116 protein-coding genes and 1 tRNA gene (2 of these 117 cut by a window edge) are annotated in these 110977 nt (G+C 66.9%); 44 read left to right on the forward strand and 73 right to left on the reverse strand.

Annotation, left to right across the window (positions count from 1 at the left end; genetic code table 11):
* The 8 genes from IE224_RS06520 to IE224_RS06555 form a co-directional block, all read left to right on the forward strand.
* Positions 1-682, forward strand: partial view of a glycosyltransferase family 2 protein gene (locus IE224_RS06520; protein WP_191308889.1) — the 3' portion only. The gene continues 266 nt to the left of window position 1, outside the view; 682 of the gene's 948 nt are visible here — the last part of the coding sequence; its start codon lies beyond the left edge, outside the window; it ends in the stop codon at positions 680-682.
* Entirely contained in the window at positions 679-1806 is a 1128-nt protein-coding gene (locus tag IE224_RS06525) for a glycosyltransferase family 4 protein (protein ID WP_191308891.1), read from the forward strand. Before IE224_RS06520 ends, IE224_RS06525 begins: the two co-directional genes overlap by 4 nt.
* Positions 1807-1882: 76 nt before the next feature.
* Entirely contained in the window at positions 1883-2998 is a 1116-nt protein-coding gene (locus IE224_RS06530) for a glycosyltransferase family 4 protein (protein WP_191308893.1), read from the forward strand.
* Positions 2995-5133, forward strand: coding sequence for a GumC family protein (locus IE224_RS06535; protein ID WP_191308895.1), 2139 nt, complete (start codon positions 2995-2997; stop codon positions 5131-5133). The genes IE224_RS06530 and IE224_RS06535 overlap by 4 nt, the downstream gene beginning before the upstream one ends.
* Before the next feature lie 50 nt (positions 5134-5183).
* A complete protein-coding gene (gene gmd, locus IE224_RS06540) occupies positions 5184-6302 on the forward strand; it encodes a GDP-mannose 4,6-dehydratase (RefSeq protein WP_167622932.1) in 1119 nt (372 codons plus the stop codon).
* Positions 6303-6320: 18 nt separating this feature from the next.
* Positions 6321-7292 (forward strand): GDP-L-fucose synthase family protein, encoded by a 972-nt coding sequence (locus IE224_RS06545; protein WP_191308897.1) that lies wholly within the window; start codon positions 6321-6323, stop codon positions 7290-7292.
* 43 nt (positions 7293-7335) lie between these two features.
* Entirely contained in the window at positions 7336-8142 is an 807-nt protein-coding gene (locus tag IE224_RS06550; RefSeq protein WP_191308898.1) for a WecB/TagA/CpsF family glycosyltransferase, read from the forward strand.
* A 450-nt stretch (positions 8143-8592) separates the two neighbouring features.
* Positions 8593-10641: a DUF4082 domain-containing protein gene (locus tag IE224_RS06555; protein WP_191308901.1), complete on the forward strand. Its 2049-nt coding sequence runs from the start codon at positions 8593-8595 to the stop codon at positions 10639-10641.
* A 92-nt stretch (positions 10642-10733) separates the two neighbouring features.
* Here the strand turns inward: IE224_RS06555 and IE224_RS06560 are convergent, their stop codons facing one another.
* The 6 genes from IE224_RS06560 to IE224_RS06585 form a co-directional block, all read right to left on the reverse strand.
* A complete protein-coding gene (locus tag IE224_RS06560) occupies positions 10734-11531 on the reverse strand; it encodes a Crp/Fnr family transcriptional regulator (protein WP_167622936.1) in 798 nt (265 codons plus the stop codon).
* 173 nt (positions 11532-11704) lie between these two features.
* Positions 11705-12907 carry a DegT/DnrJ/EryC1/StrS family aminotransferase gene (locus IE224_RS06565; protein ID WP_191308903.1) on the reverse strand — a complete coding sequence of 401 codons (1203 nt, stop codon included), beginning with the start codon at positions 12905-12907 and terminating at the stop codon, positions 11705-11707.
* Entirely contained in the window at positions 12904-13899 is a 996-nt protein-coding gene (locus IE224_RS06570) for an NAD-dependent epimerase/dehydratase family protein (protein ID WP_191308905.1), read from the reverse strand. The genes IE224_RS06565 and IE224_RS06570 overlap by 4 nt, the downstream gene beginning before the upstream one ends.
* Entirely contained in the window at positions 13896-15029 is a 1134-nt protein-coding gene (locus IE224_RS06575; protein WP_191308906.1) for a DegT/DnrJ/EryC1/StrS family aminotransferase, read from the reverse strand. The genes IE224_RS06570 and IE224_RS06575 overlap by 4 nt, the downstream gene beginning before the upstream one ends.
* On the reverse strand, positions 15026-16045 hold the full coding sequence (locus IE224_RS06580; RefSeq protein WP_167622940.1) for a Gfo/Idh/MocA family protein: 1020 nt from the start codon (positions 16043-16045) through the stop codon (positions 15026-15028). The genes IE224_RS06575 and IE224_RS06580 overlap by 4 nt, the downstream gene beginning before the upstream one ends.
* On the reverse strand, positions 16042-16548 hold the full coding sequence (locus IE224_RS06585) for an acyltransferase (protein ID WP_191308908.1): 507 nt from the start codon (positions 16546-16548) through the stop codon (positions 16042-16044). Before IE224_RS06585 ends, IE224_RS06580 begins: the two co-directional genes overlap by 4 nt.
* 295 nt (positions 16549-16843) lie before the next feature.
* Between IE224_RS06585 and lhgD the strand changes: the two genes are divergently transcribed.
* A complete protein-coding gene (gene lhgD / locus IE224_RS06590; protein ID WP_191308910.1) occupies positions 16844-18073 on the forward strand; it encodes an L-2-hydroxyglutarate dehydrogenase in 1230 nt (409 codons plus the stop codon).
* 60 nt (positions 18074-18133) lie between these two features.
* Here lhgD and IE224_RS06595 read toward each other — a convergent pair.
* Positions 18134-18217, reverse strand: a tRNA-Tyr gene (locus tag IE224_RS06595).
* Positions 18218-18341: 124 nt separating this feature from the next.
* Between IE224_RS06595 and rlmB the strand changes: the two genes are divergently transcribed.
* The 3 genes from rlmB to IE224_RS06610 all read left to right on the forward strand — a co-directional run bounded on the left by rlmB (position 18342) and on the right by IE224_RS06610 (position 20289).
* The gene (gene rlmB / locus IE224_RS06600) at positions 18342-19145 is read left to right on the forward strand and encodes a 23S rRNA (guanosine(2251)-2'-O)-methyltransferase RlmB (protein WP_191308912.1); all 804 of its coding nucleotides are present in this window, start codon (positions 18342-18344) and stop codon (positions 19143-19145) included.
* Between the two features lie 95 nt (positions 19146-19240).
* The gene (locus IE224_RS06605; RefSeq protein ID WP_191308914.1) at positions 19241-19645 is read left to right on the forward strand and encodes a YHS domain-containing (seleno)protein; all 405 of its coding nucleotides are present in this window, start codon (positions 19241-19243) and stop codon (positions 19643-19645) included.
* Between the two features lie 212 nt (positions 19646-19857).
* Positions 19858-20289: a CoA-binding protein gene (locus tag IE224_RS06610; protein ID WP_229849272.1), complete on the forward strand. Its 432-nt coding sequence runs from the start codon at positions 19858-19860 to the stop codon at positions 20287-20289.
* Between the two features lie 36 nt (positions 20290-20325).
* Here the strand turns inward: IE224_RS06610 and IE224_RS06615 are convergent, their stop codons facing one another.
* From IE224_RS06615 to IE224_RS06640, 6 genes are all read right to left on the reverse strand, one after another.
* Positions 20326-22443, reverse strand: coding sequence for an OmpA family protein (locus IE224_RS06615; RefSeq protein WP_191308918.1), 2118 nt, complete (start codon positions 22441-22443; stop codon positions 20326-20328).
* A gap of 163 nt (positions 22444-22606) precedes the next feature.
* Positions 22607-23446: a ferredoxin--NADP reductase gene (locus IE224_RS06620; protein ID WP_167622947.1), complete on the reverse strand. Its 840-nt coding sequence runs from the start codon at positions 23444-23446 to the stop codon at positions 22607-22609.
* 46 nt (positions 23447-23492) lie between these two features.
* Entirely contained in the window at positions 23493-23879 is a 387-nt protein-coding gene (locus IE224_RS06625; protein WP_167622948.1) for a DUF934 domain-containing protein, read from the reverse strand.
* A complete protein-coding gene (locus IE224_RS06630) occupies positions 23876-24607 on the reverse strand; it encodes a phosphoadenylyl-sulfate reductase (RefSeq protein WP_167622949.1) in 732 nt (243 codons plus the stop codon). The genes IE224_RS06625 and IE224_RS06630 overlap by 4 nt, the downstream gene beginning before the upstream one ends.
* Positions 24600-26258 carry a nitrite/sulfite reductase gene (locus IE224_RS06635; protein WP_191308920.1) on the reverse strand — a complete coding sequence of 553 codons (1659 nt, stop codon included), beginning with the start codon at positions 26256-26258 and terminating at the stop codon, positions 24600-24602. Before IE224_RS06635 ends, IE224_RS06630 begins: the two co-directional genes overlap by 8 nt.
* Positions 26251-26592 (reverse strand): DUF2849 domain-containing protein, encoded by a 342-nt coding sequence (locus tag IE224_RS06640; protein WP_167622951.1) that lies wholly within the window; start codon positions 26590-26592, stop codon positions 26251-26253. Before IE224_RS06640 ends, IE224_RS06635 begins: the two co-directional genes overlap by 8 nt.
* A 100-nt stretch (positions 26593-26692) precedes the next feature.
* Here IE224_RS06640 and IE224_RS06645 point away from each other — a divergent pair, with 100 nt between their 5' ends.
* The 3 genes from IE224_RS06645 to IE224_RS06655 are packed head-to-tail and all read left to right on the forward strand — an operon-like array spanning position 26693 to position 28572.
* Positions 26693-27208: an Lrp/AsnC family transcriptional regulator gene (locus IE224_RS06645; RefSeq protein ID WP_191308922.1), complete on the forward strand. Its 516-nt coding sequence runs from the start codon at positions 26693-26695 to the stop codon at positions 27206-27208.
* Positions 27209-27232: 24 nt separating this feature from the next.
* The gene (gene arsC / locus IE224_RS06650) at positions 27233-27589 is read left to right on the forward strand and encodes an arsenate reductase (glutaredoxin) (protein ID WP_191308924.1); all 357 of its coding nucleotides are present in this window, start codon (positions 27233-27235) and stop codon (positions 27587-27589) included.
* Entirely contained in the window at positions 27589-28572 is a 984-nt protein-coding gene (locus IE224_RS06655) for a GT-B fold glycosyltransferase domain-containing protein (RefSeq protein WP_191308926.1), read from the forward strand. The genes arsC and IE224_RS06655 overlap by 1 nt, the downstream gene beginning before the upstream one ends.
* Here IE224_RS06655 and IE224_RS06660 read toward each other — a convergent pair.
* From IE224_RS06660 to ileS, 4 genes are read right to left on the reverse strand one after another with little or no spacing between them, the layout of a single operon-like run.
* Entirely contained in the window at positions 28569-28976 is a 408-nt protein-coding gene (locus IE224_RS06660) for an OsmC family protein (protein WP_191308928.1), read from the reverse strand. The genes IE224_RS06655 and IE224_RS06660 overlap by 4 nt on opposite strands.
* A 59-nt stretch (positions 28977-29035) precedes the next feature.
* Positions 29036-30073 carry an L-glyceraldehyde 3-phosphate reductase gene (gene mgrA, locus IE224_RS06665; protein WP_191308930.1) on the reverse strand — a complete coding sequence of 346 codons (1038 nt, stop codon included), beginning with the start codon at positions 30071-30073 and terminating at the stop codon, positions 29036-29038.
* 56 nt (positions 30074-30129) lie between these two features.
* Positions 30130-30372 carry a DUF3253 domain-containing protein gene (locus IE224_RS06670; RefSeq protein ID WP_191308932.1) on the reverse strand — a complete coding sequence of 81 codons (243 nt, stop codon included), beginning with the start codon at positions 30370-30372 and terminating at the stop codon, positions 30130-30132.
* Positions 30369-33293, reverse strand: a complete 2925-nt coding sequence (ileS, locus tag IE224_RS06675; protein ID WP_191308934.1) for an isoleucine--tRNA ligase — start codon at positions 33291-33293, stop codon at positions 30369-30371. Before ileS ends, IE224_RS06670 begins: the two co-directional genes overlap by 4 nt.
* A 144-nt stretch (positions 33294-33437) precedes the next feature.
* Here ileS and IE224_RS06680 point away from each other — a divergent pair, with 144 nt between their 5' ends.
* Positions 33438-34262 (forward strand): DUF6635 family protein, encoded by an 825-nt coding sequence (locus IE224_RS06680; RefSeq protein ID WP_229849273.1) that lies wholly within the window; start codon positions 33438-33440, stop codon positions 34260-34262.
* Here the strand turns inward: IE224_RS06680 and queF are convergent.
* A complete protein-coding gene (gene queF, locus IE224_RS06685) occupies positions 34259-34720 on the reverse strand; it encodes a preQ(1) synthase (protein WP_167622958.1) in 462 nt (153 codons plus the stop codon). The two genes, IE224_RS06680 and queF, sit on opposite strands and share 4 nt — an antisense overlap.
* A 118-nt stretch (positions 34721-34838) precedes the next feature.
* Here queF and IE224_RS06690 point away from each other — a divergent pair, with 118 nt between their 5' ends.
* Positions 34839-35240 carry a group III truncated hemoglobin gene (locus tag IE224_RS06690; RefSeq protein ID WP_191308936.1) on the forward strand — a complete coding sequence of 134 codons (402 nt, stop codon included), beginning with the start codon at positions 34839-34841 and terminating at the stop codon, positions 35238-35240.
* Here IE224_RS06690 and IE224_RS06695 read toward each other — a convergent pair.
* The 5 genes from IE224_RS06695 to IE224_RS06715 all read right to left on the reverse strand — a co-directional run bounded on the left by IE224_RS06695 (position 35237) and on the right by IE224_RS06715 (position 39458).
* Positions 35237-35884, reverse strand: coding sequence for a trimeric intracellular cation channel family protein (locus IE224_RS06695; protein WP_167622960.1), 648 nt, complete (start codon positions 35882-35884; stop codon positions 35237-35239). The two genes, IE224_RS06690 and IE224_RS06695, sit on opposite strands and share 4 nt — an antisense overlap.
* Complete coding sequence (rnhA, locus tag IE224_RS06700) at positions 35881-36348, reverse strand: ribonuclease HI (protein ID WP_191308938.1); 468 nt, start codon at positions 36346-36348, stop codon at positions 35881-35883. The genes IE224_RS06695 and rnhA overlap by 4 nt, the downstream gene beginning before the upstream one ends.
* Positions 36341-36949, reverse strand: a complete 609-nt coding sequence (locus IE224_RS06705) for a glutathione S-transferase family protein (protein ID WP_191308940.1) — start codon at positions 36947-36949, stop codon at positions 36341-36343. The genes rnhA and IE224_RS06705 overlap by 8 nt, the downstream gene beginning before the upstream one ends.
* Before the next feature lie 71 nt (positions 36950-37020).
* A complete protein-coding gene (gene ispH / locus IE224_RS06710) occupies positions 37021-37977 on the reverse strand; it encodes a 4-hydroxy-3-methylbut-2-enyl diphosphate reductase (protein ID WP_191309181.1) in 957 nt (318 codons plus the stop codon).
* 47 nt (positions 37978-38024) lie between these two features.
* Complete coding sequence (locus tag IE224_RS06715; protein WP_191308942.1) at positions 38025-39458, reverse strand: cobyric acid synthase; 1434 nt, start codon at positions 39456-39458, stop codon at positions 38025-38027.
* A 72-nt stretch (positions 39459-39530) separates the two neighbouring features.
* Here IE224_RS06715 and secG point away from each other — a divergent pair, with 72 nt between their 5' ends.
* Both secG and pyrG read left to right on the forward strand, forming a co-directional pair.
* Entirely contained in the window at positions 39531-40085 is a 555-nt protein-coding gene (gene secG / locus IE224_RS06720) for a preprotein translocase subunit SecG (protein ID WP_191308944.1), read from the forward strand.
* Positions 40086-40248: 163 nt separating this feature from the next.
* Positions 40249-41892 (forward strand): CTP synthase, encoded by a 1644-nt coding sequence (gene pyrG, locus IE224_RS06725; protein ID WP_191308946.1) that lies wholly within the window; start codon positions 40249-40251, stop codon positions 41890-41892.
* Positions 41893-41929: 37 nt separating this feature from the next.
* Here pyrG and IE224_RS06730 read toward each other — a convergent pair whose 3' ends face one another.
* A complete protein-coding gene (locus IE224_RS06730) occupies positions 41930-42484 on the reverse strand; it encodes a LabA-like NYN domain-containing protein (protein WP_167622966.1) in 555 nt (184 codons plus the stop codon).
* Positions 42485-42579: 95 nt separating this feature from the next.
* Here IE224_RS06730 and folK point away from each other — a divergent pair, with 95 nt between their 5' ends.
* The 5 genes from folK (at position 42580) to IE224_RS06755 (ending at position 47857) form a co-directional block, all read left to right on the forward strand.
* On the forward strand, positions 42580-43179 hold the full coding sequence (gene folK / locus IE224_RS06735; protein ID WP_191308948.1) for a 2-amino-4-hydroxy-6-hydroxymethyldihydropteridine diphosphokinase: 600 nt from the start codon (positions 42580-42582) through the stop codon (positions 43177-43179).
* A gap of 71 nt (positions 43180-43250) precedes the next feature.
* Positions 43251-43604 (forward strand): DNA-directed RNA polymerase subunit omega, encoded by a 354-nt coding sequence (gene rpoZ, locus IE224_RS06740; RefSeq protein WP_167622968.1) that lies wholly within the window; start codon positions 43251-43253, stop codon positions 43602-43604.
* A gap of 30 nt (positions 43605-43634) precedes the next feature.
* Positions 43635-45749, forward strand: coding sequence for a RelA/SpoT family protein (locus tag IE224_RS06745; protein WP_167622969.1), 2115 nt, complete (start codon positions 43635-43637; stop codon positions 45747-45749).
* Between the two features lie 33 nt (positions 45750-45782).
* Entirely contained in the window at positions 45783-46421 is a 639-nt protein-coding gene (locus IE224_RS06750) for a DUF2062 domain-containing protein (RefSeq protein WP_191308950.1), read from the forward strand.
* A 95-nt stretch (positions 46422-46516) separates the two neighbouring features.
* On the forward strand, positions 46517-47857 hold the full coding sequence (locus IE224_RS06755) for an esterase-like activity of phytase family protein (RefSeq protein WP_191308952.1): 1341 nt from the start codon (positions 46517-46519) through the stop codon (positions 47855-47857).
* 66 nt (positions 47858-47923) lie between these two features.
* Here IE224_RS06755 and IE224_RS06760 read toward each other — a convergent pair whose 3' ends face one another.
* Both IE224_RS06760 and otsB read right to left on the reverse strand, forming a co-directional pair.
* Positions 47924-49279: an alpha,alpha-trehalose-phosphate synthase (UDP-forming) gene (locus IE224_RS06760; protein WP_191308954.1), complete on the reverse strand. Its 1356-nt coding sequence runs from the start codon at positions 49277-49279 to the stop codon at positions 47924-47926.
* Positions 49279-50025, reverse strand: a complete 747-nt coding sequence (gene otsB, locus IE224_RS06765) for a trehalose-phosphatase (protein ID WP_191308956.1) — start codon at positions 50023-50025, stop codon at positions 49279-49281. Before otsB ends, IE224_RS06760 begins: the two co-directional genes overlap by 1 nt.
* Positions 50026-50166: 141 nt before the next feature.
* On the opposite strand from otsB, the gene IE224_RS06770 reads away from it, so the two are divergent.
* The 3 genes from IE224_RS06770 to msrA all read left to right on the forward strand — a co-directional run bounded on the left by IE224_RS06770 (position 50167) and on the right by msrA (position 52147).
* Positions 50167-51132: an NAD(P)H-dependent flavin oxidoreductase gene (locus IE224_RS06770; RefSeq protein ID WP_191308958.1), complete on the forward strand. Its 966-nt coding sequence runs from the start codon at positions 50167-50169 to the stop codon at positions 51130-51132.
* Positions 51133-51194: 62 nt separating this feature from the next.
* On the forward strand, positions 51195-51641 hold the full coding sequence (gene msrB, locus IE224_RS06775) for a peptide-methionine (R)-S-oxide reductase MsrB (RefSeq protein WP_191308960.1): 447 nt from the start codon (positions 51195-51197) through the stop codon (positions 51639-51641).
* Positions 51638-52147 carry a peptide-methionine (S)-S-oxide reductase MsrA gene (gene msrA / locus IE224_RS06780; protein ID WP_167622976.1) on the forward strand — a complete coding sequence of 170 codons (510 nt, stop codon included), beginning with the start codon at positions 51638-51640 and terminating at the stop codon, positions 52145-52147. Before msrB ends, msrA begins: the two co-directional genes overlap by 4 nt.
* A gap of 9 nt (positions 52148-52156) precedes the next feature.
* On the opposite strand, the gene IE224_RS06785 is transcribed toward msrA, so the two are convergent.
* The gene (locus IE224_RS06785; RefSeq protein ID WP_229849289.1) at positions 52157-52687 is read right to left on the reverse strand and encodes a YqgE/AlgH family protein; all 531 of its coding nucleotides are present in this window, start codon (positions 52685-52687) and stop codon (positions 52157-52159) included.
* 195 nt (positions 52688-52882) lie between these two features.
* Between IE224_RS06785 and IE224_RS06790 the strand changes: the two genes are divergently transcribed.
* Entirely contained in the window at positions 52883-53656 is a 774-nt protein-coding gene (locus IE224_RS06790; protein WP_191308965.1) for a protein-disulfide reductase DsbD domain-containing protein, read from the forward strand.
* Here the strand turns inward: IE224_RS06790 and IE224_RS06795 are convergent.
* The 3 genes from IE224_RS06795 to IE224_RS06805 all read right to left on the reverse strand — a co-directional run bounded on the left by IE224_RS06795 (position 53653) and on the right by IE224_RS06805 (position 55701).
* A complete protein-coding gene (locus tag IE224_RS06795; RefSeq protein WP_191309183.1) occupies positions 53653-54396 on the reverse strand; it encodes a uracil-DNA glycosylase in 744 nt (247 codons plus the stop codon). The two genes, IE224_RS06790 and IE224_RS06795, sit on opposite strands and share 4 nt — an antisense overlap.
* A gap of 78 nt (positions 54397-54474) precedes the next feature.
* Positions 54475-55179 (reverse strand): response regulator, encoded by a 705-nt coding sequence (locus IE224_RS06800; RefSeq protein ID WP_167622979.1) that lies wholly within the window; start codon positions 55177-55179, stop codon positions 54475-54477.
* Between the two features lie 9 nt (positions 55180-55188).
* Positions 55189-55701, reverse strand: a complete 513-nt coding sequence (locus tag IE224_RS06805; RefSeq protein ID WP_229849274.1) for a MarR family winged helix-turn-helix transcriptional regulator — start codon at positions 55699-55701, stop codon at positions 55189-55191.
* Positions 55702-55856: 155 nt separating this feature from the next.
* Here IE224_RS06805 and IE224_RS06810 point away from each other — a divergent pair, with 155 nt between their 5' ends.
* Entirely contained in the window at positions 55857-56726 is an 870-nt protein-coding gene (locus tag IE224_RS06810; protein ID WP_167623499.1) for a branched-chain amino acid aminotransferase, read from the forward strand.
* Positions 56727-56835: 109 nt separating this feature from the next.
* Here the strand turns inward: IE224_RS06810 and IE224_RS06815 are convergent, their stop codons facing one another.
* The 25 genes from IE224_RS06815 to chvE (IE224_RS06935) all read right to left on the reverse strand — a co-directional run bounded on the left by IE224_RS06815 (position 56836) and on the right by chvE (IE224_RS06935) (position 80653).
* Positions 56836-57024 carry a hypothetical protein gene (locus tag IE224_RS06815; RefSeq protein ID WP_167622980.1) on the reverse strand — a complete coding sequence of 63 codons (189 nt, stop codon included), beginning with the start codon at positions 57022-57024 and terminating at the stop codon, positions 56836-56838.
* A 63-nt stretch (positions 57025-57087) separates the two neighbouring features.
* Complete coding sequence (locus tag IE224_RS06820) at positions 57088-57549, reverse strand: PTS sugar transporter subunit IIA (RefSeq protein ID WP_167622981.1); 462 nt, start codon at positions 57547-57549, stop codon at positions 57088-57090.
* An 85-nt stretch (positions 57550-57634) separates the two neighbouring features.
* Complete coding sequence (gene hpf / locus IE224_RS06825) at positions 57635-58210, reverse strand: ribosome hibernation-promoting factor, HPF/YfiA family (protein ID WP_167622982.1); 576 nt, start codon at positions 58208-58210, stop codon at positions 57635-57637.
* Positions 58211-58387: 177 nt separating this feature from the next.
* Positions 58388-59137: an LPS export ABC transporter ATP-binding protein gene (lptB, locus tag IE224_RS06830; RefSeq protein ID WP_191308967.1), complete on the reverse strand. Its 750-nt coding sequence runs from the start codon at positions 59135-59137 to the stop codon at positions 58388-58390.
* Positions 59137-59613 (reverse strand): lipopolysaccharide transport periplasmic protein LptA, encoded by a 477-nt coding sequence (gene lptA, locus IE224_RS06835; protein ID WP_191308969.1) that lies wholly within the window; start codon positions 59611-59613, stop codon positions 59137-59139. Before lptA ends, lptB begins: the two co-directional genes overlap by 1 nt.
* Before the next feature lie 19 nt (positions 59614-59632).
* A complete protein-coding gene (locus tag IE224_RS06840; protein WP_191308970.1) occupies positions 59633-60202 on the reverse strand; it encodes a hypothetical protein in 570 nt (189 codons plus the stop codon).
* Positions 60203-60222: 20 nt separating this feature from the next.
* Positions 60223-61167 (reverse strand): KpsF/GutQ family sugar-phosphate isomerase, encoded by a 945-nt coding sequence (locus IE224_RS06845; protein ID WP_191308973.1) that lies wholly within the window; start codon positions 61165-61167, stop codon positions 60223-60225.
* Between the two features lie 69 nt (positions 61168-61236).
* Entirely contained in the window at positions 61237-61851 is a 615-nt protein-coding gene (locus IE224_RS06850) for a ribonuclease D (protein WP_167622987.1), read from the reverse strand.
* A gap of 134 nt (positions 61852-61985) precedes the next feature.
* Entirely contained in the window at positions 61986-62525 is a 540-nt protein-coding gene (locus IE224_RS20955) for a hypothetical protein (RefSeq protein ID WP_229849275.1), read from the reverse strand.
* Positions 62526-62644: 119 nt separating this feature from the next.
* Entirely contained in the window at positions 62645-63271 is a 627-nt protein-coding gene (locus IE224_RS06860) for a 2-dehydro-3-deoxy-6-phosphogalactonate aldolase (RefSeq protein ID WP_191308975.1), read from the reverse strand.
* A complete protein-coding gene (locus tag IE224_RS06865; protein WP_191308977.1) occupies positions 63268-64146 on the reverse strand; it encodes a 2-dehydro-3-deoxygalactonokinase in 879 nt (292 codons plus the stop codon). Before IE224_RS06865 ends, IE224_RS06860 begins: the two co-directional genes overlap by 4 nt.
* On the reverse strand, positions 64143-65114 hold the full coding sequence (locus IE224_RS06870) for an aldose epimerase family protein (protein WP_191308979.1): 972 nt from the start codon (positions 65112-65114) through the stop codon (positions 64143-64145). Before IE224_RS06870 ends, IE224_RS06865 begins: the two co-directional genes overlap by 4 nt.
* Positions 65111-65956 carry an SMP-30/gluconolactonase/LRE family protein gene (locus IE224_RS06875; RefSeq protein ID WP_191308981.1) on the reverse strand — a complete coding sequence of 282 codons (846 nt, stop codon included), beginning with the start codon at positions 65954-65956 and terminating at the stop codon, positions 65111-65113. The genes IE224_RS06870 and IE224_RS06875 overlap by 4 nt, the downstream gene beginning before the upstream one ends.
* Positions 65953-66936 (reverse strand): galactofuranose ABC transporter, permease protein YjfF, encoded by a 984-nt coding sequence (gene yjfF, locus IE224_RS06880; RefSeq protein ID WP_167622993.1) that lies wholly within the window; start codon positions 66934-66936, stop codon positions 65953-65955. The genes IE224_RS06875 and yjfF overlap by 4 nt, the downstream gene beginning before the upstream one ends.
* Positions 66933-67949: an ABC transporter permease gene (locus tag IE224_RS06885; protein WP_191308984.1), complete on the reverse strand. Its 1017-nt coding sequence runs from the start codon at positions 67947-67949 to the stop codon at positions 66933-66935. Before IE224_RS06885 ends, yjfF begins: the two co-directional genes overlap by 4 nt.
* Complete coding sequence (locus IE224_RS06890) at positions 67946-69436, reverse strand: sugar ABC transporter ATP-binding protein (RefSeq protein WP_191308985.1); 1491 nt, start codon at positions 69434-69436, stop codon at positions 67946-67948. The genes IE224_RS06885 and IE224_RS06890 overlap by 4 nt, the downstream gene beginning before the upstream one ends.
* A gap of 55 nt (positions 69437-69491) precedes the next feature.
* Complete coding sequence (gene ytfQ, locus IE224_RS06895; protein WP_191308987.1) at positions 69492-70451, reverse strand: galactofuranose ABC transporter, galactofuranose-binding protein YtfQ; 960 nt, start codon at positions 70449-70451, stop codon at positions 69492-69494.
* A 55-nt stretch (positions 70452-70506) separates the two neighbouring features.
* A complete protein-coding gene (locus IE224_RS06900) occupies positions 70507-72021 on the reverse strand; it encodes an aldehyde dehydrogenase (NADP(+)) (protein ID WP_191308989.1) in 1515 nt (504 codons plus the stop codon).
* Between the two features lie 10 nt (positions 72022-72031).
* Positions 72032-72943, reverse strand: coding sequence for a Gfo/Idh/MocA family protein (locus IE224_RS06905; RefSeq protein ID WP_191308991.1), 912 nt, complete (start codon positions 72941-72943; stop codon positions 72032-72034).
* Positions 72943-74685: an L-arabinonate dehydratase gene (gene araD / locus IE224_RS06910; RefSeq protein WP_191308993.1), complete on the reverse strand. Its 1743-nt coding sequence runs from the start codon at positions 74683-74685 to the stop codon at positions 72943-72945. The genes IE224_RS06905 and araD overlap by 1 nt, the downstream gene beginning before the upstream one ends.
* 9 nt (positions 74686-74694) lie before the next feature.
* Positions 74695-75684, reverse strand: a complete 990-nt coding sequence (araD1, locus tag IE224_RS06915; protein ID WP_167623000.1) for an AraD1 family protein — start codon at positions 75682-75684, stop codon at positions 74695-74697.
* A gap of 4 nt (positions 75685-75688) precedes the next feature.
* Positions 75689-76894: a multiple monosaccharide ABC transporter permease gene (gene mmsB / locus IE224_RS06920; protein ID WP_167623001.1), complete on the reverse strand. Its 1206-nt coding sequence runs from the start codon at positions 76892-76894 to the stop codon at positions 75689-75691.
* Complete coding sequence (gene mmsA / locus IE224_RS06925; RefSeq protein ID WP_191308995.1) at positions 76891-78423, reverse strand: multiple monosaccharide ABC transporter ATP-binding protein; 1533 nt, start codon at positions 78421-78423, stop codon at positions 76891-76893. The genes mmsB and mmsA overlap by 4 nt, the downstream gene beginning before the upstream one ends.
* Positions 78424-78475: 52 nt before the next feature.
* Positions 78476-79519, reverse strand: a complete 1044-nt coding sequence (gene chvE / locus IE224_RS06930; RefSeq protein WP_229849290.1) for a multiple monosaccharide ABC transporter substrate-binding protein — start codon at positions 79517-79519, stop codon at positions 78476-78478.
* Positions 79520-79600: 81 nt separating this feature from the next.
* Positions 79601-80653, reverse strand: a complete 1053-nt coding sequence (gene chvE, locus IE224_RS06935; RefSeq protein WP_191308999.1) for a multiple monosaccharide ABC transporter substrate-binding protein — start codon at positions 80651-80653, stop codon at positions 79601-79603.
* Positions 80654-80773: 120 nt separating this feature from the next.
* On the opposite strand from chvE (IE224_RS06935), the gene IE224_RS06940 reads away from it, so the two are divergent.
* Positions 80774-81718 carry a LysR family transcriptional regulator gene (locus IE224_RS06940; RefSeq protein WP_167623005.1) on the forward strand — a complete coding sequence of 315 codons (945 nt, stop codon included), beginning with the start codon at positions 80774-80776 and terminating at the stop codon, positions 81716-81718.
* Here IE224_RS06940 and IE224_RS06945 read toward each other — a convergent pair.
* The 11 genes from IE224_RS06945 to fliF all read right to left on the reverse strand — a co-directional run bounded on the left by IE224_RS06945 (position 81696) and on the right by fliF (position 90812).
* On the reverse strand, positions 81696-82499 hold the full coding sequence (locus IE224_RS06945; RefSeq protein ID WP_191309001.1) for an ABC transporter permease: 804 nt from the start codon (positions 82497-82499) through the stop codon (positions 81696-81698). The genes IE224_RS06940 and IE224_RS06945 overlap by 23 nt on opposite strands.
* Positions 82496-83377, reverse strand: a complete 882-nt coding sequence (locus tag IE224_RS06950; RefSeq protein WP_191309003.1) for an ABC transporter permease — start codon at positions 83375-83377, stop codon at positions 82496-82498. The genes IE224_RS06945 and IE224_RS06950 overlap by 4 nt, the downstream gene beginning before the upstream one ends.
* Entirely contained in the window at positions 83370-84434 is a 1065-nt protein-coding gene (locus tag IE224_RS06955) for an ABC transporter ATP-binding protein (RefSeq protein ID WP_191309005.1), read from the reverse strand. The genes IE224_RS06950 and IE224_RS06955 overlap by 8 nt, the downstream gene beginning before the upstream one ends.
* A 50-nt stretch (positions 84435-84484) precedes the next feature.
* Positions 84485-85609, reverse strand: coding sequence for an extracellular solute-binding protein (locus IE224_RS06960; RefSeq protein WP_191309007.1), 1125 nt, complete (start codon positions 85607-85609; stop codon positions 84485-84487).
* 130 nt (positions 85610-85739) lie between these two features.
* Complete coding sequence (locus tag IE224_RS06965; protein ID WP_167623010.1) at positions 85740-86285, reverse strand: biotin transporter BioY; 546 nt, start codon at positions 86283-86285, stop codon at positions 85740-85742.
* 1 nt (position 86286) lies between these two features.
* Entirely contained in the window at positions 86287-86904 is a 618-nt protein-coding gene (locus IE224_RS06970; protein WP_191309009.1) for a CbiQ family ECF transporter T component, read from the reverse strand.
* Positions 86879-87646, reverse strand: coding sequence for an energy-coupling factor ABC transporter ATP-binding protein (locus IE224_RS06975; protein WP_229849276.1), 768 nt, complete (start codon positions 87644-87646; stop codon positions 86879-86881). The genes IE224_RS06970 and IE224_RS06975 overlap by 26 nt, the downstream gene beginning before the upstream one ends.
* A 61-nt stretch (positions 87647-87707) precedes the next feature.
* A complete protein-coding gene (fliP, locus tag IE224_RS06980) occupies positions 87708-88427 on the reverse strand; it encodes a flagellar type III secretion system pore protein FliP (protein WP_167623012.1) in 720 nt (239 codons plus the stop codon).
* On the reverse strand, positions 88424-88681 hold the full coding sequence (locus tag IE224_RS06985) for a FliM/FliN family flagellar motor C-terminal domain-containing protein (RefSeq protein ID WP_191309011.1): 258 nt from the start codon (positions 88679-88681) through the stop codon (positions 88424-88426). Before IE224_RS06985 ends, fliP begins: the two co-directional genes overlap by 4 nt.
* On the reverse strand, positions 88669-89259 hold the full coding sequence (locus IE224_RS06990) for a hypothetical protein (RefSeq protein ID WP_191309013.1): 591 nt from the start codon (positions 89257-89259) through the stop codon (positions 88669-88671). The genes IE224_RS06985 and IE224_RS06990 overlap by 13 nt, the downstream gene beginning before the upstream one ends.
* Positions 89256-90812, reverse strand: coding sequence for a flagellar basal-body MS-ring/collar protein FliF (fliF, locus tag IE224_RS06995; RefSeq protein WP_268939179.1), 1557 nt, complete (start codon positions 90810-90812; stop codon positions 89256-89258). Before fliF ends, IE224_RS06990 begins: the two co-directional genes overlap by 4 nt.
* A gap of 118 nt (positions 90813-90930) precedes the next feature.
* On the opposite strand from fliF, the gene IE224_RS07000 reads away from it, so the two are divergent.
* Genes IE224_RS07000 through IE224_RS07040 form a run of 9 tightly spaced genes read left to right on the forward strand, consistent with a single transcriptional unit; the run spans position 90931 to position 97741 of the window.
* On the forward strand, positions 90931-91404 hold the full coding sequence (locus IE224_RS07000) for a flagellar basal body-associated FliL family protein (protein WP_191309015.1): 474 nt from the start codon (positions 90931-90933) through the stop codon (positions 91402-91404).
* The gene (locus IE224_RS07005; RefSeq protein ID WP_229849279.1) at positions 91401-91763 is read left to right on the forward strand and encodes a hypothetical protein; all 363 of its coding nucleotides are present in this window, start codon (positions 91401-91403) and stop codon (positions 91761-91763) included. The genes IE224_RS07000 and IE224_RS07005 overlap by 4 nt, the downstream gene beginning before the upstream one ends.
* Positions 91750-92298 (forward strand): MotE family protein, encoded by a 549-nt coding sequence (locus IE224_RS07010; protein WP_229849280.1) that lies wholly within the window; start codon positions 91750-91752, stop codon positions 92296-92298. Before IE224_RS07005 ends, IE224_RS07010 begins: the two co-directional genes overlap by 14 nt.
* Positions 92299-92308: 10 nt before the next feature.
* Entirely contained in the window at positions 92309-93175 is an 867-nt protein-coding gene (gene motA, locus IE224_RS07015; RefSeq protein ID WP_191309017.1) for a flagellar motor stator protein MotA, read from the forward strand.
* Positions 93175-93459: a hypothetical protein gene (locus tag IE224_RS07020; protein ID WP_191309019.1), complete on the forward strand. Its 285-nt coding sequence runs from the start codon at positions 93175-93177 to the stop codon at positions 93457-93459. Before motA ends, IE224_RS07020 begins: the two co-directional genes overlap by 1 nt.
* Positions 93456-95549 carry a flagellar biosynthesis protein FlhA gene (locus tag IE224_RS07025; protein WP_191309021.1) on the forward strand — a complete coding sequence of 698 codons (2094 nt, stop codon included), beginning with the start codon at positions 93456-93458 and terminating at the stop codon, positions 95547-95549. Before IE224_RS07020 ends, IE224_RS07025 begins: the two co-directional genes overlap by 4 nt.
* Positions 95546-96304, forward strand: a complete 759-nt coding sequence (locus IE224_RS07030; protein ID WP_191309023.1) for a flagellar biosynthetic protein FliR — start codon at positions 95546-95548, stop codon at positions 96302-96304. The genes IE224_RS07025 and IE224_RS07030 overlap by 4 nt, the downstream gene beginning before the upstream one ends.
* Positions 96301-97362: a flagellar type III secretion system protein FlhB gene (gene flhB, locus IE224_RS07035; RefSeq protein ID WP_191309025.1), complete on the forward strand. Its 1062-nt coding sequence runs from the start codon at positions 96301-96303 to the stop codon at positions 97360-97362. Before IE224_RS07030 ends, flhB begins: the two co-directional genes overlap by 4 nt.
* Positions 97363-97369: 7 nt before the next feature.
* Entirely contained in the window at positions 97370-97741 is a 372-nt protein-coding gene (locus IE224_RS07040; RefSeq protein WP_191309027.1) for a hypothetical protein, read from the forward strand.
* Between the two features lie 192 nt (positions 97742-97933).
* Here the strand turns inward: IE224_RS07040 and IE224_RS07045 are convergent, their stop codons facing one another.
* Together IE224_RS07045 and IE224_RS07050 are read right to left on the reverse strand one after the other, a co-directional pair.
* Positions 97934-98980 carry an endonuclease/exonuclease/phosphatase family protein gene (locus IE224_RS07045; RefSeq protein WP_191309029.1) on the reverse strand — a complete coding sequence of 349 codons (1047 nt, stop codon included), beginning with the start codon at positions 98978-98980 and terminating at the stop codon, positions 97934-97936.
* Positions 98981-99019: 39 nt separating this feature from the next.
* Positions 99020-100291 carry a S8 family serine peptidase gene (locus tag IE224_RS07050; protein WP_191309031.1) on the reverse strand — a complete coding sequence of 424 codons (1272 nt, stop codon included), beginning with the start codon at positions 100289-100291 and terminating at the stop codon, positions 99020-99022.
* Between the two features lie 90 nt (positions 100292-100381).
* Here IE224_RS07050 and IE224_RS07055 point away from each other — a divergent pair, with 90 nt between their 5' ends.
* The 4 genes from IE224_RS07055 (at position 100382) to IE224_RS07070 (ending at position 104375) form a co-directional block, all read left to right on the forward strand.
* A complete protein-coding gene (locus tag IE224_RS07055; protein ID WP_167623025.1) occupies positions 100382-100873 on the forward strand; it encodes an RNA polymerase sigma factor in 492 nt (163 codons plus the stop codon).
* Between the two features lie 45 nt (positions 100874-100918).
* Entirely contained in the window at positions 100919-101635 is a 717-nt protein-coding gene (locus IE224_RS07060; protein ID WP_191309033.1) for a hypothetical protein, read from the forward strand.
* Between the two features lie 240 nt (positions 101636-101875).
* Positions 101876-102613 (forward strand): calcium-binding protein, encoded by a 738-nt coding sequence (locus tag IE224_RS07065; RefSeq protein ID WP_191309034.1) that lies wholly within the window; start codon positions 101876-101878, stop codon positions 102611-102613.
* Positions 102614-102788: 175 nt separating this feature from the next.
* Positions 102789-104375 (forward strand): OpgD/OpgG family glucan biosynthesis protein, encoded by a 1587-nt coding sequence (locus IE224_RS07070; RefSeq protein ID WP_191309036.1) that lies wholly within the window; start codon positions 102789-102791, stop codon positions 104373-104375.
* Between the two features lie 4 nt (positions 104376-104379).
* On the opposite strand, the gene IE224_RS07075 is transcribed toward IE224_RS07070, so the two are convergent.
* The 4 genes from IE224_RS07075 to IE224_RS07090 form a co-directional block, all read right to left on the reverse strand.
* The gene (locus tag IE224_RS07075) at positions 104380-105045 is read right to left on the reverse strand and encodes a metal-binding protein ZinT (RefSeq protein ID WP_229849281.1); all 666 of its coding nucleotides are present in this window, start codon (positions 105043-105045) and stop codon (positions 104380-104382) included.
* A 130-nt stretch (positions 105046-105175) separates the two neighbouring features.
* Positions 105176-106687, reverse strand: coding sequence for a malonate--CoA ligase (locus IE224_RS07080; RefSeq protein ID WP_191309040.1), 1512 nt, complete (start codon positions 106685-106687; stop codon positions 105176-105178).
* Positions 106684-108003, reverse strand: coding sequence for a malonyl-CoA decarboxylase (locus IE224_RS07085; RefSeq protein ID WP_191309195.1), 1320 nt, complete (start codon positions 108001-108003; stop codon positions 106684-106686). The genes IE224_RS07080 and IE224_RS07085 overlap by 4 nt, the downstream gene beginning before the upstream one ends.
* An 88-nt stretch (positions 108004-108091) precedes the next feature.
* Complete coding sequence (locus IE224_RS07090; RefSeq protein ID WP_167623032.1) at positions 108092-109474, reverse strand: SLC13 family permease; 1383 nt, start codon at positions 109472-109474, stop codon at positions 108092-108094.
* Positions 109475-109637: 163 nt separating this feature from the next.
* Between IE224_RS07090 and IE224_RS07095 the strand changes: the two genes are divergently transcribed.
* Positions 109638-110297, forward strand: a complete 660-nt coding sequence (locus IE224_RS07095) for a GntR family transcriptional regulator (protein WP_191309042.1) — start codon at positions 109638-109640, stop codon at positions 110295-110297.
* A gap of 6 nt (positions 110298-110303) precedes the next feature.
* Here IE224_RS07095 and IE224_RS07100 read toward each other — a convergent pair whose 3' ends face one another.
* Positions 110304-110977: the 3' portion of an AbrB family transcriptional regulator gene (locus tag IE224_RS07100; protein WP_191309044.1), read on the reverse strand. It continues 370 nt past the right edge of the window; 674 of the gene's 1044 nt are visible here — the last part of the coding sequence; its start codon lies beyond the right edge, outside the window — the gene reads right to left on this strand; its stop codon occupies positions 110304-110306.

Raw genomic sequence — 110977 nt, forward strand, 5'->3', positions numbered from 1 at the left:
CGCGGATGACTGGTGGCAGCCCGGCAAGCTTGCCGCCGTTGTCGCCGCCTTTGGTCGTGCGCCGGATGCCGGCCTTGTCTATCACCGCCTGCAGCCCACCCACCTGGACGGAAGCAAGGCCTTCGCCGCGATCCCGCGGTCGCTGTGCCGGGGCGACCTGTCGCGGATGCTTGTGGCAAGCGGCGGATGCTGGCCCTTTCCGATGACCTCGTCCCTCAGCGTCAGGCGGTCGGTATGGGACCGGGCGGGCAACATTCCGGCCGGCTTCCGCATCTCGGCGGATGCCTGGATCACGGGCGTGCTGCCCTTCCTGGCACCCGTGGTGGCGCTTCCCGACGCCTTGGGCGCTTACCGCATCCATGACAATGCCTGGTACCGCAGCAGCCCGGACGATGCGATGCTGGCCCGGCGCATTTCCCATTGGGAAGAAACCGTCCGGGTCACCAACATCTTCCTGGCTGCCCAGGGCCGCCCCGAGCGACTGGATGTCGCGGATCATTTCGAACGTGCCATGGCGCTGGCGCGGCTGGATCATCCCAAGGCACCCGGCCGGCTTGCCCTGTTCATGCACGCCCTGCGCGACGCAGGAGAGCCGCATCCGCTGAGGCGTTTGCGCACGGCGCTGCGCATCATGGCTGCCGCCCGTGGCGCAGCGGGACAGGCCGAGGTGGGCACATCATGAGGGTCACCCTGATTTCGTCCGAGCCGGTGGATTACACCATCGCCTTCGCCAATGGCCTTGCGCCCCATGCCTCGGTGCAGGCCATCCTTCCGGTCTCGCGCTATGATCGGTTGCGCCAATGGTTCGATCACCGGGTCCAGCTTCACCTTGTGGACTGGCCCCGCACCCGCAGCCCGCTCAATCCCTTTTTCCTTGCAGGGCTGACGCGCAGGATCGGCCGCACATGCCCAGACGTCGTTCATCTTCTCAGCAACACGACGCTGTGGCTGAACGCCGCCGCGCCCTTCTGGCCCTGGCCCCTGGTGACGACGGTGCATGACGTGACGGTGCATCCGGGTGACCGGGACACGGCGCGCCTGCCGTCCTGGGCGTCGGGGATGATGGCAAGGCAGTCGGACCATCTGGTCGTTCATGGCGAACAGCTGCGCCAGGCGGCAGCGACGCAGTTTCGCAAGGATCCGCATCGGGTCCATGTCCTGCCCCATCCTGCGATCGACCGCTATGCCCGGCTGGCGGCCCGGCTGGGCCTGTCCAGAAACGCCCCGACCGGGCAGTTCACGGTGCTGCTTTTCGGCCGGATCTATGCCTACAAGGGCCTGCAAACCTTGCTGCGGGCCGAACGGCTGCTGCGGGACAAGCTGCCGGGCCTGCGCATCGTCATTGCCGGGCGCGGCGACGACCCCTGGTCCCTGGCGTCCGAGATGGGCGACACCAGCCGCTACGACATCCGTCGCGGCTTTGTCGAGGACCACGCGGTCGCACAACTGTTCACCGATGCGGACCTGGTGGTCCTGCCCTATGACGAAGCCTCGCAAAGCGGCGTGCTGCATCTTGCGGGATCCTTCGCCAAACCCGTCGTCGTCACCGATGTCGGGGAACTGGCTGCCACCGTCAATCCGGTCGGAATGGGCATTGTCGTCCCGCCCAAGGATCCCGCCGCACTGGCCGATGCCCTGCTGCGCCTGGCGCGCGATCCCGACCTGCGCCTTGCCATGGGCGCGCGCGCCCATGACTGGAGCGTGGGGCCGAACTCTCCCTGCACCATCGGCGCACATGCAATGACCATCTACAACGATTCGGTCATCCCTTCGGCTCAACCCTGGCCGAAAGGAGGCATCGCGTGACCTCGCATCGCAGTTGCCCCAAATCGGCATCAGCGTCGTGATGGAGGGGCATGGTTCCAGCCCGAAGTTTCCAGCAATGTCGTTCCATCAACCACACCACCGCCAGAAGATTCCCGTTATCCGCCACCACGTCGCGGGCGGCACGGAACATGGCGGCGGCATCGGCCGGCTGGTCAGCTATGTCCTTGCGACGGATGGGGGGCGCCTTCGCCACAGCGTCTGCGACACGCGCGGCAGCAAATGGCGCCCCTTGGGTTCCAGCTTCAGGCTTGTCGCGGCGATGATGGCGATGGCCTTGTCCGCGTCCGCCACCGTCCAGCATCTGCATATCGCGGGCCGGGGCAGCACGCTGCGCAAGCTGATCCTGGGATGCTGGGCCAACATGCTGGGCCGACCCTATGTCCTGCACCTGCATGACTACGATTACGCCGCCGACCTGGATCGCCGTCCGGCGTGGCAGCAAAGGGCGATCGGGCGGCTTTTCACAAGGGCGGCCCAGGTCATCGTGCTGGGCCAGCGCGACGCGGCAACCGTGACCTGCAGGCTGGGGGTCGATCCCTCGCGGGTGGTGGTCCTGCGCAACTGCGTTCCCGATCCCGGCCGGCGGCAACGCCAGGGCTCTGCCGGAACACGCATCCTGTTCCTCGGCCGCCTCAGCGCGCGCAAGGGCGTGCCGGAACTGGTCGAGGCCCTGGCCCGGCCCGAGCTGCGGGACAAGCCCTGGACTGCGGTGCTGGCCGGCGACGGCGAAGTGGACGAAACGCGCCGGGCCCTCGCCCGGCTGGGCCTGTCGGACAAGGTGCGCCTTCCCGGCTGGGTCGACGCCGCGGCGGCACAGAAGCTGCGCGACGAGTCCGACATCCTTGTGCTGCCTTCCCATGCCGAAGGCTTCGCGATGTCCGTCCTTGAAGGTCTGGCGCAGGGCATGGCGGTCGTCACCACCCGCGTCGGTGCCCATGACGAGGTGCTGGAGGACGAGGTGAACTGCCTGCTTGTTCCACCCGGCGACGTGACGGCCCTGGCCGCGGCGCTGCGGCGCCTGATCGACGACGAAGGCCTGCGCAGCCGCCTGGGGCAGGCAGCCCGCCGGCTTTATGAAACCGACTTCAGCATGACCAGATACCTGCACCGGCTCGAAGCACTGGATGCCAAGGCCATTCCTCAACCCCCCTTGTTCGGGAAGCTGCCATGACCGGGATCGTCAAGCTGCCCTTCCCCCAGCCCGTCGAGATGGGCGCGCCATCGCAGATGCCCGAGGCCGACGGCACGGATGTCTGGCTTGCGGCATGGCGGATGATCCGCCGCCGCCTGTGGCTGATCGCATCCCTCGTGACCCTGATCTGCCTGCTGGCGCTTCCGGCGATCCTGGCCTTGCCCAAGCTGTACCATGCCGAATCCAGGGTGATGGTCACGGCCTCTCCCGCCCTTGCCCTGGCCGCCGAGGACGGCCGCGCCGTCCCGCCGCCCACGCTGGATACCGAGATCGAGCGGATGCTTTCCAACGAGGTGATCGACCAGGTCATCGCGGACCTGAAGATCGCCACCTTGCCCGAGTTCGATCCCGAGCCGGGCGCTCCCGCCCTGCTGCAGCGTCTGGACGCAATGGCCGTTGCCTGGGGCATCAGGCCCGCCCGCCCTGCAGCCGAGACGGTGCAAGGCGGAGGCCCCGCCGAGGAGGTTGCGCTGCGCCAGCGTTTCCGCGACAGGCTGACGGTGGCGCGCCAGGGTTCCGGCACCGTTGTCACCATCGGCTTCACGTCGCGCGATCCCCGGCTTGCCCAGGATGTTCCGACGGCCCTGCTGGATGCCTATCGCAGCCAGTCCCGCTTGCGGCATCAAGAGGACGTCCGGCAGGCCGGTCTTTGGATGAGTGCCGGGATCGAGGCGGGCCGCGCCCGCATGGCGGAAGATCGCGCCGCGTTGGACGACTTCATGGAAAACTCCGGCCTGGCCGAGGAAGAGGCCGAGATACAGCGCCGGCTGGCGCTGATCGAGACGCGCCAAAGCGATCTGGAACAAGAGCGGTTCTTGACCCGCGCCGAGATGCAGTCGGTCGCGGCAGCCATAGCGGATCGGGGGCTGAGCGCCACCGACGAACCCGAACCCCTGCAGCGCCTGCGGTGGGAACTGGCCCAGGAACGCCGCGAGATGAACAGGCTGAGCCAGATCTATGGGGATCGGTCGACGCAGGTCACCGAGAAGGTCCAGCGCGTCACCGCGATCGAGACGATGATCGGCGATGAATTGCAGGCCCGCCTTCAGGTTCTGCGGCAGCGGGCCGAGGTCCAGGATGGCCAGGCCCGCCAGTTGGCCCAGGACGCTGACGGGGTGCGGATGGACCTGGCGGCGGCGCGGACGGCGGCCCCGGTCGCGCAATCCCTGACAGAGACGCTGCAGCGCCAGCAGCAGGCCCTGTCGCGGATGGAAGATCGCTACGACGCGCTGATGGCGCAGGGCAACGTCGTGCCGGTGGTGCTGGATGTCCTGCATCCCTCGACGCTGCTAAAGGGGACGGTCGGCCCGTCGCGCAAGCTTTTGCTGGCCGCCACCGCCGTCGGTGGCCTGTTCCTTGCCCTGTTCGCCGCGGCAGTGGTCGAGATGCGCGACACGACGGTAAGGGGCCACGAACAGCTGGCACTGGCGACGCGGCACGTGCCGGTCGGCCTGTGGCCGCGCTTTGCCCAGCCGGAACGCCAGGGTCTGCCTGCGGCAATTGCAAAGCGCCAGTCGAACCGGGGCACGGACAGGCTGCGGGATGCGATCCTGATGCTGGAATGTGCGAATGGAGGACGCTTTCCCAAGATCCTGACCGTCACCGCGCCGGATCCCGGGGACATGGCGGATCCCGTCGCCGAATGGCTGGCCCTGGAGCTGGCCGCACAGGGTCGCAAGGTCCGGCTGGTCAAGGCCAGGGGCGGCGAGGCACCGGGGACGACCCCAGCAGCCCCCCTGTTGCTGGGCGCCGCATCCGCCTCCGAGCCAGAACGCGTCCTGCTGTCCGACCCCGCCTGGCGCGACGAAGGCGATGGCCTTGCGCTTCCGCGCAGGCTGGTCCAGCAGGCGCAGCGCGAGGACGTGCTGACCATCATCGATGCGCCCCCGATCCTGTCCGGCAGCGGGCTGCGCACGGCCCGCGAGGGCGGGGAAGTCCTGCTGGTGCTGCGTTGGGGTCATAGCCGCCGCAAGGCCGCCGAACTTGCCTCGGCCCTTCTGGCGCGCATCGGCGCGACCCAGGTCCATACCCTCATCACCAATGTCGATCAGCGCCGCCACCGCCTTTACGGCTTCCAGGACCGGCTGAGCCTGTCGTCGCAGGCCCGCAGCTGAGACCTGCCCCAACCATCCACCATCCGCTACAGAAAAGGGAGAGATTGATTGTGAAACGCGCCCTCATCACCGGGATCACCGGGCAGGATGGATCCTATCTGGCCGAGTTCTTGCTGTCGAAAGGCTACGAGGTCCATGGGATCAAGCGCCGGGCATCACAGTTCAACACCCAGCGGATCGACCACATCTACGAAGATCCGCACGAGCCGCGGGTCCGGCTTCGGCTGCATCATGGCGACCTGTCGGATGCTTCAAACCTGACGCGGATCGTGGGCGAGGTGCAGCCCGACGAAATCTATAACCTGGGCGCGCAAAGCCATGTCGGCGTCAGCTTCGAGGCGCCAGAATATTCGGGCGACATCGACGCGCTTGGCACCCTTCGCCTTCTCGAGGCGATCCGCCTGCTGGGGCTTCAGGATCGGACGCGGTTCTACCAGGCCTCGAGTTCAGAACTGTTCGGCCTGGTCCAGGAAACCCCGCAGCGCGAAACAACGCCCTTCTATCCGCGCAGCCCCTATGCGGTCGCCAAGCTTTACAGCTATTGGATCACCGTGAACTATCGCGAGGCGCATGGCCTGTTTGCCTGCAACGGCATCCTGTTCAACCACGAAAGCCCCCGGCGCGGGGAAACCTTTGTCACGCGCAAGATCACCCGCGGCTTGGCCCGCGTCGCGCAGGGGCTGGAACCATGCCTTTACCTGGGGAACCTGGATGCCCTGCGCGACTGGGGTCACGCCCGCGACTATGTCCGCGCGCAATGGATGATGTTGCAGCAGGACGCGCCCGAGGATTTCGTCATCGCCACGGGCCAGCAGAACTCGGTCCGCGAGTTCCTGGTCTGGACCGCGACCGAGCTGGGCATCACCCTGGCCTTCGAAGGCTCCGGCGTCGATGAGACTGCGCGGGTCGTCGCTGTGTCGGGCAATGCCGCGCCGGCGCTTCGGCCGGGCCAGGTCATCATGCGGATCGATCCCCGATTCTTCCGTCCCGCCGAGGTCGAGACCCTGCTGGGCGATGCCAGCCGCGCGCGGACGCGATTGGGATGGCGTCCCGAGACCACCGCCCGAGAGATGTGCGCCGAAATGGTCGCAGCCGACCTTCTGGATGCGCGCCAGCAGGTCCGGCTGAGGCAGGACGACATGCCCGCTGCCGTTGCCGCTGGTCTTTAGCCCCACACGGAGAAGCACATGACACGGATCTTTGTTGCAGGGCATCGCGGGATGGTCGGAAGCGCCATCCTGCGGGCTCTGGAAAAGCGTCGCGCCGACGGCCAGCCGATCACCTTGCTGACCCGCGACAGGGCGCAACTGGATCTTTCGGACCAACGCCAGGTGGGGGCATTCCTGCGCGAGGCGCAGCCTGACGTGGTCATTCTTGCGGCTGCAAAGGTCGGCGGGATCCATGCCAATGCCACCTACCCGGCCCAGTTCCTCCAGCAGAACCTTGCCATTGCGACAACGGTGATCCACGCGGCGCATCAGGCCGGGGTCCAGCGGATCCTGCAACTGGGATCATCCTGCATCTATCCCAGGGACACGCACCAGCCCATTGCCGAGCATCAGCTTCTGACCGGCCCGCTGGAGCCCACGAACGAGGCCTATGCCATTGCCAAGATCGCGGCGATCAAGCTGTGCGAAAGCTACAACCGCGAATACGGCCGCGACTACCGGTCGCTCATGCCCTGCAACCTTTACGGGCCGGGCGACAACTTCCATCCCGACAATGCCCATGTCATGCCCGCCCTGATGCTGCGCTGCCACGAAGCAAGGATCCGCCAGGATCCGCAGCTGACCGTTTGGGGCACCGGCCTGCCCCGGCGCGAATTCCTGCATGTGGACGACCTGGCGCGTGCGGCGCTGTTCGTCCTGGACCTGCCCGTCTCGGCCTATCGGGCCCATGTCCAGCCGACTGTGTCCCATGTGAACGTCGGCAGCGGCCGCGACATCACGATCCACGACCTGGCGCACATGATCGCGGATGTCACGGGCTACAAGGGCGCGATCCGCATGGATCCGTCCCGCCCCGACGGCACGATGCGCAAGCTGCTGGACATCTCTCGCATCACCGCGATGGGATGGAAGCCCCGCATATCGCTGCAGGACGGGCTGGCCGACACCTACCGCTGGTTCACCGACAACCACGCGCTGATCCGAAGCTAGCACGACCACAGACGATGATCCGACCTTAAGCCCGAGGTGCAGAATGCAGCCCCATCACAAGACCGGCCGACAGGACGAGACCCAGACGATCAACCTGTTGGGGGTGCGGGTTTCCGCCCTGGACCTGCCAATGGCGGTCGAGCGGATCGAAGCCGCCGTCCGCGACAGGCAGCGCGGCTTCGTGTGCATCTGCGGCGCGCACGGGCTTGTCGATTCCCAGTCCGACGCTGTTTTGAAAGACGCCTACAACAAGGCGACGCTTGTCACCCCGGACGGAATGCCCCTTGTCTGGGAACTGCGGCGGCGCGGCTATGGCTGGGCCGGGCGCGTCTATGGGCCGGACCTGATGCTTGAACTGTTCGGGCGCGGGATGCGGCACTATCTTTATGGCGCGACCGAGGACACGTTGCAGCGGCTGACCAGGCGCCTGAAGGCACGCTTTCCCGATGCGCAGATCGTCGGCCACCATGCCCCGCCCTTCCGCCCCCTGACCCCGGATGAGGAGAAGGACGTGGCGGCAAGGATCAACGAGGCCCGGCCCGACATCGTCTGGGTTGGGATCGGCGCGCCAAAGCAGGAACGGTGGATGGCCCAGATGCGCGGCCGCCTTGAAGCGCCGATGCTGATCGGCGTCGGCGCGGCATTCGACTTTCACGCCGGCCTGCAGAAGCAGGCACCGGGATGGATGCAGCGGTCGGGCCTGGAATGGGCCTACCGCCTTCTGTCCGAGCCCCGGCGCCTTTGGCGGCGCTATTGCCGGGTGGTGCCGGGATATCTGTACCTGCTTGCGCTGCAGCGCAGCGGATTGCGAAGGTTTCCCGTCGACGCGACGGCCGGCACCAGGCATTAGGTGGCGCGGATCAGCATTCAGCCCCCGGTGGAAAGCCCTTTGTCATCAGCATCATGGTGCCGAGCAGACAAAATGGCGGCGAACTTGCAGAACAGGCAATGTTTGGCCTTTCGCAGCCCTGCTAAACTATTCCGTTCAGATACAATGTCTTGAAAACATTCCGGTTGGGTCATGTGGAAGCTGTGGATAACACTCGCCGCCGGCATGATGACCGTCTGGCAGATTCCCGCTTGGGGTGATCAGCATGATCCGGCCCATGCCAAAACAAGGATTTGCCGCGAACTGCCTTCATGGTCGGGGACCGTCAGCCGAAATCCGCTCGGCAGCCTGTTGCCGCAGTGCAAAAACCTAAGCCTTTACGGGGATGCGCCAGCAGCGGCAGGCATCCTAAAAGCTTCAGGACAACCCGGAGCCTCCGGGGACGCATCCAGAAGTAAAGGCAAAGAACCCATGGCAACCTATTTTGTCGCTACGAACGGTAGCGATGGCGCAACTGGCAGCGCTTCCCAGCCCTTCCGCACGATCCAGCACGCGCTTGACGCGAGGCTTGCACCAGGCGACGAAATCGTCGTCCGCGCGGGAACCTATAACGAGGCCCTGCACATCAACACGGGCGGGTCGGCCGCCGGTAACGTCACACTGCGCGCCGAGACGCCGGGAAGCGTGACGATCAATCCGCCGTCCAGCGGCTGGAACGGCATCAGCATCAACGACGACTATGTCACGGTGCAGGGCTTCAAGATCAACAACGCCCGGGGCGACGGGATCGAGGCGAACGGCGTCCACCACATCAACGTGCTGGACAACGTCATCCAGGGCAGCGGCGAATCCGGCATCCAGTTCAACCAGTCCGAGTTCATCCGCGTCGAAGGCAACACGACCTTTGACAATGCCTCGGACGGCTGGTTCTCGGGGATCTCGATCTACCAGAACCGCAACATCACCGGCGACACGACGACCGGCGGGTTCCGGACCATCATCCGCGACAACACCTCCTATGGCAACGTCACGAAATCCGGCCAGCATACCGACGGCAACGGGATCATCATCGACGATTTCCAAAGCACCCAGACCGGCGGCCATCCCAGCTATACCTATCCGACACTTGTGGAAAACAACCTGGTCTACCTCAACGGCGGCAAGGGCATCCAGGTCACCTGGAGCGACAATGTCACCGTTCGCGGCAACACGGCCTGGCACAACAACCAGGACAACCAGAACACCGGCACCTGGCGCGGCGAGATCAGCAACTCGCAGTCCAGCGACAACACCTTCGTGAACAACATCGCGGTCGCCGATCCGTCGGTGAACAGGAACAACACCGCGATCGACAACACGTCCTACGGCGGCTACACGAATGACGGCGTGGTCTGGGCCAACAACCTGACCTATGCCGGGACGAACGGCGCGGCATCGGTGCGCACCGACGGCGGCAACAAGGGCCTGTCGGCTGCGGATGGCAACAAGCTTGGCGTGGCGCCGGGCTTTGTCGATGCCGCCAACGGGGACTTCCAGTTGACCAAGGGCTCGGCCGCCATCGACGCGGGCACCTCGGCCTTCGGCCTGGCCCAGCACGATCTGGACGGCGCGGTTCGGGTCAAGGGGACGGTTGACATCGGCGCATTCGAGGCGGGCAGCGGTTCGGCCGAGCCGCAGCCGCAGCCCCAGCCCCAACCTCAGCCCCAGCCCCAGCAGCCTGAGGACGAGCAGAAGCCGTCGCCCGCTCCTGCGCCGCAACCGCAACCGCAACCGCAGCCGCAGCCTGTCGAGCCAAAGCCCGGCCAGGGCAACGACGTGCAAGGACTGTGGGACGACGCCGACACCGCCAAGGTTCGGGCCGATGCCGACAACCGGGCGGTCGAACTGGGGATGAAGTTCACCGCCGACGCCCCCGTCGAGGTCGAAGGCCTGCGGGTCTACATCGCCTCTGAGGCTGCCAACGTGAAATCCGTCAGCCTCTGGTCCGAGGATGGCGATCTGATCGCAAAGGCAAGGGTCAGCGACGTCGAGGGCAAGGGTTGGCAAGAGGTCAGCTTTGACAAGCCCGTCGTGCTGGAGGAAGGCGAAGACTATGTGGCTTCGTATTTCACCAGCAACGGTCGCTATGCAGCCACGTCGAACTATTTCACCGCGGATCGGGATCTGGGCCCGGTATCGGTCGAGGCGAACGCAGGCGTCTATTCCTATTCCGACCGCGGGGGCTTCCCGCAGCAAAGCTTCAAGGGCAGCAACTACTGGGTTGACCTGATGCTGAAGGATGCGGACCAAGCCGCCGCGCAGCAGGACGAGTTCGTCTTTGCCGCCAAAGACAATCAGGATGCGTCCGGCGCGAACCAGGCCGATGACCTGGCCGACCTGGCCCAGGTCGCCGATGCGGATCTTGCGAAGCAGGCACAGGTGGATCACCATCAGTGGGACGCAAGCGCAGCCGACCACGACGGCTTCGACTGGGCCGAGTTCCAGCAGAACTGGCAGGCGACGCTGGACCATGCGGCCTGACAGGCACGCATCAACCCCTGCACACGGGAAGGGCGCCCCGCGCCCTTCTTCTTTTGCGGCATGGCCGGGAATGCCGGCCGCCCCGGCCTGTCTCAGACGGTCTTTGCGCCGATCTGCGTCACCCTTGACCCCCACCTCCATCCATTGTCGGCAAGCTCGCCCTCGCCGCTGTCGCTGGACAGCTTGGCCTCGTCGAACAGCCTTGCCAGATCCCTCACGCGCAGCGTGTCCGGTGTCAGCAAGGCAATGGCGCCGTGTTCGTCAAGCTGGTGCATGACGCGGCTGAGCGTTTCGACCGTCATGTCCAGAAGCGACGCAAGATCACGGCGGGTCAGCAGGATCTGGATATGCTTGTCTTCCGCCGGGCCAGGCTCGCAACAGATCTGGGCAAGAATCCAATAGGCAATGCGCTGCAAGGCGTTGCGCCCCCGCAGCGACAGCGCCGAGAACTGGGCTTCGCGCAACTGTCCCGCAAGCGTGTCCGACAGGCCCAGCAATTGGGTGTTGTCGGAACCACCTGACCGCAGGACGGAATCGGGCGTCAGCCAGCAGATCCCCGCATGGGTCGCTGCCCCCCAGGAAAAGGCGCTCTGGCCCAGCCAGGGATCGCCGACCAACTGGCCTTCATGCAGGATCTGCACGATATAGCTGTCACCATTGCCGCTAGTCATCGACACCTTGACCAGCCCCGATACGATAAGGCCGATCCTGCTGTCGGCATCCCCCTGGGCGATGATCTCGGTCCCGCGCGCATATCGGGCAACGGTTCCGCGTTCGAATGATCCATTGGCTGCGGCAGGTTCCGCCGGGTCGCGGTCGTCATGCCGAAGGGGCGAACGTCCCGAGGGTTGACGCCGCGGCCTGAACGCGTCAGCGGCATCGGGCTTCATCCTGGGTTCCTCCTCTGCTGTCCGTCCGAACCGGAGATCTGCCAAAGAGTGCTTCTTGATCCTGCCTCACCGGTGGAAAAAAACCAAATGTCCATTAGGATAGGGCAGATGCCCGGATGGGGCCCTGGCACGGGCCAGGCGGCAACCGCCTGCAACCCGCACCGCGGCTGCGGTCAGGAATGGGACTGGACCGGCTCTCGGGACAGGACGTCTGCCCGGGGGCGGCTGCCGTGGAACTGCGCAGCCAGGCCATCGTCCAGGGCCGCCAGAACCTCATCCTGTTCGTCGTCGGTCATCTGCGCGTAAAGCGGCAGCAGGATCGTCTGGTCGCGGGCCTGTTCCGACCGCGGCAGGGCAAACCGGCGGGGCAGGTCCATCTGCGCCTCTTCCTGGTGCATGTTCATGATCCCGCGCCGCGTGGCGACGCCCCGGTCAAGCATCGACTGCATCAACTGCCGCTGGTCCAGCCCCGGCGCCAGAGCCACTGCATAGCTTTGCCAGTTCGACGATGCCCAGTCCGGCTCTGCAGGCCGCGTGACCCCGGACATCGCCTCCAGTGCCTGGTGGTAACGATCAGCCAGCCTGCGGCGTTGGGCGATGATCTGGGGCAGCCGGGCCAGCTGTTCGATCCCGATGGCGGCCTGGATGTCCGTCATGCGGTAATTGTAGCCCCGGACCGGGTAATCCTCGAAGATCACGCTGGCGCTGGCGTGGCGCTGGCGGTCTGAAACCGACATGCCATGCTGGCGCCACAAGCGGAACTTGGCGTCCAGGTCGGCACGGGCGGTGGTCAGCATCCCCCCCTCGCCCGTGGTCAGGACCTTGCGCGGATGGAACGAGAAGCAGGCCACGTCGCCGATCGGATAGCCGATCTGCCGCCAGGCACCGTCCATCCTGATCTGTGATCCTGCCGCGCAGGCGGCATCCTCGACCACGGCCAGGCCATGCGCGCGTGCAATCCGCATGATGGCGGGCATGTCGCAGGGCATTCCGATCTGGTGGACGCAGAGGATGGCCCGGCTGCGCGGCGTCACGGCAGCGGCGATGAGGGCGGGATCCATGTTGTAGCCGCCGGCCTCGATATCGATGAAGACGGGGGTCGCACCGCATTGCCGGATCGTATTGGCGCCCGCGATGAAGGAATGCGACACGGTTATGACTTCGTCGCCCGGCCCCACATCGACGGCCAGAAGCGCCAGATGCAAGGCGGTGGTGCAATTCGACACGGCACAGGCATGGGGGGCGCCGGTCAAGCGGGAAAAGGCGGCCTCGAACTCGGCCACCTTCGGCCCCTGGCTGACCCAGCCGGACAGGACGGCATCATAGGCGGCGTTGGCCTCGGCCTCTCCCAACAAGGGCTTCGCGATCGGGATCATTCCGCCACCGCCAGGTCAAGGGCGCCTTGCGCGCGCCACCAGTCGATCAGTTCTGCCAGCCCCTCGGCCAGGCCGATCCGGGCGCGGAAGCCCAGGTCGTCGGCCGCCGCCTGGCAATCGGCAAGGCGCCGGGGCACGGGGTTCACCGCACGTTCGGGCATGTGGACCGGCACCAGATCGGGCCGTCCCATCTGGGACGCCACAAGACGCGCCAGTTGAAGAAGCGAGGTCTCGGTCTGCGAGCCGACATTGTAGACCCGGTCCGTCGCCGTGCTTTCCGCAGCCAGGATATTGGCCCGCGCCACGTCGCGGACATGGATCATGTCCAGGGTCTGCAAGCCGTCGCCGAACACAAGCGGCGGCTGTCCCTGGGCGACGCGTTCCATCCACCGGACCAGCACCTCGGTATAGCGTCCATGCAGGTCCATGCGGGGGCCGTAGACATTGAAATAGCGCAGGGCGACATAGTTCAGCCCATACATGTCGTTGAACGACCGCAGAAGCCCTTCACCCATGGTCTTCGCCGCGCCATACAGCGTCCTGTTCGCATAGGGCGGGTCGCTTTCGGGCGTCGGGAAATGCGGCGCAAGCCCATAGATCGAGGCTGACGAGGCCATGACGAGCTTTCCGACCTTGTAGCGCACGCAATCCTGCAACAGGTCATAGGTCGCCTGGACCATCACCTCCATCGCCTCGTCAGGCTCGGCGGCGCAATGCGTGATCCGCAAGGCGGCCTGGTGGAAGACGACTTCGGATTCGGCCACCAGCGACTGCATCAAGGCGCGGTCCCGGATATCGCCCGACACAAGGCGGACCCGTCCCGTCTGCATGGCCGCGGCCAGGTTTTCTGGCCGGCCGCGCACCATGTTGTCGATCACCACGACCTGCGCCGCCCCGGCCTCGACCAATTGGTCCACCAGGTGAGAGCCGACAAAGCCGCTGCCGCCGGTCACAAGCACATTGGCACCGGCAAGGATCGTCTGGTTGCTCATGATGCCATCTCCATAGGCGGGTTGGTGGTTTCCAGCCGCTCGGCGCAGGCATTCACGGCGTCGATGACGCGGCCGATCTCGGGTCCGGTCAGTTCGGGATAGATGGGCAGGGACAGCGTGGTGCGGGCATAGCGCTCGGCCACGGGGAAGCTGCCGGGTCCGGCCGCTAGGTCGGCATAGGCGGGCTGCAGGTGGACGGGCCGAAGATAATGGATGTTCGTGGCGATGCCCGCATCCGACAGGGCCTGGCGCAGGGCATCCCGCTGGGGATGGCACAGGGCATAGACATGGCGCACATGGTCCGCCGGTCCCGCAGGCGAAGGCCGTTCCACCGCACCCGCCAACCCCTCGTCATAGGCCTGCGCCACCCGACGGCGGGCCGCGTTCCAGCCGTCCAGATAGCGCAGCTTGACGTCTAGGACCGCACCCTGAACGGCATCCATCCGCAGGTTGTATCCGCGCAGCTCGTGGACCGAACGCTCGCGCTGCCCCCAGTCGCGCAGCATCCGCAGCCGCTCGGCCAGGGCATCGTCGCTGGTGGTGATCGCCCCACCCTCGCCCGCGGCGCCGAGGTTCTTGCCAGGATAGAAGCTGAAACAGCCCATCGCGCCAAAGGCGCCGGCGCGGACCCCGTCGCGTTCGGCCCCATGGGCCTGGCAGGCATCCTCGATCACGCACAGCCCGTGCTTTTCTGCAATGGCGCCGATTGCCGCCATGTCGGCAAGGCGACCGTGGAAATGGACCGGGACGACGGCGCGGGTGCGCGGGGTGATCGCCTTTTCCAGCTTCTCGGGATCCATGGTCAGGGTGCGGGGATCCACGTCGACAAGAACCGGCGTCGCCCCGCAATAGGCAATGGCAGCCACCGTCGCGACAAAGGTGGTGGGCACCGTGATTACCTCGTCGCCCAGCTTGATGCCGGCCGCCAGCAGGGCCAGTTGCAGCGCCGCCGTTCCGCTGCTGACGGCGATCACATGCCGGGCGCCGCAATAGTCGGCAAAGCTCCGTTCGAACCGTTCGACCTGCTCGCCCAGGACATATTGCCCGCTGCGCAGGGTGGCCAGGACGGCGCCCTCAAGCTCGTCCTTGATGTCGCCATATTGCCGCCGCAGGTCCAGAAACGGGATCATGATGCCACCTTCAAGTTCACAAGATCGATCGGATGACCGCGCAGCTCGGTCGAACGGGTAGCCGCGGCCAGCATCTCGACGATGCGCAGGCCGGCCAGCCCGTCCGTCGCCGGCGCGCTGCCCTGCTGGATGCAGTCCGCAAAGATTTCTACCTCGGTCAGCAGCGCCTCCTTGGAGGACAGCGCCGGGGCGTACATGTCGCCGATGCGATAGGACACCAGATGTTCGTAAGGGCCGCTGCCGCAGCTGGCGCCCCGGTCATAGACCCGCAGCTTTTCGCTGGTCTGCATGTCGTCATACAGGACCATCTTGCGGCTTCCCCCGATCAGGGTCTGCCTGATCTTGACCGGCGCCAGCCAGTTGACGTTCAGATGCGCCAGTGCCCCGTTGCCATAGTGGATGTTCAACTGCGCCATGTTGTCCGGGCGACCGGCCAGGAAGCCCGCGGAACTGGCCGAGATGGCGACCGGCCGCTGGTCCAGAAGGTGATCCAGGATCGCCAGGTCATGCACGGCCAGATCCCAGATAACGTTCACGTCGCGCTGGAACAGCCCCAGGTTCACCCGCGTCGAATCATAGTAGTAGATGGCGCCCAGCACATCCTCGCGCACCAGACGGGAAATCGCCTGCACGGCCGGGGTATAGACAAAGGTGTGATCCACCATCAGCGTCAGCCCCCGCCGCGCCGCCTCGTCGACCAGATGCCGCGCTTGGTCGACATCATCGGTCATCGGCTTTTCGACCAGGACGTGCTTGCCCGCCCTCAGCGCCGCAAGGGCCAAGGCGTAATGGGTCTGGACCGGCGTCGCGATCATGACCGCATCCACCGCTGGATCGCGCAGCAGTTCCTGCAGATCCGTCGTCAGTCTGGCTGCAGGGTGGCGCAACGCCGCGCGGGCCAGTGCATCGGGCGACTGGTCCGCGATCATCGCGACCTGGGCCACCCCGCTTTCCGCGACGGCGCGCGCGAGGTTCGGCCCCCAGTATCCATAGCCGATGACACCAACATGGATCATGTCCTTGCCTCCAGGGATTCGGTCCGCTTTGCGGCGGATCCGCCACGGGAAATGATCCGCGCCGGCACTCCGGCCACCATGGCGTGGTCCGGCACGTCCCGGGTGACGACGGAACCCGCCCCGACGGTGGCGCCGATGCCGATGGTGATCCCCGGCAGGATCGTCGCATTCGATCCGATATTGGCGCCATGCCTGACGCGGGTGCCTTCGCAGACCCAGTCACCGCCGCCCTTGAGGCTTCCATCGGGATTGACCGCCGAGGGATAGCGGTCGTTGGTGAACATGACCCCGTGGCCGACGAAGACGCCGTCCTCCAGCGTCACGCCTTCGCACAGGAAGCTGTGCGAGGATATCTTGCAGCGCGCGCCGACCGAACAGCCCGCCTGTATCTCGACAAAGGTTCCGATCCGAGTTTCCTCGCCGACGCTGCAGCCATACAGGTTCACGAGATCGGGGTGGTGAATCACCGCGCCGCTGCCGATTGTGCAATCTTTTATCGCCAAGGAAACTCTCCGCTCTGCTGCGGCAGAATCTGGTGACCCATGCCTTCCCGAAGAATTGCTGCGAAGTCAGGGACGGAAAACTGTCCGAATGGGCATTGCGCATCATCCGAATGCATCGCGGCCCGCGAACCATCTGGCCATTTTGATCCGGCAGGCAGGGCAACGAGGGATGGCCAGGCCCCGGATGACCTTCCTCACCTATGGCGGGCCTTGCGGCGACCGCCTTATGATCCCTTTACCGCCCGGCCATGCGCGGCAATTCTGCATCAAGGCAATGCAACCGACGGAGGGGATCATGCCGCAGAATGATGTCGTGATCGTGGGCGGGGGCATCCTGGGCCTGACGACCGCCTGGAGCCTGCGGAACGCGAACCCCGACCTCCGCATCACCCTTCTGGAAAAGGAAAAGGGCCCGGGCCTTCACCAGTCGGGCCACAATTCCGGGGTGATCCATGCCGGGATCTACTATGCGCCGGGAAGCCTGAAGGCCACGCTTTGCAAGCAAGGGGCCGCGAGGACAAAGCTGTTCTGCGAACAGCACGGCATCCCCTTCGACACCTGCGGCAAGCTGGTCGTCGCCACGGAACCGCATGAACTGCCCGCACTGGAAAACCTTGGCGAAAGATCGCGGGCCAACGGCCTGGCCACGACCCTGATCGGAGGCGACGAACTGACCGAGATGGAGCCCAACATCGTCGGGCTTCGCGCGCTTTTCAGCCCCGCCAGCGGCATCGTCAGCTATGCCCGGATCTGCGCGACGCTTCGCGATCTTCTGGCCGCGCAAGGGGTCGATTTCCGCTTCGGCGCCTTTGTCACGAACCTGGACGAACGTCCCGACGAGGTGGTCGTCGAAACCTCGGTCGGGGATTTCTCGGCCAGCTCGGCCGTCGCCTGCGCGGGGCTTCAGGCGGACCGCATCGCGGCCATGTCAGGCCTGGCCGATGATTTCAGGATCATCCCCTTCAGGGGCGAATACTACCGCCTGGCCCCCCATCTGGACCAGGTTGTCCGCCACCTGATCTATCCGGTTCCCGAACCCTCGCTGCCGTTCCTGGGGGTTCACCTGACCCGGATGATCGGCGGCTATGTCACGGTCGGCCCCAATGCCGTCTTCTCGCTGGGCCGTGAAACCTATGAGCGCAGTTGGCCGGGTGCTGCCGATATCGCCGCCAGCCTTGCCTTTCCCGGCTTCTGGCGTCTGGCGCGGCGCTTTGCGAAGGTCGGCCTTCAGGAAATGCGCGGCAGCTTGTCCCGCAAGGTCTATCTTGAACGCTGCCGCCGCTATTGCCCCATGCTGACCCTGGCCGATCTGCAGCCCTATCCTTCGGGATTGCGGGCGCAGGCGGTGGGTCGGGACGGCAGGATGATCGACGACTTCCTGATCCGCGAAACGGCACGGACCCTGCATGTCTGCAACGCACCCTCGCCCGCCGCGACATCCGCATTTCCCATCGGGGACACGATCAGCGCGCGCCTTCTTGGCAAGATCGATGTGAAGCCGGCCCCTCGGGCTGCGGTGTCCTAGGCAGCGGACCGCGCCTTGTTCGGCCACGACCGCACCATTGCCGGAACATGAAGGGGGAAATGGTGGGCGACCCTGGAATCGAACCAGGCATGGGTCTCCCCGGCGGAGTTACAGTCCGCTGCCGCACCTTGCAGCACGTCGCCCGCCGAGCCATTCGGCGTGGGGGCGTCATTAGCGGGCGTGGCGGGGGGCGTCAAGCGGATTTCGGCCCCTTGCGTCCGGGGTGCCATGCGCGCCATGAAGGGGGCCAGCCACAAGGATCCTGCGCATGGCCGAACGACCCGGAAAGCCCAAGAAACCCACCTGGGTGATTGACAAGGAACGCGCGCGCCGCGCTTCGGCCGCCGAGACGGTGTGGCTGTTCGGCCTGCACGCGGTCCGCGACGCGCTTGCCAATCCGCGCCGCGAAAAGCTGCGGCTGGTCGTCACGCAGAACGCTGTGGACCGGTTGGGCGACCTGCATGGCGTCACGCCCGAGATCACCGATCCCCGCGTCTTCGGCAAGGCGGCGCCCCTGGCCCCCGACAGCGTCCACCAGGGCGCCGCGCTCGAGGTGAAGCCGCTGAAATGGGGCGGGCTCAGCGACGTGGTGCTGCGCGAGGCCGCGGGCGAAAAGCGGCCGCTGCTGGTGGCCCTGGACCGGGTGACCGATCCCCACAACATCGGCGCCATCCTGCGCTCGGCCGAGGTCTTCGGGGCACGGGCGGTGATCGCACCGGCCCGCCATTCCGCACCCGAGACGGGCGCCCTTGCCAAGACTGCCTCGGGCGCCTTGGAACGGCAGCCCTATCTGCGCGTGCCCAACCTGGCCGAGGCGCTGAGTCAGTTGAAGGGCATGGGCTTTACGCTGATCGGCTTGGACGGGACCGGCACCAGCCCCCTGCCCGACCTGCTTGAAACCCTGCCGGGCCGCGCCGTCTGCCTGGTCCTGGGGGCCGAGGGGCCGGGGATGCGCGACCTGACCACCAAAAGCTGCGACCATGTCGCGCGCATTCCCTTTGCAGCGGATTTCGGATCCCTGAACGTGTCCAATGCGGCGGCGGTCGCGCTCTATGCAGCCAGCATGGCGTGAAAATCACATCGCTGCGACAATGCTTGCGGCGGCGTTGAGAATCTTGGCCAGTGCTGCCAATTAAGGCTTCTGCTGCCGCCACAAACTGCCTGCCGATGAAAACGCTGCTGATCTCGTTGATGCTGACCGCCGCCCCTGTCCTGCCGGCCATGGCGCAGGATTGGGCAATGGACGGCTATGATGCCGTGGGATTTCTGGAGAGCGGGCGGCCCCTGCCGGGTCGGGGCGACATCTCGACGCTGTGGAAGGGCAAGGTCTGGCATTTCGCGTCCGAGGAGAACCGCAGCCGCTTCGAATCCGACCCCCGCCGTTTCGCACCTGCATTCGGCGGCTTGTGCCCTGTGGCGCTGTCCGAGGGGCGGCGCGTGGCCGGGGATCCCAAACATTTCGTCGTGATCGGCAACAAGCTATATCTGGTAGGGTCCAGCCGGGCATTCCGCAAACTGCAGGCGGCGCCGGCCGATATCATCGCCAAGGCCCAGGAAACCTGGCAACGCTGACAAATCTGCCGGCATTTTTCCATCACAAGAATGCGATTATTCTGGAACTTAAAGGCGGTGTTGCCCATTTACCATTCGGAACATGACCTCGGAACCGTCATGTTCAGATCACTGTCCCTCGTTCCGCGACTTGCGCCCGGCCAGTTTTCTGGACCGGGCGCCTTTTCTATGTAATGATCCTACAACTTTTGGACGAGGAGGGGAGGCCCGTCATGGAAGTCGATTTTCAGGATGACGAAGATATTGCGCGGATTGTGCGTGGTGTGAAGGTGATTGCGGTTGTGGGCCTGTCGCCGAACGAGGCACGGCCCAGCTGGGGCGTCGCGCGCTATCTCCAGGCCAACGACTACCGGATCGTGCCCGTCAATCCGGGTCAGGCCGGCCACACGATCCTGGGCGAAAAGGTCTATGCCCGGCTGGCCGATATTCCTGCCACCGAAGGCGTCGAGATGGTTGACATCTTTCGCCGGTCCGAGGCGGTCGGGCCGATCGTGGACGAAGCCCTGGCGCATCTTCCGCACCTGAAGTCGATCTGGATGCAGCTTGGAATCCGGAACGATGCCGCCGCCCGCAAGGCGGAACAGCGCGGCATCATCGTGATCCAGGACCGCTGTCCGAAGATCGAGTTTCCCCGCCACCTTTGAACGAAAAAGCCCCGGCACCGCCGGGGCTTTTCCTTGTCAGTTGGCCTCTGCCGTCTGCAGAAGGTCGGTGATGCGCCGCACCGCTGCGCGGCGGTTTTCGCGGACATCGCCTTCCTGCCTTACCTGCAGGAATTGCTCGCCATAGCCCTGGACCACCAGATTTTCCGGCGGGACGTCGAAGTATTCGGACAGCGCCAGCGCGACCGATTCCGCGCGCCGGTCCGACAAGGCCAGGTTGGCGGCATCCGCGCCCACCGTGTCGGTATGACCCTCGATCAGGAACATCTCGCGCGGGTTTTCGGCAATCGATTCCGCGATGACATTGCCCAGCGTGGACAGTTGGCGCGCCTGGTCCGGCGAAATCGCGGCCGAGCCGGTGTCGAAGGTGATCGCGTCGATGGTCACCGGCGGCACCAGGGCGCGCACCTCGGGGATGCTGCGGACCTGACCCAAGGTGAAGCGGCGATCCAGGTCAACCTCGCGGCGCAGGGCCTCGCGAAGGGCGGATTCGTCCTGATAGACGCCGGTCGAGGCAACCGGCGCGGGTGCGGGCAGCGTTGCCACGTCCACGGGTTCCACCGTTGCGGTGTCGTCGATCAGGCGCGTCTGGGTGCCGTCGGGCGATACCAGCGTGCGGCGCAGCACGCGCAGATCGGCATCGCGGATGGTCACGACGCGGCTGCCGTCGCTGCGGGTCACGACCGTGCGGGACGAACCATCGTCGAAGTTCTCGGTCGCAACGGTCGATCCCGGCTGGCGCAGCAGCGCGACCTCGTCCTTGATGACCTCTTGGCTGCCATCGGCGCGGGTCACGACGACCCGGTCCGGCGCGCTGAGCGTCACCTGCCGGTTGTTGTTCAGGTAGGTGCCAACGGCGACCGCGCCCAAGCCCAGCAGCAATGCCTTGGCCAAGTCGTTGTCGTCATCGTCGTCTTCCTCGCGGGCGGCCTGTTCCCCTTCGGTCGCCTGTTCCTGTCCGGGCTCAAGCGCCTCGCGCAGGCTGGTGGCGAAATCCTCGCTGGATGAACGGCTGTTCTCCTCGGTGATTTCCTGCTCGACGACCTCGCCCTCCTGCTCATCGTCAAGCGCGGCAGCGGTGGCTGCGCCGGTTTCCTGCGCCGCCTGCTCGGCCGCCTCGGTCACCGGGGCATCGGCCTCGGGGGCATTGCCTTCACCTTCGGGGGCAGCGGCCTGTTCGGCGGACTGGTCCTCGGCAGGCTGGTTCTCGGTGGTCTCGTTCGCGGTGGACTGGTTCTCGGCGGCAGGCGTTTCTTCCTGCTGCTCCAGCGCCTCGCGCAGCGCATCCTCGCCCTGTTCACCGGCAGGCGCGTCAGGCGCATCAGCTTCGGCTTGGGCAGGTTCCTCGGCTGCTTCTTCCGCTGCCGGCGTTTCCGCGGCCTGCTGCTCGGCCTCAAGCGCGTCGCGCAGCGAATCTTCGCTTTCGGCCGTGTCTTCGGGTGCGGGTTCGGGGCGGTCGGCCTGCTGTTCGCGGGCTGCGGCAGCCGGGCGCTCCTGGTCCTGCTGGCGCGCGGCCTCGGCCGGGCGCTCGTCGGTCACGGCATCAGCTTCGGCGGCGGCAGGGGCTTCCTCGGCAGCAGCCTCGGCTTCGGTGGTTTCCTCGCCCTCGGCCTCGGTCACGGCGGGCGCGGCTTCGCGGTTCCCGGCCCGGGCCGGACGCTCGGCTTGCTGTTCGCGCGCGGCGGCGGCGGGACGCTCAGCCTGCTGCTCGCGCGCGGCCTCGGCAGGACGTTCCGCGGCTTCGGGCTGGGCCTCGGCAGAGGTCTCGGCGGGGGCTTCCTCAGAGTCGCCCTCGGTGGCCTCCTCGGCTGGCGCTTCTGCTTCAGGCTCGGCCGCAGATTCGGCCGGGGCGGCCTCCTCGGCGGCTTCGGATGCCTGTTCCTGGGCCGCTTCCCCGGCTGCGGGTTCTTCGACCGGCTCCTCGGCGACTTGCTCTGCGGCCGCTTCCTCGGCCGGGGCTTCCTCGCTGGCCTCGGTGGGGGCGGCCTGTTCGGCCTGCGTTTCGGCCGGCTGTGCCTGCGCAGGCGGAACCGGCGGCTGTTCACCATCGGCCGGTGCCTGGGCCTGGGCCATCGGCGGCACCAGCAGCGACAGGCAGGCCGCTATGGCCGTGGTGTTGTTGATCATGCGACGCATGGGTCTTCCCTTCCCTTGAACGGGTTGATCTGTCGCGAAATCAACCGGCAATCCAAGACGCGGGTTCCCAACATCAGCGTGACCGGGGCGTGATCGGCGGAAAGTTCCGACAAAAAAGGGCGCAGTCATACCGCGCCCTTTCCATCCGTCAATTCTGAAGGGCTTAAACGCCGTCGCCCACGAAGGCCTTTTCCACCACAAATTCGCGGGGTTCCGAATTGGCGCCTTCGTGCAAGCCAAAGCCTTCCAGCACCGCCTTCACATCCACGTTGAATGCCAGGCTGCCGCAGACCATCGCGCGATCCGTTTCCGGGCTGATCGGCGGCAGGCCCAGGTCGGTGAAGACCTTGCCCGAGGTCAGGTTGTCCGTGATCCGGCCCATCAGCGGCGATTCCTCGCGCGTGGTGGTGGGGTAGTAGACCAGGCGGTTGGCGAAATCCTCGCCGTAGATCTCGCCCAGCAGGGGATCGTGCTTCAGGTTTTCGACCAGTTCGCGGCCATAGGTCAGTTCCTCGGCGGTGCGGCAGGTATGCATCATGATTACCTGTTCATACCGCTCGTATGTTTCGGGATCGCGCATCAGCGACGCGAAGGGCGCGATGCCGGTGCCGGTCGCCAGGAACCACAGCCGCTTGCCGGGCAGCAGCGCGTCAAGGACCAGCGTGCCTACGGGCTTGGGCCGCAGGATGATCTCGTCTCCCGGCTGGATGTGCTGCAGCTTCGAGGTTAGCGGCCCGTCCGGCACCTTGATCGAATAGAATTCCAGTTCCTCGTCCCAGTTGGGCGAGGCGATGGAATAGGCGCGCAGCAACGGCTTGCCGTTGTCGCCCAGCAGACCGATCATCACGAATTCGCCCGAACGAAAGCGCAAGGACGCAGGACGCGTCACCCGGAAGGAAAACAGGCTGTCGGTCCAATGCTTGACCGCCGTCACGGTCTGCGCGTCGGGAAGGGTCTTGGAGGCGGTCTTGGCAGCTTCGGCCACGGGAATGTCCAGGGTCATGGGAAGTCCTGCATGTTCTAGTCGATGGGGCGGCGGGGCGAAAGCCCTAGCCCGCCAGGTGGGCGCGGTGGTCGAAGGCCTTCCAGTCGGCTCGTGCGATCCACTGCTCGGCCGGCTGGCGCGCGGCGATGTCGGGGGCGACCTCGACCTCGTCGAAACCCACACGGCGGGCCATCGCATACTGGTCCGCGATCAGCCGGCCCGAGGCGCGAAGGCGGCCCTTGAAGCCCAATTCGCGAAGCCGGCGGGCCAGCGAAAAGCCGCGCCCGTCGGTGAAGGCGGGAAAGTCGATCGAGATCAATGCGCGGTCCAGATAGGTGGCCAGATCGGCCAGCGGCGTGTCGGGGGCCAGGGTCACCTCGGCCTCGTCCACCAGCGGATGGAAGCCGTCGTCGCGCGCGATGACGCGTTCGCTGTTCAACTGGTCGGTCATGCCGGAACCTTTCCGCGGACGATCTTGCCGCCAATGAAGTGGATGCCGCATTCGGTCTTGTCGCTGCCGCGCCAGCGTCCGGCGCGGGGATCCTCGCCCGGCTTCACCGGCGAGGTGCAAGGCGCGCAGCCGATGGACGGATAGCCCTTTGCCACCAGCGGATGGCGCGGCAGGTTGTTCTCGACCATGTATTCCTGCACATCCTCGGCCCGCCAATGGGCCAGCGGGTTGATGCGCAGGCGGGACGGCGGCTCGGGCTCGAAGAACTCGAGCGCGGCACGGTCGTTGTTCTGGAACCGCTTGCGGCCCGTGATCCAGGCGTCATAGCCAGACAGCGCGCCTTCCAGCGGCACCGTCTTGCGCAGGTCGCAGCAGGCATTGGCGTCGAACTGGTGCAGCGTCCCGTCGGGATCCTGGCGCGCGACCTGGGTCTGGTCGGCACGGATCACCTGGACATTGGTCAGGCCCAGCCGGGCCGATACGTCCCGCTGGTATTCCAGCGTTTCGGGAAACAGCATCTGCGTGTCGATGAACAGCACCGGCAGGCCGGGCGCAACCCGGCTGACCATATGCAGCAGCACCACGGATTCGGCCCCGAAGGACGACACCAGTGCCACCCGCCCCAGATCCGGGTCGCTGACGGCGCGGCGCAGGACCTCGGTCGCTGCATGATGACGATAGCGGTCGTTCAACCGCGCGGCACGACTGTCCAGCGTGTCATCAAGCATGGGCAGGCTCGGGATAGAGCGCGGCCTTGAACGGGGCGGGACCAAGCCGGCGATAGGCGTCGATGAAGCGTTCCGAGGCGTCCGCGCGGACTTCAAGATAGGCGCGCAGCAGGCGATCGACAGCAGGCACGACCTGGTCGTAGGGGAAACCCGCGCCGGCGCGTTCGCCGATGGCCGGGATGTCGTAACCGTCGCCGCCCAGGGTGATCTGGTAGTTTTCCACCCCCGCCCGGTCCAGGCCCAGGATGCCGATATGGCCCAGGTGGTGATGCCCGCAGGCGTTGATGCAGCCCGAGATGCGGATGTTCAGCTTGCCGATTTCATCCTCCAGGCCCGCATCCTTGAAATGCGTCGCGATTTCCTGAGCGATGGGGATCGACCGGGCGGTGGCCAGGGTGCAATAGTCCATGCCGGGGCAGGCGATGATGTCGCTGGTCAGCCCGGCATTGGCCACCGCCAGCCCCGCCTTTTGCAGCGCCGCATAGACGGCGGGCAGGTCAGACTTGTGGACATGGGGCAGCACGACGTTCTGGTCATGGCTGATGCGCAGGTCGTCATGGCCGTATTGTTCCGCCAGATCGGCCAGCAGGCGCATCTGGTCGGCCGAGGCATCGCCCGGCGTCTCGCCATGCGTCTTGAAGGTCACGATCACGCTGGCATAGCCATCGACCTTGTGGGGGTGCAGGTTGGTGTCGGTCCAGCTGCGGAAGGCGCCGTTCCTGGCTCGCTCGGCCTCATAGCCGTCGGTCGGGCCGTTGCGGAAGGCGGGCGCGGCGAAGCGGTCGCGGAAGATCGCCAAGGCCTCGCGGTCGGCGCCGTGGAAGTCGCGGCGGCGGTTCTGGAACTCCTCCTCGACCTCGGCCTTGAAGACGTCCAGGCCGCGCTCGTGCACGGTGATCTTGATGCGGGCCTTGTACTTGTTGTCGCGCCGTCCCGACAGGTTGTAGGTCGAGATGATCGCCTCGATATAGGCCAGCAGGTCCGCCTCGGGCAGGAAGTCGCGGATCACCTTGCCCAGCATGGGCGTGCGGCCGAGGCCCCCGCCGACCCAGACCTCGAACCCGGTCTGGCCGTCCTTCTGGATCAGGCGCAACCCGATGTCATGGGCGGCGACCAAGGCGCGGTCGCGCTGTGCGCCGCTGATGGCGATCTTGAACTTGCGCGGCAGGAACTGGAACTCGGCATGGTCGGTGGACCAGCTGCGCAGCAGCTCGGCATAGGGGCGCGGATCCATGTATTCGTCGGCGGCAGCCCCCGCGAAGGCATCGGTCGTCACGTTGCGGATCGTGTTGCCGGATGTCTGGATCGCGTGCATCCCGACGGATGCCAGCTTGTCCAGCATGTCGGGGATTTCCACCAGCTTGGGCCAGTTGAACTGGATGTTCTGGCGGGTGGTCCAGTGGCCGTAGCCCTTGTCATAGGTTTCGGCCAGATGGGCCAGCATCCGCATCTGGTCGGGGCTGATCGTGCCATAGGGGATGGCGATCCGCAGCATATAGGCGTGCAGCTGCAGATAAACGCCGTTCATCAGGCGCAGGGGCCGAAACTCTTCTTCGGTCAGGCTGCCGTCCAGGCGACGTTCCACCTGGGCGCGGAACTGGGCCGCGCGGTGGCGCACGTAATCGGTATCGACGGGACGGACGTCAAACATTGCTGGCCTCGGACTGCTTGGCTTGCTTCAGGGTCTGGATGCCGTGGAAATAGTTGGACGGCCCGCGCTGCCGGAAGGCCTCGCGGAAATGGGTCGGCTCGGGGCCGTTGGGGCCGCGCCGCGCCTCGACCAGATAGGGGCCGACGACGATGTTGGACTGGCCCACCGCCTTCAGCAGCGCCAGATCGGCGATGGCCTCGTCCTCGAACAGGGTCGCCTGCGCGGGATCGGCGGTCCAGCCGTCCTCGCACATCCACAGGTTATGGCCTTCGCGCAGGTCGTTTGCGGTGATGACGCCGGGCTTGGCGGCCGTCGGGACGAAGGCTTTGCTCATGGTCTGACCCTTTCGGATTGGTCCTTACAATATAGAATTTTGTTCTGGATCTTTGCGATAGGGTCAGGAAAATAAGGACATTCAGCCACGTTGGACGATCATGACGGAACAGCTTCCACAGAATATTGGCCACGCCAAAACAAATTTCCGGCTGGACGAGGTGGATCGCAAAATCCTGTCCCTGCTTCAAGAGGATGCAAGCCTTTCGCTGGACCAGATCGCCGACCGGGTGGGGGCGTCCAAGACCCCCGTCTGGAACCGCATCCGCAAGCTGCGGGAAGCCGGCGTGATCCGCCGCCAGGTGGCGATCCTCGACCCCGAGGCCCTGGGGCTGGAGGCCTGCTTCTTCGTGCTGATCCGCACCAGCGAACATGACAAGGCCTGGGCTGCGAGGTTCCTGAAGGCGCTGCGCGAACGCCCCGAGGTGATCGAGGCGCACCGGCTGGCGGGCGACATCGACTATATCCTGAAAGTGCAGGTCAGGAACGCGCGCGCCTATGACCGCTTCTACCAGTCGCTGATCGCCGAGGTGAAGATCCACAACGTCACGGCGCTTCTGTCGATGGAGGAGATCAAGGCAACCAGTGCGCTTCCTATTCCGGACGTTGCGCGCTAAGGTTGTATCGACCTTGGGGGCTGCATGTCCGAATACCTGATCTGGCACAATCCGAAATGCTCGACCTCGCGCTTTGTGCTGCAAGCCTTGCAGGATGCAGGCGTGGATCCGGCGGTGCGCGATTACCAGCAGCAACCCCCCTCGGCCCAGGAACTGCGCGACGCGCTTGATCGACTGGGCATCGCGCCGCGCGGCCTGCTGCGCCGCAAGAACACGCCCCATGACGGCCTGGGCCTGGGCGATCCCGCCTTGTCCGACGAGTCCTTGATCGCCGCCATGGCGGACCACCCCGTCCTGATCGAACGCCCCGTGGTCTTCGGGCCAGGGGGCGCGCGCCTGTGCCGGCCCAAGGAAACCGTCTTCGCCATGCTGGCCGGCTGATGGCTGCGCCGAACCTGCTGATCGTGGCCCAGGCCGGGCCGCTGGAGTTCCAGGCGATCATCTTCGCCGCCAGCCTGCGCCATGCCGCGCCCGATTTCGCCGGGCGCCTGATCGTGGCCGAGCCGCAGCCGGACGGGGCCTGGGCCGGGCATGACACCCGCATCCCCGACGACACCCGCGCCCTGCTGGAATCGCTTGGGGCCGAGATCGCGCCTTTTACCGCCCGCCATTTCGGCGCGGCCTATCCCTATGGCAACAAGATCGAGGCGCTGTCGGTCCTGCCCCAGGACCAGCCCTTCGCCTTCTTCGACACGGACACGCTGATCCTGGGTCCGCTGGACCAGGTGCCCTTTGACAGCGCCCTGCCCGCGGCCTCGATGCGGCGCGAAGGGACATGGCCCGAACCGCCGCTCTACGGCCCAGGCTACGGGGCGATCTGGAAGTCGCTTTACGACCGCTTCGGGCTGGACTTCGCATCCTCGCTTGACCTGTCCCAGCCCGACGAGCATTGGGAACGTTACCTGTATTTCAACGCGGGCTGGTTCTTCGGGCCCGACCCGGCGGTCTTCCGGCAACGCTTTCTCGACTGGGCCTTGTCGGTGCGCCGCGACCCGCCCGACGAACTGGCCTGCCAAAGCCTGGACCCCTGGCTGGACCAGGTGATCCTGCCCCTGGTGATCCACAGCCTTGGCGGCGGGCGCCCCGGCCCCGGCCTTGCGGGTCTTGATGGCGCCGTCACCTGCCATTACCGCAACCTGCCGCTGCTCTACGCCCGCGAATCCGACCGGGTGCTGGAGGTGCTGGAGGCTGCGACCGCCCCGAACCGCATCAAGAGGCGGCTGAAGGACTGGGCTCCGGCAAAGAAGCTGATCTACCAGGGCAAGGGCCGCCAGAAGGTCCGCCCCCTGTTCGCCGACGGGCTGCCACCCAAGGAAAAGCCGATCCGGCAGACGCTGAGGAAGAACGGCTGGTGGTGGGACTAAACCCCCTGCCCCACTGACACCGGGATCCCGCGCGGCAGGGAACAGCCGACCATCGAGCTTTCCCGGGCCTCGTCTATCAGGGGGCCCGGGTCGGAGCCATCCTCCAGCGTGCAGCGAACCGCCAAGTCCGCCCCCGTCGCGATCAGCGGATCGCCCTCCAACGACAGATCCACCCTGACCGCCAGTGACGCGATGCCCAGGCCGCGCCGATGCGCGATATAGCGCAGGTCGTTGCAGAAGCAGCCGCCGATCGCCAGGGCCAGCAGTTGCGCCCCGTTGAAGCCCAGGCCCATGCCCCCGGCCTTGCCTTCGGGCCGGTCAACGATGATGCAATGACTGCCCGCCCGGCCAGTGGCCGCCTCGGTTCCCGGCAGGTTCGTCAGGCTGACGCTGGCGACGGGCAAGACGCCCCCCTTCGCTTGATCCCGGCCTCAGCCTAGCACGAAGGGGGGCCGCTGTCGCGTCAGTCCTCGCCAGCGTCCTCGGTCGATCCGCGCCAGATGTTGACGTCGCCGCCCGCCGACAGGTCGTCGATGCGGGCAAGTTCCTCGGCGGAGAAATCCAGCCGTTCCAATGCACCGACGCAATCCGCCACCTGCGACGCGCGCGAGGCGCCGATCAGCGCGCTTGTCACGCGGCCGTCGCGCAGGGTCCAGGCCACGGCCATCTGCGCCAGCGTCTGCCCCCGTCCGGCGGCCATGTCGTTCAACCCGTTCAGGCGCCCGATCAGCGTGTCGGTCAGCCAGTCCTTTGCCAGCGACTTGCCCTGCGCCGCGCGGCTGTCGGCGGGAATGCCCTTCAAGTACTTGCCGGTCAGCATCCCTTGGGCCAGCGGCGTGAAGACGATGCTGCCTGTCCCCTCGTCCTCAAGTGTGTCCAGCAGGTTGTCATGTTCGATCCAGCGGTTCAGCATGTTGTAGCTGGGCTGGTGGATCAGGCATGGCGTGCCCAGGTCGCGCAGGATCGCCACGGCTTCCCGTGTGCGGGCGCTGTTGTAGCTGCTGATGCCGACATAAAGCGCGCGGCCCGAGCGGACAATGTAATCCAGGGCGCCCATCGTTTCTTCCAGCGGCGTGTCGGGGTCGAAACGGTGGGAATAGAAGATATCGACATGATCCAGGCCCAACCGCTTCAGCGACTGGTCGCAGGACTGGATCAGGTATTTGCGGCTGCCAAATTCGCCATAAGGCCCCGGCCACATCCGCCAGCCCGCCTTGCTGCTGATGACCAACTCGTCCCGGAGACCCGCGAAATCCGTCCGCAGGATCTCGCCAAAGGCTTCCTCGGCGCTGCCAGGGGGCGGGCCATAGTTGTTGGCCAGGTCGAAATGGTTGATCCCCAGGTCAAAGGCCGTGCGGCAGATGTCACGCTTGGTCTCGTGCGGGGTGTCGTGGCCGAAGTTGTGCCAAAGGCCCAGGCTGATCGCGGGCAGCATCAGGCCGGACCTGCCGCAGCGGCGATATTGCATCCGGTCGTAACGATCTGGGTTCGGCATATACATCGGGGACCTGCTGGTTGCTCACGCGCGGCGCAGGATGGTGCCGTGCCGGTGCCGCGTCAAGCAGGCGGCCCAAGGCGGACAGGACCACGAAGATCCGGCCCGGCGACCACCTTGCCGCCCTGCGTGATGCCGATCCTACCCTCGGCCTGAAGGCCCAGGGCCTCGGCCCGGATCGCTGGCATCAGCGGGCGCCAGTCGGCGGCAAGGTCGCGGGCGATCTCGCTGGGGCAGCAGGTGGTGCCGGGGCGCAGCCCGGCAACCCGCGCAAGGATGGCCCTGCGCAGGTCCGGGTCCGTCATCCCAGCACGTCATTGCAACGGGCGCAAATGCCCGGATGCTTGTGGGTGCCGACATCGGGCAGGATCTTCCAGCACCGCTGGCACTTCTCGCCATCGGCCACCTCGAAGACCACACCGATGCCGGGGGTCTCGGCCATGCGGAAGGCTTCCGCCGGGGCCGGGTCGGCGGTCAGCGCCAGGTCCGAGGTGATGCAGACATCCGCAAAGTCCACGGATTTCAGCGCGGCCAGCATGTCGCGGTCATCGACATGGACCACGGGCGCGGCCTCCAGGCTGGCGCCGATGGTCTTGTCAGTCCGCTTCACCTCGAGCGCCGCCGTCACGACGCGGCGGGCGCGGCGGACGTGGTCCCATTTCAGCGCCAGCGGCTCGTTCAGCCAATCGGCGGGGGTCGCCGGGAAGTCCTGCAGATGCACGCTGTCGTCATAGGAGGGGAAGCGCGACAGCCACACATCCTCGGTCGTGAAGGGCAGGATCGGGGCCAGCCAGGTCACCAGCCGGTGGAACAGGATGTCCAGCACCGTCCGCGCGGCCCGGCGACGCGGATCCGTCGCGGCGTCGCAGTAAAGCGCGTCCTTGCGGATGTCGAAATAGAAGGCCGACAAATCCACGGTGCAGAACTGGAACAGCGTCTGGAACACGCCCTGGAAGTCGAACTGGTCATAGCCCTTGCGGACCGCGTGATCCAGTTGCGCGAGGCGATGCAGCACCCATTGTTCCAGTTCCGGCATCTGCGCGGGGTCCACCTTTTCGGCATCCGTGAACCCGTCCAAGGCGCCCAGCAGGAAGCGCAGCGTGTTGCGCAGCCGACGATAGCTGTCGGCGGTGCCCTTCAGGATTTCCGGCCCGATCCGCTGGTCGGCGGTGTAATCTGCCTGCGCCACCCACAGGCGCAGGATGTCGGCGCCGTATTGCTCGATCACCTTGGCGGGGACGATGGTGTTGCCCAGCGACTTGGACATCTTCATGCCCTTCTCGTCGAGCGTGAAGCCGTGGGTGACAACATTGCGATAGGGCGCGCGGCCCTTGGTCGCGCAGCCCTGCAACAGGGAGGACTGGAACCAGCCGCGATGCTGGTCGGTGCCTTCAAGGTACACGTCGGCGATCCCGTCCGGCGCCCCATCCGCCCGGTCGCGCAGCACGAAGGCATGGGTCGAGCCCGAGTCGAACCACACGTCCAGCACGTCCATGACCTGGTCGTAATCGTCGGGGTTCACCACGCCGTCCAGCATCCGCGCCTTGAAGCCGTCGCGATACCAGACATCGGCGCCATCGGATTCGAAGGCGGCGATGATGCGGTCGTTCACCCGCTGGTCGCGCAGCAGGAAGTCGTCGTCGGTGGGCTTGGCGCCGCGACGCACGAAGCAGGTCAGCGGCACGCCCCAGGCCCGCTGGCGCGACAGCACCCAGTCCGGCCGGTTCTCCACCATCGAATGGATCCGGTTGCGCCCCGTCTGCGGCCACCATTTCACCAGCTTGTCGATGCTGGTCAGCGCGCGGGTGCGGATCGTCTGGCCGTATTCGTTCATGCCGTCGGTCAGCGGCTTGTCGATGGCCGCGAACCACTGCGGCGTGTTGCGATAGATCAGCGGCGCCTTGGATCGCCAGCTGTGCGGATAGGAGTGCTTGATCTTGCCCTTGGCCAGCAGCGCACCCGCATAGGCCAGCTGCTTGATGACGCTGACATTGGCGGGGCCGTCCTTGCCGTCAGCATCGATGATCGCCTGCCCGCCGAACAGCGGCAGATCCTTGCGATAGCTGCCGTCGGGTTCGACGTTGTAGGTCATCGGCAGCCTGAAGCGCAGGCCCAGCTGATAGTCGTCGTCGCCGTGGCTGGGCGCGGTGTGGACAAAACCCGTGCCCGCGTCGTCGGTGACGTGATCGCCCGGCAGCAGGGGGACGTCATAGTCCCATTCGCCATTGCCGCCCTCGACGCCGCGCAGGGGATGCGACAGCAGCACACCCTCGAGCTCCGCCGCGGGGACATCGGCCACGCGTTGCCACTCCTCAACCTTCGCAGCCTTCATCACGCTTTCAGCCAAGGCATCGGCCAGCACCAGCAGCTCACCCGCTTGCGCGGTCGCGGTCTCGGCCACCGTCCCGACCCGATACAGGCCATAAGCGATCCCCGGATTGAACGCGACGGCCCGGTTCTGCGGGATCGTCCAGGGCGTCGTCGTCCAGATGACCACGCTTGCAGGCTTCTTCGTTGCCCAAATACCCTGCGACGATTCCACGCCAAACCGCACCCAGATCGTGTGGCTGGTGTGGTCCTTGTATTCGACCTCGGCCTCGGCGAGCGCCGTCTTTTCCACCGGCGACCACATCACGGGCTTGGACCCCTGATACAGCGCGCCGTTCATCACCAGCTTCATGAACTCGGCCGCGATCACCGCCTCGGCGTGGAAGTCCATCGTCAGATAGGGATTGTCCCACTTGCCGGTGATGCCAAGGCGCTTGAACTCCTGCCGCTGGATGTCGATCCATTCGTCGGCGAAGCGGCGGCATTCCTGGCGGAACTCGACCACGTCCACGGCATCCTTGTCGCGGCCTTCGGCGCGGTATTTCTCCTCGATCTTCCATTCGATCGGCAGGCCGTGGCAATCCCAGCCGGGGACATAGCGCGCATCGCGGCCCATCATCTGGTGGCTGCGCACGATGATGTCCTTGATGGTCTTGTTCAGCGCGTGGCCGATATGCAGGTGTCCGTTCGCATAGGGAGGGCCGTCGTGCAGAATGAAGGGCGCCCGGCCTTCGCTGCGTTCGCGCAGGCGGTCATAGATGCCGATGCGGTCCCAGCGGGCCAGCCATTCGGGCTCGCGCTGCGGCAGTCCCGCGCGCATCGGAAACTCGGTCTGCGGCAGGAAAACGGTGTCGCGGTAGTCGGGGGCATCGGTCGTAACGGTGGTATCGGCGGCCATCGGGGCATCCTTGGAAGGCATGAGAGGCGGTCGGGGGTTCGGACAAGCGGCGACCCGGCGGCGCGAAACCTCACGCCACCGGGTTGCTAATTCGGGATCCGAACGCCAGAAATTCCATGCCGACCTCTATAGAAAGCCGCCCGCGTGCCCGCAACCCTGACCGACGATGCCATGGCCCGCCGCCGCGCCGCCGTGTCGCGCTTTGTCCGCGACCGGTACGGGCTTCGCGGCACCCTGCGCCTGCACCGCGCGGCGCTTGGGTGGGACCTGCTGCGCGCGCCGGTCAATGTGATGCTGTCGCCGGTCTTTATTCTAACGCGGCTGGTGGGCTGGGCGCTGCCCCGGCTGGGCCTACGCCGCGCGGGCGCCTGGCTTTCGGCGCGGCGGGTGTTCCTGCCTTCGGACATGGGCCGGGTGATCCAGGCCGACCTGGAGGCCCTGGTGGCGGACCTTGACGCGCAGGGCATTGGCCCCGGTGCCCCGCCCGCCATCACCCGCCAGGCCGCCGCCACCCTGGCCGAGACCCGCAACGCCGTGTCCGAGATCACGACCTCGGTCATCGTGCTGGCCTCGGGGTGGCTTCTGTTCAACCGCGCCACACCCGGCGTGATCTCGCTGGCAGGCCCGCTGGCCGAGATGCGCGCCCATTCGACCGCCGTCGGCGATTTCCTTCTGGGAGACCAGTTGGGCCGCGCCTGGTACTGGGCCTTCCCGGTCGAGCTTTCGCCGTGGGAAGTGATCGTGACGGGCCTGGCGCTGGCGGTGATCGGATCGCTGGTCACGACCTTCGCGGGGCTGGTCGCCGATCCGCTGCAGGTCGCGACCGGCACGCATCGCCGCCGGATCCTGCGCCTGCTGGACCGGCTGGACCGCGCCCAGCCGGGACCGGGTCTTGAACGCGAACACCTGCTGGCGCGGGCGGGCGATCTGTCGGACGCCGCGCTGATGATCTGGCGGAACCTGCGCTAGCCGCGTCCGCGATAGCCCGCGACACCCTGGTCGGGCAGCCACAGCCCGGCAGGCGCCGCGCCCGTCTGCCAAAAGACGTCGATGGGCATCCCGCCGCGTGGATACCAATACCCGCCGATCCGCAGCCATTGCGGCGCGATGGCGTCCACCAGCCGCTTGCCGATGCCGACGGTGCAATCCTCGTGAAAGGCCCCGTGGTTGCGGAAGCTGCCCAGGTAAAGCTTCAGCGACTTTGATTCGACCAGCCAGTCGCCGGGGACATAGTCGATCACCAGATGCGCGAAATCCGGCTGGCCGGTGATCGGGCAAAGGCTGGTGAACTCGGGCTGGGTGAAGCGGACGGCATAGACCTCGCCAGCCTGCGGGTTCGGCACGCGTTCCAGCACCGCCTGTTCGGGATCGGCGGGCAGGTCGGTCTTGGCGCCAAGCTGGGTCAGGGCGTCGGTGTAATGGGTCATGGGAAATCCTTCCGGGCTGGCGCGCGGCGATAGCAGCACCGGCCCCATGCGTCAAACCGCGCCTTGCGCCGGAGCCGCCCGCAGGCCACATGACGGATCAACCAACGGACCCGCCACCATGATCCCGCCCCGCTTCGACGTCACCCCCGACCAGATCGACCGCGTCGTTGCCGTCTTCTACGGCGCCATCCGCCGGCACGAGGTGCTGGGCCCGGTCTTTGCAGGCCACGTCACCGACTGGCCCGCGCATGAGGCAAAGATCGCCGCCTTCTGGCGCAACGCGATCCTTTACGAACGCAGCTATGACGGCAATCCGATGCGCGTCCACGTGCAGGCGGGCGACGTGCGGGCCGATCACTTCCCGATCTGGCTGGCGCTCTTCGACGAAACCCTGCGCCGCACCTTGCCGCCTGATCCGGCGCGGGCCTGGTCGGCCCTGGCTCACCGGATCGGCGCCGGTTTGCGCATGGGGGTCGAGGCTACCCGCATCCGCCGCGACGCACCGCCCGTCCTGCGCTAGCGGTTGTTCTTGTCGGCCCGGGGCGGACGCGCGCGATAGGTCGGCAGGCTCCACCCCAGCAGCAGGCTGCCTGCGCGCAAGGCCATGACCACCAGACCGCAGAAGATCAGCGCCACGGGCCGGGGCATCCCCACCCCGATCAGCACCACGGCCGCGACTGCCCCGCCGAAGGCCGCGGTGACATACAACTCGCCCTGCTTCAGCACCATCGGCAGTTCGTTGCCCACCACGTCGCGGATCAGCCCGCCGAAGGTGCCGGTGACCACGCCCATCGCCACGACGACCACCGGACTGACCCCCGCCTGCAGCGCGATCCCCGCGCCTGCCGGCACGGCCACCGACAGGGCAAAGGCGTCCAGCCAGACGATCAGGCGATAGCGGCTTTCGAACAGATGCGCAGTAAAGAACACCAGCACGGCGGCGCCCGAGGTCAGCAGGATCAGTTCCGGCTGCCCCACCCAGAAGATCGCGTCGCGGTTCAGGATCAGGTCGCGCACGGTGCCCCCGCCAATCCCGGTCAAGGTGGCGAAGAAGATGAAGCCCACCAGATCCAACTGCGCCCGGCTGGCCACCAGGGCGCCCGTCAGCGCAAAGACCAGCACCGCCGCATAATCCAGCAGCGGAACCAGCAGGCCAGGCGTCACCCCGCCACCTTCGCGGGCTTGAAGGGCGCCATGCCGCCCCGCGCCAGTTCATCGGCCCGTTCGTTTTCGGGATGGCCTGCATGGCCCTTGATCCAGGCCCAGGTGACGGTGTGGCGGCGCTGCGCCTCGTCCAGGCGCTGCCACAGTTCGGCGTTCTTGACGGGCTTGCGGTCGGCGGTCTTCCAGCCGTTGCGCTTCCAGCCGTGGATCCACTGGGTCACGCCGTTCTTCACATAGGCGCTGTCAGTGGTGATGGTGATCGCCGACGGCCGCGACAGCGCCTCGAGCGCGGAAATCGCCGCCATCAACTCCATCCGGTTATTGGTGGTCAGCGCCTCGCCCCCGGCAAGCTCGCGTTCCTTGACGATCCTGCCGCCATCCATGGCGCGCATCAGAACGCCCCAGCCTCCGGGGCCGGGATTGCCGCTGCAGGCGCCGTCGGTCCAGGCGAAAAGCTCAGCCATCCAGCCCCACATATCCCGGAAGCGCCGCCACGCGGGCCAGCCAGGCGTTCACGGCGGGAAAGCGCGCCATCTCGAACCCGCCCCGCTCGTCTGCGGTATGGGTATAGGCGTAAAGGCAGACATCGGCCAAAGTCGCCCCGTCGCCCACCAGCCATTCGCGTCCCGTCAGCCGGTCCTCCATGACCTGCAACAGGGCATGGCCGCTGTCCAGCAACGCCGCCAGCCGATCGGGCGTCGCCTGCGCCCGCCGATGAGGATAGGTCAGCAGCGCGGCCCGAACAGCGATCAACCCTTCATGCTGGTTCTGTTCCCAGAACATCCAGGACAGCATCTCGGCCCGTGCGAAGGGATCGGCAGGCACAAAGCCCGTCCCCTCGCCCAGCCAGCACAGGATCGCATTCGACTCGGGCAGCAGCCGCCCGTCGTCCAGTTCCAGCACCGGGGCCTTGCCAAAGGGCAACCGGCCACTGGCCTTGGCCCCCTCCAGGGCCTCGGTCAGATATTCGACGTCGGTGGTCTCGATCGCCCGACCCAGCAGCGCCAGCAGCAGCCGCACCTTGTAGCTGTTGCCCGACGAGGGCATCGAATAAAGCCGCATCATGCCTTCTTCTTCACGCAAATATCCTCGGGGGGTCGGGGGGGGTCCAGGGGGCGAAGCGCCCCCGGCGGGCGTCAGGCGGTTTCCCGCAAGACCTTCGGCACCTTGAATTCCACATTCTCCTGCGCGGTCTCGACGATCTCGACCGTCACGTCATAGCGGGCGCGGAAGGCGTCGATGACTTCGTTCACCAGCACCTCGGGGGCGCTTGCCCCTGCGGTGACGCCCACGGCGGTGGCCCCGTCGATGGCGCGCCAGTCGATCTGGTCGGCGCGCATCACAAGCTGCGAATAGGCGCAGCCCGTCGCCCGACCGACCTCGACCAGGCGTTTGGAATTGGACGAATTCGGTGCCCCGATCACCAGAAGCGCGTCGATCTTGTGCGCAATCGCCTTGACCGCCGCCTGCCGGTTGGTGGTGGCATAGCAGATGTCCTCCTTGGCCGGACCTGCGATGGCCGGAAACCGCGCCTGCAAGGCCGCCACGATTTCCGCCGTGTCATCGACCGACAGGGTGGTCTGGGTGATGAAGGCCAGCCGTTCGGGATCGCGGGGGGCGATGGTCGCCACATCCTCGATCGTCTCGACCAGGATCACCTCGCCCTCGGGCAGTTGGCCCATCGTGCCCAGCACCTCGGGATGGCCGGCATGGCCGATCATCACCATCTGCAGGCCTTCGGCGTGGTGGCGCGCGGCCTCGTTGTGGACCTTGGTGACCAGCGGGCAGGTCGCGTCCACATGGATCATGTTGCGCCGCCGCGCCTCGGCAGGCACGGCCTTGGGCACGCCATGGGCGGAAAAGACCACCGGGCGGTCGTCGGGCACGTCGTCCAGTTCCTCGACAAAGACCGCGCCCTGGTCGCGCAACCCGTCCACCACGAACTTGTTGTGGACGATCTCGTGACGGACATAGACGGGGGCGCCCCATTTCTGCAGCGCCAGTTCCACGATCTTGATTGCGCGGTCCACGCCCGCGCAAAAGCCGCGCGGGGCGGCAAGATACAGCATCAGGGGGGGCTTTGCGTGTTCCATGCCCCCGAGGTAGCGCGCCGGGGCCGCTTCGTCCAGCGGCAAGCCCGTCACAAACCGGCCAGTGCCAGCAGTCCCGCCACGTCCAGATGGGCCTCGATGTGGTCGGCCAGGTCATCCAGGACCTGATCCACCCCCGCCTCGTATCCAGGCCGCGACGATGCGCCTAGCCGCGCCAGCCAGGCGGCCCGGAAGCCGTCGTCGGAAAACAGCCCGTGCAAATAGGTGCCGGCGATCCGCCCGTCGCGGCTGATTGCGCCATCGGGGCCGGGAAGATGGGCGAAGGGTCGCGCGCAGTCCGGGCCGGTGGTGCGGCCCATGTGGATCTCGTATCCTGTCACGGTCTGCCCCAGCGCGGTGCCCGTCACGCGCTCCAGCCGTTTTTCGGGCGCCATCACCGTTTCCACGTCCAGAAACCCAAGGCCCGCGACCTCTCCGGCCATTCCGTCGCTACCCAGGGGATCGCGGACCACCCGCCCCAGCATCTGGAAGCCGCCGCACAGGCCCAGCACATGTCCGCCCCGCCGCACATGGGCGGCAAGGTCGATGTCCCAGCCCTGCGCGCGCAGGAAGGCGAGATCCCCCAGCGTCGATTTCGTGCCGGGGATCACCACCACGTCGGCATCGCCGGGAGTAGCCCGGCCCGGACCCAGCATGGTCAGGCGCACCCCGGGCTCCGCCGCCAGCGGATCCAGGTCGTCGAAATTGGCGATCCGCGACAGGCACAGGCAGACCACATGCAGCCCCTGCCCGGCCGAGGCCCGCAGATCCACCGCATCTTCGGACGGCAGGCGGTGCGCGTCCGCGAACCAGGGCAAAACGCCGAAGCCCCGCCAACCGGTCGCCCCTTCGATCATCCGGTAGCCGTCATCGAACAAGCGCAGGTCGCCCCGGAACTTGTTGACCAGGAAACCCTGGATCATTGCAGCGTCGGCCGGGTCGATCACCGCCTGCGTGCCCACGATCTGCGCGATCACCCCGCCCCGGTCGATATCGCCCGCCAGCACCACGGGCACCCCCGCCGCGCGGGCAAAGCCCATGTTGGCGATGTCGCGCGGGCGCAGGTTCACCTCGGCCGGGCTGCCCGCGCCTTCCACGATCACCAGGTCATGGGCGGCGGAGAGGCGCGCGAAGCTGTCCAGCACGCCGGCCATCAGGCGCGGGCGCAGGGCGGCGTAATCGCACGCCTCGGCCCGGGCGATGGCGCGGCCCTGCAGGATCACCTGCGCGCCGGTATCGGTTTCGGGCTTCAGCAGCACCGGGTTCATGTCGGCCAGCGGTTCCAGCCCGCAGGCGCGGGCCTGGAGCGCCTGCGCCCGGCCGATCTCGCCTCCATCGGCGGTGACGGCTGCGTTGTTCGACATGTTCTGCGGCTTGAAGGGCGCGACCGACAGGCCCCGGTTGCGCGCGGCGCGGCACAGGCCCGCCACCAGCAGCGACTTTCCGACATTCGATCCGGTGCCCTGGATCATCAGCGCGGGCATGGGTTTACTCTGCTTGCCAACATCCCCCCGGATGACTAGATAGGCGCGTCCGAAAGCGAAAGGCCGAAAGCCGTGGAAAACGTCGTCCTGACCATCCATCTGATCCTTGCCGTGCTGCTCACCGGCGTGGTGCTGCTGCAACGATCCGAGGGTGGCGGGCTTGGCATGGGCGGCGGCGGCGGCGGCGTGATGACCGGCCGACAGGCCGCGAACGCCCTGACCCGGCTGACCTGGATCTTCGGCATCGCGCTGTTCGTGACCTCGATCGCGCTGACGATCATCGCCGCGCGGCAGGTGTCGAACAGTTCGATCATGGACCAGCTGGGCGTTCCCGCCGGCCGCCAGGAATCGACGCTGCCGGCAGCACCGGCCTATGTTCCGCCGCCTTCGTCCACCACCGGCGGCGATCCCCTGACCCCGCCCGCGCCTGATGCACCCGTGGCTGACACCGCCGCGCCCGAGGCTGCGGCACCCGCCGTCGAACCCGTGGCCCCGCCCGCGGCCGAGCCCGCAACCCTGGCACCCGCAGCGACGCAGCCTGCCGAACCGCAGGCCACCGCCCCGGCCCAGCCCGAAGCCCCTGCCCCAGCGGCGCCCGCTGCCCCGGCCGAAGCTCCGGCCAACTGAGAACACCACAACTAGGGGCGGGATTTTCCGCCCCCACATCAGCTTGCGGTCCATTGCGGCCACGGGGCGAATCGGCTATATCTCAAGTCCCGTGATGCTGGTCACAGTGTGACCCGCAACCATTCAGAATTTGCGAAATCACGCAGGAATCACGGGGGCCTTCATGGCGCGTTACATCTTCATCACCGGCGGCGTCGTGTCCTCGCTCGGCAAGGGCCTGGCATCGGCGGCACTGGGCGCGCTCTTGCAGGCACGGGGCTTTACCGTGCGGCTGCGCAAGCTGGACCCCTATCTGAACGTCGATCCCGGCACCATGTCGCCCTTCGAGCATGGCGAGGTCTTCGTGACCGACGACGGCGCGGAAACCGACCTGGACCTGGGCCATTACGAACGCTTCACTGGCGTGTCGGCGCGCCGCACCGACAGCGTGTCGTCGGGCCGGATCTATTCCAACGTGCTGGAAAAGGAACGCCGGGGCGAATACCTGGGCAAGACCATCCAGGTGATCCCCCATGTCACCAACGAGATCAAGGACTTCCTGGCCGTCGGCGACACGGAGGTGGATTTCATGCTGTGCGAGATCGGCGGCACGGTCGGCGATATCGAGGGGCTGCCCTTCTTCGAGGCGATCCGCCAGTTCATCCACGAACGCCCGCGCGGTCAGTGCATCCTGATGCACCTGACGCTGCTGCCCTACCTGGCGGCCAGCGGCGAATTGAAGACCAAGCCCACCCAGCACAGCGTCAAGGAACTGCAATCCATCGGCCTGGCCCCCGACGTGCTGGTCTGCCGGTCCGAACACCCGATCCCGGAAAAGGAACGCGCCAAGATCGCGCTGTTCTGCAACGTCCGCCCCGACGCCGTAATCCCCGCCTATGACCTGAAGTCGATCTACGAGGCGCCCTTGGCCTATCACCGCGCGGGGCTGGACCGTGCCGTGCTTGACGCCTTCGCCATCAGCCCCGCCCCGCGTCCGGATCTCTCGAAATGGGAAGACGTGATGGACCGGCTGGACAATGCCGAGGGCCAGGTGAACATCGCCGTGGTCGGGAAATACACCCAGCTTGAGGACGCCTACAAATCCATCGCCGAGGCGCTGACCCATGGCGGCATGGCCAACCGGGTGCGCGTCAAGGCCGACTGGGTGGACAGCGAGAAGCTGGAAGGCGAAGGCGCGCATCTGCTGGACGGATACCACGGCATCATCGTGCCCGGCGGCTTCGGCGAACGCGGGACCGAAGGGATGCTGGCCGCCGCCAAATACGCGCGGGAAAAGAAGGTGCCCTATCTGGGCATCTGCCTGGGAATGCAGATGGCCGTGATCGAGGCCGCGCGGAACCTGGCCGGAATGCCCGATGCGGGTTCCGAGGAGTTCGATCACGAGGCCGGCAAGACGCGCTTTACCCCGGTGGTCTATCACCTCAAGGAATGGGTGCAGGGCAATTACACCGTGCAACGCAAGGTGACCGACGACAAGGGCGGCACCATGCGTCTTGGCGCCTATACCGCCATCCTGGCGCCCGACTCGAAGATCAGCGAAGTCTATGGCGGCGCGGTCGAGATCGAGGACCGCCATCGCCACCGCTACGAGGTGGACGCCACCTATCGCGAAGCGCTTGAACAGGCTGGCCTGTGCTTTTCGGGCATGTCGCCCGATGGAAAGTTGCCCGAGGTGATCGAATATCCCGACCATCCCTGGTTCATCGGCGTCCAGTCCCATCCCGAACTGAAGTCGAAACCCTTCGAACCCGCCCCCCTGTTCGCGGGCTTCGTGCGCGCCGCGATGGAGGAAGGCCGGCTGGTTTGATCCGGTTGCCCGGCCCCAGGCGGGGCCGGGCCTTGGCTTACCCTTCCGACGCCGTCTGCTGTTCGCGCGGGGGCCTGCCCACGATGTCGCGCAGTGCATCCAGCTCGATGAAGTTGTCGGCCTGGCGGCGCAGGTCGTCCGCGATCATCGGCGGCTGGCTGCGGATGGTGGACACCACGGACACGCGGACCCCTTGGCGCTGCAACGCCTCGATCAGCGGCTTGAAGTCGCCGTCGCCGGAAAACAGCACGGCATGGTCCAGGCGGGGCGCAAGCTGCATGGCATCGATCGTCAGTTCGATGTCCATGTTGCCCTTGACCTTACGGCGGCCCATCGTGTCGGTGTATTCCTTGGCAGCCTTGGTCACCACGCAATAGCCGTTGTAGTGAAGCCAGTCGACCAGCGGACGGATCGGGGAATAATCCTCGCCCTCCATAAGGGCGGTATAGTAATAAGCGCGCATCAGCTTGCCGCGACGGTCGAATTCCTGCCGCAGCAGCTTGTAGTCGATGTCGAAGCCCAAGGCCTTGGCCGAGGCGTAAAGATTGGCTCCGTCGATGAAGATCGCCAGGCGATCATCCTTGTAAAACATATCACTTGCCTTCAATGGGACTGCGGGTTCCGGCAGGGGCACGCAGCCTTGCACACGCGTCGGAGACGCAAGACTTCATAAAACGAACGGGTGCCATGGAAAACTTGTCTTTCGGTATCGTTTCCTTGGGGGCGAATCTGCCGTCCGCCGCAGGCGATGCCGTCCACTCCCTTCGCGAAGCCTTGGATATTCTGCATGGTGAACCCGATATTTCAATAGCGGCAATCAGCCGCATCTGGCGGACGCCCGCCGTACCGGCGGGATCCGGCCCGGATTATGCCAATGCGGCGGCCGTGATCCGCACCGCCCTGGCCGCGCGCCATCTGCTGGACCGCCTGCACGGGATCGAAGCGCACTTCGGCCGCGACCGCAGCACGGGCCGCTGGTCCGCGCGTGTGCTGGATCTGGACCTGATCGCCCTGGACGACCTGATCCTGCCCGACGCGGCCACCCTGCGCCGCTGGATCGGGCTGGACCCGGCCAGCCAGCAGACCACCGCCCCCGATCACCTGATCCTGCCCCATCCCCGGATGCAGGATCGCGGCTTCGTGCTGGCCCCCTTGGCGGAAATCGCGCCGGGCTGGCGCCACCCCTTGACGGACCGGACGGTGTCGCAGATGCTGGCGGCGCTTGGACCCGACGGTCTGTCGGGAATGACACCGCTGCCCTTTGGGGGCGGGCTGCCCCATCCTTGACATTTTCAGCCTTGGCGTTCACAACCTCGGTTTCGCCCCGGAACTCTGATTCGCAACTGCACAGGTGAGACATGGCCCGCGTAACGGTTGAAGACTGCGTCGACAAAGTCCCGAACCGCTTTGATCTGGTGATGCTGGCCTCGCATCGCGCCCGTGAGATTACCGCGGGCAGCCCGCCCACGGTCGATCGCGACAACGACAAGAACCCGGTCGTCGCCCTGCGCGAGATCGCCGAGGAAACGCAGCCCGTTGACGACCTGCGCGAACGGATGATCGAATCGACCCAAACCCAGATCGAGGTCGATGAGCCGGAAGAAGACGCCATGGCCCTGCTGCTGGGCGCCGAGGTGGATCGTCCCAAGCCCGTCGACGAGGAATCCGAGGAACGGATGCTGCGCATGATGCTGGAAGCGAACCAGCGTTAAGGCCACGGGAACAGGGGTCTTCGGCCAAGAATGATCGACGTCGAAGACCTTATCGCGCTTGTCCGCAACTACAACCCGCGCAGCAATGCCGGCCTGATCCGCGACGCCTATGAATACGGGATGCGGATGCACGAAGGCCAGTTCCGCCATTCGGGCGAACCTTACTTCACCCATCCCATCGCCGTCGCCGCCATCCTGACGGAAATGCGGCTGGACGACGCAACCATCGTCACCGCGCTTCTGCATGACACGGTCGAGGACACCCGGTCCACCAAGCAGGACCTGACCACGGCATTCGGGGCCGAGATCGCCGACCTGGTCGATGGCGTCACCAAGCTGACCAACCTGGAATTGTCCTCGGCGCAGTCCAAGCAGGCCGAGAACTTCCGCAAGCTGTTCATGGCCATGTCGCGCGACCTGCGCGTGATCCTGGTCAAGCTTGCCGACCGGCTGCACAACATGCGCACCATCCGGTCCATGCGCCCCGAAAAGCAGGTCAAGAAGGCCCGCGAGACGATGGATATCTATGCCCCCCTGGCCGGTCGCATGGGGATGCAGTGGATGCGCGAGGAACTGGAAGACCTCGCCTTCAAGGTCATCAACCCGGAGGCGCGCAATTCCATCATCCGCCGCTTCGTCAGCCTGCAAAAGGACAGCGGCGACATCATCGGCCAGATCACGGCCGATATCCGGATGGAGCTGGAGCGCCAGGGGATCGAGGCCGATGTCTTCGGCCGCGCCAAGAAGCCCTTTTCGGTCTGGCGCAAGATGCAGGAAAAGCAGTTGGCGTTCTCGCGGCTGTCCGACATCTACGGTTTTCGCATCATCACGCGGACGGACATGGACTGCTATCGTGCGCTTGGGGTGATCCACCAACGCTGGCGCGCCGTTCCCGGCCGGTTCAAGGACTATATCAGCCAGCCCAAGTCCAACGGCTATCGGTCGATCCACACCACCGTGTCGGGCCGCGACGGCAAGCGGGTCGAGGTGCAGATCCGCACCCGGCAGATGCACGAGGTGGCCGAGGCAGGCGTCGCCGCCCATTGGGCCTATCGCGACGGCGTCCGCACCAAGAACCCCTTCGCCGTCGATCCCGCCGAATGGATCGACAGCCTGACCGACCGGCTCGAGGGCGAGGACCACAACGAGTTCCTGGAAGCCGTCAAGCTGGAGATGTACCAGGATCAGGTGTTCTGCTTCACGCCGCGCGGCGACGTGATCCAGTTGCCCAAGGGGGCGACGCCCATCGACTTCGCCTATGCGATCCACACCCGCCTGGGCAATTCCTGCGTGGGCGCCAAGGTGGACGGGATCCGCGTGCCCTTGTGGACGCGGCTGAAGAACGGGCAGTCGGTCGACATCATCGCCGCGTCGGGACAGCGCCCGCAATCGACCTGGCTGGACATCGTCGCCACAGGCCGCGCCAAGTCCGCGATCCGCCGGTCCCTGCGCGAGGAAGACCGCGACCGCTTCATCCGCCTGGGTCGCGAACTGGTCCGCGTCAGCTTCGAACATGTCGGCCGCAAGGTGACCGACAAGGCGCTGCGCACCGCCGCCAAGCAGATGGGCCTGGCCGATGGAGACGAGTTGCTGGCCCGGATCGGAAGCGCGGAAAACTCGGCCAAGGAGGTGCTGCAGGTCCTTTACCCCGACCTGGCCGCCCACCAGGACGAGATCGACGGCACCCGCCCCTTCGCGGGGGTCGAGGCCGATGCCGACTTCAAGCGCGCGCCCTGCTGCCGCCCGCTGCCCGGCGAAAGGATCGTCGGCATCACCTATCGCGGCAAGGGCGTGGTGATCCATGCCATCGACTGCCCGGTGCTTGCGGAATACGAGGACAGTCCCGATCGCTGGGTGGATGTCCAGTGGCGTTCGGGCCGGCATCCGGCGGCCTATTCGACGATGCTCTCGCTGACGATCCGCCACGACGCGGGCGTGCTGGGCCGCATCTGCAGCCTGATCGGGGCGCAGGGGGCCAACATCTCGAACCTTGAATTCATGGACCGCAAGCCCGACTTCTACCGCATCGAGGTCGAAATCGAGCTGCGGGACCAGGAACACCTGCACAACCTGCTGACGGCGCTCGAGGCGGAAAGCGACGTCGCGCAGGTTGCTCGCATCCGCGACATCGCAAAGAAGCCCTGAACGGGCATCGCCTGGGCAAGGGGGATCAGGACCGTGTTCAAGCGCAGCAAGCCGCGCACCTACGGACAACTGGCAAGCGAGTTTCTTTATCCGCCGGGCGGATTCCGCCGGTCCACCACCTATCTGTGGTATCGCCTGCGCCGCCTGCCCGACCAGCCCCACCGCATTGCCCGCGGCATGGCGGCCGGCGTCTTCCTGTCCTTCACGCCCCTCCACGGCTTTCACTTCATCGTCGCGGCGCTTGTTTCGCTGGCGATCCGGGGCAATGTCCTGGCGGCCTTCGTGGGCACCTTCGCGGGCAATCCGCTGACCACGCCCTTTATCGCGCTTGGCGCGGTGGGCCTGGGGCGGACCATCCTGGGATTGCCGGGCGACATGTCGCCCCAGGTCATCTTTCGCGAATTCGCCCATGCCACGGCGGAAACCTGGCACAACATCATGTCGGCCGTCGGCCCCGGCCCGACCAGTTGGAGCGGCCTTTCCGAGTTCTGGCACGAGATCTTCCTCCCCTATGCAGCCGGGGGCGCGGTCCTGGGCGGGATCGCTGCGGTGGCGACCTATTACCTGACGATCCCGCTTGTGCGCCGCTATCACCGGCGCAAGTCCCAGGCCATGGCCGCGCGCATCGCCAAGGTTCGCGCTCAGTCGACCGGCGGGCAGGGCAGATCCTGAGGCAGCTTCACCGTTCTGCCATATCCCCGCTGCATGGCTGACATCTTTCCTGCCTAGTGGTCCGGCTTCGTAGAATGACGAAGGACCACCGGACCATGCGCCTGACCCTTGCCCTGCTTGCCTGCACCGCCGCCGCCCCTGCCCTGGCCCAGGAACGTTTTCCCGCGACGCTTGCGGGCCATGCCAGCCTTCCCGCCTTCAGCATGGTCGTGCCTCCCGCCGATGCGCCGCGCGATCTGTGGGTGTCGGGCAAGTTCACCGGCAAGGCCCGCAACGAGGTGCCGATGTCGGTCGAGGGCGATGTCGGTCCTGCCTATGGCGGCCACAAGACCGGCATCTCGCTGCCCTTCATCGGCCAGCCGGTCCAGGGCATGTCGGGCCTGGCGATGAACCGGGACCAGGACGGGTCATGGTTCGCGCTGACCGACAACGGCTTCGGCAGCAAGGCCAACAGCCCTGATGCGATGCTGTTCTTTCACCGGATGCAGCCCGACTTCGCTACCGGCCGCGTGGCGCGGCTGGAAACCGTGTTCCTGCGCGACCCCGACCGCAAGGTGCCCTTCCGCATTGCCAACGAGGCAACCGACAGCCGCTATCTGACCGGTGCGGATTTCGACCCTGAAAGCATCCAGGCCCACGGTGACGAGATCTGGATCGGCGACGAGTTCGGTCCTTTTGTCCTGCGCGTGGCCCGGGACGGGCGGGTGCTGTCGGTGCATCAAACCATGCTGGACGGCACGCCGCTGGCGGGGCCCGACACGCCGGGCACCGTGGTTCCCGCGCAGGCGGGCGTGGATTTCCAGGCCCAGCGGTCAGGCGGATACGAGGGAATGGCCCTGCAGCCCGGCACGGGCCTTCTGTGGGCGATGCTTGAAAAGCCGCTGCTGGGCGCTGACGGCCAGCCGGAAGGCCGCTTCCTGCGGGTGATGACCTTTGATACCGCCGCGGGCGACTGGACGGGCGACAGCTTCCGGTTCCGACTGTCGGACGGGGCGACGGCGATCGGCGACTTCAACTTCATCGACGAAACCCGCGCCCTGGTGATCGAGCGGGACAATGGCGAAGGCAATGCCGCGCTTGCCTGCGCCGAGGGGGCCACCGACCAAGGCGCCTGCTACCCGCAGCCCGCCCGCGTCAAGAACGTGGTGCTGGTCGACACCGCAAACCGCGACGACGAAGGCTTCATCCGCCGCATCGGCCATGTCGACCTGCTGGACATCGCCGATCCCGATGGAAAGGCACCCGAAGGGATGGCGACCGATGGCCGGTTCACCTTCCCCTTCTTCACCATCGAGAACGTGGCCCGCGTCGATGACACCCATATCCTGGTTGCCAATGACAACAACCTGCCCTTCTCGGGCGGGCGGGAGATCGGCAAGGCCGCGGATAGCGAGTTCATCCTGCTGTCCGTGCCGGAACTTCTGGCGGCACGCTGAGGCCGGAAGGCGGGGGACTTCACGTCCCCCGCGCCCCCTGTGGGATATTTGCCCCAAGATGAACGGTCAGCGTCCTGCCCGGCCCAAGGCGTCAAGATAGGCGGCGGACCACCAGCCGACATCCTGTTCAACAACGCCGCGCAGAAGGGCCGCATGGCGTTCCTGCCGTTCTTCCAGCGGCATGGCGATGGCCTGCTGCATGGCCTGGGCCAGTTCCCCGGGGTCGTGGGGGTTGATGATCAGCGCCTCGGGCATCTGTTCGGCCGCGCCGGCGAAGCGGGACAGGATCAGCACGCCGGGATCGGCGGGATCCTGGGCCGCGACATATTCCTTGGCCACAAGGTTCATCCCATCCGCCAGGGGCGTCACGAGGCCGACCCTCGACTGCCGGTAGAGCCCTGCCAGCTCGTCGCGGGGGATCGGGCGGTGGATGAAGCGGATGGGCGTCCAGTTGACGGTCGCGAACTGACCGTTGACGCGGCCTGCCAGATGCTCGGTTTCCTCGCGGATCTGCTGGTAGGCATCGACGGATTCGCGTGTGGGCGGGGCGATCTGCAGCAGCATCACCTTTTCCGTCAGCGACGGGTCGTTTTCCAGAAGATACTGGAACGCCCGGAACCGCTGCGGGATGCCCTTGGAATAATCAAGCCGGTCCACGCCGATCATCGACTGCGACCCGGTCAAGGTGCGCATCCGGTCTTCCTGGCGCGCGCCCCGGGCCAGGGCGATGAAGGCCTGGGCATCGATCCCTATGGGAAAGACACCGGCCCGGATGCTGCGGCCCGCGATGCGGAACTCGGTATCGGAAAGCTGTTCCATATCGGTCAGCGTGCGGGCGCTTGTGGCGAAATGGTCAAGGTCGCGCTGCGCCTGGAATCCCACCAGGTCATAATGGGACAGCCATTCGAACAACTCGTCCGGGTTGGGCAGGGTGGCGCAGTCGGTGGGGCCGGGAAAGGGGATATGCAGGAAATGCCCGATCAGCCCCTTGACCCCCAGCTTGCGCAATTCCTGCGCCAGGGGGAAGAGCTGGTAGTCCTGGACCCAGATCCGGTCGTCGGGGCGCAGATGCGGAACAACCAGCCGGGCGATGCGTTCGTTCACCCGGCGGTATCCTTCCAGATACTCCGGCAGGATCCGCATCAGGTCGGCGCGACCGTGGCAGACAGGCCACAGGACCGAATTGGAATAGCCCAGGTAATAATCGTCGTGATCCTGCGGGGTCAGGTCGAAGGACGCCCGCCCGAAAGCCGCGCCCTCGTGGTATGTCAGGTCGTCCGAAGGATCCTCGACGGTGTCGCCGGAAAAGCCGATCCACAACCCGCCCGAGCTGCGCAGGGCATCTTCAAGCGCGACGACCAGTCCGCCGGATGGGCTGTCGCCCAGGGGAATGCGGTTCGATATGGCAACAAGGCGCGACATCAGCCCAACCTTTCCAAGGCGTCGTCCAGCCAGCGGGCAAGGGCCGCGGGATCTGCCAGCCGCATCTGCGCGACAGTGTCGCCTTCACCGATCTTGATGCCCTGCCCGCCCAAGGCCTGGGCGCGGGCCATCGCCGCCTCGTCCGTCAGGTCGTCGCCGGCATAGACGGGAACGCGTCCCGAAAAGGGCACCATGGCCATCAGCCGGTCAAGCGCGCCGTCCTTGCCCGTGCCTGCGGGCCGCAGTTCGACCGCCATCTTGGCCGGCTGCAGCACCATGCCCGGATGCGTGTCGGCAAGCTGCTGCATCACATCCTCGACCACCTGGCGGAGAGAGGGATCGGCCCGATAATGCAGCGCGACACCATGCGGCTTGCGCTCGACCAGAATGGCGGGATGCGCGGCCACCGCGCGGGCCGCAGATCCGTGCAGTTCTGCAACATCCAGATCGATGCCATGCGTCTTCTGGATCCGCTGGCTGTCGAGGGACAGTTCGGCACCGTGGCTGCCCGCGACTGCGCCCGGAAAATCAGGCAGGAAGGCCCGCAGGTCGGCGACATCGCGGCCCGAGATCAGCGCGACCGCCCCGCCAAGCCTGTCATGCAGGCGCGCAAGCCTGCCGGGCAGGCCGGGCGGGATCACGACGGCATCGGGCCTGGGGGCGATGTCCACCAGGCATCCGTCGAAGTCCAGGAACAGGGCGGATCCGGCTGTCAGGACGGGGGCATTCCGGGCAAGCGGCTGCATCGGCGCGCATTCTCCTTTGCAACGGGTCCGATACCAACCCTTGGGATCGCGATCGGTTCACCACCGCGTGAGTTTTTCCGCCGCGTCAGTGTTGCCCGATCCCGACCCGCAGGACATCCTGCCCGAAATTCCGGAGGAACCATGCTGCCCCCCATCCTGTCCGCCTTGCGCATTCCCGTTGTCGCCTCGCCCATGTTCATCGTCTCGGGACCGGAACTGGTGATCGCCCAGTGCAAGGCGGGCATCGTCGGCAGCTTCCCCGCCCTGAACGCGCGCGAGCAGGACGGAGAGCCGCCGCTGCTGGACGCCTGGCTGACCCGGATCGCCGAGGAACTGGACCGCCACAACCAGGCCAATCCCGACCATCCCGCCGCGCCATTCGCGGTGAACCAGATCGTCCATCGCAGCAATGCCCGGCTGGAACGCGACATCGAGATCTGCCACCGCCACCGCGTGCCGATCTGGATCACCAGCCTGGGCGCGCGGGTCGAGGTGAACCAGGCCGCCCATGACTGCGGCGGCATCGCGCTGCATGACGTGATCAACAACGTCTTCGCGCGCAAAGCCGTCGAGAAGGGCGCCGACGGGCTGATCGCGGTCGCAGCCGGCGCGGGCGGCCATGCGGGTCCGCTGTCACCCTTTGCGCTGATCCAGGAAATTCGCGAATGGTTCGACGGCCCGCTGCTGCTGTCGGGTGCCATCGCCACCGGGGGGGCCGTGCTGGCCGCGCAGGCCATGGGGGCCGATCTGGCCTATATCGGCAGCCCCTTCATCGCCACGACGGAAGCGAACGCCCAGCCCGACTACAAGCGGATGATCGTGGAAAGCGGGGCGATGGACATCGTCACCTCGTCGCTGTTCACGGGCGTGTCGGGGAACTACCTCGCCCCGTCGATCCGCGCGGCGGGGATGGATCCGGACAATCTGGAAGGGGCCGATCCCTCGGCGATGAACTTTGGCAGCAATGCGGCCAAGGCCAAGGCCTGGAGCCAGATCTGGGGGTCGGGCCAGGGCATCGGCGCGGTGCGCGACATCGTGCCCGCCGCCACCCGCATCGACCGTCTGTCCCGCGAATACGCGGCGGCCAAGGCCGCGATCTGCGGCTGAACCTTTGCGGACCGGGCCTTCGTTCCCATATGAGGGCTACGAAGGACCAGCGGAGGACAAGCATGGCCTATGAGAAGACTGCCGACGCCCTGGCGCGGCTGACGCCCGAGCAGTATCGCGTCACGCAGGAAAACGGCACCGAGCGCGCCTTTACGGGCGAATACGACCATCATTTCGAACCCGGCATCTATGTGGACGTGGTTTCGGGCGAGCCGCTGTTCGCATCGTCCGCGAAATACAATTCCGGCTGCGGCTGGCCCGCCTTCACAAAGCCCATCGAAGACAACGTGACCGAACACCGCGACCTGTCGCATGGCATGGTCCGGGTCGAGGTCCGGTCCAAGCATGGCGACAGCCATCTGGGCCATGTCTTTCCCGACGGCCCGCGCGAGGCGGGCGGGCTGCGCTATTGCATCAACTCGGCCGCGCTGCGCTTCGTGCCCCGCGACCGGATGGAAGCCGAGGGATACGGCGCCTACCTGTCCCAGGTCGAGGAGGCGGCACGATGAGCGAACGGGCGGTTCTTGCAGGCGGCTGCTTCTGGGGAATGCAGGATCTGATCCGCCGCCTGCCCGGCGTCGTCACGACGCGGGTGGGCTATACGGGCGATGATTTCCCGAATGCCACCTATCGCAACCACGGCAACCATGCCGAAGGGATCGAGATCATGTTCGATCCCGGCATCATCACCTATCGCCGCCTGCTGGAGGTGTTCTTCCAGATCCACGATCCCACCACGCCGAACCGGCAGGGCAACGACATCGGCCCCAGCTATCGTTCGGCCATCTATTACGTGGACGAAGAGCAGAAGCGCGTGGCCGAGGAGACGATCGAGGATGTCAACGCCTCGGGCCTGTGGCCGGGCAAGGTCGTCACCGAAGTCGAGCCGGTGGGCGAGTTCTGGGAAGCCGAGCCCGAGCATCAGGATTACCTGGAACGCTTTCCCAACGGCTATACCTGCCACTTCCCGCGCCCGAACTGGGTGCTGCCGAAAGCGCCCCGCACGGTCCAGTAGGTCAGGGCATCAGGCGTGGCCCGCCGCTGCCGACAGCAGCGACGGGTCGATGCCCTGGGCGCGCAGCGCAGTCTGCCACTTGTCGGAATGGGCGGTGCTGAAGATCAGTTCCTCGGCGCCGTCGCCGGTCAGCCAGCCGTTCTGCAGCATCTCGTCTTCCAATTGGCCCGGCCCCCATCCGGCATAGCCCAGCGCCAGCACCGCCGAGGCGGGTCCATGCCCGTTTGCCAGTTCCTCGAGAATGTCGCGGGTGGTCGTCATCGCCAGCGTGCGCCCGATCCGCAGCCGACCTTCCGGGTCGTTGCCATGTTCGGGGACATTGTGCAGGACAAAGCCCCGCCCCGGCTCGACCGGGCCGCCGAAGCGCACCTCAATGGGGCGGGCCGAACCGTCGCTGTCGATGCCAAGCTGTTCCAGCAGGTCGCCGAAGTCGATTTCGGGCAGGGGGCGGTTCAGGACCAGGCCCATCGCGCCTTCATCGGTATGGGCGCAGATCAGCACGACCGAGCGTTCGAACCGAGGATCGGCCATGCCCGGCATCGCGATCAGGATCTTCCCGGTGAGGTTGGTTTCCCCCGCACGGGCGAACGGAATGCCGCCGGATTGGCTGCCATGGATGTCGGAACTGCTCATCTGTTCTCCTTCCCCTTCAAGATCGGCCCTGGCCGCCAGGGATGCAAGTCCTGCGCGGAATTGTGACTTCATCCGGCCCGCGCCAGCCGCTATCGCTGGATCATGATCCGATCCGTCCTGCCCTTCGCCTGCCTTTGCCTGGCCGCGGCGCCCTTGGCCGCCGAGACCCCGACCCCGGGCCTGGCCGATGCGCGCATCCTGCCTGGCTGGACCCAGTCGGACGGAAGCCGCATGGGCGCCATCGAGTTCCAGCTTGAGCCGGGCTGGAAGACCTATTGGCGCAATCCGGGCGACAGCGGCCTGCCACCAGACTTCGACTGGACAGGCTCGGGCAATCTTGCGGGGCTCACGCTGCACTGGCCCGCACCCGAGGCCATCCCGTCTGGCGATGGCATGGCGCTTGGCTATCACGGCCGTCTGGTTCTTCCCTTCACCGCGCAACCCGCCGATCCCGCTCGCCCGGTCGATCTGGCGGTCCGCGTCGATTTCGGCCTGTGCAAGGACGTCTGCGTGCCGGCCCATGTCGCGCTGACGGCAGGCCCGGCGGAACAGGGGCCGGATCCCGCGATCCTGGCCGCGATGGATCAGGTGCCGCGTCCCGCCCCCGACCGCCCGGCCTGCAGGCTGGAGCCGATCAGCGACGGGATCCGGGTCACCGCCACCCTGCCCCGCCCGGCGGCACTGGCGGCGATGGAACTGGCCGATACCGAAGTCTGGATCTCGACCACCGAGATCGCGACCGAGGCCGGGCGCACGGTCCTGACGGCCGATTTCGTCCCGCCCCAGGCAGAGCCCTTCGACCTTCCGCAGGACAGGCTGGTCTTCACGGTGATGGCCGATGAGGGCGCGGTCGAGATGCGGGGCTGCGCGGGCTAGGCCTGCCCGTCCAGACGCGCAGCCAGCGACAGGAGGTCGGCCCAGGCTTCGCGCTTGGCGGGCGGGTTTCGCAGCAGATAGGCCGGGTGCGCCATGGGCAGGGCGGGACGGCCGAAGGCCTGGGTCCAGGTGCCGCGCAGGCGCAGGATGCCGCGCCGGCCGATCGCCGCATCGCAGGCGATGTTGCCCATCAGCACGATCACGTCCGGGGCTGCTAGTTCGATATGGCGGCGGACGAAGGGCAGGCTGACGGCGATCTCGTCCGGCTGCGGGTCGCGGTTGCCGGGCGGGCGCCAAGTCAGGACATTGGTGATATACAGCGCCCGTTCCGCATCGACGGATTGGCGCGACAGGCCGATGGCATCGAACATGCGGTCCAGCAATTGCCCTGCGCGGCCCACGAAGGGGCGGCCCTGCCGGTCCTCCTCGTCGCCCGGAGCCTCGCCCAGGATCAGGACGCGGGCGGCGGGGTTTCCGTCGGCAAAGCAGAAATTGCGCGCGCCCTTCTTCAACTCGATCCCGTCAAAGCGTTCCTGCGCGGCGGCAAGCGCATCCAGCGTATCGGCCTGCGCCGCCAGGGCCTCGGCCTGGGCCACGCGCCCGGGCAGGTCGTCGTCATCCGCCGTTAGGGTCAAGGCGGGCGCGGCAGGGGGCGTCATCGCGATGAGCGGCGGGGGCGGGGCGGCAGCGACTTGGAAGCGGTCCGCGGGCACGTCGCCCATGGCCTCGTCCACGCCCATCTCGGCCTGCCATTCCAGCAGCGCCAAGGCCGTCTCTGCGTCCAGTTCGATCCCCTGATAGGTCAGCCGGTCCACGGGTCAGTCCACGACCAGCATATAGCCCGTGCCCCGTACGGTCTGCAGAAAGCGCGGCTCTCGGGGGTCGGGCTCGATCTTGCGGCGCAGGCGGGTGATCTGCACGTCGATGGCGCGTTCGCTGTTCTCGGCCTCGTCGCCGGTGCCGCGGCCCAGGTCGTCGATCAGGTCGGCCCGGCTGACGGGTTCGCCCTTGCTGGCGGCAAGGCGGCGCAGCAGCGCCTGTTCGGTGCCGGTCAGGCGCAGGTGGTTCTCGCCCTGCCACAATTCGCCCTTGTCGATGTCGTATCGCAGCGCGCCCAGCGTCAGGAACTTGGGCTGGCGAACCTCGGGCGCGGGGATGCGGCGCAGGATGGCGCTGATGCGCAGCAGCAGCTCGCGCGGCTCGAAGGGCTTTGCCAGATAATCGTCGGCGCCCACCTCCAGCCCGGTGATCCGGTCCTCGGTCTCGCCCCGCGCGGTCAGCAGCAGGATGGGCGTGGTCAGCGTCTCGCGCAGGGACCGGGTCAGGGCAAAGCCGTCCTCGCCCGGCATCATCACGTCCAGCACGATCATGTCGAAGTCCAGCCCTGCCAGCAGCCGCCGGGCCTGGGCCGCGTCGCGGGCCAGCGTCACCAGGAAGCCGTTCTTGCGTAGGAATCGCCCCAGCAGCGCACGGATGCGTTCATCGTCGTCGACGATCAGCAGATGGGCGTCGGTCTGGCTCATGGCGGGCCTTTATTCGGGCAGATCCTTCATCGACTGATACTGCGCCCGCGTCTCGGGGTCCATCATCGCTTCCAGCACCTGCCGGAAGCCCGCCACCGCCTGCGGGCCGGCGGCGCGATAGGCCTGGCGCATCCGCGCCCGCTGCGCCTCGGACAGGCGGCGTTCCAGCGCCGTGCCGTCCTCGGTCAGGAACAGGTGACGTTCGCGCCGGTCGCGGCGGCCGACGCGGCTTTCGACCAGCCCGTCCTCGATCAGGGTGCGCAGCACGCGGTTCAAAGACTGCTTTGTCACCCCCAGCACGGCCAGCAGCGACGTCACCGTCAGCCCCGGATTGCGATGGATGAAATGCAGCGCCCGGTGATGGGCGCGGCCATAGTCCATGTCGGCCAGGATCAGGTCGGGATCGGCCGTAAAGGCCCGATAGGCAAAGAACATCGCCTCGATCCCGCGACGCAGCTTCTCGTCCGTCAGGAACAGCAGATCATCGCCCATCATGCTGTGAACGCGAAGCGTCTCGACCATGGTCCGTCCTTTCCCAATGCCGCCCTGATAGGGCAGTCTTGTTGACTTTCCAAGATTCGATTGCTAGGCGTCAAGGGCTTCGCGCAACAAAAGGGCCGATACCGGGCGGACCCGCGCAAGATCCGCAAAATCCCGGACTGGTTTTGGAGAGAATGATGACGGGCGCATATGACGATCGCGACGGCAAGATCTGGATGGACGGCGAACTGGTCGATTGGCGCGACGCGAATGTACATATCCTGACCCACGCCCTGCATTATGCAAGCTCGGTCTTCGAGGGCGAGCGGTGCTATGACGGCAAGATCTTCAAGGGCCACGAACACTCGCTGCGGCTGATCGAATCGGCCCGCCTGCTGGACATGGAATCCCCCTATTCCGCCGAGGACATCGACGCGGCCAAGGAGGCCGTGCTGAAGGCCAACGGGCTGACCAACGCCTATGTCCGCGCGGTGATGTGGCGCGGCTCGGGTCCCGACATGGGCGTGTCGGCGGCGCGCAATCCGGTTCGCATGGCAGTCGCCGTCTGGGAATGGGGCAGCTATTACGGCGACGCCAAATGGCAGGGGGCGAAGCTGGACGTGGCCAAGTGGAAGCGTCCGTCCCCCGAAACCATCCCGACCGCCGCCAAGGCCGCGGGCCTTTACATGATCTGCACCATGTCCAAGCACGCGGCCGAGGCCAAGGGATGTTCGGACGCGCTGTTCATGGACTGGGAAGGCTATGTAGCCGAGGCGACCGGCGCCAACATCTTCTTTATCAAGGACGGAGAGGTCCACACTCCCCTGGCCGACCGCTTCCTGAACGGGATCACGCGCCAGACGATCATCCAGATGCTCAAGGACAACGGCACCACCGTCCACGAACGCCGCATCCTTCCCGAGGAACTGGAAGGCTTCCAGGAATGCTTCCTGACCGGCACCGCAGCCGAGGTCACCCCGGTGGGCCAGATCGGCGACTGGCACTTCCAGGTGGGCCAGACAACCCGCAAGGTCGCCGAGGATTACGAACGGCTGGTGCGGGCCTGAACCGCGTTCCCCTGCTTCAACCGAAAAGGCTGCTCTTGTCGGGCAGCCTTTTGCCTTATCCGGCTGGACGCGGAGGCTGCCGGGCGTCCGGCGGCACCGTCCTTTTCCGCTAGCTCAACCGGCCACGCTCGATGCGCGCATATTCCACGGCCTTCCGGTTTGTCTCGCCCCGCGTCTGGGGACGCGACCACAGCGCCACGACGGCAGGATGGATACCCGACTCTCGCTCGTGCCGGGTGAACTCGCGCAAGCGGATCATGTCCTTCTCGTGAGGGATGTCCCTGACAGGCTTGGTCATCTTCGGCCTCCTGGAAAGATGGAAGCCCCTGTATAGGACCGAATCGGTCCAATTCAAAACGATTCAGGCGGCCTTCACGCCCTGGGCCGCCAGAACGGCGTGCAGCGCCACCGGATCGTCATTGGCCCGCAGCTTGGCGCGCAGGTCGGTGTCGCGAAGGGTTCGGGACACAAGCGCAAGCGCCTTGAGGTGGTCGACGCCGCTGGTCTCGGGCGCCAGCAGGCCGAAGATCAGGTCGACGGGCTGGCGGTCCACGGCGTCGAAATCCAGCGGCTTGTCCAGGCGGACGAACAGGCCAACCACCCGGTCCAGCCCGTGCAGCCGCGCATGGGGCAGCGCGACGCCCTGTCCCACGCCCGTGGGCCCCAGGCTTTCGCGTTCCTGCAGCGCATCCAGAACCTCGGTCGCGTTCAGCCCGTATTCGGCATGGGCCAGTTCCGCAAGCTCCTGGAACAGGCGCTTCTTCGAGGTGCATTGTCCCAGGGACCGGACGGCGCCGGGTTTCAGGATTTCGGTCAACTGCATCGCTTGCGTCTTTCCCAAGGCTCAAGCGCCCCCGCGCAGGATGCCGGGGGCGCGTCAACTCTTTCGTCAGGCGTCCTGCGCGGCGTCAACCATTGCCGCGCGGGTCAATCCAGCCCACATTGCCGTCTTCACGGCGGTGGACGACATTGACGCCCCCGTGTTTCTCGTTGCGGAACACCAGAAGCGGCGTGCCCGACAACTCCATCTGCATCACCGCATCTCCAACCGACAGGGTCGGCACGCGGGTCTCCATCTCGGCGATGATGATCGGTTGCAGGCCGCTGTCCTGCGATTCCCATTCATCCTCGTCGGCGGCCAGCACATACATGCCTGCCTGCCCGAATTCAACCGGCTCGGACCTGTCCTTGTGATGGTCCTTCAGGCGGCGCTTGTAGCGGCGAAGCTGCTTGTCCATCTTCTCGCGGCAGGCCTCGAAGGCGGCATAGATCTCGGTGGCGCTGCCACGGGCCGTCACGTTCAGCCCGGTGGACAGGTGCACCACGGCGTCGCACAGGAACTGGTGGGCATCCTTCGAGAAGGTCACCGTGGCATCCGTGGGGCGCTGCGAATACTTGTCGATCGTTCCGCCCAGTTCCGTCTTCACATGCGTCGAAAGCGCATCGCCGATGTCGATCTGTTTTCCGCTGATGGTATAGCGCATCGTCATTCCTCTCGGTTGCCCGTTACCGTATGCGCCGGCCCGTCTGCCGGCACAGGGCGGAAACGGGGGTGGCGGGATACGGTTCCTGCCGCACCCGCATGAGTCAATCTGGTGACAGGCCGCGTCCTCTGTCAACGGGGCGCGGGCCCCGGCCGGACAATTTCGCGCGGGCGCCTGTCAGGCCATGCGGAAACTCTCGCCCAGATAGACCTCGCGGACCCGCGCGTCCGCGACAATGTCCTCGGTCGATCCGGACATGAGGACCGTCCCGTCATGGAGGATATAGGCCCGGTCGACGATGCCCAGCGTCTCGCGCACATTGTGGTCGGTGATCAGCACGCCGATGCCCCGCGACTTGAGATCATGGACCAAGCCGCGAATCTCGCCCACCGCGATGGGATCGACGCCCGCGAAAGGTTCGTCCAGCAGCAGGAAGCTGGGATCCGAGGCCAGGCAGCGCGCGATCTCGGCCCGGCGGCGCTCGCCCCCGGACAGGGCCAGCGCGGGCGCGGCACGCAGGTGCTCGATTGAAAAATCGCCCAGCAACTCCTCCAGCCGGTCGCGGCGGTGGCGGGGATCCTCGTGGACGACCTCAAGGACGGCCATGATGTTCTGTTCGACCGAAAGCCCGCGAAAGATCGACATTTCCTGCGGCAGATAGCCGATGCCCATCCGCGCGCGGCGGAACATCGGCAGGCGCGTGGCATCCTGCCCGTCGATCAGCACCTGCCCCGCGTCGGGCGGCACAAGGCCCGCAATGCAGTAAAAGCAGGTGGTCTTGCCCGATCCGTTCGGCCCCAGAAGGGCCACGACCTCTCCGCGTGCAAGATCGACGGACACGTCGCGGATCACCGGGCGGTTGCGATAGGATTTGCGCAAGCCCCGGACCCGCAACCCCTCGCCCGTGCGCGCTTGCGCCCCACGCATCAGTTGCCGCCCGGCTGCAGGACCGACCGCACCCGCCCCTGGACCTGCGCAGTCCCGGATTCGAGGTTCACCAGCATCCTGTCGCCCGTCAGCACGTTCTGCCCCTGGGTCAGCACCACATCGCCCGTCAGCGTGACATTGCCCGAGTCCACGTCATAGGTGGCAGCCTCGGCTTCGGCCGCGTCGGCTCCGGATACAAGCGTCACATTGCCCTTGGCGTCCAGCGACCGGATGCGGCTTTGCCCGCCCTCGGCATAGATCACCGTCACGCTGTCCGCCGACAGCCGCATCTCGCCCTGGCCGATCACGACATTGCCGGTGAACACCGCGCTGCCGTCGGCCTGGTTGACCGACAGGTTGTCGGCTGCGACCTCGACCGGGGCCTGGATGTCGGCGCGCATCCCGCCAAAGGCCACCTCCTGCGCGACAGCAGGCGGGGCGGCAAGGATCAGGGCTGTCAGCAGGGGGCGCAGCATCGGCGTGTCCTTTGATGGGTCAGGGCTGGTATATCAGACGGACATCGCCCGAGAAATTCAAGATCGAAGCATCCTCGCCCGGGGCGGGCGCAAGCTCCATCCGCCGGGCCGAAAGGGTGCCGAAGGGCGCCTCGGCCTTGACGCCTTCATCGGCGGCAATGCGGGACCGGTCGGTTGCGGCATCGATGCTGGCCGCATCCAGCGTCCAGCCGGTGGATGTCGTCATGCGCACCCCGCCATCAAGCCGGATCGCGCCATCGGCCAAGCCCGCCTGCGGCGCCGTCAGGTCGGCACGCAGTCCGTCGGGGCGCTGCCAATCCAACCGCAGATCCTGCGCCTGCCCACCTCCCTGTCCCGGCATTGCCTCAGATGCGCGCAGGGTCAACTGGGCGCCGTCATCGGTCACGCCGGCATATTCGGGCGACACCAGCCGAGGATCGCGGGCCATCGCCTGGGCATCCACATCGGCATAGGGGATCTGCGATTCGCTGTCCCCCCCGCGCGAGAACAGGAACAGCGTGGACAGCATCGCAAGCGCCGCCAAAGGCAGCAGCACGCGCAACCAGCGAACGACACGGGTGCGGTTCATGGGCGGGTCCGGTTCATCGGCTAGACGATCCCCGCACGAAGGCAGTCATGGATATGCAGGATGCCCTGCGGCATCCCATCCGCCACCGCGAACAGGCAGGTGATCTTGCGGTCCTGCATCTGCGCAAGGGCGGCTTCGGCCAAGGCATCGGGCGCAATGACCCGGGGACCGGGCGTCATCACCTCGGATGCCCGGTGATCCAGCAGGCCCTGCATGTGGCGGCGCAGGTCGCCGTCGGTGATGATGCCCACCAGACGCCCTGCCTCATCCGTCACGCCGGTCACGCCATAGCCCTTCTGGCTGATGACCAGAAGCGCATCCGACATCGGCGCATCCTGTGGCACCAGGGGCATGTCGCGATGCATCAGGTCGCCGACCTTGGCCAGCCGCGCGCCCAGCTTTCCGCCGGGATGGAAGGTGCGGAAATGCTCGGGGGTGAACTCGCGGTGCTCCATCAGTGCCACCGCCAGGGCATCGCCCAGGGCCAGCGTCATGGTGGTGGACGTGGTGGGCACGATGCCGTTGCCGCAGGCCTCGGGCGCCAGGGGCAGCACAAGCGCCACATCCGCCTGCCGCAGCAAGGTCGACTGGGCACGCGAAGCGACCCCGATCAGCGGGATCCTGAAGCGGCGGGTATGGGCAATCAGGTCGGCAAGCTCTGGCGTCTCGCCGCTGTTGGACAGGACAAGGGCCACGTCGGCCTGCGTGACCATGCCCAGATCGCCATGGCTCGCCTCGGCCGGATGGACGAACTGCGCGGGCGTGCCGGTGGATGCCAGCGTGGCCGCGATCTTGCGCCCGACATGGCCCGACTTGCCCATGCCCGACACGATCACCCGCCCCCGCGCGCCCAGGATCAGATCGACCGCACGGGCGAAATCGCCGTTCAGCCCCTCGGCCAGCACGGCCAGCCCCTGAGCCTCGGTCAGGATCACGCGCCGCGCCGTTTCCAGATAATCGCTCAAACCGCCGCCTTCTTCTTCACGGAAATATCCTCAGGGGTCCGGGGGCGGAAAACCCCCGGCCTTGCCCATCTAATGCCGGAAGATGTCGTTTTCATCCCCCCAGCCCAGCAGGTCCAGATGGGCGCGGGCGGGCAGGAAATCGAAGCAGGCCTGGGCAAGACCGATCCGGTTCTCGCGCCGCAGCCGTTCTTCCAAGGCTTCCTTCAGCTTGTGCAGGTGCAGCACGTCGGAGGCCGCATATTCCAGTTGCGCATCCGTCAGATCCGGCGCGCCCCAGTCGCTCGTCTGCTGCTGCTTGCTGACATCGACGCCCACCAACTCGCTCAGCAAGTATTTCAGTCCGTGCCGGTCGGTATAGGTGCGCACCAGCTTGGACGCGATCTTGGTGCACCAGACCGGCGCCGTGACGACGCCAAAGGCGTTTTCCAGGGCGGCGATGTCGAAGCGGCCGAAATGGAACAGCTTCAGGACCTTGGGATCGGTCAGCATCCGGCACAGGTTCGGCGCCTCGGTCTGGCCGCGCTCGATCTGGACCAGATGCGCGTCCCCGTCGCCCGACGACAGCTGCACCAGGCACAGCCGGTCGCGCCGGGGATCAAGGCCCATCGTCTCGGTGTCGATGGCCACCACTGGGCCAAGCGTCAGGTCATCGGGAAGGTCGTTGGGGTAAAGATGTATGCTCATCGCGTCGTCCGTCCGGGCCAAGGCTGTGATGGCGCCCCTCTCATCAGAAAGCGGCGCGGCATTCCAGCCTTATTCGCGCGACCGGCGATGCGGGAAGGCTGGCCGGGGCGCAGGACCGCCGGCCAGCCCGCTTGTCAGGCTGATCCGGCAGCCTGGACGGCCTTCATGCAGGTGTCTTCATCCCCTGCGGCAAGCGCGTCCCGTGCCGCCTGGATATGCGCCTCGCGGGTCGAGGCATCGCTGGAAGCCTCGGTGCTTCCGCCGTTGGTGGCGGCTGCCGTCGCCTGCTCGGTCGCCGTGGGCTGGCCCTCCTGCTGGGCCTGCGCATCCGCGCCCGACATGGCAATGCCTGCCTGCTGGCCCGAATCCCCCTCAAGCGGGGCGTGCGATCCATCCTTGGCAATGCCTTCGGCATCCGCCGAGGCCTCGCCCGAAGCGGCCGGTGCCGCGCTGTTCATTCCGGCATCGGCGGCGGTTTCCGTTGCGCTGTCCGTGGCCGACGCCCCATCCGATGATCCTTCCAGCGGCGCCAGCGATCCGTCCTTCGAGATTCCTTCCGAGGCAGTCTCTCCCCCGGTCAGTCGGGCAAGTTCCGCCGCGCAGTCAGCCTGGGCCGACATGGCGGTCATCGCAAGGAATGCGCTGCCCGCCACCCAAGTCAAAGTGGTCTTCATTTCATCCTCCCGGAACATGACGCGCCTGCCTGGGGCGCATGGCCCGGAACGCCCCCATCCGCCCGATGTTCCAGAAAACCGGGAAGGCATCACTTAAGTCGTAGATGTCCCTTGCGCGGTCAGTCCTGCAAGGCCGACCAGGCGTCCATGAAGGCGCGGGCCTTTTCGCCTGTCTCGGCCGCCGCCTGCCCCGGCTTGTAAAGCGCCGATCCCAACCCGAAGCCGTTCGCCCCCGCGCGCAGATAGACCGCCATCGTGTCGGGCGCGATCCCGCCCACGGGCAGCAGCCGCGCCTCGCGCGGCAGCACCGCCCGCATGGCCTTGACAGCGGCGGGGGGGATCATCTCGGCCGGGAACAGCTTCAGGGCGGCGGCACCGGCTTCGAGGGCGGCAAAGGCTTCGCTGACGGTGCCGACGCCGGGGCAATAGGCGAGGTTCAGCCGCCGCGCCTCGGCGGCGACGCACGGGTCAAAATTGGGGGCGATGATGATGCGCCCCCCGGCATCCGCCACGGCGCGCACCTGTTCGGCCGTCAGAACCGTGCCCGCGCCGACGACCGCATCGGGGGCGGCGGCAACCATGCGGGCGATGCTGTCCAGCGGATCGGGCGAGTTCAGCGGCACTTCAAGGATCGTGAAGCCCGCCCCGGTCAGGGCGCTCGCGGTTTCCGCGGCCTCATCCGGGCGCAGACCCCGCAGGATCGCGATCATCGGGTTCGCGGCAAAAGCTGTGTCGAGGTCGGTCATGCAAGTTTCCCCATTCGGGCGATTTCCCAAAGCCCCCGCTGCGCCATGCCCGGCGGCGCGATCCGCGCCGCGATGCCCAGCACCGCGAAGGCCGTCTGATAGCGCAGCGCCAGATCGCCCCGCCCGATGATCGTGACCGAGCCACCGGCGTCCCGCGTGCCTTGCGCGACCTCGTCCCCGATCAGCAGGCCGGACAGGTAATCCGCGACCTGGTCCGGGGCCAGCCGGTCCATCAAGGCCAGCGTCCGGGCCGAGAAGATGCGCCCCAGCAGCGCCCCGTCCTGCCGTCCCGCCTCGACCCCCCGGCGGAAGGCATCCTCGCTGCCGGGCCCCGGCTGGATCAGCCGGCCCAGGATGGTATGGTCGCGCAGCGCCCCGAAGACCTCGCCTGTCATGACCGTGCGAAAGCCGGTCAGCGCGCCACCCTCGGCCCGCGCCCATTTGCTGTGGGTGCCGGGCAGGACGAACAGCCCGTCCCCGCCTCCGCCCGACAGATGACCGATGATCTCGGTTTCCTCGCCGCGCATCACGTCGGGGGCGGGGCCGTCGGGGTCGCTGACCGCGCCGGTCACGAAGTGGATGCCCTCGTGCAGGGTCAGGTTCGCGGCCAGGGCCGCAGCATCAAGGGGCAGCGGCAGATAGGCCGTCTCGATCCAGCCGTTGCGGCTGGTGATCATCCCCGAGGCGATGACCGGAGCCGTTCCCAGCCAACTGCCGATCCGGTCCTGCATGGCCTGGCGGAACCCCCCGGGCAAACCGGCCGCGGCAAGAATGCCCGGACCGTCGCCCACGCGGTCCAGCACCTCGCCACCCGCGCCCATCCGCCAGGCGCGGAACGAGGTGGTGCCCCAGTCGATGCCGATCAGCGCCGTCATCGGCTGAACCGGTAGGCCGCGTGGTGGCGATAAACCTGGCCGGGCCGCAGGATCGCACCCGGATAGTCGGGGCGGTTCGGCGCGTCGGGCCAGCCCTGCGTTTCCAGGGCCACACCCGCGAACCGGTCATAGCTGCGGCCGTCCAGCCCCGAAAGCCCGCCGAAATGCACGCCATCATAGACCTGCAATCCCGGCTGGTCCGTCTCGATCTGCATCCGGATGCCGCTTTGCCCGGTCAGGTCCGCGACCACGCGCGGGGCGGCCGGGCCATCGGACAGGCAGAAGTTGTGGTCGTATTCCCCCGGCACGATCTCTCGGGCCTGGCGGAAATCGAAGCGCGTGCCCTGGACGGGCGCCGTGCCCGGCAGCGGGATCAGGTCGTCGTCGACAGGCAGATAGCGGTCTGCCGCGACGCGCAGCCGGTGGTTGCGCACATCGCCCCCGCCGTCGAGGTTGAAGTAGCCGTGATGCGCCAGGTTGCAAGGCGTCGGCGCGTCGGCCTGGGCTTCGATGTCGAAGACCAGTCCGCCGTCGCGCAGGGTGATCCGGACGCGGATGGTCATGGCGCCGGGAAAGCCCATGTCCCCGTCCGGCAGGGCCAGCGACAAGATGGCATTGTCGCTGCGGGCCTCCTCGACCTGCCACAGATGCCAGTTGGTCCCGCGCGATCCGCCGTGCAGCGTGTGGCGTTCCTTGAAGTTGGCGTCGGTCCGGTATTCCTGCCCGTCCAGGGTGAAGCGCGCACCACCGATGCGGTTGGCGAAGCGCCCGACGATCGCGCCCATGTAGATCCCGTCGCCCAGGTAATCCGCCGGATCCGGGCAACCCAGGACCAGAGAATGATCGACGCCGTCCATCCGCAGATCCTGCACCGTCGCGCCCAGCGTCAGCACCTGCGCCGTCAGCCCGCCCCCGGTCAGCGTCAGGCGGTCGACCTTGCGCCCGTCGGGCAGGCTCCAGCCGCTCACAGGATCACCCGGGGTTCGGGACGGCCGGTCAGGCCGGTCTGCACCACATAGGTCTTGCCCTGGGCCGGGTCGGGATCCTCGATCCCGTCAAAGGCGGTCGTCACCAGCAGGTCGGACAGGTCCGTGCCGCCGAAGGACGGACAGGATGATTGCCGCCCGTCCACGTCGAAACGATGGGTTTGCTGCCCTTGGGCGTCAAAGCGGACCACCGCCCCCTGCCCCCAGATCGCGCAGCAGAAACCGCCATCCGCGTCCGTGACCGCGCCATCGGGCGACCAGTCCTGCGCGGACAGGTCAAGGAACACCTGCGGCTCGCCCACAGGCCAGCCATCCCCGTCCAGCCCCTGCCGCCAAACGATGCTGCGGTCGGTGTCCGAATAATGCACGGTCGCCCCATCGGGCGAGAAGCAGATCGCGTTCGGGATGGTGATGGGGTCCACCAGCCTGCGCACCTCGCCCCGGTAGAAGCGATAGATCGCGCCAAGGCCCGGCTCGCCGTTCCGGCCCATCGTGCTGAACCAGAAGCCGCCCTGCGGGTCCGCGCGGCCGTCGTTGGACCGGGTGGCGGGATTGTCCGCCTCGACCGCCGCGACATCAGTCAAGGCTCCGTCGGCCAGCGACAGGATCGCCAGACCCGTTTCCGTGGCGATCAGCAGCCGGTCCCGGTCGATCCAGCCCGCGGCCGAGGCCATGCGGTCAAAGCGCCATTCCAGCGGCGATCCGTCCGCCTGCTGCGACAAGAGCCGCTTGCCCTTGATGTCGAACCAGAAGAACTGCTGGCGCTCGGGGTGCCAGAAGGCCCCCTCGCCCAACTGGCATTGGCGGTTGTCGTGGATCATCATGTTCCCCTTGTGGCTTCCTGGGCCAGCCGCATCTGCGACAGTTTCAGCAGGCCCTTTTGCAGCAGGATGAAGGCCAGCAGAAGGATCCCGATGACGATCTTGGTCCACCAGGACGACAGGCTGCCGTCGAAGACGATATAGGTCTGGATCAGGCCCATCGTCAGCACGCCCACGAAGGTCCCGAACATATAGCCCGCGCCCCCCGTCAGCAGCGTCCCGCCGATGACCACGGCGGCAATGGCCGTCAGTTCCGTTCCCACCGTCGCCAGCGAATAGCCCGATCCGGTATAGACCGAGAAGACGATGCCCGACAGTCCCGCCATCGCCCCCGAAAAGGCATAGACCAGCACGGTCGTGCGCCCTTGCCGGACGCCCATCAGCCGCGCCGCGGCCTCGCCCCCGCCCAGGGCATAGACGGAGGCGCCGAAGCGGGTCTTGTGGGCGACGATCATGCCAAGAACGAAGGTCAGGACCATCAGCACGCCGATCAGCGTCAGCCGCCCCTTGCCGGGCATCAGCCAGTACGCACCCTGCAGCGCCTGATAAAAGGGATGCTGGATCGGCACGGAATCGATGGACAGGATATAGGCCGCACCGCGTGCCAGGAACATGCCCGCAAGCGTGACGATGAAGGCGGGCATGGCCAGCCGGTCGATCAGGAATCCCATGCCCGCGCCGAAGGCGGTGGTCAGCATCAGCAGCAGGGCAAAGACCGCCAGCGGATGCAGCCCGGTATCGCGCAGCAGGACCGCGATGAAGACCCCGGAAAAGGCGATGACCGATCCGACGGACAGGTCGATGCCGCCGGAAAGGATCACCAGCGTCATGCCGACCGCGACGATGCCCAGATAGGCGTTGTCGGTCAGCAGGTTTCCGACGACCCGCGTGGACAGGATGTTGGGGAACTGCAGCCAGAAGACCAGATAGGCCAGCAGGAAGATCCCGATGGTGACATAAAGCGGCAGCGCGCGGGTGTTCATGCCTGCCTCCGAAGCGTGGCGTCGCGGCTTGCGCGGTGGCTGTCGCGCCACAGGCGCCATTCGGCGCTGATGCGGGGCGATTGCAGGACCAGGATCACCAGCACCAGCCCGGCCTTGATGATGAGGTTGTATTCCGACGGAAAGCCGATCAGCCGGATGCCGATGCTGATGGTGGTGATGATCAGCGCCCCGATGATCGAGGCCGCGATGGAGAAGCGCCCGCCCAGCAGCGAATTGCCCCCGATCACCACGGCCAGGATCGCGTCCAGTTCCAGCCACAGCCCGGCATTGTTGGCATCCGCGCCGCGGATGTCGGCTGTCACGATCAGCCCCGCCAAGGCCGCGCAAAGGCCGGATGCCACATAGACCGCGATCAGCAGGACGGTCGCATTCACCCCGGCCAGGGTGCTGGCGCGGCGGTTAACGCCGATCGCCTCGACCAGCAGGCCAAGGGCGGTGCGGCGCATCAGGGCTGCGGCGGCAATCGCGGTGGCGATCCAGATCCAGGTGGGCACCGGCAGGCCCAGCACCACCCCCGACCCGATCCAGCCGAAGCCCGGATCGGTGAAGGTCAGGATGCGCCCTTCGGTGATCAACTGGGCGACGCCGCGCCCCATGGTCATCAGGATCAGCGTGGCGACAAAGGGCTGGATGCCCACCACCGCCACAAGCGTGCCGTTCCAAAGCCCGGCAAGCGCACCGGCGCCCAGGGCCAGCAGCAGCGCGGCCGGCAGCCCCCAGCCCGAGGCCACGGCGGATGCCGCGACCGCGCCGCAGATCGCCATGATCGTGCCGACCGACAGGTCGATCCCGCGCGTGGCGATCACCAGCGTCATGCCGACCGCCAGCAGGGCCACGGGCGCAGCGCGCTTCAGCACGTCGATGACCGGCCCGACCAGCCGGCCGTCGTTCATCTGGATGTCGAGAAAGCCCGGATAGAAGGCCGTCACCACCGCCACCAGGGCGGCCAGGGCCATCAGTTGCGGGGCAAGGCGTTTCAGCAGCTCCGTCATGCGGCCTCCGTGGCGGCAATGGCCTGCATGATGCGGCCGGGGGCGATCTCGTCGCCCGTCAGTTCGGCGACATGGCGGCGGTCGCGCAGCACGATCACGCGGTCGGACACGGCGATCAGTTCATCGATCTCGCTGCTGATGACCAAAAGCGACATGCCCTGGTCCACCAGCTGATGGATCAGGCGGACGATCTCGGCATGGGCGCCCACGTCGATGCCGCGGGTCGGTTCGTCCAGGATCAGGAAGCGCGGGTTCATCGCCAGCCAGCGGGCCAGCACGACCTTTTGCTGGTTGCCCCCCGACAGTTCGCCGATGCGCTTTTCCCGGCCCGAGGTGCGGATGTCCAGCCGCTTGATGTAATCGTCGGCCAGCCGGTTCTGTTCGGCGCGCGGGATGGGCCGCGCCCAACCGCGCCTGGCTTGAAGGCCCAGGATGATGTTCTCTCGGATGGACAGGTCGGCCACGATGCCGTCGGTCTTTCGTTCCTCGGGGACGAAGCCGAAGCCTGCCGCGATGGCGCTGCGGGGGCTGCGCAGGTCCAGCGGCCCCTGCTGGTCGGTTGCGGTGCCGGAATGGGCGTTGCGCAACCCGAACAGCAGTTCGGCGGATTCGGTGCGCCCCGACCCCAGAAGGCCCGCCAGGCCCACGACCTCGCCCTGACCGACTGCCAGGTCGAAGGGTTCGATGGTGCCGCGCCGCCCCAGGCCGCTGAAATCCAGCATCGGCGGGCGGGGACCGCGCGCGATCGCCTCGTGCGCGGTGGCATCCTCCAGTTCCCGGCCCAGCATGTGTTCGATCAGGCGCACGCGGTCCAGGCTGGCGGTGTCGGCGGTCACGATCTTGCGGCCGTTGCGCAGCACGGTCACCCGATCGGTCAGCTCGAAGACCTGATCCAGGAAATGCGACACGAAGACGATCCCGAGGCCGCGTTCGCGCAAGGACCGCACCACGTCGAAGACCATCCGCACCTCGGCCGCGTCAAGGCTGGCGGTGGGTTCGTCCAGGATCAGCACCTTGCCTGACAGGGCGACGGCGCGGGCAATGGCGATGATCTGCTGGATCGCCACCGAATAGGTGCCCAGGTCGCGGTCCACGTCCAGATCCAGGCCGTATTGCGCCAGCATCGCGCGGGCCTGCCTGCGCATCGCCCGGCCGTCGATCAGGCCGAAGCGACGCGGCTCGCGGCCGAACATCAGGTTCTGCGCCACGGTCAGGTTCGCCAGCAGGTTCACTTCCTGATAGACGGTGCCGATGCCCAGTTCCTGCGCATGGGCGGTGGACCGGGGATCGATCTCGGTCCCGTCCAGCAGGACGGTGCCCCCATCGCGGCGATAGGCGCCGGTCAGGCACTTGATCAGCGTGGACTTGCCGGCGCCGTTTTCGCCCAGAAGGGCATGAACCTCGCCCGCGCGGAGGTCGAAATCGACCTCGTCAAGCGCAAGCGTGCCGGGAAAGGTCTTGGACAGGGACCGGATGGTCAGCAGCATGACGCCTCCCTTCGGGATGGATGCCGGGCCACGGGGGCGGCCCGGCGAAAGGGCGTCAGTAGCCCAGGCCCTTGCGGCGCTCGTATTCGCCCGCTGGATCGTCAGCCTGGGTGAACAGCTTCGATTCGGTCTGGATGAACTTCGGCGGCATCGTGCCATCGGCCCAATAGGCTTCAAGCGCGTCAAAGGCGGGACCGGCCATGTTGGGCGTCAATTCGACCGTTGCATTGGCCTCTCCGTCGGCCATGGCCTTGAAGATGTCCGGAACGGCGTCGATGGACACGACAAGGATGTCCTCGCCGGGCTTCAGTCCGGCTTCCTTGATGGCCTGGATCGCGCCGACCGCCATGTCGTCGTTATGGGCGTAAAGCGCGCAGATGTCGCGGCCGCCGTTTTCGGCCTGGATGAAGCTTTCCATCACTTCCTTGCCCAGGGCGCGGGTGAAGTCGCCGGTCTGGCTGCGGACGATGGACAGGTTGGCGTGGTCCTTGATTGCGTTTTCGAAGCCGGTCTTGCGGTCGATGGCGGGGCTTGATCCGGTGGTGCCCTGCAATTCGACGATGGGGCATTCGCGGTCGCCGACCTCGTTCACCAGCCATTCGCCGGCGACTTCGCCTTCATGGACCAGGTTCGAGCCCACGGCGGTCAGGTAGAGGTCCTCGGAACTGTCCACCTGCCGGTCCAGCAGGACCACCGGGATCTCGGCCTCCTTGGCTTCCTGCAGGACCGAATCCCAGCCGGTGGCCACGACCGGGGCCAGCAGGATGGCGTCCACGCCCTGGGCCACGAAGGACCGGATCGCGGCGATCTGGTTTTCCTGCTTCTGCTGCGCATCCGAGAATTGCAGCTGGATGCCGCGTTCCTCGGCCTGCTGCCGGGTCAGCGTGGTTTCGGCCGCCCGCCAGCCGGATTCCGATCCGATCTGCGAGAAGCCGACCGTTTCGCCTTCGGCGAAGGCGCCGGTGGCCGAGACGGCCAGGAATGCTGCTGTGCCCAGCAGGGTCTTGATGGTCATGGTTTTCCTCCCTCTTGAAATCGCCCGGTCTCCTGCCGGGCAATGGTTACGGGGCCTAGAGGCCCCGCAAATCCTCGGGCAACAGCGCCTCGGGGATGTTCTGGTAGCTGACCGGGCGCAGGAAACGGCGGATTGCCATGGTCCCCACGCTGGTCGCGCCGAAATTGGTCGATGCCGGATAAGGGCCGCCGTGGACCATCGCGTCCGCGACCTCGACCCCGGTGGGCCAGCCATTGGCCAGGATCCGGCCCGCCTTCTGTTCCAGGATCGGCATCAGCCGCCGCGCCAGGTCGGTGTCGCCGTCATCCATGTGCAGCGTGGCGGTCAACTGACCTTCCATCGCCAGGGCCACGTCCAGCATCTGCTGGTCGTCGGACACGGTGACGATGATTCCCAGCGGGCCGAACACCTCCTCGGCCAGGGTGTTGTCGCGCAGGAATTCCTCGGCCGTGGTCTTGTAGATCGACGGCAGGGCGTTGCGGCCCTCGCTGACCCCCTCGAAGATCGGCGTGGCGATCCCGGCGGCGCGATTGGCGCCCGCACGATAGGCCTCGGCGATGCCGTCGGTCAGCATGATCTGCGGTGCCGACTTGGCCACGATGTCGCCTGCCGCCTTGGCAAAGGCGTCGGCCAGCACGCCCTTGGGCATCACAAGCAGGCCGGGATTGGTGCAGAACTGGCCCGCACCCATGGTCAGGCTGCCCGACCAGCCCTCGGCCAGCTTGGCGCCGCGCGCGGCAAGCGCATGGGGCAGGACGAAGCCGGGGTTGATGCTGCCCAATTCGCCGAAGAAGGGGATCGGCTCGTGCCGGGCGGCGCAGAGGTCGAACAGGGCGCGGCCGCCGCGCAGGCTGCCGGTGAAGCCCACGGCCTTGATCAGCGGGTGCTGCACAAGTGCCGCGCCGACCGCATGGCTGTCGCCGTGGATGAAGCTGAACACGCCTGCCGGCATTCCGGTCTCCTGGATCGCGGCATGGATGGCGTCGGCCACGATTTCCCCGGTGCCGGGATGGGCGGGATGCCCCTTGACGACGACCGGGCAGCCCGCGGCCAGCGCCGAGGCCGTGTCGCCGCCCGCGGTCGAGAAGGCCAGCGGGAAGTTCGAGGCGCCGAAGACCGCGACCGGGCCGATGGGCCGCTGCATCAGGCGCAGGTCGGGACGCGGCAGGGGCTGGCGGTCGGGCAGCGCCGGATCGACGCGGCGGTCGAGGTAGTCGCCCTTGCGGATATGGTCCGCGAACAGCCGCAACTGGCCGGTCGTGCGGCCGCGTTCGCCCTGAAGCCGCCCCTCGGGGAGGCCGGTTTCCGCCGTGCCGATGGCGGTAATGGCCTCGGCCCGCGCCTCGATCTGGTCGGCGATGGCTTCAAGAAAGCGCGCCCGCTCCTCGCGGCTGGTCGCCGAATAGGCGAGAAAGGCTTCCTCGGCCGCCTGGACGGCGCGGTCGACCAGATCCACGGTTCCCGCGCTGAATTCATGAACAGGGCCGTGGGCGGGCGAGGATCGGAAGGTTCCCTCTCCCGTCAGCCATTCGCCTGCGATCAGATGTTTGCCGTGGGGGGTGAAGGTCATTGCATTATCCTCAGAATTGGAAGTCCGCGACGGTATTCCGCCGCCCGAGGGTGAAGGCATCGGCCACAAGGACCATGGGCGCAAGGTCCGCGTCCGATTTTCCTTCGCCTACCAGCTTTGCCATCCGTGCATAAAGCGCGGGGTATTCGCCCATGATGTCGTCGGCGCCCTGCACATGCCGGCCGTCGATTTCCAGCCGGTTGCCGCCCATGCGCAGCGCCATCTGCCCGGCATCCGTTTGGAACTCCATGTCCCAGGTCTGCGGGCCTTCCTGGCGGAAGTCGAAGTCGGCGCCGACCCCCTGGCTGAACTGCAACCGCGCGGCGATTGGGGCCTGGCGGTTGGCCGGGAAGTCCAGGTCGGCGGACAGCAGGCGCACCGGCTGGGGCAGGATGGCGGTCAGGATCGACAAGGCGTTGATCCCCGGATCGAAGACACCCATGCCGCCTGCCTCGAAAATCCAGTCCTGGCCGGGATGCCACTTGCGCACGTCCTCGCGCCAGATGATCCGGCCTTCGTGGACGGTCTTGCCCGCCAGCCAGTCGCGCGCGGCAGCCACGGCCATCGCCATGCGCGAATGCCAGGTGGCATAGATCGTGACGCCCTGCCGTTCAGCCAGGTCGCACAGCGCGTGAACCTCGGCCAGGGTGGCGCCGGGGGGCTTTTCCAGCATCAGGTGGCGGCCCGCGCGCAGCACGGCCTGCGCCGCCTCGAACCGCGGCACGGGCGGCAGGCACAGGCTGACCACCGGGATGTCGGGCCGCGCCTCCAGCATGGCGTCGATGTCCGTGAAGGCCTCGACGCCATCGACCGTGCCCTTCCGGCTGACGGTCGCGGCCAGATCCCAGTCCGGGCTGGCATTCAGCGCCGGCACATGCTGGTCCAGCGCGATCTTCCCGATGCCGACCAACGCGATCTTCATCAGTGGCTGTCCCGTCCGACCGGGTTGCCGCGGCAGCCCTTGAGGAAGTCCAGATCCGCCCCGGTATCGGCCCCTTCAACATGCGCCTGGTGCAGCCAGGCATAGCCGCTGGCCGGCAACTCGTGGCTGGGCCGCCACTCGGCCAGGCGCAGGGCCAGTTCCTCGTCCGAAATGTCCAGGTGCAGGCGGCGGTTCGGCACGTCCAGTTCGATCATGTCGCCGTTTCGGACCACGGCCAAGGGGCCGCCTGCCGCGGCTTCGGGGCTGGTGTGCAGGACAACTGTGCCGTAGGCCGTGCCCGACATGCGCGCGTCGGAAATCCGCACCATGTCGGTGATGCCCTTGCGCAGCACCTTGGGCGGCAGGCCCATGTTGCCGACCTCGGCCATGCCGGGATAGCCCTTGGGGCCGCAGTTCTTCATCACCATCACGCAGGTCTCGTCGATATCAAGCGCCTCGTCCTCGATCCGGGCCTTGTAGTCGTCGATATCCTCGAACACGACCGCGCGGCCGCGATGGACCAGCAGATGCGGGCTGGCGGCGGACGGTTTCAGCACCGCGCCCTTGGGCGCCAGGTTGCCGCGCAGCACGGCGATGCCGCCCTGGGCCATCAGCGGGCGGTCGGCGGGCAGGATCACGTCCTCGTTCCAGTTGACGACATCCTTGACCTCGTCCCAGATCGAGGAGCCGCTGACGGTCAGCGCGTCCTTGTGCAGCAGCCCGGCCTCGCCCAGCCGTTTCAGCACGACCGGCAGGCCGCCGGCATAGAAGAACTCCTCCATCAGGTATTGGCCCGACGGCATCAGGTTCACGATGGTCGCCACGTCCCGCCCGCAGCGGTCCCAGTCATCCAGCGTGATGTCCACGCCCACCCGGCCCGCGATGGCCAGCAGGTGGATCACCGCATTGGTGGACCCGCCGATGGCGCCGTTGGTGCGGATGGCGTTCTCGAAGGCAGCCCGCGTCATGATGTCGGAAGGCTTCAGGTCGTCCTTGACCATCTGCACGATCCGACGGCCCGACAGTTGCGCCATCACGCGGCGGCGGCTGTCCACGGCGGGGATCGCGGCATTGCCCGACAACGCCATGCCAAGCGCCTCGGCCATCGACGCCATCGTGGACGCCGTGCCCATCGTGTTGCAGGTGCCGGTGGACCGCGACATGGAGGCCTCGGCCTCCAGGAACTCCTCCTGCGTCATCTCTCCGGCCTTCACGGCCTCGCTGAACTTCCACAGATGCGTGCCCGATCCGACGCGTTCGCCCCGGAAATATCCGTTCAGCATCGGCCCGCCGGTGACGACGATCGACGGGATGTCGGTGGACGCCGCGCCCATCAGCAGGGACGGCGTGGTCTTGTCGCAGCCGACCAGCAGGACCGCACCGTCGATGGGCTGGCCGCGCATCGTTTCCTCGACCGCAAGGGCGGCCAGGTTGCGGAACATCATCGCGGTGGGACGGAAGGTGTTTTCGGATGCGGAAAAGACCGGAACCTCGACGGGGAAGCCGCCGGCCTCCCAGACGCCCGCCTTCACCTTCTCGGCCAGTTCGCGCAGATGGCCGTTGCAGGGGGTCATGTCGGACCAGGTGTTCATGATGCCGATGACGGGGCGCCCGTCGAACAGGTCATGGGGCCAGCCCTGGTTCTTCATCCAGCCGCGGTGATAGATCGTGTCGCGCGAGGTGCCGCCATACCAGTGCTGGGAACGAAGCTGGCGGGGCCAGGGGGCGGGTTTGAACGTCATCTTGAGCCTCTAGAGAGTGGCGACGGCGACAGGGATTTCGCCGTTCTGCTGCTGGTCCAGCGGGTTTGACAGGGGCAGGCCGAAGGCGGGCGCCTCGATCTGGAAGACATCGCCCGACTGCGCCTTGACGCCATCCGCGAAGGACAGCGTCGCGGTGCCGAAGAAATGCACATGCACGTCGCCCGGCTGGCGGAACAGCGCATATTTGAAGTGGTGGTGTTCCAGGTTCGCCAGCGAATGCGACATGTTGGATTCGCCCGACAGGAAGGGCTTTTCCCAGATCGCCTGTCCGTCGCGCAGGATGCGGCTGGTGCCTTCCACATGCTGCGGCAGATCGCCTACCAGCATCTCGGGGCCATAGCTGGCCGGGCGCAGCTTGGAATGCGCCAGCCACAGGTAATTGCCGCGTTCGGTCACATGGTCGGAAAACTCGTTGGCAAGCGCAAAGCCCAGGCGGAAGGGCGTGCCGTCCGGGCCGATCAGGTAAAGGCCAGCGATTTCCGGCTCCTCGCCTGCGTCCAGGGCGAAGCCCGGCGAGACCAGGGGCGCGCCGGGGGCAATCGCATTCACGCCATTGCCCTTGTAGAACCATTCAGGCTGAACGCCGGCGGCCCCGTTCTGCGGCTTGCCCCCTTCCAGCCCCATGCGGAACATCTTCATGCTGTCGGTCAGCGCCTCGGCGTCCGTCTTGGCATGCATCGAGTTGCGTGTGGCGGCGCTGCCCAGATGCGTCAGCCCGGTGCCGGTCAGGTGCAGGTGCGCCGGATCATCGTGGTCCAGCGGCAGCAGCACCCGGCCTTCGGCCAGGGCGGCGGCCAGATCGACGGCCTCGCCCTGGCCGCGTGCCCTTACCTCGGCCCCAAGGCCATGCCCTGCGGCGATGGCGGCCAGGGCCAGATCGCGGGTGGAACGCGCGCCAGGCACGATCCAGGCGCTGTCATTCTCGCGTGCGGCGACAACCCGGTCGCCGCCGGGGCTTTTCAGTTGCGACAGAAACATGGTTCTAGCCTTGCTTGTTCTTGTTGTAGACGTCGAAGATCACGGCGGCGAGCAGAACCAGGCCCTTGATGACCTGCTGGTAGTCGATGCCGATGCCCATGATCGACATGCCGTTGTTCATCACGCCCATGATCAGCGCGCCGACCACGACCCCGATGATGCGCCCCACCCCGCCCGACATCGACGCGCCGCCGATGAAGACCGCAGCGATCACGTCTAGCTCGAACCCGACGCCGGCCTTGGGAGTGGCGCTGTTCAACCGGGCCGTGACGATCATCCCGGCCAGCGAGGCCAGCACGCCCATGTTGACAAAGGTGAAGAAGACCAGGCGTTCGGTCTTGATGCCCGACAGCTTCGCTGCCTTCTCGTTCCCGCCAAGGGCATAGATGCGCCGCCCTGTGGTCGTAGACTCGGTGAAGAAGGCGTAAAGGACGATCAGGACCGACATGACCAGCAGCACGTTCGGAAGGCCCCGGAAGCTGGCCAGCTTCCAGCCCACGAACAGAAGCGCGACTACCACGACGGCATTGCGTGCCCAGAAGAAGCCCGCGGGTTCGGGGGTGATGCCGAACTCGGCCTCGCGGGCGCGGCCACGGATGCCGGTCCAGACGATCGCGGCGGCGGCCACCGCGACCAGGATCAGGGCGGTGAAGTTGGGCTTGTCCGGGCCGAACAGGTCGGGGATGAAGCCGGTGGACAGCGACTGGAAGGACCGCTCGAACGGACCGATGTTCTGGCCGCCCAGCAGCCACAGGGTCAGGCCGCGGAAGACCAGCATCCCGGCCAGCGTCACGATAAAGGACGGGATGCGCCAATAGGCGATCCAGTATCCTTGCGCGGCACCGATCAGCCCGCCCACGACCAGCACGATCGGGATCACCACCAGCACCGGCAGGCCCATCCGCACCATCAGCACCGATGCCACCGCGCCCGTGAAGGCCGCGACCGACCCGACCGACAGGTCGATATGGCCCGCCACGATCACCAGAAGCATCCCCAGGGCCATGATGATGACATAGGAGTTCTGCAGGAACAGGTTGGTGATGTTCTGCGCCGACAGGAAGTCCACCCCCTGGGTCGCGCGCACGATCACGAAGAAGAACAGCACGATGGCGACAAGCGCCAGCATCATCCCGTTCTCGCGAAGATGGCTGCCCAGATGGGCGCCGATGCCTGACGTTGCAGGCTTGTTCGTTTCGGCGGTGCTCATGCAGCCTCCCCCTTCATTCCGTCTTGCAGGATCAGGGCCATGATCCGTTCCTGGCTGGCCTGTTCGCGGGTCAGCTCGCCGGCGATCCGGCCCTCGTTCATGACATAGATGCGATCGCACATGCCCAGAAGCTCGGGCATCTCCGAGCTGATCATGACGACGCCGTGGCCCTGGGCCGCAAGCTCGTTCATGATGTTGTAGATTTCGAACTTGGCGCCCACGTCGATGCCGCGGGTGGGTTCGTCAAGGATCAGCACCTTGGGGTCGGTGAACAGCCACTTGGACAGCACCACCTTCTGCTGGTTGCCGCCCGACAGGTTCACGACCCGCTGGAACACGCTGGGCGTGCGGATGTTCATGACCTTGCGGTATTTCTCGGCCACCTGCTGTTCGCGGCCCCGCGACAGGACCGAGCCCTTGGAGATCCCTTCCAGGTTCGCCAGCGAGATGTTGCGCAGGATCGGCTCGTCCAGGATCAGGCCCAGGACCTTGCGATCCTCGGTCACATAGGCCAGCCCGGCCTCGATGGCGCGGGACACGGTGGACAAGTCGGGCTTGCCGCCCGCCAAGGTCACCTCGCCCTTGATGTCGCGGCCATAGCTTCGGCCGAACAAGCTCATGGCGAATTCGGTGCGGCCCGATCCCATCAGGCCCGCGATGCCCACGATCTCGCCCTTGCGGACGGACAGGGACACGTCGCGGATCACCTGGCGGGGCTGTTCGGGATGCATGACCGACCAGTTCCGCACCTCCATCAGCATTTCGCCGATCTGGGGCGTGCGGTCGGGATAACGGTTGGCCATGTCGCGGCCGACCATGTCGCGGATGATGCGGTCCTCGTTGATCTCGGACCGGTCGAGCGTGGATACGGTCGAGCCGTCGCGGATCACGGTCACGCGGTCGGCGACGCGGCGGATTTCGTTCAGCTTGTGGCTGATGATGATCTGCGTGACGCCCTGCGCCTTGAGTTCCAGCATCAGGTCCAGAAGCTTCTGGCTGTCGTTTTCCTGAAGCGCGGCGGTCGGTTCGTCCAGGATCAGAAGGCGCACGTTCTTGGCAAGCGCCTTGGCAATTTCGACAAGCTGCTGCTTGCCGACACCCAGCTTCTCCACCTTTGTGGTCGGCGCCTCGGTCAGGCCGACCTTGCGCAGCAGCGTTTCGGTCTTCTGGTAGGCCAGCGGCCAGTTGATCACGCCGCCCGTGGCGACCTCGTTGCCCAGAAACAGGTTCTCGGCCACCGACAGCAGCGGGACCAGGGCCAGTTCCTGGTGGATGATGACGATGCCCGCATGTTCGCTGTCGCGGATGTCGCGGAAGCGCGCGGGCTTGCCGTCATACAGGATCTCGCCGTCATAGCTTCCGTGGGGATAGACACCCGACAGCACCTTCATCAGCGTCGACTTGCCTGCACCGTTTTCGCCGCAGATCGCGTGGATTTCGCCTTCGCGGACCGACAGGTTCACGTTGCTCAGCGCCTTGACGCCCGGAAAGGTCTTGGTGATGCCCTGCATCTCGAGGATGGCCGTCATCGTGTTTCTCCCATCGTGAGGTGGTCCCGGCGCGGGCCGGGACCGCCGGGACTTACTTCAGCTGGTCTTCGGTGTAATAGCCCGAATCGACCAGAACCTCTTTCCAGTTCGCCGCCGTGACCGCGACAGGCTCCAGCAGATAGGACGGCACGACCTTGACGCCGTTGTCATAGGTTTCGGTGTCGTTCACCTCGGGCTCGGTGCCCTCCAGCATGGCGTTGACCATGCCGACCGTGACCTTGGCCAGTTCGCGCGTGTCCTTGAAGACCGTCGAATACTGTTCGCCGTCGATGATCGCCTTGATGCCGGGGATTTCGGCGTCCTGGCCGGTGATGATCGGCATCTGCAGGTCGGCCGAGCCATAGCCCACGCCCTTCACGGACGAGATGATCCCGCGCGCAAGCCCGTCATTCGCCGACAGGACGCCATGAACCTCCTTGTCGCCGTAGTTCGCGGACAGGATGTTGTCCATGCGCGCCTGCGCCGTCGCTGCGTCCCACCGCAGCGTGCCGACCGTGTCCAGCCCCATCTGCCCCGAGGGGATCACGATATCGCCCGAATCGATCAGCGGCTGCAGCACGCTCATGGCGCCGTCATAGAAGAAATAGGCGTTGTTGTCGTCGGGGCTGCCGCCGAACAGTTCAACGTTCCAGGGCTTCTGGTCCGGGAAGCGTTCCTTCAAGCCTTCCACCAGCGAAGTGCCCTGCATCACGCCGACCTTGAAGTTGTCGAAGGTGGCGTAATAGTCGACGTTCGGCGTGTCCCGGATCAGGCGGTCATAGGCGATGACCTTGATGTCGGACGCGGCGGCGTTTTCCAGCGCGTTCGACAGCGTCGTGCCGTCCAGGGCCGCGATCACCAGCACCTTCGAGCCGGTCGTGATCATGTTCTCGATCTGGCTCAGCTGCGTCGGGATGTCGTCATTGGCGTATTGCAGGTCGGGCTGATAGCCGGCTTCCTGGAACTGCTTGACCATGTTCTCACCGTCCGCGACCCAGCGCGCGGTGACCTTCTCTGGCATCGAGATGCCCACCTTCTCCTCGGCCGCCACCGCAGCCAGCGGAACCGCCATCGCCATCGCGGCAACGGTCAGCATATGTCTCAGCTTCGTCATTCGCATCCCCTCCCAAGGTGCCGGTCGATCGGGGGGCGGACGCTTCGGCCCGCCCCGCAAGGGTCACTTCAGCTGGTCTTCGGTGTAGTAACCGGAATCGACCAGAGCCTCCTTGATGTTGGCCTTCGTCACCGGCACCGGCTCCAGCAGATAGGACGGCACGACCTTGACGCCGTTGTCATAGGTCTCGGTGTCGTTGATCTCGGGCTCGCTGCCCTTCAGGACGGCGTCGACCATGCCCACGGTGACGCGGGCCAGTTCGCGGGTGTCCTTGAAGATGGTCGAATACTGCTCGTCCGCCTGGATGGACTTGACCGACTGGATCTCGGCGTCCTGGCCGGTCACGATCGGCATCTGCATGTCGCCCGAACCATAGCCCACGCCCTTCAGCGAAGACAGGATGCCGATGGACAGCCCGTCATAGGGCGACAGCACGCCATGGACCTGCTTGTCGGCATAGTTCGACGACAGAAGGTCCATGCGCGCCTGCGCCACGGCCGGATCCCAGCGCAGCGTGCCCACGGTCTCCATCCCGGTCTGGCCGGATCCGATCACGATGGATCCGTCGTCGATCAGCGGCTGGATCACGGACATCGCGCCGTCATAGAAGAAGAAGGCGTTGTTGTCGTCGGGGCTGCCGCCGAACAGTTCCACGTTCCAGGGCTTCACGTCCGGGAAACGCTCTTTCAACCCGTCAACTAGGGTGGTCGCCTGCTGGACGCCGACCTTGAAGTTGTCGAAGGTCGCGTAATAGTCGACATGCTCGGACCCGCGGATCAGGCGGTCATAGGCGATGACCTTGATGTCGGCGGCGGCGGCGTTCTCCAGGGCGTTCGACAGGGTCGTACCGTCGATGGCGGCGATCACCAGGACGTCCACCCCCTTGGTGATCATGTTCTCGACCTGGGCCAACTGGTTCGGGATGTCGTCCTCGGCATATTGCAGGTCGGTCTCGTAGCCTGCTTCCTGCAACTGCTTGACCATGTTGTTGCCGTCGTCGATCCAGCGGGCCGAGGATTTCGTCGGCATGGCGATGCCAATGGTTTCGGCCATGGCACCGGTCGCAAGCCACGATACCCCGATCGCCAATGCGACCGCAGCGGTTCTGAACGTCATCTTTATCCTCCCTGCGCGCGGCATCGGTGGCCGCGCATCCTCCAAAGGTCAGAAAGATGTAGCGCAAAGGTGGCATGACGGTAAAATGAGAAAATAGACACCCTGCATACCCAAATAGATATGTCATTTCGCGCGCTCAAACCCGCCCAGCTTCGCCTGGTCCATGAAATCGCCCTGCACGGCCAGTTGCAGATGGCGGCGGACCAATTGGCCATGACCCAACCTGCCGCATCCCGGATGCTGGCCGATGCCGAACGCCAGGTCGGCGCCGCCTTGTTCACCCGCCAGCCCAAGGGGATGGAGCCGACCGAGATCGGCACCGCCGTCCTGCGGCGCGCCCGCGTCATCCTGCGCGAGATGGCCAGCATCGAGGCCGACGTGAATGCCCTGCGCGGCGGCTATGCCGGGTCGGTGCGGGTCGGCGCGGTGACGGGTCCTGCGATCAGCTATCTTGTCAGCGCGATCCGCAGCATCAAGGAAGAAAGCCCCGGCGCCGACATCACCGTGGACGTGATGCCTTCGCGAGAGTTGCTGATGCAGCTGGCGGCCGGCGAGATGGACTTCGTGCTGGGTCGCATCCTGCCGGATTTCGACAGCGACAGCTTCAACATCCTGCCCATGTCGGATGAAAAGGTGGCCCTTATGGCCCGCGCGGATCACCCGCTTGCCCGCGCGCAACTGGTCACGCTGACCGAACTGGCAGGCCAGGAATGGATCATGCAGCAGCGCGGCGCCCCCATCCGCGAGGCCACCCTGGCGGCCTTTGCGGGCGTGGGCCTGTCCGAGCCCGCCAACATCGTCAACAGCCCCTCGCTGTTGCTGACCATTGCCTATCTTGCGCAGACCAACGCGATCACGCCGGTCTCGCACGAGGTGGCAGAGCTTCTGATCCAGCCGCCCGTGGGGGCGGGCTTCACCATCATCCCGACGCCCCGGCCCATTCGCGTGTCGCCCTATTTCCTGCTGGACCTGAAGCGACGCCCCTTGTCGCCCCTGGCCAAGCGCCTGCGCGACGCGGTGGCGCAGATGTCGCGCAGCCCGATCAGGGACGCGGCCGCGCTGTGACCTGCCGGCGCCGGGCGATCTCGTATGCGATGGCGCCGATGATCGTGGCGGCAATGATGACCAGGGCCAGGGCGTTGACGGCCGGCGTCAGGCCCGTGCGGACCTTGGTGGCGATGAAGACGGTCAGGGGCGTCTCGAACCCGCGCACGAACAGCGTGGTGTTGTAGTTTTCCACCGATTGCAGGATCGCAAGTCCCCCGGATGCCAGCAGCGCAGGCCGCAGGAAGGGCAGCAGCACCCGGCGGAAGACCATCACCCGCGACGCGCCAAGGCCAAGGGCCGCTTCTTCCTGCGTGCGGTCGAAGCGTTGCAGCCGGGCCATGACCATCAGCATCACATAGCAGATGATGAAGGTCGTCTGCGCCACCACGATCAGCGCGATCCCGCCGCCGACGCCCACCTGCCGCCACAGGATCAGGGTCGAGATCCCGATCACCACCCCCGGCGTCAGCAGGGGCGAAACCATCACCGCATAGGCCATGCTGCGCGCCCGCGAATGCAGCGTCGTCAGCACCAAGGCGGCAGCCGTGCCCACCGGCAGCGCCACGACCACCACCAGCACCGCCACGATGGCCGAGGTCAACAGCGCCTTCCACATCGCCGCGTCCGCCCACATCGCGGAGAACCAGTCCAGCGTCGTGCCCTGCCAGGGGATCACCGTCGGAAAGCGGCTTTCGTTGAAGGCCGCGATCCCCATGATCAGCAGCGGCGCGAACAGATAGGCCACGAAAGCCAGCAGATAGAGGACGAACAGTCCCCGAAAGATCCGGTCCGCCGTCATTTCGCCACATCCGTCAGGTTGACCCGCGCGATGCGCAGCGTGACCAGGACCACGGCCAGGCACAGGACCAGCAGCGTCAGCGCATAGGCCGCGCCGCGGTTCCAGTCGCCGCCCTCGAAGAACCAGTTGTAGATGATCTCGGTGAACCAGCGGCTGCCGGGGCTGCCCAGCAGCGCGGGCGCGACATAGGATCCGGCGGCCAGCATGAAGGTGAAGACGCAGCCCGTTGCAATGCCCGCCTTGGCATGCGGAATGACGACCCGCCAATGGGTCCGCCAGGTGGGCGATCCCAGATCGCGCGCGGCTTCAAGCTGCGACCGGTCAAGGCTTTCGATGGCGTTGTAGATCGGCAGCAGCATGAACAGGATATAGGCATAGACCATCCCCGCCAGCACGCCGCCATCGCCCTGCCAGCGGATCGGCGCGTCGATCAGCCCGATCCCCTGCAGCGCCGCGTTCAACGGCCCGCGATAGGCCAGCAGGATGAACCAGGCCAGCGTGCGCAGCACCTCGTTGATGAAGAAGGGGATGATGACCAGCATCAGCGCGACGGACAACTGCCCCGGAGTCGCGCGCTGCGCCATCCAGAAGGCGATGGGATAGCAGACGACCAGGGTCACCGCCGCGACCAGGGCGCTTGCCCAGATGGTCTTGAAGAAGATCGCGCGATGCACCCCTTCGTTCGCCAGATAAAGGAAATTGTCCAGCGACCAGGCATCGGCCTTGGTCCCGATCTGGGCGGGGGGCAGGTTCGGGCGCAGGGCATAGTCGATCATCATCAGGTTCGGCGCCAGCACCATGGCCGCCAGCCAGATCAGCACCAGCGACAGGAAGATCGTCGCAAGCCCGCCCCCGAAGCGCGCGTAAAGATCACGCATCGGCCAGAACCACCGCATGTTCGGGGGCAAAGAAGAAGCTGGAATCGCTGCCCGGCGCGGGGGCATCCGCCAGCCGGGTCGAAGGCACAGCCGCCGTCAGCGCGGCCCCATCCGCGAACTGGCCGTGGATCAGGGCGAAGGCGCCCTCGAAATCCATGCGGCTGACGCGGGCGCGCAGGGTATTGGCGCCGACACCGGGCATCAGCGCCTCGGGCCGGACATAGAGTGTCGCGCCCTGGCCGATGGCAAGGTGGCCGTCGGCGCGCCCGTGCAGCGGACCAAGCGCGGTATCGACGCGGGCGATGCCGTCGCCGATGGCGCTGACCCGGCCCGTGATCGCATTCGTCTCGCCCACGAAGCGGGCGACGAAGGGGGTCGCGGGGTTGTCGTAAAGCTGGCGCGGGGTGGCGACCTGCTGCAACAGGCCCGCCGACATGACCGCCACGCGGTCCGACATGGCAAGCGCCTCGGACTGGTCATGGGTGATGTAGATGAAGGTGACGCCAGTGCGTTTCTGCAGCGCGCGCAGTTCCGCCCGCATGTGCTGGCGCAGCTTCAGATCCAGGGCCGACAGCGGCTCGTCCAGCAGCAGGACGCCCGGTTCCACCGCAAGCGCGCGGGCAATGGCGACACGCTGGCGCTGCCCGCCCGACAGTTCGCCCGGCATCCTGTCGCCGTATCCCTCAAGCGCGATCAGACGCAGAAGTTCATCCGCCCGCTTGCGCCGCTCGGCCTTGCCCAGGCCGCGCGCTTCCAGCCCGAAGGCGATGTTTTCCCAGACCGGCATCAGCGGGAACAGCGCCAGCGACTGGAAGATCATCGCGGTCGGCCGCTGGTTCGGACCCAGCCCGCGCATGTCCTTGCCGCCGATCAGGACGCGCCCCTCGGTCGGCTCCAGAAAGCCGGCGATCATCCGCAGGATGGTGGTCTTGCCGCAGCCCGAGGGCCCCAGGATCGAAAAGAACTCGCCCGGCTGGACCGTGAAGGACACGTCGCTGACCGCGCGCGTGGTCCCGAAGCTCATCCCGATCCCGTCAAGCTCTACCGAATGCGACATCCATCCCTCGTCTTGTTGGGGACAGGGGGATGACCCCTGTCCCGCGATTGTCAGGCCGACAGGAAGCGGTCCTGATATTCGTTGCGCTTTGTGATGTACCAGCTTTCCTGGATCGGCCACCACCACAGCTTGTCCAACGCGTCGCCTGGATAGGCCGCAGCGAAGAATGCCTTGGCCTCGTCCGACAGCAGGTCCGCAGACCCCACCGCGGTCGAGTTGATCGAGGTCGCGTTGGTATACATCGCGCCCGCTTCCGGCGTCAGGAACCAATTGATGAAGGCGTAGGCCGCATCCAGGTTCTCGGCCCCCGCAGGGATCGACAGGCCTTCCATCCAGGCAAGCGCGCCTTCCTTGGGCGCGATGAAGCCCACGGGCAGGCCTTCCTTGGCCAGGGCCGCAGCGGTCGAATCCCAGGTCTGGCCCACGGCCGCGCCGTTGACGCGGAAGGCGCCCTGGGCCTCGTTCTCGTTGTTCCAGAACTGGATGATGTTGCCCTTGCGGGCCACGGCCTCGGCCAGGATCACGTCGAAGATCTCGGTCTGGGCTTCGGGGCTGGTGAAGGCGTCCAGAAGCGGGCGAGGCAGCTTGCCCTCGGCTTCCAGCCACAGGCCCAGCCCCACCAGGGCGGAATGGGCGCGCACGGTGGCCTTGCCTGCCGCCGCCTCGCCCCAGATGTCGCCATAGGAGGCGCTGCCATACTCCAGCGGCATCTGGTCTCGGTCGAAGGCCACGGCCTCGGTCCCCCAGTCGGTCGGCACCTGGTAACGCTTACCATCCACCACCGCACCCAGCTTGGTCGAGTTTTCCCAAGCCGAGGGCAGCACCTTCGCCACCTCGATCTTGGCTTCGTCCAGGGGCTGGATCAGGCCAAACTCGACATAGTTCGGCACCCTGTCCACGGTCGGCCAGATCAGGTCGAAGCCGCCGCCGTTGTTGGCGCGCAGCTGGTTCAGCAGTTCGTCGTTGGTGCCATAGGGCGTGAAGTTCGGCGTAATGCCGGTGGCGTCCTTGAAGGCGCCCAGGATCTCGTCGTTGAGATAGCCTGCCCAGGCAAAGATGTTCAGCGTGCCCGACCCTTGGGCAAAGCCCGGACGTGCCACCAACGGCGCGGCGAGTGCCAGCCCCGCGGCGGCACCCGCGCCCTTCAGAAGCCCGCGGCGATCAAGTCTGTTCATAATTCGTCCCCCGGTTGCGCCGCCTTCCGGGCCTTGCCCGCAGGCGGCATGATCCATCGGCGAAAGCATAGCCGCGCGGCATGACAGGTCAAAGACTGATCTGATGTTGCTTGAAAAAATCCGCTCCCCTCTACGGGCGCGACAGCAGGCTGGCCGGACGCGACCGCGCCAGAGCCTGGGTGATCAGCCCGGTCAGCACCGCCTTGATCAGGTCACCGGGGAGGAAGGCCGTGACCAGAGCCGCGCATTCCGCCAGGGTCTTGTTCAGCGCGATCGACATGCCGACGATGCCAAAGCCATACATAACCACGATCCCGCCGATGATCGAGGCCATCGCCACCGTCACCGCCAGCGGACCTGTCCGCCAGCGTTCCACGATCAGCCCGATCACGAAGGCCGCCACCGGCCAGCCCAGGAAAAAGCCCGAGGTGGGCGCGACAAAGGCCCCCAGCCCGCCGCGCCCGCCCGCCAACAGCGGCAAGCCCAAAGCCACAAGCGCCATGAACAGCAGCACTGCAAGCGCCCCGCGCCGCGCACCCAGGATTGCACCTGCCAGCATGACGCCCATGCTTTGCGCGGTGATGGGCACGCCGAAGGCCAGCGTCAGGCTGGGAATCAGCCCCAGGGCCGCGATCAGCGCGGCAAACAGCGCGATCCGGGTCATGTTGCGTTCCATTTCAGTTCCTCCGATGGATGTCGGGCAGAATCCCGCCCCGCGCGCGCAAAGCTTCTGCGACATGGTCCGCGTCGTCCAGTGCCAAGGCGGCCATCGGCATCACGATCCGCCAGCCCGGACGCCGCCGCGACCGCGCCCGCCAGGACATCGCCAGCCGCTGGCCGTTTTCCACCAGCATCGGCGTGAAGCGCAAGACCATGGCAATGGCCAGTTCCACCGCGCGGGTGGACAGGCCAAGCCGGCGCAGCGGCGCCAGCAGCCATGTCATGATCGCGATCATGTCGGTCAGCCGCGTGGTCATGGTCACGAAATTCGCCAGCGCCAGCGCGGCTAGCAGCCGCAGGGCAATGGCGGCGCCCGCCTGCGCCTGCCCGGTCACTCCATGCCAGACGGCGATCAGCAGCAAGAAGGGCCAGAGCATCCGCAGGTGGCGCAGCCCCTGTGCGGCAAAGGTCAGACCGGCCGACAGGTACAGCACGGCAACCGCAAGCGTCGCCACTGCAATCATGAAGGGCTCCAGAAGGAACAGGGCCAGGGTCGCGATCGACAATGCCAGCAGCTTGGCGCCTGCCGGAATCCGATGCGCCCATGTCTCAACCGGAGAGGTGAGCGAGATCATCCATCCCTCCCCATTCCAGCATCCGCGCCTCGAAATGGGGCAGCACGTCGGCAGGCGGGCCGTCCGCCACAAGCTGCCCCTGTTCAAGCCACAGGATCCGGTCGAAGCCGCGCAGTTGCGCCGGATCATGGGTGACCATCACCACCTGCGCGTCAATGCCATCCAGATAGCGCATCAGTTGCATCCGCGTCGGGATGTCGAGGCCCGAAAACGGCTCGTCCATCACGATCACCCCCGGCCGCATCGCCAGAACGGACATCAGGCAAAGAAGCTGCTTCTGGCCCTGCGACAGGCTGTGCGTGGCGGCCCCCGCCCAATGGGCCTTGCCGAACCGCTGCAGGATCGCCTGCGCCCCGGCATCGGCCTCGCGCGGGGGATGGCCCTGCTGGGTCAGGCCGAAGGCGACTTCCTCCAGGACGGTGGGGAAAATGATCTGGTGGTCAGGGTTCTGGAAAATGATTCCGACAGCGGCCAGGGCCGCGCGGCGGTCGCGCGCCATGTCCAGCCCGCCGATCCGCGCCTCGCCGTCGTTCGGCTCGATCAGTCCGGCCACGACCCGCGCCAGCGTGGTCTTGCCGGACCCGTTGCGCCCGACGATGCCCACCCGCGGCTCGGACAGCTGGGCCGAGATCCCGTGCAGGATCCGCCGGCCCGACAGGCTGACGCCCACCGCGCGCAGTTCCACGCTCATGGCGCGCCGGTCCCGGCGTGCCGCCCGGCTGATCGTGATGCCATCTCCCAAGCCTCCTGAAGCTTGGCTCGCATCTGCCCCGGATGGGCGCCCGACGCAACGGGCACGGCACTTATTGATAGCTTCGGACCAGTGCCCCGGCGATCATCGTCCAGCCGTCCACGGCCACGAAGAAGGCCAGCTTGAAGGGCAGCGACACCACCACCGGCGGCACCATCATCATCCCCATCGACATCAGCACGGCCGAGACCACCAGGTCGATGATCAGAAAGGGCAGCGCGACCAGGAAGCCGATCTCGAAGGCCCGCTGGATTTCCGACAGCATGAAGGACGGGATCAGCACCGAAAGCTGCGTGCTGCGGTCGCCGCTGCCGGGCGCGATCTCGGCCAGCCCCGCCAAGGTGTCGGGGTCGGTGCGGGCGGCCATGAAGTCCTGAAAGGGAACGATGCCGCGGCGGATGGCCTCGCCCAGGGTGATCGCGCCTTCCTGCAGGGGGGCGCCGGCGACGGACCAGGCTTCGCGGAACACCGGGTCCATGATGAACCAGGTCAGGAACATGGCCAGGGCGACGATCAGCATGTTCGGCGGCGAGGATTGCAGCCCGATCGACTGGCGCAGGATCGACAGGACCGTGACGATGAAGGGAAAGCAGGTGACCATGATCGCGATGCCGGGCGCCAGCGACAGCGCCGTCAGCGCCCCCACCAGCAGCACGGCGTTCTGCCCCAGCCCCTGCCCCACCTGCTGGGCCAGGGGTCCAAAGGCATCCTGCGCCAAGGCAGCCGCCGGCAGCGCCGCCAGGAATGCGGCAAGGGCGGCGCGACGGATCATGCCGCGCCGGGCGCGGGCAGGATGCGCACGCAAAGCCGGTCCTCGGCCGAGCCGTCGGCGGTCAACTCGCCCCGTGCGATGACCTTGTCGCCCACGCAGATCTCGACCCCTTCGTCGATGGACTGGTCCAGCAGCAGGATGTCGTCGGGCCGCAGCGCCGCCAGTTGCGCGACGGTCTGGCGGGTGCGACCCAAGCGCACCGTCACCTCGACCTGAATGGCGTCGGTGTCGATCAGGTGGTTCAATGCGTCCATAATGTCTCGTCTCCGTCAGGTTTGGGTCCGGTGATCTCGGACAGCAGCGCGCGGATGTCATTGGCCACGCGCGCGGGATCAAGGTCGATCCTGCCGCCCTGCAGCGACAAGGAGATGCGGTCGCCGTCGCTGTCGGTGACCTCGATCCCCCCAAGGCCGCAATCGGCCAGGCATCGATCCACCATCGCGCGCAGGGCAGGACTGCAGGCGATGCTGGCGCGCAACGGCTGGCCCTGCCGGGACAAGCGCAGCAGTTCCTCGGTCAGCGCGGCTTCGAGGCGGCGCGAGTCGGCGGCTGGCACCAGGCAGTCGAGGATCTGCGACAGGATCGGCGCCAGGGCCGCCACGGCCTCGCAGCGCAACTCGGCCCGGCGGGCGTCCTCATCGGTCAGCGCGCGGGCCAGGCGTTCCAGCCCCGCATTCAGCGTCCGCGCCTGTTCGTCCTGCTGGCGCGCCATGCCTTCGGCCAGCCCGTCGGCAAAGGCCTGGTCCAGCGCCTCGCGGCTGAAGGTCAGGGCCGCGCCCTGGGCCGCCACCGCGGCGCTGAAGGATTCGAGTTTGAATGCCGCAAGGGTCAATGCGCGTTCTCCTTGTTGTCGATCCAGCCGGTCAGGATCTTGACGCTTTCGTCATGGCGTTCCTTCATCATGCTGCGCAGCCGGGCCACCGGATCGCCCGGGGGAAGCGCCAGATGTTCGGGGGCGGACTGGGCCAGCGCAGGTTCGGGCAGGATCTCGGCCGCGGGCATGATCGTCCCGGTAAGGGCCGGCGCCTCCAGCGGGGGTAGGCTGTCATCCAGCGCGGGCCGGGCGCGAGCCTTCAGCACCGGGCGCAGGACCAGGAACACGACTGCCAAAGCGAAGACCCCGATCAGCCCGATCCGCGCCAGACCGTTCAGTTCCAGCCGGTCGATCCAGCCGGGCGCGGCGGCGGTCCCGCCCTCGCCCAGGCCCGCGAAGGGCAGCGACTTGACGGTGATCTGGTCGCCGCGCGCCTCGTCATAGCCCACGGCAGATGCCACCAGCTCGCGCAGCACGTCCAACTCGCCTTCGCTGCGCGGCACCATCTGCATCTCGCCCTGGGCGTTTTCGGCGGCCACGCCGTTGACCAGCACCGCGACGGTCAGCCGCCGGGTCGACCCGGGCTGGCGCGACACTTCGCGGGTGACGCGGGTCACTTCATAATTGGCCTGCTGCCGGGTTTCCTGCCGATTCGCCTCGGACCGGTCGCCCTGGGCCTGGTCTGCATCGGGCAGGTTCGAGGCCGCCGTGACCGCCCCGGTCCCCGTTGAATTGCTCTGGTCGGTGGTTTCCTCGGTCACCTGGGAAATCAGAGCGCGGCTGTCGGGATCGAAGCGCTGCTCGGTCAGCATCTCGGTTTCCGTGACCACGTCCAGGTTCAGCTCGACGATGGCGTTGCCGATGCCGACATGGGGTTCCAGGATCCGCTCGACATTGCGCTTGATCTCGGCGGCGCGGTCGGCGCCGGGCTCATCCTCGCCCGAGGCGACGATGCCGTTCTTGGTATCGATCACCGTGACAGCTTCAGGTGTCATGCCCGGCACCCCCGAGGAGATCAGGTATTTCAGCGCCGCCGCCTGGTCGCGGCTGATGGACTGGCCGTTCGTGCCGATGGTGACCGACGCGCTGCCCTGCCCGTCGCGGCGGTATCCGCGCCCGGTCGCGATCGCCAGGTGGACGCGCGCGGTCTTGACGTTGGGCAGCGCCAGGATGGTGCGGGCCAGTTCGCCCTCCTTCGCGCGCCAATAGGCGGCGTCGAACATCTGCGAGGTGGTGCCAAAGCCCGACATCCCGTCCAGCAGCTCATAGCCCGCGCCACCCGCGGCAGGCAGGCCCTGTGATGCCAGATCCATGCGCAGCTTGTCGCGGCTGGCGGCATCGACCCAGATCGCATCGCCCCGCACCTCATAGGGGACACCCGCGCGTTCGATCCCCGCCACCACCTCGCCCGCCTGGGCCGCATCGAGGCCGCCGTAAAGCAGGCTCATCGAAGGCCGGTTCGCCAGCCAGGCAAAGCCCGCGATGGCAAGGAATGTGGTCAGAAACGCCGCCACCAGGACGGCTTTCTGCTGAGAGCTTCGCTCTGTCCAATAGTCCTGCAGTTTTTGCAAAACCGGCCCTTTCGAATCAGCGTCAGGTTCCTTTGTCCCGCCGTTGATGACACGGGCGTCATTAAGAATTGGTTAGTCGCGGGGTGCTAATTCCGTCTTGTCACGACGGAGAATCACCATGACCGATGCGACCGCGAACCTGGCAGCCGATCCGCCCAAGGCATCGGCCAAGAAGAAGCTGATCCCGATCCTGGCGGCGCTGCTGCTGGCCGGGGGCGGCTTTGCCTCGACCTATCTGGGGCTGTGGTCGCCCGCGGCCCTTCTGGCCCCGCAAGAGGAAGCGCCGGTTCTTCCCTCGGTCGTCTTCGTGACGGTGCCCGTGATCGAGTTGAACATCCCCGGCGGGTCGGGCCGCAGCCTGGTCCTCGCCGCCAGCCTGGAAACCGACGGCACCCACCAGGCCGAGGTCACGCACCTGATGCCGCGCATCCTGGACAGCTTCACGGGCTTCCTGTCGGGCATCGATCCCGCCGCCTATGACAAGCGCGGCGTTCTTGAAATCATCCGGGCCGAGCTTCTGGCGCGCACCCGCTATGTCCTGGGCGAAACAGCCGTCAAGGACCTGCTGATCACGGAGTTTCGCTTCAAATGATGACCCTCGAACATGTCTTTCAGGCCGCGCTGCTGGCGGCGTCGCTGGGCCTTGGCGCCTTTTGCCTGACCCTGTCGCGCAGGCTGCGGCGGCTCAACGACCTGGAAACGGGCCTGGGCGGCGCGATCGCCGTCATGGCTTCGGAAGTGGACCGCCTGGACCGCGCCATCCGCGAGGCCAAGGACGAGGCCACCGCGGCGGGCCAGGCCCTGTCGGCGGAAATCACGGCGGCGCGCAAGGAACGCGCGCTGTGGGATCTGCGCCAGAAGATCACCCAGGCCCAGGCGCCCGTCGCCGTGCCCGCCCCCGTCATCCCGATGCGGCGGTTGCGCAAGCGGGTGGTGAATGCCGATGCGTAGGTCGATCCTGACGATGCTGACCCTGGCCTTTGCCGTCCCCGCCGGGGCCGCGCTGTGGCAGGCGCAGGATCTGTCGCGCTTTTTCGCGGCTTCGGCCAGTTCGAGCGACCTGCTGCAAGGCTGCACCGACGTCCCCGAAGCCGTGGCCCTTGCCACCGAGTTGCGCGACCGCGCCCTGCGGATCGAGCGCTACATGGAGGCGCTTGATACCCGCAAGGCAGAGATCGCCACTGCCGAGGCGGCGCTGAAGGCCCGCGCGACCGAACTACGCCAGCAGAAATCCGGCATCCAGACGCGCCGCGACGGCGCCTCGCAGGCGGTGCGCGAGGATATCGACCGCCTTGTCGCGGTTTATGACCAGATGAAGCCTGCCGAGGCGGCGGCAGTCCTAACCAACCTGCCTCCCGACTTCGCCGCCGAAATCCTGATGCGCGTCCAGCCGGAAAACGGCGCCCGCATCATCGCCTCGGTCGAGCCGCGCCAGGCCGCCCTGCTGACCGCCCAGATGGGCGCGCGCAGCGTCCGCAACGACTAGGAGATAGCCCATGTTCGGGATCGTTGGAATCGTCGTCACCTTCGCGATGGTCTTCGGGGGCTATATCCTCGCCGGGGGCAAGATGGGCGTCATCACCCATTCGCTGCCCTTCGAGATGATGATGATCGGCGGCGCGGCCATCGGTTCCTATCTGCTGTCCAACGACAGCCATACGCTGAAGCACACGCCGAAAGGGATCATCCAGGCCTTCAAGGGGTCGAAATGGACCGAGGCCGATCATCAGGACGTGCTGTGCCTGATGTTCCAGCTGCTCAAGATCGCGCGCGAGAACCCGGTCGCCCTGGAGCAGCATATCGAGAACCCGAAGGACTCATCGGTCTTCGCGGCCTATCCGCGGCTTCTGGCGGATCACGACGTGGTCTCGCTGATCGCGGACACGCTGCGTTCGGCCAGCCTGAACTATGACGATCCCTACCAGGTCGAGGAGATGCTGGCCCGCCGCCTGACTGGCCTGCGCGAGGATTCGATGCATGTGCCCCATGCCCTGCAAAGCATGGCCGACGCCTTGCCCGCGCTTGGCATCGTCGCGGCCGTGCTGGGCGTCATCAAGACCATGAGCGCGATCGACCAGCCGCCCGCCGTCCTGGGCGGAATGATTGGCGGCGCCCTGGTCGGCACCTTCCTGGGCGTGTTCCTGGCCTATGGCTTCGTGGCGCCCCTGGCTGCCCGGCTGGGCGGCGTCATCAAGCAGGACCTGGCCTTCTTCGATGTCATCAAGTCGGTCCTGATCGCGGGCCTGCACCAACACGCAACCAATCTTTGCGTCGAGGTGGGGCGCCAGACCGTGCCCGACCATGTCCGCCCCAGCTTCGACACGCTGGAGGCCGCGCTGCGCGACCTGAAGAAGGCCGCGTGATGCTGGGGGCCCTGGTCATCGCCCTTGGGGTTTCCGGCGCGGCTTCGGCCGAGAGGCCGATGCTGCCCCCCGCCGCCGCCCTGGCCGAGGACGCCACCGGCTGGCTTCTGGACGGAGAGCCGCTGCCCCCCGACTATCGCCTCCGCCTGCTCGCCATGCCGCCCGAGGCGCGCCTGCAAGCCCTGGTCTTCCTGCGCCGGGCGGGGTTGCTGACCGCCGATGCCTGGCCCCTAGCCGACATCCTGAACCCCGCGCCCGCCGCCCCCGAAAAGGAGGCAGAATGACCGCCGCCATCCGCGCAAGGCCCCGCCGGCAGATCGACGCCTCGGTCCTGGTCACGGGCGGGCTGGTGCTGATCGTCATCTCGATGGTAATCCCGCTGCCCCCGTCGGTGCTGGACCTCGGCTTCGCCCTGTCCATCGCGGCGGCCGTGCTGGTCCTTGTCATGGCATCGCTGGTGGACCGGCCCACCGACTTCCAGGCTTTTCCGATGCTGCTGCTGATGACGCTGGTGATCCGGCTGTCGCTGAACGTGTCCTCGACCCGGCTGATCCTGACGCAGGGCCACACCGGCACGGACGCCGCGGGACATATCATCAACGGCTTCGCCAGCTTCGTGGCCGGAGGATCGCTGATGGTCGGGCTGACGGTCTTTGCCGTCATTTCCATCGTGAACTTCATGGTCATCACGAAGGGCTCGGGCCGCATGGCCGAGGTGGCCGCCCGTTTTGCCCTGGATTCGCTGCCCGGCAAGCAGATGGCAATCGACGCCGACCTGAACTCGGGCGCGATCGACCACCAGGAAGCCAAGAACCGCCGTCTTCGCGACCAGCAGGAGATCAATTTCTTCGGCTCGCTGGACGGGGCGTCGAAATTCGTCAAGGGCGATGCGGTCGCGGGCATCGTCATCACGCTGGTCAACCTGCTGGTGGGCCTGGGCATCGGCATCGTCGCCCACAAGATGCCGGTGGGCCAGGCGATGGCGACCTATTCGCATCTGACGATCGGCGACGGCCTGGTGGGCCAGATCCCTGCCGTCATCACGTCCATGGCGGCGGCGCTGCTGCTGTCGCGGGGCGGGGCGACCGACACGACCACGCGGCTTCTGTCCAGCCAGTTGATCCGCAGCTGGCAGCCCGCCGCGGTTGTCGCGGCGGCGATGCTGCTCATGTCCTTCGTGCCGGGGATGCCGCGCGTGCTGTTCCTGGCCATCGCCGCGGCCCTGGCCCTTGGCGGCTGGCACCTGCACCGCAAGGCACAGGCGGCCGCGATCGCCCTGCCCGACCTGCCGGCAGAGACCGCCGCATCCCGGCCCGCCGCCCGCATCGGCGACGTGCTGGACACCGACGAGATCAGCGTCGAGATCGGCACCGACCTGGTGCTGATCGCGCTTGACCAGGCGCGGGGGCTGGGCAGCCGGATCACCAACCTGCGCATCCATATCGCGCGCGCCTATGGCCTGATCCTGCCCGATGTCCGCATCACCGACACGGACGAGCTTTATCCCGGCGACTACCAGATCCGCATCCATGGCGTGGTGCGCGGCCGCGGCAGCCTGCGGCCTGGCAGGGTCCTGGCACTTGGGCCGGACCATGTCCTGCAGGGCCTTCCCGGCGATGCGGTGCGCGAACCCGTCTATCTCAGCCCCGCCCGCTGGATCGACCGCGAGGATCAGGACGATGCCGCGACCCAGGGCGCGACCGTGGTGACCCCGATGGAGGTTCTCTCGACCCACCTGATGGAGGTCGTGAAGGCCAACCTGTCGTCCCTGCTGACCCTTGGCGCGATGCAGCGCCAGATCGAGGAGTTGAAGTCCCTTTCCGACACGGGGCGCGCAGACCGCAACCGGCGCTATTTCGACGGCATGATCCCCGACAAGGTTTCGCCCGAGACCCTGCTGGCGGTCTTGCGCGCGCTGCTGGACGAGAAGGTCTCGATCCGCAACCTGCCGCTGATCGTCGATGCCATGGCCGAGTTCCAGGGCATCGAGTCGATCGAAACCGTCTACGAGCTGGTCCGCAAGCGGTTGCGCGGGCAGATCACGCAGCAATACAGCGACCCCTCGGGCGGCATTTCCGCCCTGCAACTGCATCCCGCATGGGAGGCCGAGTTCGTCCGCGCCGACAGCGAAACCGGCCGCGCGGGCGGCGGCGCCCTGACCCCGGCCCTGTCGCGCAAGCTGCTCGAGGCCGCGCGCCGGGCAATGGCCACGGTCGAGCCCGCGTTGCAGACCGTGCTGGTGGCCCCCGACCACCGCCGCCGGATGCTGCGCGCGGTTCTGGGATCGAACGGCATCGCCATCCCGGTCCTGGGCCTCGAGGAGATCGATCCCGGGGCCGAACTGCGTCTGGTCGGCACGATCGAGGTCGGATGATGTGGGACGAGCTGGGCCAGTTGCTGCCGGGGTTCAACTGGACATGGGTGCTGGTCTATCTGCGGGTGCAGGCCCTGGTGCTGGTCCTGCCGGGACTGGGCGAACGGGTCCTGCCGATCCGCGTCCGCGCCGCGGCGGCCCTGGCGGTCACGCCGATGCTGGCGGGCCTTGCACCGCCCGCCGCGGCACCCGGGGATGTCGTGGCAACAGTGGCTCAGGCCGCGGGCGAGACGCTGATCGGCCTTGCCGCAGGCATGGGCCTGCGGCTTCTGGCGCTGTCGCTGGACATCGCCACCTCGGCCATTGCGGCGACCGCGTCCTTGTCGCAGCTGATCGGCGGCCAGAACGAGGCCGCGCCCCATCCCATCGGCAACATGATCCACCTGGCCGGGATCGCCGTGCTGATGGCCCTGGGCCTGCCGGTGATGCTGGTCCACCTGATGGCCGACAGCTTCGGCGTCTGGCCGCCGGGCGGATGGCCCGATGCCCAAGGGCTTGCGTCCGAGGCGATCCGGCTTGTCGCCCGCAGCTTCTGGATCGCCATGCTTCTGGCCGCGCCCTTCACGCTGGGCGGCTTCATGTTCCAGGCGCTGTCGGGCGTCATCAACCGGGTCATGCCCGCCCTGCCGGTGATCTTCATCGGATCGCCCGCCGCGATCATGCTGGCGCTTGGGGCGCTTGCGCTGCTGGCGCCGGTGCTGGTCGCGCTTTGGGCCGATGCCGTGCTGGGCCATATGCTGCCGGGGGCGCCATGAGCGAGGAGAACGACGACAAGCCCTTCGAGGCGTCCGAGCAGAAGCTGCGCCGCGCCCGCGAAAAGGGCGACATCCCGCGATCCCCGGAACTGAACGTCGCCGCGATGTATCTGGGCGCCTGGCTGGCCTTCGCGGTCGGCGCGGGCCTTGCCGTCAAGGCCTGGCTGGCGATGGCCACCCGCGCCCTTGGCTCGGAAGGCTGGGCGCCGGGTTCGACCGGCGCCATCGCCGCGGCGCTAGGCCAATATGCCGGCTGGGCGGCCTTGGCCCTGGCGGCGGTGCCAAGCCTGGTGATCCTGGTGGCGCTGATCGCTGGTCGCGGACTGGTCTTTGCGCCGCAGAAGCTGGCCTTCGACCTGAACCGGATCAACCCGGTCAAGACCGCCGCGCAGAAGTTCGGCAAGTCCGGGCTGGTCACCTTTGGCATCTCGCTGGCCAAGGCGGCCCTGGTTTGCGCGGGCGGCTGGCTGCTGTTCCGCAGCCTGCTGGGCCACCTGATGGCAAGTCCGCTGGCCGGGGACCGCTGGATCGCCGACCTGGGGGTGATGCTGGGCCGGGTGCTGGGGCTGGCGCTTGCGGTTTCCGTCCTGATCGCGGGGCTGGACATGGGCTGGCAATGGTTCGACCACCGCCGCAAGAACCGCATGTCCCGCAAGGAGATGGAGGACGAATACAAGGATTCCGAGGGCGACCCGCATTTCAAGGCCGCCCGCCGCCAGCGGGCCATCGAGATCGCCACCAGCCAGATGCTGGCCGATGTCGCGAAGGCCGACGTGGTGATCGTGAACCCGACCCACTACGCCGTGGCCCTGGAATGGAAGCGCGGCAGCGGCCGGGCGCCCGTTTGCCTGGCCAAGGGCACCGACGAGGTCGCGGCCCGGATCCGCGAACGCGCCAAGGACAACCGCGTGCCGATCTGGTCCGACCCGCCCTGCGCCCGCGCGATCCATGCCACGGTCGAGATCGGCCAGGAAATCCGCCGCGAACAGTTCGCCGCCGTTGCCGCCGCGATCCGCTTCGCCGAGAAGATGAGAGAAAAGGCGCGGGCCGGATGGTAAGCACCCGATGAGCAGGCAAAGCGACAAGCTGGCGCAACTGGAACGCATTGCGCGCCTCAAGGCGGAACGAGAGTTGAAGCGGTTTGCGGCCTTCAACATTCACATGAAGCAGGCCCAAACCCATGCCGCCGCCATGCGCACCGCCCTGGACCAAAGCTATCGCAGCACCGCCCCCCTTTCGGTCGCCGAGGCGCGGATCGCCAATGCCCAGGCCGGCCGCAGCGCCCGTGAACTGCACCAGGCCGAAACCGAGCTTGCCCGGATGCAGCCCCGCTTCGAGGCCGCCCGGCGCGACGCCGCCCGCGAATTCGGCCGGGCCGAGGTGCTGCTGAACCTGTCAGCCCAAAGCCGCGCCGAGGAGAAGGCGCCGCGCTATTGAGTTATCGCAGGGGTTGGGGAGGTAGCCTCCTCCGGTGACAGGAACGCCGGGCCGGGAAAGCCGTCGACCCTGTCATCGTTCAGGCGTGTGTGGCGTCCTCACCCTCTCAAGGTGCTGCATCGGGCTTGGGCGAACCGGCGCTATCGATGCGGCAGGGTGGCGATTGCCTTTGGCCTGCCAGAGCGGCGCTGTTCACCGCCCCTGGCTCGCCGAAAGCGAATCCAACTCGATGTCCACCCAGACAAGCCGGTGGTTCGACGCGGCCTCGACCGCGGGTGCCAGCGGATCGCCTGGATCGGGCCAGAGGACGCCGCTGGCGGCGACAGCCAGATCCATGTCGGGAAGGACATAATCGACCCGCAGATTGCCCGGCCCGTTTGGATCAAAGACCGCTGTATCAAGGGCGGGGTCGCCCTTGTGCCCAGCATTGGCACCGGCCTGGTCGGGCTGGAACGCCCCACGAGGCTGCGGATCCTGCGCGTGATCCAGCAGCGCGGCCATCGCTTGCGCGCGCCCGTCGCCGTCCGCCAGATCCAGGTTGGGATTGCCCAGCAGCACGAAGGGCGCATCGGGCAGGTGGTGCAGCCAAAAGGCGGCCTCATCGTGGTTTCGGCGGCCGTTGCGATCCTCGGGGCCGTCGAAGACCGGGGGCGTGGCGGACCAGGCCAGCAGGTGCAGCGGCCCTGCATCGGTCATGACCGGCACGTCCCAATGCGCGGTCGAGGACAGGCGCTGCCCCCCGGGCGTGGCGGGCGGCATCAGCGCGCCGGGCAGGTCGTGCCACAGGGTCGCGGAATGATCGGTCGCCGGACCCAGCGGCAGGCGCGACAGGATCGCCATGGCGTTCTGCCCGCTGAACTGCCCGAAGCCCTGGGCGTCTTCGGCCCCTCCGGCCCGCCCGTCGCCATCCAGATCCAACCCCGTCTGCATCCCGCTGTTCGGACGGGCCGCGAACCGGTGCGGCATCGGATGGCCGGCATTGTCCAGCAGCGCGGCAAAGGCTGCAAGCGCCAGCCCGTCATGGTCCCAGTCGATCCCGGTCAGCAGGATCGCATCCGGTGCGGCCGCCGCGATCACCTGTGCCGCGGCCAGCACCTGGGGGTCGTCGCGGCGGATGTCGCGCAGCAGAAGGCCCGGCCCCGCGCGCGTCAGGCCGGGATCATAGGTGGCGATGCGCAGGGTCTCGGCCCCGGCAGGACCGGAAAGGCAAAGGCAGATCGTGCAGACAGGACGCCACATGGCGCAGGTGTGGCATGGCGCCCTGCGGCTGCCAAGCCCTCAGCAGGGGGGCGGCGGCGCCAGAAGGCCAAAGCCGAAGATCGCGTCGCGGCCGTCGGGCCCCAGGTCGCGGGCCCCGTCGCGCAGCATGTCGCGCAGCCGCGCCGCCGGAAGCGAGGGGTCGCGCTGCCAGATCAGCGCCGCCGCAGCCGTCACGAAGGGCGCGGCGTAGGAGGTGCCGGTCTTGGTCCGCGCCCCGCTGATCGAGGCCGCCGTCCAGACATTCACCCCTGGCGCGGCCAGATCGATATGGTCGCCCCGGTTCGCGCGGCGATAAACCTGGCCGCGCCGGTCCACCGCCGTCACCGCCAGCACCTGGTCATAGGCCGCCGGAAAGGCCGGCGCCGCGCGTGGCCCGCCATTGCCGGCGGCGGCGATCAGCAGGATGCCGTCTGCCGCCATCTCCTCGACCTGGCGGGCAAGGGCGTCGTTCGGCGGTCCCGCCAGCGACAAGTTGACGATGCGCACCTGTTGCGAGGCCAGGTAATCCAGGGCCTCGATCAGGCCGAAGGCATCGGCGCGCTGATCGCGGGCGACCTTCTGGAAGGCATCCACGGCGATCAGTTCGGCCCCCGGGACAAGGCCGGGGCTGCGGCTGTCGCGGTCGCCCACCAAAAGCGCGGCCACCGCCGTTCCATGCACCAGATCCGAAGGCGCGGCCCCGGTGTCGATCCGGTGGACCCGGATGCGGGCATCCGACAGCGCCGCGTGATCGGCGTTCAGCCCCGTATCGACCATGCCGATTCGCGGCAGCGTGGCGCAGCCCGCCAGCCCCGCGGGCCAGCCGATCATGTCGCGGGCAAGGCAATCGGCGCCCGTGCATGGCGTGCCCTGCCCTGCCTGCTCGCTGCGGTAGAAGTGGTTGAAATCGGCTTCTGCCGCGGCGGCCAGGGCACGGACGCGGTCGCGGGCCTGGTCCATGGTCAATGCCCCTGGCTTCAGAAGCCGGGTCAGGTTGCCGCCTTCGGACAATTCGCGTTGCTGCAGGATCTGGAACCCCTCGGCCTGGAGGGTGGCAAGGTCGGCTTCGGCCAGACCGCGCGCCAGGACCTCGTTCTCGGCCCGGGTGGGCAGGGGCGCAGGGGCGGCGGGACGCGCACGGCGGACCACCCGGTCGTCATCATCATCATCATCATCGTCGTCATCATCGTCATCGTCGTCGTCATCATCTGCCAGAGCGGTCGCGACCAGCGACCAGCCGTCGGCATGACGCTGCGGCTGGCCCGAAAGGACCAGCAGGGCGATCATCAGAAACAGCAGCGGGTTTGGCATCGTGGCCCCTTTGGACAGCTCGTTTCTGGACAATGACGCGACAGACCCGCAATTATTCCCCCGGTCGGGAAAAAGATCCAAGAGGGCGGCATGGACCCAGCATTCGGCGAGGCTTTGATCAGGCTCCTGCCCAATCTTCGCCGCTATGCGCTGTCGCTGGCCCGGCGGGCCGATCTGGCCGACGACCTGGTCCAGACCACGGTGGAACGCGCGATCCGGGCCGCAGGCAGCTATGATCCCGCAGCCCGGCTGGAGCCCTGGCTGTTCCGCATCACCCGCAATGCCTTTATCGACCTGACCCGCCGCCAGCGGACCGAGGGCGTGCAGGTCGATGTCTTTGACATGCCCGAGGCCCTGCCCGATGACGGCGACCGCGCGGTCGAGGCCCGGCTGATGCTGCAGGCCACCCAGCAGGCGATGAAGACCCTGCCCCCGGAACAGGCCGAGATCCTGCATCTGATCTGCATCGAGGAACTCAGCTATGCCGAGGCCGCCGAGGTGCTGGACATCCCCAAGGGCACGGTCATGAGCCGCCTGTCCCGCGCCAGGCTGGCCCTGGCCGAAAGGCTGGGAATAAAATGACGCCTAACCCGTATTCCAGGAACACCCGTTCGAAAGGAGCCGGCCTTGCAGATTGACGACGAAACCCTGATGGCCCTGGCGGACGGCGAACTGGATCAGGCCGAGGCCGCGCGCGTTTCCGCAGCCGTGGCCCGCGACCCCGAGGCCCAGGCCCGGCTGCGGCTGTTCACCGAAACACGGGCGCGGCTGAAGATCCTGGCCTCGGCCGCCCCGGCGCCTTCCGACAAGGACCTGATCGCCCGCATCCGCGCGGCCAGCAGCGCGGTGCAGGCCTCGGGCACCGTGGCCCCGACCGCGCCCCCCTTGTCCGCGACGCCGCCTGTGCCGGCCAATGCCAACCGCGCGCCCTGGGCTGCGCTTGCCGCAGCCGTGACCGCGGCGGTGGTGGGGCTTGCCTGGTGGCAGATGGGCGGCACCCCTGCAGGCCTGCCGGAGGCAGAGGTCGCGGCTCTGGACAGCCTGCCATCAGGCCAGGTGACCGAACTGGGGGACGGGCGCGACCTGACCATGATCGCATCCTATCGCACGGCAGAGGGGGCCTTTTGCCGTGAATATGAGACCGCGCAGGATGCCGGCCTGACGGTCAGCGTGGCCTGTCGGCAGGGCGATACATGGCAGCGGCAGTTTGCCAGCGACATGACTGCCACCGATGGCTATGTCCCCGCATCGGGCGACATTGCGGCGCTTGACGACTGGCTGGCCGAAACCGGTGCAGGCGACCCGCTGACCCCGGAAGACGAGGCCGCGGCCCTGGCCGACTAGGCCGCGCCCGTCGCCGTGTCCCGCCAAAGCCCCCGTCGCAGGGGGCTTTTTTCTGTCCGCCCCAAAAAAATGTCGTCGCGCCGGGAATAGGCCCGGGGCCACGCCCGTAACCCTTGCATCAGGCGGATGCGGGACAGTCCCCGGCCCCTGCCAAGAAACCCGGCACCAGCCGGGACGGGCGCGGCTGCCACGGGCGGGGCGGCGCGTCCTTCCGACACCGCCCTTGCAGGAGAAACGAAGATGGCGACCTATCGCGGAAATGACGGCGACAACCGTTACAACGGCACCAGCGTGGCCGACCTGATCTATGGCCGGTCGGGCGACGATACCCTGTCGGGCGGCGGCGGCAACGACACCATCGACGGCGGCGAAGGCAATGACGACATCCGCGGCGGCGCGGGTCACAACCGCCTGATCGGCGGCGAGGGCAACGACCGGATCTGGGCCGATGGCGGCAACGACATCATCAACGCAGGCGAGGGAAACGACACCGTCAACGCGGGCGCAGGCCACAACACCATTACCCTGGGCGAAGGCAACGATGTCACGGTCTCGCTGGGGGGCAACGACACGATCAGCGCGGGCGAAGGCAATGACCGCGTTCGTTCCGGCGGCGGCAACGACCGCCTGCTGGGCCACGAGGGCGACGACGTGCTGCTGGCCGAGGCGGGCAACGATTTCCTCAGCGGCGGCGAGGGCAATGACGTGCTGAACGGCGGTACTGGCAACGACACGCTGATCGGCGGCGAGGGGTCGGACCGCTTCGTCTTCAACGGCGGCACCGACCGCATCCGCGACTTCGAGAACGGCGATGACGAAATCGACCTGTCGTCCTTTGCCGGCTTCAACAGCTTTGCCAGCATCCGCGCTGCCGCCAGCCAGAGCGGCTCGGACGTCATCATCAAGGCGGGCGCCCATCGCCTTGTGATCGAGGATACGCGCCTGAACCAGCTGGACGGCGACGACTTCATCTGGTGATCGGCAAAACAGGCCAGGTGCCGGGCTGCATGTCGCGGCCCGGCACCTTTGGGTGCAAGGCTGCGACAGTGGCGGGCAATTCGGCGGCAAGGGACCGCCGAAGCAAAGGCCCGGCCTTGCATTCGCGCCGGAAGCGAACATGTGATGCCCGGAAATGTCAGCCATCCGGGTTTCCATGTTCAGCGACCGTTTCAGCCGCCGCCACCTGTTGCAAGCCGCCCTGGGCAGCGGGGCTTTCTTCCTGCTGCCGCATCTGGCCCGCGCTCAGGCCACGGCAACGGGCGAGGGTCAGCCTTTCTCGTTCGACCGGCTGCGGGACATGGCGCGCGACATGGCTGCCAAGCCCCATGTTCCGCCGCAGGTCGCGGACCCGGACATCCTGGACCAGGTGGATTACGACAACCATAACCAGGTCCGTTTTCGCGCCGACCGCAGCCTGTGGCGCGGCGAGGGCGAGCGGTCCCCGGTGCAGGCCTTCTTCCCCGGCATGTATTTCCGCAACCCGGTGCGCCTTCATACCGTCAGCGACGGAATCGCGACCGAGCTGCCCTTCTCGCTGGACCTGTTCGACATTCCCGAAGGCAATCCCGCGCGGCAGTTGACCCGCACCACGGGCTTTGCGGGCTTTCGCGTGCAGGACGCGCGGACCGAGGTGGACTGGATGGCCTTCCTGGGCGCGTCCTACTGGCGCACCTCGGGTTACAGCGGGCAGTTCGGGCTTTCGGCGCGCGGGCTTGCCATCGACACCGCCATCCCCGACGGTCCCGAGGAGTTTCCGCTGTTCACCCATTTCTGGCTGGAGCCCGCGGACAACGGCGACCTGACCACCTATGCGTTGCTGGACAGCCCGCGCGCGACCGGCGCCTATCGCATCGAATCGCGGCGCGGCGACGGCGTCAGCCAGGACATCAGCGCGACCGTCTTCCTGCGCGAGGCGGTGGACCGGCTGGGCATCGCGCCGCTGACCTCGATGTTCTGGTTCGGCAAGAACACGCCCCATGTCTCGCCCGACTGGCGGCCCGAGGTGCATGATTCAGACGGGCTGGAGATCCTTGCCGCCAATGGCGAACGGATCTGGCGGCCGCTGAACAACCCGCCCGGCACGATGGTGAACAGCTTCGCCTCGCCGGGGGTCAAGGGCTTCGGGCTGATGCAGCGGGAACGCGAATTCGCGCAATACCAGGACGACGGCGTCTTCTACGAACGCCGCGCCAGCGCCTGGATCACACCTCAGGGCGACTGGGGCGATGGCGCGGTGGTGCTGACCGAATTGCGCACGGATGACGAGATCCATGACAATATCGTGGCTTTCTGGCAGCCGGCCGAACCGACCGCCAAGGGCCAGAGCCACGACTTCGCCTATCGGCTGGACTGGGTGCGCGACAATCCGGCCGCCAGTCCCATCGGCCATTTCACCGCCACCCGCCTTGGCGCGGGCGGCGTTCCGGGCCAGCCGCGTCCCAAGGGCGTGGTCAAGGTCGTCTGCGACTTTGCGGGGCCAAACCTCGCCGGCCTGTCGCGCGAGGACGGGCTGACGATCAAGGTGACGACCGGGCAGGCGCAGGTGTCCAACACCGCCGTCTATCCGGTCGTGGGCACCGATTACTGGCGCACCCTGTTCGACCTGAGCTTTGCCGAGAACGATCAAGCCCCCATCGACCTGCGCGCCTATGTGGACCACAAGGGCATGGCCATGACGGAAACGCTGATCCTTCAACTGTTCCCGTCGCAGCTTCGCACGCTGCTGGCGCGCACCCACTGACGGGTCAGTGGGCCAGCATCTCGGCCAGCACGCCATCCTTGTCCAGCGAGGCCGGATAGAAGGTCGGCCAGTTCGTCACCTCCTCCAGCAGGGCCGCGCGGTCGTCGCCCCAATAAAGGTGGTAATGATCCGAGGCCTCCGGCGCGATGCGGTGGTCGCTAAACTGGATGAACTGCGGCGCAGCCTCGTCACCTTCGGTTTTCTGGAAGATGAAGCGAACGCCGCGATTGCCCTTGGCATAGGTCAGGATCTCGAACCCGTCCGAGGCATAGCGGCCCTGGACCGATTGGTCGCCGCGGTGGAAGGTGACCTGGTCGCCGTCGATGGTGATGCGGTTCACGTCGGTCTTGTAGCCGGTCTCGTAATAGGCGCGGTATTGCTCGGCGGTCTTGTCGCCCTTCTCGGCCTTGCGGGCCATGACCGGATCCAGCGTGCCGTCCGTCAGCAGCGGGTAAACCGACTGCCATTCGCCCTGCCAGTCCGACAAGGGTCGGTCCTGGACCTGCGCATCGTCGAAATAGCCGTCATGGACCGACTTGTCGGAAGGTGCGTGGTCATGGGCATGGTCATGGCCATGACCCTGGGCATGATCGTGGTCGTGGCTGTGGTCATGACTTTGCGCCAGAACCGGCGATCCTGCTGCCATTGCCACGGCCAAAACCGCCGCCATTGCTTGAAACCTTGCCATCCGTCATCTCCATAATTGATATGTTATTACGTTCGACTATCAGGAGGTGTCAGGCTGTTCAAGAACGAAAAAGGCGGGCCAAGGCCCGCCCCATCGTCCTGTCGGAACAGCTTCAGCGATAAAGATCGGCGAAACGGTCGCGCAGCAGGTTCTTCTGGACCTTGCCCATCGTGTTGCGCGGCAGTTCGTCCATAAACAGCACGCGCTTGGGCTGCTTGAACCGGGCAAGCCGCCCGTCAAGCGCCGCCAGAACATCCTTTTCGGAAATGGCGTCCGGCCCCGACGGCACGACAACCGCCGTCACGCCTTCGCCGAAATCGCCGTGCGGCAGGCCGATCACGGCGGATTCGACCACGCCGGGAAGAGCGTCGATCTCGGTCTCGATTTCCTTTGGATAGACGTTGAAGCCGCCGGTGATGATCAGATCCTTGCCGCGCCCGACAATGTGCAGATAGCCCCGGTCATCGAATTTCCCCAGGTCGCCGGTGATGAAAAAGCCGTTCGGGCGCAGCTCGGCCGCGGTCTTTTCCGGCATCTGCCAATAGCCCTTGAAGACATTGGGGCCGCGCACCTCGATCATGCCGATCTCGCCCCGGGGCAGTTCGGCGCCGGTCTCGGGATCGGTCACGATAATCTCGGTCCCCGGCAGGGGCATCCCCACGGTGCCCGCGATCCGGTCGCCGTCATAGGGGTTCGAGGCATTCATGTTCGTTTCCGTCATGCCGTATCGTTCCAGGATCGCGTGGCCGGTCCGGGCCTGCCAGTCGCGATGCGTTTCCGCCAGCAGCGGGGCGGACCCGGAAATGAACAGCCGCATATGCGCCGTGGTGGCGCGATCCAGCCGGTCGTCCTGCAGCAGCCGGACATAGAAGGTCGGCACGCCCATCAGCACGGTGGCGCGGTCCATCAGGCCCATGATCCGGTCCGGGTCGAATTTCGGCAGGAAGATCATGGATGCGCCGGAAAACAGCGTCACATTGGTCGCCACGAACAGGCCATGCGTGTGAAAGATCGGCAATGCGTGGATCAGCACATCGCTTGCGTCGTATCGCCATGCCTCGCGAAGGGCGTGGGTGTTCGACACCAGGTTGCCATGAGTCAGCATCGCCCCCTTCGACCGTCCCGTCGTCCCCGAGGTGTAAAGCAGCGCAGCCAGGTCGTCCGCATCGCGCGCGACGGTGGCGAAATCGACGGGCTGGCTTGCAACGGCATCGGTCAGGCTGCCCTGCCCGCCCGCGTCCAGCGTCAAGATCCGCGCCCCCGCGCTGCCCGCCCCCTTGGCAAGCGCATCCGCCCTTGCCGGGTCGCAGACAAGGACCGCGGGCGTCGCATCGCCGATGAAATAGTCCATCTCGGCAGGGGTATAGCCGGTGTTCAGCGGCAGGAAGACCGCCCCCGCCCTGACGGTCGCCAGATAAAGGATGATCGCTTCGACCGACTTTTCGACCTGGGCCGCCACCCGGTCGCCCGGTCCGACGCCCAGCGACACAAGCGTATTGGCCATCCGGCCGGTCCGCGCGACCAGGTCGCCATAGCTGATGCGTTCGCCCGCGGCCGTCTGGATCGCGGTGGCATCTGGATCGGCGATGCCGGATTGCAGGATGTCGAACAGGTTGGCGGTCATGGCATTTCCTTCATGGCGGTGGTCGCGGGCAGGTGACGGCGCACCGCGTCGGATGCCGCGATCTCGGTGCGTTCGGCAAAGGCCTCGTGATTGGCCTCGATCCGGTCGGGATCGTAAAGATAGTTCACCATCAGCCCGTGCGATTGCTTCAATCCATTGGCCGAGACATCGCCCAGGACGTTCAGCCGTTCAAGGCAGGCGCCGTTGCCCAGGTGGAAGCGGGCAACGGGATCGACCGCGCGGCCCTTGCCATCGCGGGCGCGCAGGAAATAGATCGCGGCGGCTGCCAACAAAGGCTCGCGCAGCGCCCGCGCCGCGTCCTTGTCCACATGCCAGCCGGGCTGGTCCAGCAGCGTCAGGGCTGCCAGCACCTCGGCCGGCAGCATCTTGCCCCCTTCCCGTTCGCGGGCCAGCCAGGCGGCGAAGCCGGGGACGGGCGACAGGGTCACGAAGGTCTGGATCTGGTGCAGTTCGGATTTCAGCTCCTCGACCACCTGCTTGATCAGGAAGTTGCCGAAGGACACCCCGGCCAGTCCCTTCTGCGTGTTCGAGATGGAATAGAAGACCGCGGTCGTGGCCTCGGCCGCGTCGATGGGCTTGCGGTCCAGGTCCAGCAGGGGGGCGACGGTGTCGGGGATCTCGCGGGTCAGGGCGACCTCGACGAAGATCAGGGGCTCGTCCACCAGTTGCGGATGGAAGAAGCCATAGCAGCGCCGGTCGGTCGGCTGCAGGCGGTTGCGCAGGTCGTCCCAGTTCTGAATGGCGTGGACGGCCTCGTAGCGGATGATCTTTTCCAGGATCGCAGCGGGCGTGTTCCAGTCGATATGGCGCAGCACCAGAAAGCCCCGGTTGAACCAGGACGCGAACAGATGCGCGAAATCGCTGTCCACCCGCCGCAGCGCCGGGCTGTCCTTGAGGTGGCGCAGCAGTTCCTCGCGCATCCGGACCAGGGCTGCGGTGCCGCCGGGGGCAAGGTTCAGGCGTCGGAACAGTTCCTGCCGGCGCGGTTCGGCCGCGACATGCAGCGCCTCGACCGCCTCGACCGATGCGGGATCGCGGGCGACGGCCTGCATGGCGCGGGACACGGCCTCGGGGTCGGGGCCGAAGCGGTCGGCGAGCGTTTCAAGGAATGCCAGCCGCCGGGCCTCGTCCGCCTCCTCTAAGGCGGCGACCAGGGCGCGGGCCAGGGCCACGCCCGAAGCCTCGCCCCGGCGGGACAGCAGCAACTCTCCCATGTCGGGCAGGCCGGGGGGCGCGGTCACCCGCCCCGCAGGATCGCGCCATCGCAGCAGGGCGCGGCCCCGGTCTGTCAGCATGTCGAACAGGTCGCCGAAGCGGGTCTGTCTGGGGGTCTGCACGATCCTTGTCACGGCACTCTCCTTTGCGGGATGTGTGCGGCCGGGATCAACCCGGCAGCACGACGAAGATCAGCCACAGCACCACGGGCGCCACGATCGTCACGATGGCACCATAGTTCAGCAGCTTGCGGAAGAAGGCCTGGCGGTCGATGCCATGCGCGTTGGCCAAGACCAGGGCGCCGTTGGTGGAAAACGGGCTGACATCCACGATGGTCGAGGCGACGGCCATCCCGGCAATGAAGCCGATCGCGCCGACGCCGCTTTCGCCCTGCAGGAAGGGCACCGCCAGCGGGATCAGCGACCCCAGCACCGCCGTGGATGATGCAAAGGCCGACACCACCGCGCCGATGAAGAACAGCATCAGGGCCGCCAGCAAAGGCGAGGCCATGCCCGCCACCGAATCGCCCACGAAGTCGATGGTGCCCATCGCCTGCAGCACCGCGACATAGGTGGACACGCCGGTGATCAGCATGATTTCCGGCCAGGCGACCTGTGCCATCGCACGCTTCTGCATGGTCGGGTTCCACAGCGCCAGGGCCAGGCCGATGGTCAGCGCCACGAAGCCGATGTCCAGGTTGAAGGCCAGGACCAGCACCGCCAGCAGCACAAGGCCCGCCAGCGTGAAGATCTGGTACGGCGTGCCGTCGGGTTCGCGCCCTTCCTCGACCTCGGCCACGAGGCGGTTGGAATCGCCGCCGCCCTCGCGGCTGACGCGCTTGGTCAGGGCCTGCGCCTCGCTGTCGCCGAAGATCTGCGGGCCGGTGGCGGCGCGGGCGATTTCCACATGGGGCACGTTGACGGGCTCGATGCCGTCCAGACGGGCGGACATCAGGCTGCGCCCACCCAGCACCATGAACAGGATGCCCGCCACCGCCGCGTTCACGAAGAAGCTGGCGGCGAAGGTGGTCATGGCCGACAGCGGCAGCCCGGCCTGCTGGACCACGCCATTGGTGATCCCGCCATAGATGCTGATGGGCGAGAATCCCCCGGCCTGCGCGCCATGGACCACCATCAGGCCCATCAGCAGCGGGCTGATGTGATAACGGAAGGCGAAGCCAAGCGCGATGGGCGCGACAATGGCGACCGCGCCGGGGCTGACCGCGCCCACCGCCGTCAGCAGGGCGGAAATGCCGAACATGATCCACGGGATCGCGGCAATGCGGCCCTTGACCGCGCGAACAGCCATGCGGACCAGCCAGTCGATGGTGCCGTTGTTCTGCGCCAGGGCGAACAGCCAGGTGATGCCCACCAGCGTCAGGAACAGCCCGCCCGGAAAGCCGTCGATGATCTCGCTGGTGGTCTGCGCCGCCAGAAGCGTGCCCACCAGGAAGGCGCCGACAAAGGCCAGGACGCCCATGTTGATGGGCCAGATGGTCGCGATCACGAACATCAGCACCAAGGCATAGATGGAAATCAGATGTGGTGTCATGCGGCTCTCCCCTTTTCCTGCATGAACGGCGTCGGGGATCCGCCTCCACACGAATCCTCCTCCCGCAAATGTTATACGCCCGAAAAGGGTTGATGTATATATCAGCGTTGACGATGGATGTTTGGGCAGGTTTCCGCTAGGCTGCGCCTGTGGAGGAGAATAAGTGACCAGCATCCCGAACACCTTGCGCATCCGCCGCGCCCTGGAAAATTCGATCGTCCGGGGCCGCTTCCTGCCCGGAACGCGGCTGGACCCCGAGGCCCTTGCGCAAGAGTTCGACTGCTCGCGCACCCCCATCCGCGAGGCGTTCCAGCAGCTTGAAGCCTCGGGGCTGGTCCGCGTAATGCCAAAGCGCGGCACCTTCGTCACCCACTGGTCGCCCGAGGAACTGGCCGAACGCTTCGAGGTCATGGCCGAGATCGAGGCAAGCTGCGGCCGCCTTGCCGCCCGCCGCATCAGCCATGCCGAGCTGGACATCTTCCACGAGGTCCATGAGGACTGCCGCCGCCTGGCCGAGGCGGGCGAGGTCGAGGCCTATTACGCGCGCAATTCGGAATTCCACCACTGCATCTATCGCGCCACCCACAACGCCTTCCTGACCCAGGAAGCCGCGCGTCTGCACGCGATGCTGCAACCTTACCGCCGGATGCAGTTGCAGGTCAGGAACCGCATGACCCGGTCCTTCGCGGAACATGACGCCATCGTCGCTGCAATCCGCGGCGGGGACGCCGAGGCCGCGGCGCGGGCGCTGCATGACCACGTGATCGTTCAGGGCGACCGTTTCCACGACCTGATCGCGGCCATGCGCCAGACGCTGGCCTGACGCCGCCTAAGGGCGCCGCCGCCGGATCAACGCAAACAGGATCGGCGCGCCGGTCAGGACCAGGATCACGCGGGCGATGTGATGGGCCACGACAAAGCCCAGGTCGGCCCCCGCGATCAGCGCCAGCATCGACATCTCGGCCTGTCCGCCCGGCATGAAGGCCAGGAAACCCTCGACCGGCGGGGCAAGGCCGGTCAGGGTGACGAACTCGGTCACGGCGCCTGCCAGCACCGCCAGGATCAGCACGAAGATCGCCCCGCCCGCGACGGTTTCGCGCAACTCGCGCAGCGTGACGCCCACGTAGCTGGTGCCGATGCCGATGCCGATCAGGAACTGCGCGGCCAGCAGCGCCTCGCGCGGGGGGCGCATGTGCAGGACGCCCGCCAGCGACAGCCCCGCCGCCACGATCAGCGGCCCCAGGATCGCCGCGCCGAACAGCCCGATCCGGGCCGCGGCCTTCCACCCGACAATGGCGGCCAAGGCCATCACCACAAGTTCGGTCCAGGGGATCTGGGCTGCCGGCTGGCCCACCGGATGGGTCAGTTCGACCCCGTAAAGCCAGACCAGAACCAGCGGCCCCACGATCATGATGACCAGCAGCCGCGTCACATGGACCAGCGACACCTGGCGGATATTGGCCCCGGCTTCCCCGGCGAATACGGTCATGTCGGCGGCCCCGC

The sequence above is a fragment of the Paracoccus aerius genome (assembly GCF_014656455.1).
Lineage (GTDB): Bacteria > Pseudomonadota > Alphaproteobacteria > Rhodobacterales > Rhodobacteraceae > Paracoccus > Paracoccus aerius.

Excerpts from the sequence above, each read along its gene's own strand:
- IE224_RS06525 (WP_191308891.1), top strand. The coding sequence starts at position 679 with ATGAGGGTCACCCTGATTTCGTCCGAGCCGGTGGATTACACCATCGCC.
- IE224_RS06530 (WP_191308893.1), top strand. The coding sequence starts at position 1,883 with ATGTCGTTCCATCAACCACACCACCGCCAGAAGATTCCCGTTATCCGC.
- IE224_RS06535 (WP_191308895.1), top strand. The coding sequence starts at position 2,995 with ATGACCGGGATCGTCAAGCTGCCCTTCCCCCAGCCCGTCGAGATGGGC.
- IE224_RS06545 (WP_191308897.1), top strand. The coding sequence starts at position 6,321 with ATGACACGGATCTTTGTTGCAGGGCATCGCGGGATGGTCGGAAGCGCC.
- IE224_RS06550 (WP_191308898.1), top strand. The coding sequence starts at position 7,336 with ATGCAGCCCCATCACAAGACCGGCCGACAGGACGAGACCCAGACGATC.
- IE224_RS06555 (WP_191308901.1), top strand. The coding sequence starts at position 8,593 with ATGGCAACCTATTTTGTCGCTACGAACGGTAGCGATGGCGCAACTGGC.
- IE224_RS06560 (WP_167622936.1), bottom strand. The coding sequence starts at position 11,531 with ATGAAGCCCGATGCCGCTGACGCGTTCAGGCCGCGGCGTCAACCCTCG.
- IE224_RS06565 (WP_191308903.1), bottom strand. The coding sequence starts at position 12,907 with ATGATCCCGATCGCGAAGCCCTTGTTGGGAGAGGCCGAGGCCAACGCC.
- IE224_RS06570 (WP_191308905.1), bottom strand. The coding sequence starts at position 13,899 with ATGAGCAACCAGACGATCCTTGCCGGTGCCAATGTGCTTGTGACCGGC.
- IE224_RS06575 (WP_191308906.1), bottom strand. The coding sequence starts at position 15,029 with ATGATCCCGTTTCTGGACCTGCGGCGGCAATATGGCGACATCAAGGAC.
- IE224_RS06580 (WP_167622940.1), bottom strand. The coding sequence starts at position 16,045 with ATGATCCATGTTGGTGTCATCGGCTATGGATACTGGGGGCCGAACCTC.
- lhgD (WP_191308910.1), top strand. The coding sequence starts at position 16,844 with ATGCCGCAGAATGATGTCGTGATCGTGGGCGGGGGCATCCTGGGCCTG.
- rlmB (WP_191308912.1), top strand. The coding sequence starts at position 18,342 with ATGGCCGAACGACCCGGAAAGCCCAAGAAACCCACCTGGGTGATTGAC.
- IE224_RS06605 (WP_191308914.1), top strand. The coding sequence starts at position 19,241 with ATGAAAACGCTGCTGATCTCGTTGATGCTGACCGCCGCCCCTGTCCTG.
- IE224_RS06610 (WP_229849272.1), top strand. The coding sequence starts at position 19,858 with ATGGAAGTCGATTTTCAGGATGACGAAGATATTGCGCGGATTGTGCGT.
- IE224_RS06615 (WP_191308918.1), bottom strand. The coding sequence starts at position 22,443 with ATGCGTCGCATGATCAACAACACCACGGCCATAGCGGCCTGCCTGTCG.
- IE224_RS06620 (WP_167622947.1), bottom strand. The coding sequence starts at position 23,446 with ATGACCCTGGACATTCCCGTGGCCGAAGCTGCCAAGACCGCCTCCAAG.
- IE224_RS06625 (WP_167622948.1), bottom strand. The coding sequence starts at position 23,879 with ATGACCGACCAGTTGAACAGCGAACGCGTCATCGCGCGCGACGACGGC.
- IE224_RS06630 (WP_167622949.1), bottom strand. The coding sequence starts at position 24,607 with ATGCTTGATGACACGCTGGACAGTCGTGCCGCGCGGTTGAACGACCGC.
- IE224_RS06635 (WP_191308920.1), bottom strand. The coding sequence starts at position 26,258 with ATGTTTGACGTCCGTCCCGTCGATACCGATTACGTGCGCCACCGCGCG.
- IE224_RS06640 (WP_167622951.1), bottom strand. The coding sequence starts at position 26,592 with ATGAGCAAAGCCTTCGTCCCGACGGCCGCCAAGCCCGGCGTCATCACC.
- IE224_RS06645 (WP_191308922.1), top strand. The coding sequence starts at position 26,693 with ATGACGGAACAGCTTCCACAGAATATTGGCCACGCCAAAACAAATTTC.
- arsC (WP_191308924.1), top strand. The coding sequence starts at position 27,233 with ATGTCCGAATACCTGATCTGGCACAATCCGAAATGCTCGACCTCGCGC.
- IE224_RS06655 (WP_191308926.1), top strand. The coding sequence starts at position 27,589 with ATGGCTGCGCCGAACCTGCTGATCGTGGCCCAGGCCGGGCCGCTGGAG.
- mgrA (WP_191308930.1), bottom strand. The coding sequence starts at position 30,073 with ATGTATATGCCGAACCCAGATCGTTACGACCGGATGCAATATCGCCGC.
- IE224_RS06670 (WP_191308932.1), bottom strand. The coding sequence starts at position 30,372 with ATGACGGACCCGGACCTGCGCAGGGCCATCCTTGCGCGGGTTGCCGGG.
- ileS (WP_191308934.1), bottom strand. The coding sequence starts at position 33,293 with ATGGCCGCCGATACCACCGTTACGACCGATGCCCCCGACTACCGCGAC.
- queF (WP_167622958.1), bottom strand. The coding sequence starts at position 34,720 with ATGACCCATTACACCGACGCCCTGACCCAGCTTGGCGCCAAGACCGAC.
- IE224_RS06690 (WP_191308936.1), top strand. The coding sequence starts at position 34,839 with ATGATCCCGCCCCGCTTCGACGTCACCCCCGACCAGATCGACCGCGTC.
- rnhA (WP_191308938.1), bottom strand. The coding sequence starts at position 36,348 with ATGGCTGAGCTTTTCGCCTGGACCGACGGCGCCTGCAGCGGCAATCCC.
- IE224_RS06705 (WP_191308940.1), bottom strand. The coding sequence starts at position 36,949 with ATGATGCGGCTTTATTCGATGCCCTCGTCGGGCAACAGCTACAAGGTG.
- ispH (WP_191309181.1), bottom strand. The coding sequence starts at position 37,977 with ATGGAACACGCAAAGCCCCCCCTGATGCTGTATCTTGCCGCCCCGCGC.
- IE224_RS06715 (WP_191308942.1), bottom strand. The coding sequence starts at position 39,458 with ATGCCCGCGCTGATGATCCAGGGCACCGGATCGAATGTCGGAAAGTCG.
- pyrG (WP_191308946.1), top strand. The coding sequence starts at position 40,249 with ATGGCGCGTTACATCTTCATCACCGGCGGCGTCGTGTCCTCGCTCGGC.
- IE224_RS06730 (WP_167622966.1), bottom strand. The coding sequence starts at position 42,484 with ATGTTTTACAAGGATGATCGCCTGGCGATCTTCATCGACGGAGCCAAT.
- folK (WP_191308948.1), top strand. The coding sequence starts at position 42,580 with ATGGAAAACTTGTCTTTCGGTATCGTTTCCTTGGGGGCGAATCTGCCG.
- rpoZ (WP_167622968.1), top strand. The coding sequence starts at position 43,251 with ATGGCCCGCGTAACGGTTGAAGACTGCGTCGACAAAGTCCCGAACCGC.
- IE224_RS06745 (WP_167622969.1), top strand. The coding sequence starts at position 43,635 with ATGATCGACGTCGAAGACCTTATCGCGCTTGTCCGCAACTACAACCCG.
- IE224_RS06755 (WP_191308952.1), top strand. The coding sequence starts at position 46,517 with ATGCGCCTGACCCTTGCCCTGCTTGCCTGCACCGCCGCCGCCCCTGCC.
- IE224_RS06760 (WP_191308954.1), bottom strand. The coding sequence starts at position 49,279 with ATGTCGCGCCTTGTTGCCATATCGAACCGCATTCCCCTGGGCGACAGC.
- otsB (WP_191308956.1), bottom strand. The coding sequence starts at position 50,025 with ATGCAGCCGCTTGCCCGGAATGCCCCCGTCCTGACAGCCGGATCCGCC.
- IE224_RS06770 (WP_191308958.1), top strand. The coding sequence starts at position 50,167 with ATGCTGCCCCCCATCCTGTCCGCCTTGCGCATTCCCGTTGTCGCCTCG.
- msrB (WP_191308960.1), top strand. The coding sequence starts at position 51,195 with ATGGCCTATGAGAAGACTGCCGACGCCCTGGCGCGGCTGACGCCCGAG.
- msrA (WP_167622976.1), top strand. The coding sequence starts at position 51,638 with ATGAGCGAACGGGCGGTTCTTGCAGGCGGCTGCTTCTGGGGAATGCAG.
- IE224_RS06785 (WP_229849289.1), bottom strand. The coding sequence starts at position 52,687 with ATGCCGGGCATGGCCGATCCTCGGTTCGAACGCTCGGTCGTGCTGATC.
- IE224_RS06790 (WP_191308965.1), top strand. The coding sequence starts at position 52,883 with ATGATCCGATCCGTCCTGCCCTTCGCCTGCCTTTGCCTGGCCGCGGCG.
- IE224_RS06795 (WP_191309183.1), bottom strand. The coding sequence starts at position 54,396 with ATGGGCGTGGACGAGGCCATGGGCGACGTGCCCGCGGACCGCTTCCAA.
- IE224_RS06800 (WP_167622979.1), bottom strand. The coding sequence starts at position 55,179 with ATGAGCCAGACCGACGCCCATCTGCTGATCGTCGACGACGATGAACGC.
- IE224_RS06805 (WP_229849274.1), bottom strand. The coding sequence starts at position 55,701 with ATGGTCGAGACGCTTCGCGTTCACAGCATGATGGGCGATGATCTGCTG.
- IE224_RS06810 (WP_167623499.1), top strand. The coding sequence starts at position 55,857 with ATGACGGGCGCATATGACGATCGCGACGGCAAGATCTGGATGGACGGC.
- IE224_RS06815 (WP_167622980.1), bottom strand. The coding sequence starts at position 57,024 with ATGACCAAGCCTGTCAGGGACATCCCTCACGAGAAGGACATGATCCGC.
- IE224_RS06820 (WP_167622981.1), bottom strand. The coding sequence starts at position 57,549 with ATGCAGTTGACCGAAATCCTGAAACCCGGCGCCGTCCGGTCCCTGGGA.
- hpf (WP_167622982.1), bottom strand. The coding sequence starts at position 58,210 with ATGCGCTATACCATCAGCGGAAAACAGATCGACATCGGCGATGCGCTT.
- lptB (WP_191308967.1), bottom strand. The coding sequence starts at position 59,137 with ATGCGTGGGGCGCAAGCGCGCACGGGCGAGGGGTTGCGGGTCCGGGGC.
- lptA (WP_191308969.1), bottom strand. The coding sequence starts at position 59,613 with ATGCTGCGCCCCCTGCTGACAGCCCTGATCCTTGCCGCCCCGCCTGCT.
- IE224_RS06840 (WP_191308970.1), bottom strand. The coding sequence starts at position 60,202 with ATGAACCGCACCCGTGTCGTTCGCTGGTTGCGCGTGCTGCTGCCTTTG.
- IE224_RS06850 (WP_167622987.1), bottom strand. The coding sequence starts at position 61,851 with ATGAGCATACATCTTTACCCCAACGACCTTCCCGATGACCTGACGCTT.
- IE224_RS20955 (WP_229849275.1), bottom strand. The coding sequence starts at position 62,525 with ATGAAGACCACTTTGACTTGGGTGGCGGGCAGCGCATTCCTTGCGATG.
- IE224_RS06860 (WP_191308975.1), bottom strand. The coding sequence starts at position 63,271 with ATGACCGACCTCGACACAGCTTTTGCCGCGAACCCGATGATCGCGATC.
- IE224_RS06865 (WP_191308977.1), bottom strand. The coding sequence starts at position 64,146 with ATGACGGCGCTGATCGGCATCGACTGGGGCACCACCTCGTTCCGCGCC.
- IE224_RS06875 (WP_191308981.1), bottom strand. The coding sequence starts at position 65,956 with ATGATGATCCACGACAACCGCCAATGCCAGTTGGGCGAGGGGGCCTTC.
- yjfF (WP_167622993.1), bottom strand. The coding sequence starts at position 66,936 with ATGAACACCCGCGCGCTGCCGCTTTATGTCACCATCGGGATCTTCCTG.
- IE224_RS06885 (WP_191308984.1), bottom strand. The coding sequence starts at position 67,949 with ATGACGGAGCTGCTGAAACGCCTTGCCCCGCAACTGATGGCCCTGGCC.
- IE224_RS06890 (WP_191308985.1), bottom strand. The coding sequence starts at position 69,436 with ATGCTGCTGACCATCCGGTCCCTGTCCAAGACCTTTCCCGGCACGCTT.
- ytfQ (WP_191308987.1), bottom strand. The coding sequence starts at position 70,451 with ATGACCATCAAGACCCTGCTGGGCACAGCAGCATTCCTGGCCGTCTCG.
- IE224_RS06900 (WP_191308989.1), bottom strand. The coding sequence starts at position 72,021 with ATGACCTTCACCCCCCACGGCAAACATCTGATCGCAGGCGAATGGCTG.
- IE224_RS06905 (WP_191308991.1), bottom strand. The coding sequence starts at position 72,943 with ATGAAGATCGCGTTGGTCGGCATCGGGAAGATCGCGCTGGACCAGCAT.
- araD (WP_191308993.1), bottom strand. The coding sequence starts at position 74,685 with ATGACGTTCAAACCCGCCCCCTGGCCCCGCCAGCTTCGTTCCCAGCAC.
- araD1 (WP_167623000.1), bottom strand. The coding sequence starts at position 75,684 with ATGTTTCTGTCGCAACTGAAAAGCCCCGGCGGCGACCGGGTTGTCGCC.
- mmsB (WP_167623001.1), bottom strand. The coding sequence starts at position 76,894 with ATGAGCACCGCCGAAACGAACAAGCCTGCAACGTCAGGCATCGGCGCC.
- mmsA (WP_191308995.1), bottom strand. The coding sequence starts at position 78,423 with ATGACGGCCATCCTCGAGATGCAGGGCATCACCAAGACCTTTCCGGGC.
- chvE (WP_229849290.1), bottom strand. The coding sequence starts at position 79,519 with ATGCTGACCGTTGCCGCGATGGCGATGGCGGTTCCGCTGGCTGCGGTG.
- chvE (WP_191308999.1), bottom strand. The coding sequence starts at position 80,653 with ATGACGTTCAGAACCGCTGCGGTCGCATTGGCGATCGGGGTATCGTGG.
- IE224_RS06940 (WP_167623005.1), top strand. The coding sequence starts at position 80,774 with ATGTCATTTCGCGCGCTCAAACCCGCCCAGCTTCGCCTGGTCCATGAA.
- IE224_RS06945 (WP_191309001.1), bottom strand. The coding sequence starts at position 82,499 with ATGACGGCGGACCGGATCTTTCGGGGACTGTTCGTCCTCTATCTGCTG.
- IE224_RS06950 (WP_191309003.1), bottom strand. The coding sequence starts at position 83,377 with ATGCGTGATCTTTACGCGCGCTTCGGGGGCGGGCTTGCGACGATCTTC.
- IE224_RS06955 (WP_191309005.1), bottom strand. The coding sequence starts at position 84,434 with ATGTCGCATTCGGTAGAGCTTGACGGGATCGGGATGAGCTTCGGGACC.
- IE224_RS06960 (WP_191309007.1), bottom strand. The coding sequence starts at position 85,609 with ATGAACAGACTTGATCGCCGCGGGCTTCTGAAGGGCGCGGGTGCCGCC.
- IE224_RS06965 (WP_167623010.1), bottom strand. The coding sequence starts at position 86,285 with ATGGAACGCAACATGACCCGGATCGCGCTGTTTGCCGCGCTGATCGCG.
- IE224_RS06970 (WP_191309009.1), bottom strand. The coding sequence starts at position 86,904 with ATGATCTCGCTCACCTCTCCGGTTGAGACATGGGCGCATCGGATTCCG.
- fliP (WP_167623012.1), bottom strand. The coding sequence starts at position 88,427 with ATGATCCGTCGCGCCGCCCTTGCCGCATTCCTGGCGGCGCTGCCGGCG.
- IE224_RS06985 (WP_191309011.1), bottom strand. The coding sequence starts at position 88,681 with ATGGACGCATTGAACCACCTGATCGACACCGACGCCATTCAGGTCGAG.
- IE224_RS07000 (WP_191309015.1), top strand. The coding sequence starts at position 90,931 with ATGACCGATGCGACCGCGAACCTGGCAGCCGATCCGCCCAAGGCATCG.
- IE224_RS07005 (WP_229849279.1), top strand. The coding sequence starts at position 91,401 with ATGATGACCCTCGAACATGTCTTTCAGGCCGCGCTGCTGGCGGCGTCG.
- IE224_RS07010 (WP_229849280.1), top strand. The coding sequence starts at position 91,750 with ATGCCGATGCGTAGGTCGATCCTGACGATGCTGACCCTGGCCTTTGCC.
- motA (WP_191309017.1), top strand. The coding sequence starts at position 92,309 with ATGTTCGGGATCGTTGGAATCGTCGTCACCTTCGCGATGGTCTTCGGG.
- IE224_RS07020 (WP_191309019.1), top strand. The coding sequence starts at position 93,175 with ATGCTGGGGGCCCTGGTCATCGCCCTTGGGGTTTCCGGCGCGGCTTCG.
- IE224_RS07025 (WP_191309021.1), top strand. The coding sequence starts at position 93,456 with ATGACCGCCGCCATCCGCGCAAGGCCCCGCCGGCAGATCGACGCCTCG.
- IE224_RS07030 (WP_191309023.1), top strand. The coding sequence starts at position 95,546 with ATGATGTGGGACGAGCTGGGCCAGTTGCTGCCGGGGTTCAACTGGACA.
- flhB (WP_191309025.1), top strand. The coding sequence starts at position 96,301 with ATGAGCGAGGAGAACGACGACAAGCCCTTCGAGGCGTCCGAGCAGAAG.
- IE224_RS07040 (WP_191309027.1), top strand. The coding sequence starts at position 97,370 with ATGAGCAGGCAAAGCGACAAGCTGGCGCAACTGGAACGCATTGCGCGC.
- IE224_RS07045 (WP_191309029.1), bottom strand. The coding sequence starts at position 98,980 with ATGTGGCGTCCTGTCTGCACGATCTGCCTTTGCCTTTCCGGTCCTGCC.
- IE224_RS07050 (WP_191309031.1), bottom strand. The coding sequence starts at position 100,291 with ATGCCAAACCCGCTGCTGTTTCTGATGATCGCCCTGCTGGTCCTTTCG.
- IE224_RS07055 (WP_167623025.1), top strand. The coding sequence starts at position 100,382 with ATGGACCCAGCATTCGGCGAGGCTTTGATCAGGCTCCTGCCCAATCTT.
- IE224_RS07065 (WP_191309034.1), top strand. The coding sequence starts at position 101,876 with ATGGCGACCTATCGCGGAAATGACGGCGACAACCGTTACAACGGCACC.
- IE224_RS07070 (WP_191309036.1), top strand. The coding sequence starts at position 102,789 with ATGTTCAGCGACCGTTTCAGCCGCCGCCACCTGTTGCAAGCCGCCCTG.
- IE224_RS07075 (WP_229849281.1), bottom strand. The coding sequence starts at position 105,045 with ATGGCGGCGGTTTTGGCCGTGGCAATGGCAGCAGGATCGCCGGTTCTG.
- IE224_RS07080 (WP_191309040.1), bottom strand. The coding sequence starts at position 106,687 with ATGACCGCCAACCTGTTCGACATCCTGCAATCCGGCATCGCCGATCCA.
- IE224_RS07085 (WP_191309195.1), bottom strand. The coding sequence starts at position 108,003 with ATGCTGACAGACCGGGGCCGCGCCCTGCTGCGATGGCGCGATCCTGCG.
- IE224_RS07090 (WP_167623032.1), bottom strand. The coding sequence starts at position 109,474 with ATGACACCACATCTGATTTCCATCTATGCCTTGGTGCTGATGTTCGTG.